The organism is Idiomarina xiamenensis 10-D-4, from assembly GCF_000299895.1.
In the GTDB taxonomy this organism is placed as follows: Bacteria; Pseudomonadota; Gammaproteobacteria; order Enterobacterales; family Alteromonadaceae; genus Idiomarina; species Idiomarina xiamenensis.
Genome location: NZ_AMRG01000006.1, coordinates 1 through 115,343 on the forward strand (window position 1 = coordinate 1; position 115,343 = coordinate 115,343).

A 115,343-nucleotide genomic window follows, 5' to 3' on the forward strand; every position below is an offset into this window, starting at 1 on the left:
CTGTCATATTTGCTGTGCCGCAGCGGCCACGCGCAATAGCGGTTTGAGCATACGCCGGACGGTTAAAATGACGATCAGCACGTACAACAAAATAGAAAAAATAATCAGTAGCAAGGCAAACTTTGATAAGGGCTGTATGCGAGTCAATTGAAACAACGCTAACATGCGTTCACTGGTTGCTACCTGTAAACGATAATCGGCAAGCTCACCGCTTAATTGCATGCGTTCGACATAAAAATTGCGCTGCTGCAGGGTGTAATAAAAGCTTTTAGGTTGCGCAGAAGAATCCCCAGTAGCAGGTGCGAAAGCCGCGACCGGTACCGACGAGAAAGCCACCCTACCTTGCCGATCAATGATTTGATAAATCAAATCGTAAGGCAACACAGCGTAAATCCAAACGCTGTTATCGGTTTCTTCTGAAATACGCACCTGCGGCTGCCCATCTTCGTCCAAAAACACGTTATCGCTAAATAAGCTTAACTGTTCATGCATGATGTAGCGAATCAGTACCGGCGGGTTAAACATAAACAAGTAAACCAGCACCGCTCCTAACAGCAACGACTGCATCACCAGCACCACACCGACTAGACGCGCGGTTAAACTAACTCGCATGCATCGTCTCCGTCTGCAATTGGTAGCCGACTCCGCGTATGTTGGTTAACACCACCACCGACCCTAACGCCGATAGTTTTTTACGTAAGCGATGAATAACCACATCAAGAGCATTGGGTGTCACTGCATCCATTACCCCCCAAGCTGCATGCTCCAAAGCCTGACGACGCCTGACCCGAGAGCCATGTTGAGCGTCTTGCATCAACAATGCCATGATCTGCACTTCTGCGGGCGCCAACGACTGACAGTACTCGACACCGTCTTTTGCGCAGCAAAGTTCGGCGTGTTGCATACGCAATTCAAGGTCCTGCCAGCGTGGATCAAGCGAAACCGTTTGTGTCGGACGCCGCAACAACGCCTTAACCCGGGCGATCAACTCATCCATCGAAAACGGTTTAGCTAAATAATCATCGGCGCCATTATCCAAGCCCTGTACGCGATCATGGATCGTGCTCTGTGCGGTTAATACTAAACAGGGCAGCATGTTTCCACGTTGCCGGAGTTGCTTTAATAAACTCAAACCATCGCCGTCGGGTAAGCCACGGTCAAGGATCAGCACACCGTATTGCTGAGCCGCTAAGGTGTGTAATGCAGCGGCTTTATCCTGACAAACATCGGCGTACAACGATTGTTTTTTCAACGCGGCTAACACATGGTCGGCCAAACGTTGATTGTCTTCTACCAATAAAATACGCTGCATCGGCTGACTCTTTTATTTAATCAGTGCTAAAAGCGTTGTTTAAAAGCGGTACAAATAAATAAATGCTACCTGCCCTAGACCGGATTGGTCGACTATCGGGCTATCCTTAATATCACTGCCTAACTGCGTATAGGAAGCCGCGAACGAGAAGCGATGACGGCGGTCTAATTGGTAGTGAAATGCCACTTCAGCGCTATAATTTAAACTGGCATCAGCCGTATAAAAAGCGCGTTCAGGGGTCGCCTCTGCGGCGCTAACACCGTAGTAATAATCAACATAATCGTCATTCAGCCAAGTTAATTTCAACTTAGGCTCGATAGACCAATGCTGATTCATTGCGAAGGTTTTGCCGTAACTCAGGCTGGCTTGCAAACCCTCACTATGACTCATGGTATCGGTTAACAGTTCCGCGCTGAAATCACCGATAGCGGTTTGCCAAGTGGCTTGCGGCCCCAACCAAATACTAGCTTTGCGCTCTGCCATACCGGTTAATAGCCAAGAGTCTTCAGCTTCGTAGCCATCGCCTAAGGCAAACTTAGCACGCACGTTAAAGGAAACATCGGCAAACGACGCCAATTTAATGTCTAGGTTCGGGCCAATCAGTCGTAACCAACGATTTTCAGCATAAAGTACTGGAATAATGCGCGACTGCGAGTCATCACCTTGATATTCTTTTTGTTTAATACCAGCGCCGACTCCCAGCCCCCACTGGGTTTCTTGGCTGTCATCCTGTTGCGCTTGCGCGGGCGACAACATAAGAAAAGTCATCATAGCGGGAATGGTCAAACGACTAACCGAACAACGTAGCGTCATGGATACTGTCCTTTTTTATCGTCAATGAATTCGAATAGAGAAACAGTATTCCACGCCTTTTCTTACCGGATACTTACCCGCTCACAGGCAACCCTAAAATCGTTAACTGGGGTTTTATCTAGCTTGTTTGTCAAGCATGAATAGCTGCGCCAAGGTGTCTGTTATGGCCGCTTGCGAGGCTAGCTTGTCAGCCTTCTGCCAGCGCTGTTCGGCGCTTTGCAAGTAAGCATCAACCGCTGGCTGAAAAGCCTTGAGTTGCAGATTATTAAAGAAACTCAGTTGGTGGTCATTGCAGTCACGGTACGCCAACTGGTACTTAAGTACCTGTAAGTTTACTCCCAAAAGCCGCAGCTCTTTTTTCATATTGGTGCATAGCGATTGCATCGCTTGTAGGATCATTAACGGTAAACTATTCAGACTTTCGCCTAAGCTATCAGCATCCGGTAAGCAGTGTAGCACTTGCACTCGTTGCACAGGCGTTGCTTGCTCGCTGACTCGCTTTAGCAGCGAGCGATACAACTGCATCACACCTGACAACTGCTGTTGTAAGTGTTCACCGACAGCTTGGTCTGACAGCGCTGCCAATGGTCCTAACAACACATCTCCAATCCCGGCGATAACGATATTCACCTCATCGGCCTGCCGCCATAACTGCTCAAGCGTGGCTTCGCGTTGCCAACTGTCGGTTAACGAGACACTGTAGTGACGGGCATAATCCGCTTGTTGTGCTGCACTGGCTTGGCAGGTTAGCGCTACGCCGCTAACATCAACGTCAGCAGCCGCTAACATTGAAGCAATATAGCGGCCAAGCTGGGTATCGATATTCACCACTAACGCGGCTTTACTCATGTCATTCATCCGAGTGCGAAAAGAACGCCCAGTATGAATGCTTAATTCTTACCGAAAACTTTCGGGGACTAGATCAATATGCATTTGTCATAAAAAAGCCGCCGTTATCATGGATAACAGCGGCTTGTGACTATCGTCGTATATCGCTTAAGAATCAGCCTGTTGCTGCAATTTGCGCCATTGCCATTCGTTTTCCAAGGTTGCCTTGGGTTGCAACATGGCAAAGTCTAAATCAGCAATCTCATCACCAGACTTGAAGCGTTTAGCAAAATCAGGATTGGCTAAGGCTTTTTTTCCAATGGCGAACAGCGCTTCAGGAAACTGTTCAGCCAGATCGTCTAAATTATCTTCATCAATACCGCCATTAATGATCAGGGGTACATCAGAAACATGCTGCACGGTTTCAGCCAGACTGTGATCGCCATCTTTTAAGTGCTTACGATCGTAAGCGGTGTCGGTGGTGTGAATATAGTCAATCCCAGCAGCGACTAATTTGCTGACGATATGCTCGAAACCTTCTTCGCCCTCGGGCCACTGATAATCAGGGTCAGTGACGGTAATTTGGCTGATCCGAATACCGACAATAAAGTCGTCGCCAGCAGCCGATTTCGCGGCTTTGATGACGTCCTCAATAAACAATAGACGTTTGTTAAGGCTACCACCCCATTTATCTTCACGACGATTAAAGTAGTCGCTTAAAAACTCATTCAATAAATAACCGTTAGCGGCATGCAACTCGACGCCGTCGAAGCCCGCCTCTTTGGCCCGATTCACCGCGCCGATAAAGCCATTCATAACGATATCAAAGTGATGCTCGTTCATTTCTTCAGGTTCAGGCCAACCACCCTCAACCTCACCATATAAGCCCAGCGGTTCACCCTTGGGTTTGACACCACTAGGTGACACCGGCGTGTCGGTAAAGCGGTTGTATTGAAACTGAGCGCCAGCGTGCATCAACTGTAATATCATCTTGCAATCGTGCTCATGCACGCGGCTGACAATTTTTTTCCATGCGTCGGTTTGCGGCGCATCGCTAATGCCCGGCTGATTCTCGTAGCCTTGGCTAGCCTCTTTATCGGTATAGGTACCTTCGGTAATAATTAGTCCAAAGCCACCCTCGGCAAAGCGCTCGTAATAATCACCCATCAACTCGCTCGCCGATCCATCGGCTTCGGCGCTGGTACGCGTCATCGGGGCTACTACTAAACGATTCTTCAGCGAATGCTTGCCTATACTGTAATCATCGTACACCTGACTCATCCCGTTCTCCTTGTCGGTTACTCGAGTTGTCGGTTGGTCGAATTAGTGCTAACTCGATCATGACGGCGCAAACTGCGCGTTCGAGTATAGTTTTACCACGTCCGTTATACGCGCCAATAGCGCGTTCAGATTCATCAATTAGGCAAGAAAAGCGTTAATTCGTTCGATTTTACGCAAGTGTTTGCGGGCAAGACACCACCACCGCCGCTTTCTGCTTACGACTGCCAAAGCCAAAAGCACGGTTAAATGTCGCTATCGGAATCGGTAAATACTGGCGTTCTGAAGCCGATTGCCAGGGAAAGGTGTCTTGGTCTGGGTCATTGATATAAACAAACTGTTCGTCGGCGGCGCAAATCAAGACCCAGTGCGGTGCCTTAATACCATCAAAAACATAGGTGCTGATCAACGCAATCACCAGCTTATCGGCAGCTAAATCAAGGCGTAATTGCGCCACCGAATAATCGCCAATATGCATCGGCACACGCTGCTTTTGCAGCGCCATGATATCGGCTTCTTGAATGCGTGCCATGACTTGTTTTTTATCATCATTACGCACCGAATCCAGCAATACCGGGCCACTTTGACTGACATAGAGTTCGGCTTGCAAGCCACGCTTAAGCGCGGCTCGAGCTAACCCGTGCGGGCCGCAACCACCGTGGCCCGAGGTCATATAAATGGTCGTTGCCTCGCGCCAAATCTCTAATTCTTCGTGATAAGGGTCGTCGCTAGGTTGACCGTAATAAGTCAGCGCCATCAATAAACTGGCTGGGCCACAAGTAAAATCGGTACTTTGCGTCAACAACGGTACACGCCGGTCTTCACTATTTTCGCTGTGTTCATAACGCGGTAACAGCTTTTGCAAAATCAGTGCGTCGCTGTCGTCCTCGTAATATTCTGCGCGCATGTCCAAATCGAAGTAATGGTGACGATGATAAAGCGCCAACGCCGCCTGATTATCAACTTGCACCTCAAGCCGCATGAACAAGCAATGACGGTCATCGGCGACACGCTCGGCTTCGGCTAGCAAACAGGTGCCAATGCCTTGCCGTTGAAAATCAGGATCAACGGCCATCGAATATAGCCGCGCCAACTGCGTGCCCTGACGATAAATGACCAAGCAATAACCAACCACTTGCTGGTCAATTAAGGCCACAGCAAAGTCGCCAATATCTTGCTCGATAAAACGTTTGAAGCTGCGCTGACTGAGTCGATCGATGCTAAAGCAGCGCTGCTCAATGGCTACCAGCGCCTTGATGTGTTGGCGCTTAGCGCGAGTGACTTGCAACGCGGCGGGACGCTTTACGGCGGTTATCTGAATAGGTGTCATGTCGGTTACTCCAACACCCGAAAACAAGCGCTTACTTTAGACAAAACGGCGCTCCGCAACAAGTGATTTAACAGCAATGAAATCATGGCCTTAAGTTTATTTTTAGCCTATCTAGCCAATCCTTGAGAAAGACCATCGAGAAACGATCGGCAAATCCTGCAGGAAAACGTCGCAAAGTCGTGTCAGCGAAGTCGCTTTCTGCTAAACTAGCGCGCAATTTATTCTACACTGACGATTTGAGGTTCCTTCTGTGAGTAAGCAACGCGTGGATCAGCATAAACCCTCTTTAAGCTACAAAGATGCAGGTGTCGATATTGATGCTGGCAACGCTTTAGTCGAGCGCATCAAGGGTGTCACCAAACGTACCGCTCGCCCCGAAGTGATGGGCAGTATCGGTGGCTTTGGCGCGCTGTGCGAAATTCCTGAAGGCTACCGTAAGCCAGTATTGGTGTCTGGCACCGATGGCGTCGGTACCAAATTGCGCTTAGCCATTGACCTCAAGCAGCACAGTGGCGTTGGCATCGACTTGGTGGCGATGTGTGTTAACGACTTAATCGTACAAGGCGCCGAACCGCTGTTCTTTTTAGATTATTACGCCACCGGCAAACTGGATGTCGAGGTCGCTGCCGATGTCGTGACCGGTATCGGCGAAGGTTGCGAGCAATCAGGCTGTGCCTTGATTGGGGGTGAAACCGCCGAAATGCCCGGCATGTACGAGGACGGTGATTACGATTTAGCCGGTTTTTGTGTCGGTGTGGTAGAAAAAGACGACATCATCGACGGCAGTAAAGTGGCCGAGGGTGATGCGCTCATCGCTTTAGCCTCAAGTGGCCCACATTCAAACGGTTACTCATTGATCCGCAAAATCATTGAGGTCAGCGGTGCCGACTTAAGCTCTGATTTGCACGGCAAAACGCTGGCAGAACATTTAATGGCGCCTACCCGCATTTATGTGAAAGCGGTGTTAGAACTGATACGTCAACAACCCGTACACGCTATTTCGCACATTACCGGCGGTGGTTTCTGGGAGAATATTCCACGCGTATTACCGGATAATATGAAAGCCATCATCGATGGTAATAGCTGGGATTGGCCACCGATCTTCGATTGGTTGCAAGACAATGGTAATGTCAGTACTCACGAAATGTACCGCACCTTTAACTGTGGTGTCGGTTTGGTCATCGCACTGCCGCAAAGCGCCGCCGAACAAGCCATTACCATTTTGAATGAGCAAGGCCAACAAGCTTGGCAAATCGGTCATATCAGTGCTGCCGAAAGCGGCGAAGCTCAGGTCGACATTCGCGCTGACGAGCTGCGTTAATCATGAAGCGTCTGGTTATTCTGATTTCAGGCTCGGGCAGTAACATGGTTAATATTCACCAAGCTTGCGAGCGTGGTGAAATTGCTGCCGAAGTCGTCGCGGTGATTGCCAATAAAGCCGACGCCGGTGGTCTGCAAAAAGCCGCGGCGGCGGGTATCGGTCACACCGTGATTACGCCAGCCGCGACGACTACGACGCGGCCCTACAGCAATTAGTCGATAGCTACCAACCCGACTTGGTCGTGCTGGCTGGCTTTATGCGCATTTTGACCGCCGCATTCACTCGCCATTACACCGGCAAACTGCTGAATATTCATCCGTCCTTACTACCTAAATATAAAGGCATCAATACTCATCAGCGCGCGTTAGATGCCGGTGATGAAGAGCACGGTGTTAGTGTTCATTTTGTTACCGAAGAGCTGGATGGCGGACCGGTGATATTGCAGGCGAAAATACCCATTTTTGCCGGTGACGAGGCCGATGATTTACAGCAACGTGTACATGAGCAGGAATATCGCATTTATCCGCTGGTTATCCGCTGGTTCTGCGCCGATCGTCTACGCTTAGTTAATGAGCAAGTGCAGTTAGACGGTCAAACGCTTGGTGCGCAAGGCTATGCCGACGAATAACGGTCGCTTATTTTTGCAAAAAATAAGCTTAAAAAAAGATGGCCGCGGCCATCTTTTTTAATTATTGCTGCTGATAATCAACCAGCTCTAAAGTTGCTTGTTCGTCACCATCTTTCCATTGACGTAGTTTAACCAACACATAATTTAACGATGGCGCAAACCAATAATGGGTTTCACGTGAACTGTTTTCACGAATACGCTTGATCAAAATGGCGTCAACCTTGCCATAGGGCAAGTTTAAGTTTTCCACCCCATCGCGCACGAAAGTAAAGTGATCAAGACGGCCCTTGTCGTCGATAGCTTGATATTCAAAGCGCTGCTGTTCGCCATTAAGCAAATCTAGTTTAAGCTGATGCAACATACTTGACTCGTCCATCATGGGCACTTGCCATGGTATATCAAGTGGCTGCTGATCGGCCAAATTAATGATTTGTTGCTGCTGTTCGTCAAAGCGCGCGCTAAAGGCTTTATCACTACCTGTACCGGTACGCTTATAAGCAAACTCGCGGTTAATAACCGCACCGTCACGCACCACAAAGCTTGAGGTGAACTCGCGTTTATCGGACAAAATAAACCATGAGATATCGGTCAAGGTACGATAACGCCAAAGCTCCTTTCCTTGTCGCTGCAGTTCACGCTGAGCGTCACCATATTCGCTGCCGCCACGGGTTACCCGATAGCTAGCGTGAAAAGCTTGTAGTGTTTGTGCATCAGCGGCCGGCTCATTATCAGCGGCGGCCAATGCCGGTGTTACATTGCTAAACCATAGGCTGAGGGCGAGAGCAGACATCACCGTCACGCCAGTTATTTTTTTTACCATCATTGCTAGCGGCTTTGCAGACATCATCTTTCCTTTTTTGTCGGTAGCGGCCATCGGCTATAGCGATCATTATGCCGTTGCCGAGCGTAAGATAACAAGAGCGGCTCGGCAAAACGACCATGCTTGGCTATGAATGTTGACAGCGCATTTTAAACAAGCGTTCAAATTTCCCTTGAAATTGACCGCAACGTGATCTACTTTTGCCATATTCTACTGGTCTGACCTCTAACAATGGAGTTAATTATGAGCGTCGCACTTTGGATTGTTGCTACCGTACTTGCGGCAGCGGCACTCATTTATCATCGCACCACTCTGCGCACCTTCAGCGCGGGTATGGTGGTCATGTTCGCATTGGGCACCGTCATGGGCGTGGTAGGCCCTGTGCTGTGGGTCATCTTGGTGGTGCTGTTATTACCGTTAAACATCACTCCGCTACGTCAGGCGCTGCTGACTAAACCGTTGCTGACGATGTATCGTAAAGTCACGCCGGAAATGTCTGACACCGAAAAAGACGCCATTGACGCCGGTACCGTGTGGTGGGAAGGCGAATTATTCCGCGGCAACCCCAATTGGAATACCCTGCACAACATTCCAAAAGCGCGCTTATCCAAAGAAGAGCAAGCATTTTTAGACGGCCCAGTGGAAGAAGTCTGCAAAATGCTGAACGATTGGGAAACGACGCATTCGTTAGCCGATATGCCGCCAGAAGTTTGGCAATATTTGAAAGATAATAAATTCTTTGCCATGATCATCAAAAAAGAATTCGGTGGTCTGGAATTTTCGGCCTATGCGCAATCGCGCGTACTGCAAAAGTTAGCCGGTGTCAGCACCGTGTTAGCCAGTACCGTCGGTGTACCTAACTCGTTAGGTCCGGGCGAACTGTTGCAACATTATGGCACCGAAAAGCAACAGCAACATTATCTACCGCGCTTGGCCCGCGGTGAAGAGATCCCCTGCTTTGCATTAACCAGTCCCGAAGCCGGTTCTGATGCGGGTGCAATCCCCGATAGTGGCGTCGTTTGTAAAGGCGAGTGGAACGGCGAAGAAATCGTCGGTATTCGTTTAAACTTTAACAAGCGCTACATCACTTTAGCGCCAGTTGCCACCGTCATCGGTCTGGCCTTTAAAATGTACGACCCCGATGGTCTGTTGGGTAAAGAGAAATCGCTAGGTATCACCTGCGCCTTGATTCCACGCGATACTAAGGGTTTAGATATCGGCCGCCGCCATTTTCCACTGAACGTGCCGTTTATGAATGGCCCTATCCGCGGTGAAGACATTTTTGTGCCTCTGGATTACATCATCGGTGGTGCCGATATGGCCGGTAAAGGTTGGCGTATGCTGGTTGAATGTTTGTCAGTAGGTCGTGCCATTACACTACCGTCAAACAGTGCCGGCGGCGTAAAAACCTTAGCACTAGCAACCGGCGCTTATTCGCGCATCCGTCGTCAGTTTAAATTACCGATCGGTAAGATGGAGGGCGTTGAAGAGGCGCTAGCCCGTCTAGGCGGTAACGCTTACCTGATGGACGCCGTCACCACCTTATCGACAACCGGTATTGATGTCGGCGAAAAGCCTAGCGTGATTTCAGCAATCGCCAAATATCACATGACCGAAAAATTACGTGCTTGCATGGATGACGCCATGGATGTGCACGGCGGTAAAGGTATTTGCTTGGGTCCCAATAACTACTTAGGTCGTGGTTATCAGGGCGTACCCGTGGCGATTACCGTAGAGGGTGCTAACATTCTGACCCGTAGTATGATGATTTATGGTCAGGGTGCAATTCGCTGTCATCCTTATGTACTGGAAGAAATGGAAGCCGCCAGCGAGAAAAGTTCGCAAGGCTTAAAACGCTTCGACCGAGCCATCTTTGGTCATATCGGTTTTGCTGCCAGTAACTTTATGCGTTCGTTGTTCTTTGGTCTGGGTGGTCATCACTTCAGTAGCGCGCCGGCCAGCGACAGCAGCAAAACCTATTACAAACAGATGAACCGTTTTAGCGCTAACTTAGCATTGTTATCTGACGTCGCTATGGGCGTGTTAGGTGGTTCACTGAAACGTAAGGAACGTATTTCAGCTCGCTTAGGCGATATGTTGAGCTACTTGTACTTAGGCTCGGCGGTACTGAAGCGTTTTCACGACGAAGGCCGTTTGCAAGAAGACCAAGTGCTCATGCACTGGGCTATGCAAGATACCCTGTACCGCTTGCAAGAAGCACAGTTAGAACTGCTGGCTAACTTTGGTGGCATCGGTAGCGTGATGAAAGCCATCATGTTCCCGTTTGGGCGTATCGTACACCGTCCGTTAGATACCACCGATCACAAAGTGGCCGCTATTCTGACCAGTCCAAATGCTAGCCGTGAGCGCTTAGGTCAGGGGCAGTTCTTGGCTGTTGAAGGGCTGCACGGCGAACTGGAACAGACCCTACGCGACATGATTGCCGCCGAACCGCTGTACGACAAAATCTGTAAAGCGGCGGGCAAGCGCTTTAGCTTCACACAATTGGATAAGTTGGCGCAAACCGGCAAAGAGCTGGGTGTGTTAAGTGACGACGACGTGGCGCTGTTCGAGCGTGCCGAGAAAGGTCGTTTAAAAACCATCAATGTCGACGATTTTGACCATGCCGAATTAATGGCGGGTGCGGCAGCAGTGGCCTATGCAGAACGTCAAAAAAAGGCCGATGAACAGGCTGCATAAGCTTTCCCTGCTAACTATTAGTTGTTGATAAAACGGCGCTTTTTACAAAGCGCCGTTTTTTATTGTCGACAATTCTGTGTACAATTCGGCGCTGATATTTTTATTAGGGAGCCATCAGGCATGACCAATTCAGCGCCACAGCCTTCACCCCCCAATCAGCAACGCGGTTGGTTTACGCGTTTTTTAGATAGCGTCGAGTGGTTAGGGAATCTATTACCCCACCCAATCACCCTATTCGCGTTATTCTGTTTATTCATTCTGGTTGCCAGCGGTGTTGCCGCTTATTTTAACGTCAGCGCCATCGATCCGCGTGATGGCAGTACCGTGATCGAAGCCGTCAGTCTACTTAACGCCGAGGGCCTACAGCGCATCGTCACCCATTTAGTCACCAACTTTACCGGCTTTACCCCCTTGGGAACGGTATTAGTCGCGCTATTGGGGGTGGGTGTGGCCGAACGTTCCGGCTTGATTTCGGCCGCCATGCGCGGCTTGGTGATGAAAGCACCACCACGCATGATCACCTTGGTGGTGGTGTTCGCCGGGGTGGTTTCTAATACCGCCGCCGAGTTGGGTTATGTGGTATTGATCCCGCTAGCAGCGATGATATTCCACGGCTTAGGGCGTCATCCACTGGCCGGTCTAGCCGCCGCGTTTTCGGGGGTTTCGGCCGGTTACAGCGCTAATCTGTTGATTGGTACCGTCGATCCGCTGTTATCGGGTATTACCGAAGCAGCCGCCAATATTATCGACCCCGATTACACCGTCGGCGCCGAGGCGAACTGGTTCTTTATGATGATCAGTACCTTCATGATCGCCATCATGGGGGCGTTTGTCACCGATAAGATCGTCGAACCCAAGTTGGGTCAATATGACCCTAGCGAAGCCACCATTGAACTCGACCAACAGACCATGGAAAAGCTCAGCAGCGCCGAGAAAAAGGGCTTGTTGTATGCTGGCTTCTCGTTTTTGCTGATCATGGCGCTGCTCGCCTTAACGGTAGTGCCGGAATGGGGTATTTTGCGTCATCCGGAAACTAATGAAGTAGCCGGTTCGCCGTTCCTGAAAGGTGTGGTCGCCTATATTTTTATTAGCTTCGCCATTCCTGGCTTTGTCTATGGCCGGGTTACCCGTAGCATGAAGAATGATCGCGACGTTATCGACGCCATGTCGCACAGTATGAGCACCATGGGCATGTACATCGTACTGGTGTTTTTTGCCGCTCAGTTCGTTAACTTTTTCAAGTGGACCAATTTTGGCACCATTTTCGCCATCAACGGCGCTGAGTTTTTAACCCAGATGGGTCTGACCGGACCGCTGGTATTCCTGTTCTTTATTATGATTTGTGGTTTCGTCAACCTGATGCTCGGCTCGGCGTCGGCACAATGGGCCATTACCGCACCGATTTTTGTCCCCATGCTCATGCTCATTGGCTACGCTCCCGAAGTCATTCAAGCCGCTTACCGTATTGGTGACTCGGTCACTAACGTGATCACCCCGATGATGAGTTACTTTGGCTTGATTCTGGCGGTTGCAACACGTTACAAGGGCAACTTGGGTATCGGCACGCTGGTCGCCATGATGCTGCCCTACTCGATGATTTTCTTCATTGGCTGGACCGCCTTATTCTTCATTTGGGTTTTTGGCTTTGGTCTTCCGGTAGGCCCCGGCTCGCCAACCTATTACGGCTAATACCCACTCACGCACAACGGCAGCTAACGTTAACCGTTTAACATCACCTGCACTTGCTGGTCTTGCAAACGAAATTCGATGGTTACCGCCAGTTGTTTAGCAATATTTGCCACAATGCTCATACCTAAACCGCTACCGGGACGATCTAACTGGCGACCCCGATAAAAACGGTCAAAGACCCTGTCGGCATCGATTTCGGCGGCGTTATCAACTTGATTGTTAACCACCAATTGATAGCCATCTAAGTCGCCTCGCCGAGTTGTCTTGCGTAACGTCACCGTCACCGTACTGTCGCGCTCGGCATACTTGAGAGCGTTGTCGAGCAAGTTGCTTAACATCAGACGCCAGGCTTGCGCATCAGACTCTATTTGACAATGTTGTGGCACATCGGCGACAAGTTGCAAACCGGCCAACTCAAAATTGGCATAGTAACTGGCTAAACTCTCGCGTGTTAGCGCCGCCAAATTAAAACGCTGAAACTGCCGTTGAGTTTGCTCTGCCCGCGCTAACACCAGTAGTTGCTGAACTAAATCGATCAACCGCTGAGTACTCAACAACGCCGCCGCCACCGCTTTGCCCTCAGCGGCGTTACTCGGCTGCAATTGTTGTAACTGTGCTTTAAGCGCCGCTAATGGTGTACGCAATTCATGTGCAGCATCAGCCGAAAATCGGCGTTCACGAACAAACGCTTGTTCCGTGCGGCTTAAATAACTGTTGACGGCATTCACCACCGCACCCACTTCGTCACTATTATCTAGCTGCTGGATCGGTGAATAGTCGTCACTGCGCCGGTCACGAAGGTGAGTAGCAACCCGGCTAAAATGGTAAAAGAAGTAGTTCACCAACCAGCGGCACGCCCACAAAACAAAGGGCAATAGCACCACGATCGGCACCAGGGTATCGACGGCTAAATCAATACGTAATTCACCACGAAACGAATCTTCTTGCATCACCACGACTCGAAAATCGTGCGCAGCGTTGGCCATGCCAAAGGCATACCAATAATCACCATCGACAGCAAACTGACTGAACCCGGGCTGGAACGGTAGCTCTGCCGGAGCAGGAATACCGTCACTACTTAACAATAAGTCGCCACTGGCGGTTTCTACCCGAAACGCCAATTTGTTTTCATAAGGGTGCGCCAACTGTTGTGCATGTTTGAGCCAGCGCGGCTGTTGCCGCAAACTGTCCGCCGACTGCTGCGCTAACGCAACCGCCAACAAGCCATCCAACACACGCGCCTGCTGCACCAGTTCAGCGTCAAAAAGTTCATTAACTTCATGCTTGATTTCAAAGTAAATCCAGATAGAACTGAGTAAACTAGCACTGATAAATAACGTCGATACGGCGACGATAATACGGCGCCGCATGGAGCGCATTTTGCTACGAATACGTTCGATCAATCGCATGAAAAACGGTAGCCTATGCCGCGAATAGTCTCGATCCAGTCTTTATGCTTCAATTTCTTACGTAAATTATGAATGTGTACCTCAAGCGCGTTACTCTCTAACGGCGTTTCATCATGATGCAACTGCCGCTCTAGCTGTTCACGACTAAATACCCGGCGTTGCTGGCTCACCAGTAGTTGCAATAAATCAAACTCACGACGCGATAAGCGCACCGGATCATCGGCGACCCAAACCTCATGACTATTCACATTCAGGCGCAGCGAACCGACCTGAATTTCGGCGCTGGCGTGGCCGCCGCGGCGCCGATACAGGGCACGTAAGCGAGCCGCCAGCTCATTTAAGTCAAACGGCTTGGTAACGTAATCATCGGCGCCACTATCTAACGCCTGTACGACTTGGTCGGTTTCATCTCGGGCAGTCAAAATCATGACAGGCAACGCCAATTGCTTACGCCGTACGCTTTGCAAAACACGCTGACCATCAATGTCAGGCAAGCCCAGATCAAGAATCAGCAACTGATACTCTTGCCGCTGTAACTCGCCAATAGCTGCTGCCCCACTACGTACCCAGGTGATCTGGAAATCGCGTTCGGTAAGACCAATTTCGATAGCCTGCCCCAACCATTTGTCATCTTCGACCAACAGTACATCCATATTAACGCCGCCGTTTGTTGATGCGTTTGTTCACTTTTTCTTGCAACGCTTGAATTTCTTTTTGCCGTTCACTATCGGCTAACTCGCGACCCGGACGAGGTGCCGCCGCCGCTGCCGCCGTCAAATATTTTGCCGCTTTTTGATATTCGCCGTCTTCATACAAAAAGTCAGCATAAAAATAATTCGCATCGATGCCGGTTGGGTTGATGGTTAATGCCTGCTTGAGTAATTGCTCAGCTTTATCGTCATCACCAAAACCAAATGGCCAACCGGGTACTTTATAATATAGCGTACCTAAACTGGTGTAGGCAGATCCTTCTAACGCTTGGTCATCGATGGTCATGGCGTGCTCTAACGAGGCTTTTGCCGCCTCAGCTAGGTCTAACGCGCCTAAACCGCCCACGACCCCCGCTTCGGTACTCAATACAATACCTTGCCAAATATAGGCCGCCGCATTATCAGGGTAAGCCGTCACTAATTGTTTAGCACGTTCGGCTAACTGTTCAAACTCATCTTCTTGCGCGTCGTCCTGCAACTGATAATTGGCAACCGCCCAGTCCTGTTGCAAATTGGCCAGTTGCGCGGCAAAGTCATCCGCCGTTTGCGCCCATGTTGTGGTCGGAAATATTAACGCCGCGGATAAAGTCAGTGCTAACGATGTTACTGATAAATTGATGGTTCTCATAAACGTTTCTCCTGCTGTAAACGTTGATAGATGGCTAGCGGCTTACGCATACTGCCGTCGACCCAAGCCGATTGCAGTTGATTCAGCCACACGTAAAAACGCTCTGGCCAGCCAAAAACTTGTTCGTAGCGGCCGCCGTCAAGTTGCCGCACAATACGTTTTGCCACTTGCTCCGGGGCATCGGCACGACTACCAGTTTGTTCATTCACTTGCTGTACGGTGTCACTATTAAAAGCCGTCGCAATCGCACGTGGAGCGCAATAGAACACTTGTATCGTGGTATCTTGCAACTCGCGCCGTAACGCTTGCGAAAATCCACGCAAACCGAATTTACTGGCGCAATAGCTGACTTGTCCCGGATAGCCCAAGGCGCCAAACACCGAACCGATGTTTAACAACAACGCTTGTGGTTGTTGTTGCAGCCACGGCAGTAACGCGTGCGTTAACCGTATTGGCGTCAATAAGTTGGTTTGTAGCAATTGTTCAATGGCGTCAATATCACTATCGATAAACAACTGATCGCTCGCTAACGCAGCGTTATTAATCAGACCCGTTACCGCGGTAGTCTGCTGCTCAATATAATCCATCAACTGCAGCGCAGCGGTCGGGGCATTAATATCCAATACCAAATACTGTTGTTGTAGCCGCTGCGCTAAGGCAGCTAATTTGTCGCTTTGCCGACCAATCAGGGTCAGCTTAGCGCCACGCTCGCTGAGTGCCGTCGCCAACGCTTGTCCAAGCCCGCCACTGGCGCCACTTAGCAGCAGATGTTGGCGTTGCCAATCAATGTGATTGCTCATAAACACCTCGTAGTCAGGTCGCTAATACGGTCAATTAAGCCGGTAAACGGCGAAACATGTCGCCATACAGGCGATAAACTCGACTAGCGGTAGTGACAATGGCCGCTTGCGCAGCTTGGTCCTGTAAACGGTCCATCAACTGCCGAAAGAAATCGACGTGTTCAACATCTAACGAGCCGTGCGAACGCAAATAGCTGAACGCCGTATTAGGCAGTCCCAGCTGTTGCTGAATTTGCCCGGCAGCCTGTGTGGCTAAGGCGACGCTGGTGCCCTCAAGGACATGCGCCATGCCAAAAAATGCCGCCGGATGTTGGCGTTGAATTCGGTCATAAACATAGGCCACCATTAATTCGGTACTGATATCTGGCTGGCCGTTGCGAACCGCGTCGACATCACCGCCAAGCGCTTTGATATCGTTTAAAATCCATTGTTCGTGACCATACTCTTCGTCGATATACTCGACGATTGCTTTACGCAACCACTCCTGCTCGTCGACCATGCGTGAACCGGCTGCCATCAGCAAAGGCACGGTATGTTTAACGTGATAATAAGCCTGCGTTAAAAAACCCAGATAGCGAGTTTCAGTGACCTTGCCTTGCAGCGCTTCGGTGATTGCGGGTGCGCTTAGCAAATAAGCTTTATCAGCCGCGGTTTGTTCACATAACTGTTGAAAAAATGCCATACCACACTCCTTACAGGATTAACGCGACAACGAGGCTTCATCAAGGCGGCTACTCAGAGCGCCTTGTGAATCACTCAAGCGTTGATAAAAATCGTCAATAACCGGCTGATACTGCTGTAAAATTGCTTTGCGGCGAATACGCCCGTTACTGGTCAGTAAACCGTTCTCCAAGGTAAAAGGCTCGGCCGTTGCCAGCCAACCGATTAGCCGCGCATAATCGGGTAAACGCCGATTGAGTAGCGCTAACGCCTGCTCAATATCAACCTCGCTGGCACCCGCCGCCGGCGTGATCAGCGCCATCAGGCCCACCTGTCCATCGCCAGCGACCAATAGTTGTCGCCACTGTTGAAAGCTAGCCGCTTCGCTTTCGATCCATTCTGGCGATACATTGCGACCATAGCCGGTGATCAATAAACTTGAGCAGCGGCCTTGTACATATAGGTAGCCATCATCGTCCAAACGACCCAAATCACCGGTTGACCACCACTCCGGCGCAACAGGCTGATTGAGGTAGCCTTGCATCACGTTCCCGCTGACCCAGATTTGGCCCTCATCATCAATGCGCACCTGACAGTGCGGCAACGGCCGTCCTACACTGCCCAAGCGCGACTGCCCCGGTGCGTTCAATGCCACTACCGACGCACACTCGGACAATCCGTAGCCTTGATAAAGCGGTAGACCAAGGGCTTGCGCCTGTTGCAATAAATGCGTCGCAATGGCGGCACCGCCGACGGCAATAAAGCGAAAATCGCTGGCTTGCAACTGTTGTTGCGCGGTTGCAGCTATCAAGACTTGTGCGATTTGTGGTGTACAAATTAGGCTTTCTGGCCGATGCTGCCGTAAACAACCGATAAACTGTTGCAGATTCAGCTGTGACGACCCCTGCAATCCCAATTCAGCCTGACTCGGCAGCACCACCTCGGCACCCAAATACAGCGCTAACCAAACACCGGCAATATTTTCTAATAACACCGCCAGTGGCATGGTGACTAAATGACGCTGGGCTAACTGGCTAGGCACTATGCTGGCAATACTGACCAGTACTCGCTGCAATTGCGCATCAGCCAGGCAAACGCCTTTTGGCGCCGCACTACTACCCGACGTATAGGTGATTTTGGCAGCCGCACTAGCGATACTCGGGTAATCGCGCCGATAAACCTGAAAACCGGGCAGGTTGGACCAACGCTGAGCAGTTGGCCATTGTTCATTCAACAATAGGTCGACAGACGCCACATCAGTGATCAATAGGTCGATATCGGCGTCCTGCATCAGCGCTTGCTGCTGCGCTACGGTAAAAAAGCTGGGAATAGGCACCACGGTGCGACCCGCCATGGTCGCCGCCAAATCGATCAGCACCCACTGCACGCTATTACTGGCCAGCAAGCCAAGCCGATAGCGCGGCTCTTGGTTAAAACGCTCGGCAAGCTGACTCAGCAGCTCCCATAAGGCCTGATAGCTAAGCTGTTGCTGACTATCACGCAGCGCTATTTGTGAGGGTTTAGAGCGCGCCCAAGTACGCAAGCGGTCGTGCAATAATTGCGTTAGCATGCGACTGACTCCCAATGTCCACTAGCATGACCACTGATGACCTGTTCGTCCTGATGGCGGTCGTCCGGCTGTGACATTCGGTCAGACACCTTGCCTAACAAGAAGTGTCCATCGCACAGACGACCGGCCATGACTTGCGGCTGACTTTGGTAATAATCACCCCAACGCGCCACGCTATCGCCGGACAATGCATCGGCTGAGGCGTCAGCGAGGCGCTGCAGCGGTAGCTGTAAATGCTTAAGAAAGCGACGTAAAGGAGCGGTGGCAGTAAAGATCAACGCTTGCTTTTGTTGCTGCGTTAAATAACACACGATAGCACTCACTAACGGTGCAAGGTCACGCGGACGCAAACAAGCCATGGAGCCGACTTCTGCCAATTGCTGTCGTTGTGCAACAATACCGTGTGCGGCTAGCGTATCTTGAATGGTGTTGGGCAAATAACATTCGCTGAACAACGGACGTTCATCGGCATATTGAATCGCGCAAGCAGCAATTAACTGACGTTGCTGATCTCTTACAACCAATATGCGCCGAGGTAATTCATGCAAACACGCGTTAAACTTCATCCAGTAACGCTGGCAAATAAATTGCTCGACCGATTGCCGTTCGGCATGATCAGGTTCAATGATGTGCGCGGTTAATGGCGCGTAGTTAGGAACAGTCAGTACTACGTTTGTCATCAGGACGACCTCTTTGTCCACTCGATGATGACAATTTAAGGGGTAATACTTAAGGAAAGCTTAATAGTTTATTAAGGAATCAATATTGTGAATTCCATTAAAAGTTCCATAAAGGGTTAAAATTGATTAAAAAACCCGCACTAAAAATTCAGCGCGGGCTTTAAGATTTTGATAAATCTGAATTTTAAATTAATGCGAGTTAAGCAATAGCCGGTTCCGGTTTACGCATTAAACTGTAGCACAGCACCGCCACCAAACCACAACCACCAATAGCGAACAGCATGGCGTAATGATGCAGGTCACCTAAGTGATTGACCAACGCCGAGACAATACCTGCTATCAGAAACTGTAAGCTACCCGTTACCGCCGAGGCCGAGCCGGCTCGCTGCGCCTGCTCAGCTAACGCGCCAGCCATGGCATTTGGAAACACCAAACCTAAGTTAGCAATATATAAAAATAGCGGTACTAAGATGACCCAAAAACCCGCGTCCATTGCCGCTACCCATAACGCCAAAACAGAAATCAATGCCAACATCGGTAACGATACATTTAAAATTTTGCGTGGGCTGTAACGAGTCACTAACCAGCCATTAATTTGCGAAAAGCCAATAATACCCACCGCGTTGATACCAAATAGCCAGCTATAGTGTTCTGAACTGAGTTTAAAATATTCTAAAAATAGATTCGGCGAAGCGGTGATGTAAGCAAATAAACCCGCTTGCGCGATGCCGCCGGTTAACGAGAAGCGTAAAAAGCTGGGATCTTTCAGGATTTGCCAATAAGTTGGCAAGCTATTGCGCATGCGGACATCGTAGTTACGCGCTCGCGTCTCTGGTAAGACAAAGTGCACGGTTGCTAAACAACCCACGCCAAGCACCGCCACCACCACAAAGATGCCCTGCCAACCCAATACTGCGGCAACGTAAGCACCTAACAATGGCGCCAAAATGGGTGCCACACCCATGACTAAGATCAAAAACGAAAATACCCGCGCCGAGGCCTGCGGACTATACAGGTCACGCACCATAGCCCGGGCGATAACAATCCCGGCGCAAGCGCCTAATGCTTGTAAAAAGCGCAGCACGATCAACACCGTTAAGTTGGGTGCGTAAGCACAAGCTATCGAGGTAATGATGTAGACCACTAAACCTAAATACAGCGGCGGCTTACGACCAAATTTATCGGTTGCCGTGCCATACAGTAACTGGCCAATAAATAAACCAAAAAAGAATGCCGTTAAAGACAACTCGACCTGCTGTGTCTGTGCTTGGTAACTGGCAGCAATGGCATCAAATACCGGCAGATACATGTCGATCGACAACGGCGCAAAAGCCGTCAATAGCGCTAAAATAATGACGGTTAAATCAAACCGTGCGGTATCCGATACGCTATGCTTCATGCCGACTCCTTATGCTGAACAACAAGCTTGCCGCCCACCGAACTAAAAGCTCGGTAGCCAACGCTAAATAAATTGAGGTAGACCGCTTATTGTACGCTAAAACCTGAACAACAGCAATTAGTTAGCAAGATAACTAAATTAAATAAGCTATTCAATTTTGCTATAGCCATCTAAACATCTTTAATGCTATATTCAGTTTTGCCGCCGATTTAATCAGCAACTTGCGGGCGGGATACAAATACGGCTAAAGCGCGCATTCCGCGCGCGAACGACAATCATCAAGGAGTTCGCCATGCTACAACTGGTCAAAACCGATTTACTACACTTACAAAAGTTGCAACAACAGGGTTATTCACTGCAACAACGCTTACAACGTTGGGCAGTCAATGAGCCCCTGCCACAGACCGTGGCACAACAATGTTGTCAGTGCCAACAACCCCATCAGGCCCGCCAACATCGGGTGGTTCGCAGTGCGCCGGGACGTTTTGTACTACAGCCGAGCGCACAACAGTGGCCGCGGCCGTTGCCAGATGATCTTATCGAACTGAGTTTTTGTGATGGCTGGTTCTATTTGTCGCTGTCGAGTCCATTGCGACAAATCTTTGAATACTTAGAGGCCGACCAACTGCCATGGTTATGCCCACGCTGTGCCGGTTATCAGGGCGCCAGCAACCGCTATGCACCGCAAGCGACGTTATTACACGATAATGGTCGCCTGGGCTTTGCTTCTTATTTAGTTGAATACTTAAAGCAAAGCGACGACGCACGGTTAACCGCTGCCGGTTAACCCGCCGTCACCGCTATTGGCTTTGATAATGCTGGGTGCTGTACTGCTTCGGCCGCAGCAATGTTTGTTCGGCCTGCGCATAGTCGATCATCGACTGTGCGTAGTCGATGCCGGTGTTTTCTGCGCGTCCGGTGTTTTTCAATTTGCCTAACATTTGCCAACCATCTTGACCGCTAGCGATAAAGCTATTGGTCACCATGCTATAACGCTGACGCGCACGCATTGGCGCCCAAGCCAAGGCATCTTGGTCCCACACCTGAATATTGCTAACACGGTCACCATCGGCGGCCGCCCTGAATATTAGCCCCATGCGGATAAGCGCCAGGCGAACCATTAGCAGCCACGGCATAGCTCAATGCTTCCTCCATCGCCTGCTTAAACTCGGCCCCACTAATATCAATACGATATAAGGTGTTGGCAAAAGGTAAAAGTCGGTACGCATCCGCCACGGTAAACTCACCCGCGGCAATGTCGCTGCGTACACCGCCGCCGTTTTGAATAGCGAAGTCGGCATCGGGCACCGCCGCCATAAAGGCTTCGGCAACCACCCGGTGTGCATCAGAAAAGCGTGGTTGTCCACAACCAGCAGCGGCGGCATTCTCTAAGCTTTTACGACAAATGCGCTGCGGCACCTCAGCTATTACCCGATTAGCCATCTGCTGCACCTGCTCGGTTAATTGCTGCAGCGCTTGTTGTGCCTCGGCATCTGGCTTAACTTGGCTAAATAGGCCGCTGGCTAGTAATTTATCAAATACCCGTTGCTGGGTAACGGCATCGACCGCTTGCCCATTTTGCGATAGCTGCTCACCGAGCATAAAGGTCGGTTTACCCTCACAACTGGCAATCTGGTCTCCGACAAAATTCAGTTTTAGTTCACCCACTACCTGCGCGTATTGATAGGCTTGTACTACACACACTAATTCACCATCGGCGTTACGCAAGCGTACCGGGTAATCATCAGCCGCCGACAGACCAAACTCATCATAAGCACCGAGTAAGGTATGTGAATCACCGCCAACGATGGCATCTACCGCCGGTAACTCAGCCGCTAGTGCCAAGTCATTGGTATAACCGTAATGCGTCAGCAAAATGATTTTACCCACCTGTTGTTGCTGCAATTCAGCAATGTAGCGTTTAGCCGTTGCCACTTCGTCGGCAAACTCGGTAGTCGGGTCGGGTTGTGACGAGTGCTTGGTCTTTTTGGCAATGGTCAAGCCGATAATGCCTACCGACTCGCCATCGATCTGCTTAATGATATAAGGCCGGAAACTATCCCAAGGCTGCTTGGGAGTCAGTACCGACTCACCCACTTGCGGTTTGATATTAGCGCCTAAAATCGGTGTTTGGCAGGCGTCCTGATGTAACTCATCGATAAACTGTTTTAAACCAGCATCGCCATCGTCAAACTCGTGGTTACCGATGGTGAAAGCGTCAAAGCAAATGCGATTCATCATCTTGGCGTCGGCCGCACTGCCATACAGGGTATAATACAGACTACCGGTAATGGCATCACCGGCGTGCAGCTTTAACGCCTGTGGCTGCGCCGCAGCACGCGCTTTAAACTGGCTGATGACACGCGCAAAGCCACCACTTTCAACGGTATAAGTTTGATCATCAACTTGCACCGCCAGCGCCTGCTCTGCAGCCAGATGGGAATGGTGGTCATTAATATGCAAAATCGTCAGCGTAAAATCATTGCCCGCCGCTGGCGCCGACATCGACGCATGCTGACTGCATGCGCTCAGCGTTAAGCTGCTGGCGAGCAAGAGTGGTAATGCCACTGTACGAATTTTGCTGTGCATCGTCGTTACACCCTTATTTTAACAAACCAATTTCACGTAACCGCTGCATTAAATATGCATCGGCGGTGATCGCCTCATGTTGCTTGGGGTTGTCGGCGCTAACACAGCTGGCTAACGGATCGATAACCACATCCGGATTAAAATGCAAAAAGAATGGAATCGAGTAACGTGACTGACTTGAGAACGGCGCAGGTGGGTTAACCACACGATGAGTGGTCGACGGCAGTACGCCATTGGTCAGTCGTTGCAGCATATCGCCGACATTACAAATGATAGCCCCCTCAATAATCGTCACCGGCACCCAACTTCCATCTTTTGCCAACACTTCTAAGCCGGGTTCACGCGAACCAATCAGCAAAGTCAGCACGTTAATATCTTCGTGCGCACCGGCGCGCACCGAAGGCGTGCCCTCGTCAACAATCGGTGGATAATGCAACGGACGTAAAATCGAGTTACCCAAATTAACTTTGTCGTTAAAATAATCACGTGGCTGCTTTAGATAGACCGCAATGGCTTCTAATACCCGCTGCCCCAGCGCATCTAGAGTTTTATACAGCGCCAGCATTTGAGTTTTAAAAGCAGGCATTTCGGTGGGCCAAATATTCGGCAACAACTGCGGGTAAGGTGGCTCACCGACAACTTCCCGACCGACGTGCCAAAACTCTTTTAAATCGACATGCTTGGCGTCTTTGGCTATCTCGGTGCCAAACGGCGTGTAACCGCGAGCGCCGCCCTGACCGCTTTGGTGATATTGTTTTTTGGTGGCTTCAGGTAAAGCAAACAACTCACGACAGCTATCTAATGCAGCATGAATCTGCTCGCTATCCACACCGTGCTGCGTCAACGCAATAAAGCCATATTGCTCGTAACCCTGACCGACGTCTTGCACAAAGGCGTCAAAATTGTCGTGATAGCGGCTCATATCAACGTGCGGGATAACGTGCGGAGTAGATTTCATCAGCTTGACTTCCAAAAATAAGATTAAGCGAAAATGTCGCTAAAAAATCTCGCTCAATCAGGTTCAGCGAGTTGTGCGGCGCCTATGCTAAAAATTTAAGCACAAAAGCACAAGTTTTTCTGTGTTGACCGTTGCCTGACGCTGATCTGGCGCAAGCCGTGACACCGCTAAACCAGCCGAGCAGGAATAGCCACACAGGGTAAAGTTCTGGTAAAGGCGCGAACGTTAAGACCGGAGCCCGGCTCTAATCCGCTGACATTAATCAACTGATAAAGGATGTTGTATGCAAAAGTCAGTCTGGATTTTATCGACCTTAATGAGCGGCGTGTTGTTATCGCCTTTAGCGTCGGCGCAAAACGCCGATCCATTGCCTAACTACACCTACGCGGGTCTTGCCATCGAAGACAACGACGACTTCCGCGATGCCGATACCGGTTTCAAAATTGACGGTAGTTACGAGCTGCAACAGCAATACTTCGTCTCTGGTTACTACCGTAACTTAGATAGCGACGGTATCGATTCGAACAGCGACTACGACAGCTTTAACGTAACCGGTGGCCGCTACTTTGTTTTACAAAATGGCTTCGTGGTTGATGCCGGCGTACGTTTAGGTCACGTCGACTACGGCGATAGCACGAATTTTTGGGGTGCCGAAGCCAACGTGCGTAAGCGTCTAGGTATGTTCGAAGTTTACGGCGGTGCCTCTTGGGTAGACTACACCAGCGCGGGTAGCGACACCCAGTATAAGTTAGGTGGTCGCGCCTTTGTCACACCAGCTTTAGCGTTTGGCGTGGAAGCCAACGACAGCGAGTTTGGCGACGCCTTAGCGCTAACCGCTCAGTACAATTGGTAATCGACGTACTGTCGAACAAGGCCGTCATGGATGACGGCCTTTTTTGTGCGCCTTTGTCATTGTCGTTGGACATCGTTAGCAGCCGCGTTGGCGTGCAGCGGTGCGCATAAGATATTGCTAAACTGTCTGTCGCTAACGCTGTTGCAACGTTGTCAGAACGGTTATGCTATTCAGGAACTTGTCGAATGAGTGCCGTTTATGCCTAAGCTTGATTTTCTGACGCTATACAAAGACCTGATTGCCATTCCTTCGGTGTCTTGTATAGAGCCCGGCTGGGACACCAGCAACTTAGCAGTGGTTGAGAAGTTAGCACAATGCCTACAACAACTCGGTTTTAGCATTGAGTTACAAGAGCTCAACGCGCAGCGTGGTAAATATAACCTGTTGGCGACCTATTTGCCGGCGAATCAGCAAACACAAGGCGGTTTGCTGTTAGCTGGACATACCGATACGGTGCCGTGGGACGAAGGCCGCTGGCAACGTGATCCATTTAAGTTAACCGAGGCCGACAACAAGTTGTACGGCTTGGGCAGTGCCGATATGAAGGGCTTTTTTGCCTTTGTTATTGAGGCCATTCAACAATTCGATTTAAGCCAATTACAAAAACCACTGCGTATTTTAGCAACCGCTGACGAAGAAACGACCATGGCAGGCGCTCGCGAGCTCAATCGTTTTTCCGACTTAAAGCCCGATTACGCTATCATTGGCGAACCCACCTCAATGTGTCCCGTGCACATGCATAAAGGTCATGCCACCGAAGCGATTCGGGTAGTGGGTAAAAGTGGTCATAGCTCTAATCCAGCCGCTGGTGTCAATGCGATCGAGGTGATGCATGCTGCTATTAGCGAATTGATGACACTGCAACAGCAATTGCAACAACGCTACCAAGACGACCATTTCGAAGTGCCCTACCCGACGCTCAATTTTGGCAATATTCACGGTGGTGATGCGGCTAATCGTATCTGCGCCTGTTGTGAGATGCACATCGATATTCGACCACTGCCGGGGATGGCCATGGACGACCTGTATGGCTTACTTGAACAGCGCTTAACCGCAGTTAACCAGCGCTACCCCAACGCCGTCAGTTTGCACCATTTACACCCCGCTATACCAGGGTATGCCTGTCAGGCCGATAGTCCGCTGCTAAGCGTCGCCGAGAGCATCAGCGGAGCACCGCCACAACCGGCAAATTACTGTACCGAAGCACCATTTGTGCAAGCGCTGGGCTGTCATACCATTGTTATGGGACCCGGTTCGATTGCGCAGGCGCATCAACCCGACGAATTTATTCGTTTGGACGAGATCCAGCCAAGCTTAGATAAGCTCGGCCGCATTATCGGTCAGTTATGTTTTTAAAGCCCGTTTCACCGGCGCAAAGCTGCGTCGGTGTATTGGACACGGGCCGTGATTAGCTAGCAAGGCTAAGTGCGCCGCCGTGGGGTAGGCTTTATGGCGGGCAAAATCGTATTCAGGGTACTGTTGGTGCCAAGCCAACATTTGCCGATCACGCTCGACTTTTGCCAAAATTGAAGCGGCGCCAATACAATCTTCCAATAAATCACCTTTCACTATCGCTTGCGCCGCGATACCAAAATCTGGCGCGCGGTTACCATCAACCAGCACTTTGTCGGGTTTTATCGGCAACCCCGCGACGGCGCGCTGCATCGCTAACATCGACGCTTGTAAGATATTGATGCGATCGATTTCATCGGCGTCGCATTGGGCAATCGCCCAGGCTAACGCGTTGGCTTTAATCGCTTCACTCAGGCTCGCACGTTTTTTCTCTGACAATTTTTTTGAGTCGGTGATGCCAGCAATCGGTTTGTTGGGATCTAAAATGACCGCCGCAGCCACCACAGGCCCAGCGATAGGACCACGTCCAGCTTCGTCGGTACCGCAAATTAACATACTTTTGTCGCCCTCTGTTTTATTCGATAAGATACAAGCTGTTAACATGATAATAAAGTGAGCATGCTAAATGTCAGACTCTAATCAACAGCAAGCACCCCGTACACTGCTCAACCGACTCTTAGACAAGGTTGAAAAAGTCGGTAATAAACTCCCCGATCCGGCCATGATGTTTTTTGGCTTATTGATCATCGTTTGGATCACCAGTTTTTTCTTATCCGGCGTCGAATTTGATGCTACCCACCCGTTAACCGGCGACACTATCGTCGTTAATAACTTGCTCAGCGGCACCGCGCTGGCTGACTTTTTAGCCAATATCGTACCAACCTTTATGGGCTTTGCGCCGTTGGGCGTGGTACTGGTAGCGATGTTAGGTGTCGGTGTGGCCGAAAAAAGCGGCTTCATTAACGTCGCTATCAAGTTGATGTTGAACGTCACGCCGAAAATGTTACTGACGCCGGTGCTTATTTTAGTGGCCATCGTCTCGCATACCGCTGTCGATGCCGGTTACGTATTAGTGATACCGCTTGGCGGGGTGATATTTTACGCCGCCGGACGTCACCCGCTAGCGGGTATTGCTGCGGCTTTTGCTGGCGTTTCCGGCGGCTTTAGCGCCAACTTCGTGCCGTCGGCCATCGACCCATTATTGCAAGGTTTCACGCAAACAGCGGCACAGCTCTATGACCCAGAAATTCAGCTTAACCCACTCAATAATTATTATTTTACCGCAATTTCTTCCATTTTGGTGGTTGCCATTGGCTGGTTCTTAACCGATAAGGTCATCGAGCCGCGCCTACAAAGCGCAAAACTAGACGGCGACCAAGAAGATATGCCAGAACTAGGCGACGTCACCAGCCGTGACCGCCGGGCATTTTACACCTCGGTGTTAGCTATGGTGGTTGGCATTGGCCTGCTGAGCTGGGCGGCGTTGATCGAGAACTCGCCACTGGCTGACCCGGAAACCGGCGAACTGGCCAGTTTTAGTGCGCCGTTAATGGCCTCGATTGTACCGCTAATTTTCTTATTGTTTGTCATTCCGGGCATTATTCACGGTTTTATGGCAGGCACCTTTAACAACAGTAAAGACGTGGTCAAAGCGATGACCGAGTCGATGGAAGGCATGGCCTACTATATGGTCATGGCGTTCTTCTGCGCGCTGTTTATTAAGTCATTTGGCGATTCACAACTGGGTATTCTGCTGTCTGTTGAAGGAGCTGATTTGCTACGTAGCTGGGAATTATCGGGTGGTTTAACTATCGTCGGTATTATTATTTTGGTTGGCTTTATTAACCTTTTTGTCGGCTCCGCGTCGGCTAAATGGGCGTTAATTGCGCCAATATTTGTCCCCATGTTAATGCAGTTGGGTTATTCGCCTGATTTAACCCAAGCGGCTTACCGTGTCGGTGATTCCTCCACCAATATTATCACCCCGCTATTGCCGTACTTCCCGCTGATCGTGCTGTATTGTCAACGCTATGTGAAAGGTACGGGTATCGGCACGCTGGTATCGATGATGTTGCCTTATTCGGTGTGTTTGCTCATTCTTTGGTCGATTTTTCTGGTTGTCTATTGGACACTGGGTATTCCGCTGGGCATTCAAGCCAGTTATAGCTATCCAGTTGTGGGGTAGGCAAGATGACCGCTATCGCAGGAAAACGTATTTGGTTAACCGGTGCCTCGTCGGGCATCGGTTTAAGCTTGGCCGAACAATTGGCCGCCGCCGGTGCCGAACTGATTTTGTCGGCTCGGCGCGAGTCACTCTTAAACGATCTACAGCAACGGTTGCCGCATAGCGAACGGCATCGTGTGCTAGCGCTAGATTTAAGTGACCCTGAGCAGGCGCTAGTCACCGCTCAAGCAGCGCAATTGGGGCAAATTGATATCTTGATCAATAACGCCGGTGTATCACAGCGTAGTTGGGTGATAGATACCGAGCTGGCGGTTTATCGACAATTGATGGAAGTCGATTACCTAGCGGTGGTGGCGTTAACCAAGTGGGTATTGCCCGAGATGTTAGCCCGTGGTGAGGGCCACATTGTCACCGTATCGAGTGTCGCGGGTAAAGTCGGTACCAAGCTACGTAGCGGTTATGCCGGAGCTAAATATGCGGTGCTCGGCTTTATGGATTGCCTACGCGCCGAGGTCAGTCAGCAGGGCGTAGTCTGTAGCTCGATACTACCGGGTTTTATCAACACCCAAGTCGCACACAATGCGTTAACCGGTGATGGCTCACAGCGTGGCCGTGCCGACGGCGATAATGCCAGCGGCATGAGTGCCGATGCTTGCGCCAAGCAAATCATCGCCGCTATTCAGCACAACCGTGACGAGGTGGTGATTGCCAAAGGTATGAGTAAACTGGCACCATTATTACAACGTTTTATGCCCGGCACGCTGCGACGCATCATGGCTAAGCGCGCCGTGGATTAACGCGAGAGGTAAATCACCCAATCGCCATCATGATCAGCATCGCTGTCGCCGCCGATCGCCGACCGCATATGCGACTGATACCAGGGTGCAGCGACCAACGCTCGCTGCACTTGCATCATCGCGGTAAAACGCCCGATAGTGGGTTGACTCGATAAATTGATTTGGCACAAGGTCTCGCGACAGTCGACCGATTTCAGTTTCAAGTCGCGCAAACGCTCATCGTTAATAAAAACATCGTTAATTTCAGTTTGTCGACGATAAGCCCAACTTTGATCGATGCTCTCATTGTCCATACGTTGTTTGAAGTCATCAATGGTGGCGTGGATTTGTGCAGCGTTTGCTCGATTAATATCAATGCTAGATGCGGAAACGCTGTTCAGCTCCAGTGAAGTCGGTGGTATCGCTGATTCTTTCTCTATGCGTTTAGCATCAACCGTCGCGTACTCAGTACTGTCCTTGCTTGTACTCACATCGACAGGTTCGGCAAACTCAACGTCAAACGGTTGCTTATGGCTATCAACCCGAACCTCTGGCTGCGGTGGCAAGCTGTACTGAACAATGACGGTCACTAGCAGCAGCAAAAACAGCACACCGTAAAATCGATACGCATGACGGCTCATCGCACTTTCCTAATGTAACTTGATAACCTAAAGACTATGGGCGATAACAAGTTATCGGACAAGGTTGCTAATAACACCAATTGCCGCATTCATCACACAATAGGTAACACACAAAAAAAGCGCGTCGATTGACGCGCTTTTTGAGGTTTTAAATGGTGCGGATTTACACCATTTCCACCAACATACTGGTTGGGTCTTCGAGAAACTCTTGCCAGCGTTTGTTAAAGCGAGCAATGGTGCCACCGTCGATTATACGGTGGTCGCCAGACCAACTGACCGTCATGATCTTACGTGCAACAACGTTGCCTTGAGCGTCAAAGCGCGGTAACTCTTGCACTTTACCCAACGCCACGATGGCCGCTTCCGGTTTGTTAATGATAGGCGTCGCCACCGTACCGCCGATAACGCCAATATTGGAGATAGTAATAGTCCCCCCCTTCATATCGGCCTGACTCATCTTCCCTTCGCGTGCCGCTTGCGTCAGACGCGTTACTTCGTTAGCGACATCCAGCATTGATTTTTGTTGTACCTGTTTAACGTTAGGCACTAACAAACCAATCTTGGTATCCACCGCCATGCCGATGTTGTGGTCGTCAAAATAGGTAATTTCGCTACAGTCGTCGTTCACCTGCGCGTTCATCACTGGGAATTCTTTCAACGCCAGCGACAACGCTTTGATAAAGAACGGCATCACCGTCAACCGCACACCCTGCTCTTGATAACGTTGCTTCAACTTCTCGCGTAAGGCAATCAACTCAGTCACGTCAAATTCGTCGGCGTAGGTAAAGTGCGGAATGCTGCTAACCGAATCGGCCATTTGCTTAGCCATCGCCGCCCGTACACCACGGATCGCCTCGGTACGAGTTCCTCCGCTCTGGGTGGTCGATTGAGTACCAGTAGCGGCCGCAGCCTGAGTTCCATTGGCGGTAGCTTGAGGCGCTTGTTGATGCTGTTTCAGATCGTCTTTTAACACACGACCCTTGGCACCCGAGCCCTGCACGGCGCTGATATCGATATCCATCTCGCGTGCTAAACGACGTACCGCTGGACTCGCCACCGCTTTGCCCGGACGCACTGCGCCAGACTGGCGAGTTGATGCCGAACGACTACTGCTTGCGCGTTCGGCTTGTTCACTCGCTTGCGGTTGTTGCGCTTGTTGGGCCTGAGCACTATCGTTATCGCTATTGGTCGCCGCACTGGTGCCGCCTGACAAGGCAAACAACGGCTCGTGCACTTTCGCGATATCACCCTTTTGGTAATACAACTTGGCGACCACACCGTCGTCTTTGGCTGGAATTTCGACCACCGCTTTATCGGTCATCACCTCGACCACCGGTTGATCTTCGACCACGCTATCGCCTTCGGCCACTTTCCATTCGACAATTTCACACTCGACAATGCCCTCGCCGATGTCCGGCAAGATAAAGTCAGTGGTGCCGCCGCGGTTGTTTGAGGTGGTTTGTTTAGCAGACTCGTTGCTAGCAGCAGCCGACTCACTATCGGCCTGCTCAGCGCCTGCCGATGATGCTTGTTGGTCAGCGGCGTCATCATCGCCGTCGGCAGCTAAGGCAAACAACGGCTCATGGACTTTGGCAATGTCGCCTTTTTGGTAATAAAGTTTGGTGACCGTACCGGTATCTTTAGCCGGAATTTCGACCACCGCCTTGTCGGTCATCACCTCGACCACCGGCTGATCTTCCTCAACACGGTCGCCTTCGGCTACCAGCCACTCAACGATTTCACACTCAACAATCCCTTCACCGATATCAGGGAGGATAAAGTCTTTACTCATGCTATAGGCTCCCTAACTTAAAAGTTCATCGATGCTTTGATGGCTTCGTATACCTTCAGATGGTCAACGAAATATTCCTTTTCATGACACAACGGATATGGCACATCCAAGCCAGTCACCCGAGCGATCGGTGACTCCAAATATAAGAAGCATTCTTTTTGGATGGTCGCCGCAATTTCGCTGGCAAAACCGTTAGTCAGCGGTGCCTCTTGGCTGATCACTAAACGGCCGGTTTTTAATACCGATTTAGCCACGGTTTCAACATCCCACGGCAAAATGCTGCGTAAATCAATAATTTCACAAGAAATACCGTCTTTTTCCGCCATTTCCGCCGCTTTCTCATTGACCTCGCATTGCGCGCCCCAGGCCAACAAGGTAATGTCTTTACCCTCTTTGACCACATCGGCTTTGCCCAATGGCAGCGTGTACTCTTCCTCGGGCACATCACCCGTCGAGGCACGATAGAGGCGCTTCGGCTCTAGGAATAACACCGGGTTGTTATCAAAAATAGCGCTCAGCAATAAACCTTTAGCTTGATACGGGTTACGCGGGGTTACGATCTTCAAACCCGGCGTATGCGCAAAGTAAGCCTCTGGCGATTGCGAGTGATAATGGCCACCGGCGATACCGCCACCGTATGGCGTGCGGATGGTTAAACCGCCGACATTAAACTCGTTGCCCGAGCGATAACGGAATTTTGCCGTCTCGTTAACGATTTGGTCAAAGGCCGGAAAAATATAATCGCCGAACTGAATTTCGGCGACCGCATAACTACCTTGTGAGGCTAAACCGTTAGCAAAACCAATGATACCTTGCTCGACCAGCGGCGTATTAAAATTGCGCTGGCGACCATACTTTTCGGTCAAACCAGAGGTGGCTCGGAAAACGCCACCAAAACCACCAGTATCTTCACCAAAACTGTACACTTTATCGTTTTTAGCCATAGCAATGTCGAGTGCATTATTGATGGCTTGTAATAAATTCATTTTCGCCATTAGTCGATACTCCCCGACGTTTTTGGATAGGCATCCGGATACTTACGAATGTGTGCTTTCAGCTCATCCAACTGCGCTTTTAATTGCTCGCTGGGCTGGTCATAAACGTCGTTGATCAATTCATCAATGCTTGGCGCTGGCACTTTCTCGGCTTTTTTCAGTGCCGCCAATACCGCCGCCTTTTTCTCTTGCAGATTGCTCTCAGCCTGCTCTTCGGTTAACCAACCTTTATTGATCATCCAACTCTGCATACGCGCCAGCGGATCTTTCTTGCGCCAGCCGTCTTCTTCTTCACGGCTACGATAACCGGTGGGATCGTCTGAGGTTGAGTGGCCCGCCATACGATAAGACATGGCTTCAATCAATACCGGCTCGTTTTCTTCAACCGCTAATTTACGTGCCAACTGTGTGGCTCGCAGTACCGCTAAAATGTCGTTACCGTCAACACGGATTGTCTTCAAACCATAGCCAACACCACGCGGCGCAATGCCGTCGCCGCCATATTGCTCGCCTTGCGACGGCGTCGAGATGGCATAACCATTGTTACGACAGAAGAAAATTACCGGCACTTTGTAGACCGAGGCCATATTTAAGGCGGCATGAAAGTCGCCCTCAGAAGCCGCGCCTTCACCAAAGTAGCACAGCGTACAATGACCGCTTTTATCCATTTTCTGACCAAAGGCATAGCCAGTGGCTTGTGGGATTTGGGTACCTAATGGCGACGATATGGTCATAAAGTTAAGCTCAGCACAGCCATAATGCACCGGCATTTGTCGCCCTTTACCTAAGTCTTTGGCGTTTGAGAACAATTGATTCATAAATTGTTCGACGCTAAAGCCGCGATAAGCCAAGGCGCCCTGTTCACGGTATTGACCCATGATCATGTCGCCGTCTTGCAGTGCGGCCGCAGAGCCAATACTGGCGGCTTCTTCGCCTAATGACGCTAAATAAAAGCTGATTCGGCCCTGACGTTGAGCGGCAATCATGCGCTCGTCCAGAATGCGAATGAACTGCATGGTGTCGAACATTTTTTCGGCTAACGCCTGATCAAATTCGGGCAACTTGGCACCCTTATGCTCGCTACCATCCTCTTTGAGGATTTGCAGCATCGGGATCGTCAGTGCAGAGGCGTCTAAAAATGACGCTTCGGTGACGATATCAATATTGTGTTTTGTATCCTTCGCCATAACCTTCTCTTATCGGTATGAAGCCATTACTGAAACTGCGGTAACTTTACCTTTACGTAAAGGTACATGCAAATAACGCGGGGCCGAAAATCGACCCCGCGTACTGTAAATTCAAACAGACAGCGCAACGCGCATGATAGTGGCTGCGCCAACTCAAGCAAGCCACTCATGACAAGGTTAGACCAGTTGCAGCCGTTGCGCTGGAATTTCTACCACCGTTAACAACGCGCGTTGGCCAATGGCTACCTTAGCATTAGGGAAAATGATGCGCTCTTGCGGCTGTTCGACGCGATACTCAATATCACCGTCGGTCGCCAACAATTCACCCTGTTGAAACGGCGTGAAGTTAGCGACGTCATCGGCAAAGTGCAAGCGAAAATCTTGCTGAGTGCGATTAATGGTACGTGCAACCTCATAAATTTGATGCTTATCGCTATCAAACGCCGACCATTGTGGCGCACTTTCGCTCAGTAAACGTCGCAAGCTACGGTCAGCATCGGCAAAACGGCGCATGTCATTTTCGCCGAAAGGTTTGACCTTACCTAACTCCACCGTAAAGGCATGCGCCTGACAATGGGCTGAAGAAAAATAAGAAAACGTGGTGGTCGGCTCTTGATTCAGCAAGATGGTGGTCACACCGCAATCGCGTAAGAATGAAAGCTGCTCTTTGCTGTACGGTTTGCCGTGTAAGAACGGATAAACCGCGAACTTTTCGTGTGCCGAGTCGCGGATCGCGGTATGCAAGTCGTAGTGCAAACGCGTTTTTTCATCAGCCTCGGCGGCGCTGTAAAACTGTTGAACATATTGTTCCAACTTCGCCGCCCGTTCACGTTCGGGATTAATCATACCCGGTGCATTGCTATGTTCGCCACTAAACAGGCGGTTCATGTTCTCTTCGACAAAACGTCGTCCAGCATTAATTGAGGCCGGATTAGCAATCAAAAATAGTGTTCGATGGGCTAACTGTAGCTTGCCGCTGCGCACGTCGGCGACCATATCTCTTAGCAATTCAATTGGGGCCGTCTCGTTACCGTGTACCGCGCAGGAGATCACCACCTGCTTGTCGCCCGCTTGAGCGGGCTCAGCGACCAACACGCCACTGTCCCAAAGCTGTAATTCGGTGCCGTTATCTAGGCGTTGATGAAACTGGTCTGCAACACCGTCGGGGTGCGCACAAGACCAAGCAAGAAAATCTGCATCCGCAAAATTCACAGGTGACTCCTGAGGTTATTGTTTGCCCGGGGTAAAGTGATGAATCGAGAGTAGCGCGCGCAAGACGCGCGAACGATACTCACGTCGATACAACACCACCACGACTAAGGCACTGGTTGCCATAAAAAAGAATGGGTGTACGAACCAGCTTAAATAAGCCAGTGCGAAATAATAAGCACGCAGGCCATTATTAAATTCGTGTCCAGATTGGTCCAATACCTTCGCTGCATGCTTGGCAAAATGCTCGCGCTCTTCTAAGTTCTTGCCGCCTAAATGGTAGCTCGGCGCAGCGCCCATCAACACTGCGACAAAGCCGAACTGGCGAATGGCCCAAGTGAATTTAAAAAACGCATAGACAAAAATGCCCGCTAATAAGGCTAATTTGACTTGCACCAGCGGTAAGCTGGTGTGAATGGTGAACGGTAAGTTGTCCAACAACAACACCATTTTGTCACCGGCGGCAAGTACCGTGAGTAAGCCCGCCAGCACGAGCAGGGTTGAAGAGGCAAAAAAGGTTACCGTGCGCTCAATGTTAGCCAGTAGCGACGCGTCTGCCATTTGATGCTCTTTCTGCATCAGGGTTTCCATCCAATCAACCCGTAAGGTGCGTAAGATACTCGACAAGCAATGGGTGGTCTTAGCCCGCTTACGAGCAAACACCGAATAGCCCACCCAGCAAATAATAAAAAACGCCAGCGCAAGCACATCTAATAAGGGTACGGTCATCAGCTTGTCCATCCTGAACCTTGGCAATGAAAGGTAACCCGAACAGCATCAGTGTAAGGGACGGTTATGACCATTATGTGACAGAAGACACGCTGTTGTCATGGGCTACCCAGAAAAAAGGCCGCTAACCGAGTACCGGCTAACGGCCTGTTTCGATCAATACGGCTTAATGGTCTTCTAAAATACTAGCCGTACTTTGCTGTTGCTTCGGTTTTTTCGCCAAACCATACCAAGATAAGAAGTGCTTAACACCACGTTTGGTATCATTCAAAATCAAATAGAGGCAAGGCACCAGAACCAAGGTGATCACCGTTGCGAATAAAATACCAAAACCTAACGACACCGCCATCGGTATCACCATTTTTGCTTGTAAGCTTTTTTCGGTGACCATTGGCAGTAACCCAAAGAAAGTCGTTAACGAGGTTAAGGTGATCGCTCGGAAACGACTGCAACCGGCATCTAATACCGCCCGCCGCAGTTCTTCGCCACGTTCTTTAGCTTGGTTGACATAGTCCACCATCACCAAACTGTCGTTAACCACCACCCCCGCTAACGCGATGATCCCAAAGAAGCTCAAAATACTGACCGGAATACCCAGTATCCAGTGCCCCAAAATGGCGCCAATGACACCAAATGGAATCACCGACATGATGATCAGCGGTTGGCTGTATGAGCGCAACGGAATCGCCATCAGCGCGTAAATCGCGATCAAGGCAAATAAGCCTCCCCAGACCAACGAGGTTTGCGCTTCCGCCTCGTCTTGCGACGCACCGCTCAACTGCGCCGAAACGCTAGGATGCTTAGCCACGATGGCGGGGATAGTTTTGCTGTAAACTTCGCCCACAATGCGACCGGGCTCAACTCGGCTTTTATCGACTCGGGCACGCACATTGACCGAGCGCACGCCGTCAATACGCTTAATGCTGCTGTAACCCCGACCAAATTCAATATCGGCGAGTTCGGTAAACGGGATCTCGGCACCATCGGCAGTGCGCAGACGCATCTCTTCGAGGTTACCGACCGAACGCCTTTGTTCTTCTGGGTAACGCACCATCACTTTGACTTCTTCGTCGCCACGTTGAATACGCTGCGCCTCGGCACCGTAAAACGCGTAACGCACTTGTGAAGCCAATTCACTGAGGTTGATCCCCATGGCGTTCGCTAACGGTTTCAATTCAAGCACGATCTCTTCTTTACCTTCACCAAAGGTATCTTCGATATCGAACACGCCGTCGTATTTGGCTAACGCTTGTTTCAAGTCGTCGGCCGCTGCTGACAGTGCGGTTAAGTCTTCACCAATAAGCTGAAACTCGAGATCATAGTTAGACCCACCGCTCATGCTACCGGAGAAGTTCATGGTCTTCACCGCCGCCAACTCTGGCACCAACTCGCGCCAGCGATTGACGATTTGGAAACCATCGATTTGTCGGTCCTCACCCTTTTTCAGTTCCGCAAAAACCTCACCGCTGTCGGTCCCATCTAGCCATATATTGGTATGTCGCAGAACCCCGTCGCCCTCTTCTTTCTCAATCTGTTGATCAACCTCAGCGAGTGCTTTTTGCACCGCACTCAAGGCCTCGATAGTACGTGCCTCGTTGGTGCCCGGCTGCATTTCTACGGTCGCTTGAATAAAGTCGCTAGGTAGGTCTGGAAAGAACACCGAACGTACGGCACCGCCAGCAACCAGTCCAGCCATCACAAATAACAGACCAACGAAAGTTGCCATGGTGGCATAACGGTAGTGCAGGCAGCGCTTTAAAAACGGTCGATAAAGATTATCGATAAAATACTTCACACCATCGGCAAAACGATTGCGGATACGTTGGAAGCCATTGGCTTTTTCACCGTCATTTTTGGAATACTTCATGTGCGCAATGTGTGCGGGCAAAATTAACTTAGATTCGATAAGCGAAAAACCTAAGCAAAGAATGACCACCCACGCAATTGAGTTCCAAAACGCGCTCATGCCGCCATCAACTAGCAACATTGGCACAAACGCCACCATCGTCGTGAGTACCCCAAAGGTGGCTGGCATCGCCACTTTCTTAGCACCGCGAATGACATTGTCGGTAGACTTACCGTGTTCTTCGATTTCGCTATAGGCGCTCTCACCGATGACGATGGCATCGTCGACCACGATCCCCAACACCAGAATGAAGCCAAATAACGAGATCATGTTGATCGACAGGCTACCAAAGGCCTCCATTGGCATCAGCATAATGGTGCCCAAGAAGCACACCGGAATACCTAACATAACCCAAAACGCCAAACGTAACTGTAAGAACAACGACAACAGCAAGAACACCAAAATACCGCCGCTGATCATGTTGTTCATCATTAAGTCGATGCGGCCTTGCAGATAGTACGAACTGTCTCCCCATGCCGCCAACTTAACCGAGCTAGGCAGCTGCTCATTTTTAGCCGCGACGTAATCCTTCACTTTTTGCGCAATCGTCAGATCGTTTTGTTCACCTACCGAATCGACTCGAATGAAAGTCGCCGGTTTGCCGTCGAAGCGAGTATAGGCATCGGTTTCGACAAAGCCATCGTTAACCGTGGCAATCTCACCCAAGGTCAAGCGAGTACCATCAGGCCGGTTGATCAAGACAATGTTTTCAAATTCTTCGCCAACATAAGCTTGGTTATTAGCACGTAGCAGAATATCGCCATTAGGTGTACGAATCGAACCACCAGCGACGTCTATCGACGTACCGCGAACGGCGTTAACGACATCACTAAACGTCAGTCCATAGCGCTCAAGGTTATGCTGTGAGATTTCAATCGACATCTCGTAGTCGCGGGCGCCAACCACTTCCACTCGCGTAATGCCGCTTTTTGACTTCAGCTCATCACGCACATTTTTCGCTAATTCTTTACGCTCTCGTTCGGACAAGTCGCCGTAAACGCTCATCCAAATAATCTGTCGCTGCGGCCTAACCCGATAAATATTTGGCGTTTCAATTTGCTCAGGGAAGCTAGGAATGGCATCGACCCGCATCTTAACTTCATCCAGCACCACTTGCGGATCGTAGTCTTGTTCCACTTCAATTTGGATGGTGGCAAGCCCTTCGTTGGAAGTCGATACGGTTTCCTTAATGCCGTCCACATCCTCAATGGCATCTTCGATACGAATCACCACACCTTGCTCGACTTCTTGCGGAGCCGCACCAGGAAAGGGAACTTGAATCGAGATCATGTTGAACTCGAAATCGGGGAACATTTGCTTACGAATCGAAAACGACGAGACTAAGCCACCGACCAAAATTAGAATCATCAACAGGTTGGCCGCTACCGAGTTGCGCGCGAACCAAGCGATTAGACCTTTTTCTTGTTGTTGCATAACGACTACTCCTTGGCAGCAGTCAAGGCGCTGCTGTCAGCTTCATCGTCTTTATCGGCGCCAGTATCTGGCACAGGATCACCGGATAAGCGTACTTTCATTCCCGGTAACGGATTCGCCAGTTGGGTTAACACCACTTTGTCGCCAGCTTGTAAGCCTTTTTCGATGTATATTGTATTACCCTCGCGCCGCGCCAGCTGCACGTCGCGCAATTCTAGCGCACGCTCGTCACCCACTACCCAGACTTGACCTGAACCGGTCAACGCATAGCGAGGTAAGCGAAACACTCCATTGGCCATTTTGCCACCCACTTCGGCCTGCACAAAATGACCAAACCGTAACGCTGGCGTATCGCTTTCCGGGTTGTTCAAATGATACGGGTCTTGTACTTCGGCAACGCCATAAATGACACGGCTAGACGAATCCAGTACACCCTCACTACGCACTAACCGTGCCTGCCACTGTACCGCCTTACCGGCGACTTCTGATTGCAGCTGAACTAGCGGTTGCTGGTCGCTGTCGACGTTCATTTTGGGCATATCAATGTAGGCTAGATCACGGTCACCCAAGGGCAAGCGTATCTCAGCCACGTCGGTGCCGTAGAGCACGGCAACACTGGAACCGACGCCCAAGAACTGGCCGATGTCGACGGCTTTGCTGCGTAAAATACCGGCAAAGGGTGCGCGAATGGTGGTCCGCTCTAAGTCACGTTTAGCCTTGGCCAAGCGAGCTTCGGCAGACTCCAACGCCGCTGCCGCGCTAGCCAATTGTGGCTTACGCAAACCCAAATCTGGAATTTCGCCACTTTCGATGGCCGCCCATTCCTCTTTCGCCACTTGCGCGCGAGCGCGTTCTTCGGCTAGGTTGCTCTGTGCTTGTAGTAAATCGGCGCGGGCTTGCTGCAACGCGGCTTGATAATCGGACGGGTCCAGTTGAATCAACATGTCGCCTTCAGCGAATACGCCACCGGCAACAAATTGTTCGGCGATTTTAGTCACTTTACCGCTAACCTCGGTGACTAATTCGGTAGCAAACTTGGGTTTCACTTCGCCCTGCGAGTTGACACTGAACTGCACATTCTCGGGTTGAACTTCTTGTACCTCCACCAATACCGCTTGTCGTTCGGCACTGACTTGTTCGGGTGGTGTGCGCATCGATGACAACACCACCATCAACACGATGGATAAGATAATTATTAGAATGGGTAACCAAACGCGTTTTTTCTTTAGCATAAAAGCGATTTCCTGCGACTTTTTAAGCAACCAAAGCGGTGCCTGTTAACATTAACTAAACCTATTATCGGCAAAAAAACCGTAAAAGCGTTAGCGTTGATCTGTGAGCAATTGTTATTTAACCGCTAAAGTTGTAACTTCGTGTTACAAACACCACTGTATTTAGGATAACAAGAACTTAACAGTGTATGAATAACAGTCCGTCGTTGTCATTCGGCGCTTAAGTTTGAGGTGATCAATGAAGTTTCCGCAACACGCCGATACCGCTTTGGTACTGACTGGCGGTGGCGCCCGCGCCGCTTACCAAGTTGGTGTTTTGCGTGGTATTGCCGATATGGTTCCACGCAATTACAGCGTCCCTTTTCCGATTTTATGTGGCACCTCGGCGGGCGCGGTAAATGCAACCTCATTGGCTTGCTATGCATCGTGCTTCCACTTGGGCGTAAAAAAATTGGAATGGGTATGGAAAAACTTTCGTACCGACCAAGTTTATCAAAGCGGTTACTGGCAAGTGTGGCGTCATGTATTGACGCGTTTTGCCCGAATTCTGCAATCGGAGCAAGCCAGCTCCGGACCCTCAAGCTTGCTTAATAATCAACCATTACGCCAATTGCTGCACAAAGTGTACGACTTTAAACGCATCGATAACAATATTCACGGCGGCCACTTGCGCGCCATTTCGGTCACCGCCAGTTGTTATGACGACGGTAAATCGGTGTCATTCTATCAAGCCAATGACGATATTGAGCCGTGGTTCCGAGCTAAACGTCTAGGTCAGCGGGTCTCACTCAACAGCGAATATCTCATGGCATCGGCGGCAATCCCGTTGGTGTTTCCTTCGGTACGCATTCAACGGCGTTATTACGGCGACGGTTCGGTGCACCAATTAGCACCGTTAAGCCCAGCAGTACATTTAGGTGCACGGCGAATTTTAGTTATCGGCGTCGAACAACCCAAATTAGATAAGCCGCGACAACGCCAGCGGCATCCGCGCACCGCAGAAATAGCCGGACATTTATTAGATACCATTTTTGCGGACACGCTAAATTCCGACGTTGAGCGCTTGAAACGTGTTAACGATACCGTCGACTTTTTGGATAAGCACAAAATTGCGCATCCAGATTTGCGTCACATCGATACCATGATCATTAACCCCAGTGCCGATTTCAATGCCATCGCGCGACGCCATTACGAGCGCTTACCACGCGCCGTGCGTAGCTTACTAAGAACGCTTGGGGTTAACGCTGATTCCGATTCGAGTTTAATGAGCTACCTGTTATTTGAAGCCGAGTTTTGTCGCGAACTGATGGACATGGGCTACCGTGATGCGCGCGACCGTAGCCATAGTTTACGTCAGTTTTTACAGCTACCCGGCGCGCACCAGCAACGCTCATTAACCCGCTAACAAATACCGCTCGCATGCCTCTAGGTCTGCCGGTGTGCCGCTGATCAATAACACATCGGCGGCCGCTAACGACATATCGTGAGTCGGCGCCTCTAGCTCGATGTCCTGGCGCCTTAGCGAGCGTAATTCAACCATAAACTGGCGCAAGTTTAGCTCCTGTAAGCTTTTACCGACCGCGTACGCGTCATCAGGCAAGCTCACCGCCTTCAGTAGGCTAAGCGATTCCGACTTGGCGCTATTGATGGCCGTCATTTCACCGGGAAAAAAGCCATGCATATCGCCATAATGATTGCGTCGTTCTTGCTCTAATCGCGCCAATACCCGACGGATGGGAACTCCACTACGGCTTAATATATGCGCAATCAGCATCAGTGCCGCTTCCAAAGTATCAGGCACAACTTGCGAAGCACCGGCTTGCTGCAATTGCGCCAGCCGTAAATCGTCGCGACTACGAACAATAATATCAATGTCCTCGTTCAGTTCACGCGCCAGACGAATAATACGCAGCGCATAGTCGTCATCGGCAAATGAAATCACAATACGTTTGGCACGCTCGATGCCCAACGCCTTTAAAATATCTCGCTTGCTGGCGTCGCCAAATAGCACATGAGCGCCGCCGGCCATCGCTTCTTGCACACGCAGCGGATCGTGGTCGATAGCAAAGTAGTTCAAGCCCTCGGCTTCGACAAAGCGGCTTACGGTTTGACCAACACGACCAAAGCCACAAATAATAACGTCAATAGCAGGCGCTTCGCTGGCAGCACTGGCGGTTGTCGCCTGATTCGCCATTCGATGTGGCATCAGGCGATTCAAAATCATCGGCAAACGCTCAATCAGTAACGGCGTCAGCGCCATACCAAATACCCCAATACCGATCATCAAGGAAGCCTGAGGGCCACTCAGTAATTGATGCTTAAAAGCCAGGGCGATAATGACAAAACCGAACTCCCCCATTTGGAACAACGACAAAGCGGTCGCTAAACTGTCGCGGGGTCGTTCATGCCCCATCCGTGTTAACGCGTAAATAACCGCGACCTTAATCAGCGCCATAACCAACAAGGCAAGGATGACCCAATGCAATTGAGCAAAAAAATCAGGCAAACTTAACTGCATGCCGATGGTGGTAAAAAATAGCCCCATTAAAATATCGCGAAAAGGCCGAATATCGGCTTCTAGTTGATGCTTGTACTTGCTCTCGCCCAACATCATGCCAGCTAAAAAAGCCCCCAGCGCCATCGATAAGCCAAATACGTGGGTCAGTCCGCCTGCAACCAATGCAACGAGTAAGGTGGTGAGTACAAACAGCTCGTCGGTACGCAAACGCGCCACTTCCCGAAATACCAGCGGTAAAACCCACTTGCCAACCGCTAATAAAATGGCAATCACTGCTGCTGCTTTTAACAACGCCAGCATCAGCGCGTAAGCAATACCCTGCTCGCCAGCGGTTGCCGACAATAGCGGAATTAATATTAACAGTGGCACCACGGCTAAATCTTGAAACAGCAAAATCGCCACCGATAGCTGGCCACGACGCGAATTTATTTGCGCGGTTTCGGCTAATTGCTTAATCACAACCGCGGTCGATGACAGAGCCAAGGCTCCAGCAATCGCTATAGCTGATCCCCAATCACCAACCAAAGGCATACACAACAGCATAAATAGCAGCATACAACCCAGCATTTGCGCCGAACCTAAGCCAAACACCAGCCGTCGCATGGCGATCATTTTCACCAATGAAAACTCTAGTCCCAGCGAAAACAGCAGTAACACCACGCCAAGTTCAGCGACAAAATGAAAAGCATCGGGATCGGCAATGATGCCGATGACATCCGGCCCGGCAATAATACCCGCGACCAAATAGGCTAAAATGGCCGGTAAGTGCAGACGACGAAAGCACCAAACCAACAATACGGCGATAGCAAGTAAGACCAGTAAATCGCTAAAAGTGCTGTTCAACATAGACTCCAAAAGCGCATAATAAAGCTACCTTAACAGTTGTTTTTAAAGCGGCAAATGATGACCGTCAAAATTTCATCGGCAATTCGTCCTCCTCGCTTTCAAAGAAAAGCAACTAACTGTAAAAAAAGAACTTTTTAAACAGTGGCAAGATTTTTGCTTAAAGTGACGTATAAAAATTAACAAGCGGCAGTTCATTACCGATGAATATGAATAAGCTAACGATTTTGCGTGACAAACCGAAGACGGTAGTAGCACAAGAGTCTTTAATGAGTGTGCTGTCTTGTAGTCAACACGTACAAGAACACAGTGATAACCTTTTGCAAATTTTGCAGACTTCGTTAGATCTTGAGGTCGTGCTAGGACTCTACGCGCAATATCTACATAGCCACTTTAGCGTTGAACACTTGCTCTATTTATCTGACGACCGTTCGCTGACATTGATTGATAATGGCAGAGCTCATCAGCAAACAGAACAACATAACGTGATGCTGTATGCCGACCGTCAATATTTGGGTCAACTACAATATCAGTTAAACAAGCCGCTGAGCCAGCAACAGCAACAGTGGCTCGAAGGCTGCCATCAGCAACTGACGTTTCCGTTACGCAACGCACTACAATACGCCGAGTTACGGCAGCAAGCTATACGCGACCATTTAACCCAACTGGGTAACCGCAGTTTACTCGAAGAAGTGCTTAATCATTTGAGTGAACAGCAGCAGCGTCAACAGCAATCACAACACAGCGTGGTATTAATCGATTTAGATGGTTTTAAAGCCGTTAACGATCAATATGGTCATCGCGAAGGCGACGCCATTTTACGCGCCTACGCAGACCTGTTAAAACGCGTGGTGCGCAGTTGCGATCAATTATTCCGTTACGGTGGTGACGAGTTTGTGTTGTTACTCGAAAACACCTCGCTTAACTTGGTACCACATATTTTTTCGCGCATTAAACAGCACGTTGAACGCGACCACGAGTTGGCACGCTATCAGCTAAGTTGCAGCGCTGGGGCCGTTCATATTGTTGCAAATGACAACGCTGACAGCATTTTAGAACGTGCCGACGAGCTGTTATATCAAGCGAAAGCCGAGGGTAAGAGCCGGTTACTGATCGAGCATGTCGCCGATGCGCACCTGTCATAAGGTGCGCTGATAGGCTGCTTACAATGCACGCAATGAGGTTAAACTTGCGCCCGCCGTTGTAACACCAATCCCAGACAAATCAAGCACAAACCCAGCAAAGTCGTCATGGCTATAGGCTCATGCAAGATAAAGTAAATCAACACTAGCGATAAAAAGGGTGAGAGGAAAATCAGAGCCGATATTTGCGAGCTGCGCTCGGCACGGCGCATGGCGTTAAGCCATAATAAAAAGGTTACGCCCATTTCAAACAAACCGACATAAATCGCTGCGGTTAACCCACCAACGCCGAACTGCCAGCTCGGTTGTTGCCACAGCAATACCAGTATTATCCACGGTAAACCAGCCAAAAACCCCCAAAATAAGGCGACCGTTGGCGCATCGTTATTACGCGTATTTAACAACCAGTAGGCCGCCCATAACAAGGTACTTAATAACGCCAGTCCGATACCACTGAGGTTGGTTTGCTGCCAGTCCCACTGTCCTCCTGTAGCAATTAGACACACCCCAGCGTAAGCCACCAGCAATGACAGTAACTCACGCTTACCAATGCGCTGCCCTAATATGGGTACCGCCAATAGGCTCATGGTGATGGCCCAACTGTAGTTGATCGCTTGCGCTTGTTGTGCGGGTAATTGGTCATAGGCGGCAAACAGTACCCAGTAATAACAAAATGGATTCAGTAAGCCAAAGCCCAGATAGCGCCAGTAATGACGGCTGAAGGTCTGCCACGTTTCTCGCCAGCGTTGTTGCCAGCTGATCACACAGGCAATCACCAACACCGTTGTCAGGCTAGCAATAAAGAGTAGTTGCAAGGGCTGCATGTGTCGCAACGCTAATTTAAATGCCGTCGCAACGGTCGCCCATAACAATACCGCAAGCAATCCTAATGTTAACGCTTGGCGTTGATTTTTAACCACCTGCAAGTCTGCTGCTCCTTATCACATTGGCGACTATCGGCTTACGCCACCGTTTAATCTTCAGCTTCGCCATCAATCAAAAAAGTCAGCGTTAACGACCCTAGTCGTTGTTGCCCTAAGCGACTCAGTCCGACATCGGCTAAGCCCAAAAAATGCTCGCTGCTGTCTGCCTCGCTACGTGCCTCACTAGCTTGCTCGGCAGCCGCCTGGCTAGCATATAAAGATGGCCAATTTGCGCGCTGCCAACTCGGTACGCCGCTTTGCTTCAACCAATCCGACTGGGTTTTTGAGCCTTGTCGGTTGGCCATGCTAAAACGTGCTGCCGGCGCAGCAAAACCCAGCCAGCAGTCAACCGCTAGCGGCTGACTGGCAACCACTTTGCCCCAGCCCGGTATAAGCAACTGGCTGCTGCCCGCAGACCATGTCAATGCCTGTTTAGTGGCGCGCAAATCAGGTCGTTGCGGTTGCAGGTATAACCACTGCCGAAAACGACGACACTGCCAACCCTGCCAATGCACACATAGCTGTTGTTCAGCGCTGGCTTGCAACCCCTGCTTACGTATTTGCTCTAACTGCGCATAACTGGGCAACGCTGCGCTAGCAGCACCGATCCAATGCCGTAGCAGGCTGCGCTGCAGCGCTTCGGGTTGCTCAAGCAGTGCTTGCCAAGACAGCCGCAAACGACCCGCTAAAAGTGGCTGCAACTGTTGTGCTAACAACGTTTCTAAGACGTCTTGTTGCTCTGCACATAAGCGCGTACTACGCAATACCGCGTCACCAAAACTCGGCCAACGTTGCTCTAACAACGGTACTACTTGATGCCGTAAAAAATTCCGTTCGATGCTGGTGTCGTAGTTGGTGTCGTCTTCGATCCAGAACAGTGAGCGCTGTTCGGCATAAGCGTAGATTTCGGCTTTACTGACGCTCAGTAACGGCCGCACCAAACGACGTTTATCAATAAACGGACTAACAGCCGCCATCGACGCCAGTCCCTTAGGTCCACTGCCCCGTTTCAACTGCAGTAGTAGCGTCTCTATTTGATCGTTACGATGCTGACCGAGCAAAATCACCGCATCGTTCGTGGTCAATTCGGCTAAGCGTTGATAGCGCCGTTCACGACCGACCGCTTCTTTGCTTTGCCGGGCGCCAACATCAACGGTGAGTAACTCATCGTAATAATCGATAGCCTGAGCCGTTACCTGTTGTTTCAGCTGTGCAGCCCAAATACCCGAGTCGGGATGAAAACGATGGTCGAGGTGAATCGCTAAGTAGCGATATTGGGGATGTTGCTGTCGATAGCGTAATAGTAGGTCTAAAACACTTTGCGAGTCAGCACCGCCGCCCAGCGCAGCAACAATTTGCTGCCCGGGCTGGAGTGCCAATGACGCTAACTGCTCGGCGAAAATCGCATAGAGATCGCGCGCCATTGACCGATCAGCAGTAACCGTAGCTCATCAGCTTTTTATAACGCTGATCGAGCAATTCGGCGTGGTCTAACTGACCAAGCTTGTGTAAGTCTTTCTGAATACGAGTTTTTAGGCTAGCAGCCATATCGCTGACTTGACGATGCGCCCCACCTAATGGCTCTTCGATAATGTGATCGATCAAGCCCAACTCTTTACTACGGTCGGCGGTAACACCCATGGCTTCTGCGGCTAATGACGCCTTTTCGGCACTCTTCCACAGAATAGAAGCACAACCCTCGGGTGAAATCACCGAATAGGTGCTGTATTGCAGCATGTTAACGCGGTCACCAACGCCAATCGCTAAGGCGCCGCCAGAACCGCCTTCACCGATGACGGTGCAGACAATCGGTACCCGTAAACGCGCCATGACCTTTAAGTTACGTGCAATCGCTTCGCTCTGGCCACGCTCCTCGGCACCCACGCCAGGGTAGGCACCAGGGGTATCGATAAAGGTGATAATGGGCATCTTGAAGCGTTCAGCCATTTCCATTAAACGTAACGCTTTACGGTAGCCTTCAGGCTTTGGCATACCAAAATTGCGACGAATTTTTTCTTTCGTTTCGCGACCTTTTTGATGACCAATAATCATCACCGGTTGGCCGTCTAAACGCGCGGTACCACCGACAATCGCTTCATCGTTAGCAAAGGCTCGATCACCCGCCAATTCATCAAAGTCGGTAAAAATATGGTGAATGTAATCAAGTGTATAAGGGCGTAAGGGATGACGCGCTAGTTGAGTTACCTGCCATGGATTCAGCTCGGAGAAGATCTTCTTTGTTAGCTCTTGGCTCTTCTCGCCTAAACGACTGATCTCGTCTTCTAAGCTGATATCCAGACTGCCTTTATCACCGACAGTCTTTAATTCTTCGATTTGCGCCTGTAATTCCGCAATCGGTTGCTCGAAATCTAAAAATTTAAGACTCATTCGCTATCGTGTCCCTTAAAATTCTAATCTAACCCGCTTCTCACCCAGCAGGTTTCGCAACTCATAAAGCAGCTCGTCAGCCGGTGACACATACCATTCTGGCGCCACCGTTAACGCCGCTTCGGCAAATTCATTACAATAATTAAATTGCAGTGGACAGCTACCGGCCTGATAAGGCGTTAAGATCTGCTGCAATTTATCTAACCAACGGGTCGTTAGTTGTTGATTATCAATATCGACAACCAGTCGCCGCGCGTAGGTTTCTCGCGCCTGTTCAATGGTCATGACTTCTCTAGCGGTTATTGTATTGCCACCGCTAAACTCATCAAAGCTGACCTCTCCTTTTACCCACAAAATTCGGTCGTTTTCCAGCAAATGCTGGTATTGTTCATAGTCGCTACTGAATAAGCGTACGTCAACACGCGCGCTTTTGTCATCTAGGCTAACAATGGCCCAGCGCTGTCCTTTTTTGTTGGTCAAGACCCGCACACCGATGACCAAACCAGCGGCGGTCGTCGTTTGATCGCGTCCAGTTGGCGTTAATTCAACCAACTGTCCGGCGACATAATGCCGTAACTCAGCCCGGTAACGATTAATCGGGTGTCCGGTTAAGTATAACCCGAGCGTCTCACGTTCTCCATCTAACCATACCGGTTCCGGCCATTCTGGCACCGCCGCAAATTGGTTATCAACATCCTCAGGCTCTACCGTCAGCACACCGAACAGGTCATTCTGGCCGATGGCCTCGGCTTGCGCGTGCTGTTCAGCTTGCTTCATCGCGGTCGCAATAGTCGCCATCAAGCTGGCGCGGTGCGGCCCTAGCGAGTCCATGGCGCCGGCTTTAACCAGACGCTCCATCACCCGTTTATTCAGTTTTTTCAGATCGACGCGACAGCAAAAATCAAACAAATCACGGAATGGCCCGTCTTTACGCGCTTCGATGATTGCTTCTATCGGCGCTTCACCGACCCCTTTAATGGCACCAATACCATAGACAATTTGCTGTTCATCGTTGACGGTAAACTTGTACTCACCGACGTTGACGTCGGGTGGCAGAATCGTCAACTGCATACGCTCGCATTCGTCCACCAGCGTGACAATTTTATCGGTGTTATCCATATCTGCCGACATCACCGCCGCCATAAATTCGGCTGGATAATGGGTTTTCATCCACAGCGTTTGGTAAGAAACCAAGGCATAGGCAGCCGAATGCGATTTGTTAAAACCGTAACCAGCGAATTTCTCCACCAAGTCAAAAATCTTCATCGCCAGTTCCGGATCAACGTTATTGTTCGCCGCACCTTCACGGAAAACTTCACGCTGCTTAGCCATTTCTTCAGGCTTTTTCTTACCCATGGCACGACGCAACAGGTCGGCGCCGCCGAGCGTATAACCGGCTAACTCCTGGGCAATCTGCATGACCTGTTCTTGATAAAGAATAATGCCGTAAGTCGGCTCTAGAATCGGTTGCAGCAATTCGTGTTGGTAGTTGGCATCGGGGTACGCGATTTTCTCTCGTCCGTGCTTACGGTCGATAAAGTTATCAACCATGCCCGACTGTAACGGCCCCGGGCGGAACAACGCGACCAAGGCGATAATGTCTTCAAAACTATCCGGCAGCAAGCGCTTGATCAGTTCTTTCATACCGCGTGATTCTAATTGGAACACAGCGGTCGTTTCGGCCCGCTTAAGCAGCCGGAAACAATGCGCGTCGTCCAACGGAATGGCTGTAATATCGATGGCCTCTTGGCCGGCCTGCTGACGCCGTTGATTGACCATCTCCAGCGCCCATTTGATGATGGTCAGTGTACGCAAGCCAAGAAAGTCGAACTTGACTAGGCCTGCCGCCTCGACGTCATTTTTATCGAACTGGGTGACCGGGTTGAGCCCCTCTTCGTCACAATAAAGAGGCGAAAAGTCGGTAATTTTGGTCGGTGCAATAACCACCCCACCGGCGTGTTTACCGGCATTACGCGTGACCCCTTCTAAAATACGTGCCATATCAATCAGGTCACGTACCTCTTCGTCTTGCTGGTATGATTCGACTAAGCGCGGCTCTAACTCAAAGGCCTTCGCTAAGGTCATGCCCGGATCACCGGGTACTAGTTTAGAGATACGATCGACAAAACCGTAAGGATGACCTAAAACGCGACCGACATCACGAATCGCGGCTTTTGCTGCCATGGTGCCAAAAGTAATGATTTGCGATACCGCGTCGCGGCCATATAGCTCCGCCACATGGTCGATAACGTCGTCACGGCCATCCATACAAAAATCGACGTCAAAGTCCGGCATGGAAACCCGTTCCGGGTTCAAGAAACGTTCGAATAGCAGGTCAAATTCAAGTGGGTCAAGGTCGGTGATTTTTAGCGCATAGGCCACCAGCGAGCCGGCCCCGGAGCCTCGTCCCGGGCCAACCGGAATGTGATTTTCTTTACTCCACTGAATAAACTCCATAACGATCAGGAAGTAACCGGGAAACCCCATCTGGTTAATCACGTCCAGCTCTATTTGTAGTCGCTCGTCGTACGCAGGCCGCTGCTCGGCCCTAAGCTGCTCATCAGGAAAGAGAAATTGTAAACGCTCTTCTAAACCTTCACGCGAGGCCTTGACCAGATAGTCGGCGATACTCATGTCCCCGGTAGGAAAATCGGGTAAAAAGTACTCGCCTAAACGCACCGTAACATTACACCGCTTGGCAATTTCTACGGTATTGCTTAACGCTTCGGGAATATCTTCAAATAGTGCCTGCATGTCGGCTTCACTACGCAAGTATTGCTGCTCGCTATAGCGCTTGGGACGACGGCGATCGTCTAAAGTATAGCCGTCATGAATAGCCACCCTAATTTCGTGCGGCTCAAAGTCATCGGCCTGCAAAAACACCACTTCGTTAGTGGCCACAACCGGTAACTGGCGTTCACCCGCTAAGCGCACTGCGGCGTGTAAATAATCCTCTTCCTGCGGTCGTCCGGTACGAATTAGCTCAATATAGTAACGGTCGGCAAAATGCTGTTGATAAAACGCGATGGCTTCATCGCAGGCCGGTTGGTTGTTTTGTAATAAGGCCTTACCAACATCGCCTTCGCGGGCGCCTGACAACAATAATACGCCATCATTATGCGCGGCTAACCAATCCCGCTCGACCACCGGACGGCCAGCTACATGGCCACGTAAATAAGCTTTTGACAGCAATTGAATGATGCTTTGATAACCATCGTTGTTCATCGCTAACGCGGTTAAACGGAATGGTTGCTGGGGTTCCTCGGCATTGTTGATCCACAGGTCGGCACCGATAATAGGCTTTAACCCCTGCTTATGAGCAGTCTCGTAATAACGCACCAAGCCGCACATATTCATCTGGTCGGTAATGGCTAACGCCACCATCTGTTGTTCGGCGGCGGCAGCGCAAATTGCGCCGACCTTAGGTAAGCCATCGACCATCGAAAAGTCGCTATGAATACGGAGATGTACAAAACCCGGTTCGGCCATCGGTTAACCTATCTGTTGTTGGCGCTGCTGGCGCGCTCTGATCGCAGACTATCTGGACTCACACCAACGCGTGAGCAAACAGCGCTCTATTTTGCCTCAGCAAGCGCCATATGTACATGCAAGACAGCGTCGCGATTAATGCAATTTCAAGCGCGGTCGTAGGCTATGGCTAACCCGATCCATAAGTACCAATAACAAGGTGCGCCACCAACCATGCAGCGCTTTTTGATGCATGCGGTACAAACTGGCATAAGCTAGCCGCGCCAACTTACCCTCGATAGTCATGCTGCGGGTGCGATTGCCCATCAACGAACCAATGGCGCTAAAACGACTCAGTGACACCAACGAACCGTGGTCGACATAGTGAAAAGCCTTCATTGGCTTGCCCTTGTTTAACGCGATCAAATTACTGCCTAAGCGTGATGCCATCTGATGCGCTGTTTGCGCACGTGGAGGTGAGAATTTATCAGGTTCATCGGGTGACTGAGGACAGGCGCAACAGTCACCTAGCGCAAAGATACGCTCATCGTCGGTTTGAAAATAGCTATTTACCACTAGCTGATTATTACGTCGTGTTTGCAAACCCGGCAGTTCGGCTAAGAACTGCGGCGCTTTAATACCCGCTGCCCAGACCATCAGGTCGGCCGCTAGCCCCTCGTCGCCGACTTGCAACTGACCAGCAGTTGCGCCTTTTACCGCCGCGTTGACACGCACATCGACACCCAACTGTTGTAACTGTTGGTGGACATTATTAGCAATACGTTCGGGCAGCGCCGGCAGTAACCGAGGCCCGGCTTCGAACAGGGTGACTTTTAAGCGCTCTTTGCTCAAATGAGTCAAATCATAAGCCGATAATACCTGTACCGAGTTATACAATTCGGCAGCCAGCTCAACACCGGTGGCTCCTCCGCCCACAATAGCGACATTCAAACAGGCATTACGGTCGTTGGCAGCGCGTTCGTCTAACGATAAAAAAGCGTTTAACAAGCGCTGATGAAAGCGCTCGGCTTGCTGGGGCGAATCGAGAAATTGACAATGTTCGGCGATTCCCTCGATACCGAAATCGTTGGTGACACTACCGACAGCTAACACCAGTCGGTCATAAGCAAGGCGGCGGCTGTGTAACACTACCTGTCCATCGCTGTCGGTCAGTGGGGCTAACACGATTTCACCTTGTTCGCGGTCGATACTCTCGAGCGCTCCCTGTGCAAAGTGAAAGCCCTTCGCTTTGGCATGGCCGCGATAATTTAACTCGTCCAAATCAGAGTCTAATGAACCGGCAGCGACTTCATGCAGTAACGGTTTCCACAGATGCGTATTGTTTTTATCGACTAATGTAATGTGGGCTTTTTTCTTGCGCCCTAAGCGCCGCCCTAAGCGTGTCGCAAGTTCTAGACCACCAGCACCACCACCGACCACAACGATACGTTCCATGACCACCCTCCTGCTCAGCATTTACTGCAGTTTATCAGAAAGCTCGCGATAGATCGTTGTCGCTAGGTGCTACGCGTATAAAAAAACCGCCGTGGCATCGGCCACAGCGGTCATTTTGCTTTACGTCTGCTGCGCCTTGCGGCGCGCGATGTATAAATCAATCAACAAACATTAATCGATCGACGGCTTGCTCAAACCACGACGCTCCAACAGGGCTTCGACGGTTGGCTCTTGGCCGCGCCAGTCGATATATTGCTGCATCGGATCTTTGCTGTTACCCATCGACAAGATTTTGTCGCGGATAGCCTGACCATTTTCTAGCGTTAAACCACCGTTTTGTTGCATATATTTGAAGGCATCGGCAGCCAACACTTCACTCCACATATAAGCGTAGTAACCCGCTGAGTAGCCGCCCGCAAATACGTGCGCGAAGTAAGTTGAACGATAACGTGGTGGTACCGCAGGCATAGACACGCCATTGCGAGTTAACGCCGACGCTTCAAACTGCTGCACGTCACCAATATTGGCGTCAGCTGGAACGGTATGCCATTCCAAATCTAGCAGCGCCGCTTCAACATACTCTAAGGTATCAAAACCTTGGTTAAAATTACGCGCGGCGAGTACTTTTTTCAGTAACTCGTCTGGAATTTGCTCGCCCGTTTTATAGTTTTTCGCGTAGCTAGCGATAACTTTCGGATTCAGCGCCCAGTCTTCTTGGAATTGTGATGGGAACTCAACATAGTCACGTGATACCGAGGTACCCGCTTGCGACGGATATTTTACTTTCGAGAACATACCGTGCAAGGCGTGGCCTAACTCGTGATACATGGTCTGCACTTCGTCGAAGCTCAGTAACGTCGGCTCGCCTTCTGGTGCTTTCACGATGTTCATGTTGTTCAGAATCACCGGTTTGTTATTCAGCAACTCAGATTGCGATACGAATGAACTCATCCAAGCACCGCCGCGCTTGCTGTCACGAGCAAAATAGTCGGCGTAGAACAAGCCTAACGATGAACCATCAACGTCTTTCACTTCGTAAACAACGACATCGTCGTGATAAACCGGAATATCGTTACGCTCTTCAAAGGTAATACCGAACAACTGCTTCATGGTGTAGAACACACCATCTTCTAGCACACGGTTGAACTCAAAGTACTGCTTCACTTCGTCAGCGTCTAACGAATATTTATCGGCGCGCACTTTTTCGGCGTAGTATAACCAATCCCAAGGCTGCAACTCGAAGTCTTCGCCTTGCTCTTTGATCATCGCTTGAATTTCTTCCGCTTCGGCTTCGACATTACTCATCACCGCTGGCGCCAAGTCGGTTAACATCTTCTTAGCCGCTGCCGGTGTTTTCGCCATGCTGTCTTCCAACACGTACGCAGCCCACGAATCGTAGCCCAGTAAGTTAGCTTTTTCGGCGCGTAACTTAACCATTTCTAACAACACTGGGTTGTTATTCGTTTCGGTGTTGCCGGTACCACGCATTGCTGACGCTTTCCAAATACGCTCACGTAGCTCGCGGTTATCTAAACTCTCCAGCGCCGACTGACGGGTGGTGTTAGTTAAGGTAATCGCATACTTACCTGGCATGTCACGGCTTTCAGCCGCTTTTGCCAAGTTAGCGATTTGATTGTCGCTTAAACCGGCTAAGTCTTCTTTGTTATCAACAACGATGACGTTTTCTTGTACCAGAGTCATCAAGTTATCGCGAAACTCGTTGGTTTTGCTCGATAAGGTTTCGTTGATCTCACGGATACGCTGCTTATCGGCATCTGACAAATTGGCACCGGCACGTACGAAGTTTTGGTAGTAGCTTTCTAACAAACGGTCCGAAGGCTCATCAAGGTTGAGCTTATCGCGTTGCTCATAAAGGCTCTTCACACGCGCGAACAGCTTGTCATTGAGCATAATATTATCGCTGTGAGCTGCCATTTTTGGCGCCAGTTCAGCTTGTAATTCACGAATTTGATCGTTGCTATTAGAGCTAGATAAGTTAAAGAATACCGACGCTACGCGATCTAATAACTGGCCCGCCTTTTCCATCGCAACGATGGTGTTTTCGAAAGTCGGTTCGGCGCTATTTTCGGCAATTTCTTTGATTTCAGCGCTGTGCTGCTTCATGCCTTCTTCAAAGGCCGGAGCGTAGTGTTCGAATTTAATCGCGTCAAAATCCGGGGCGTGGAAAGGTAGCGAGCTAGGCTCCATAAACGGATTACTGCTCATCGCTTGATCGTTTTCGGTTTGTGCTTGGCTTTGTTCCGCCGCCGGTTTCTGTTGTTGAGTATTATTTTTATCGGCATCTGAACACGCTGTTACCGATACCGCCGCGGTGATCGCCACAGCCAACAAAGTCTTACGCATGCTTCCTCTCCTTCAGTAGGAATAGTCGGTCTTTTCTATCGCTTGACTGCGCTGACAAGCGACAGAGATATACCGTTATTATGAATATTGCCGCCTTACTTTAGCCGGACTCGGCGTCAGGCTCAATAGCTACTCATGGCGTAGAGTTGGCTTTTGAACGGATTTTTACCGCTAATTGCAGCAAATTAAGCCACTTGGACGATATTAATCAGCGGCGCCAAGCCATATTTGGCACGCGCGCGGTCACAAGCGTCGTTAGAGCCCTGCCAAGAAATGTCAAAATCGCGACAGGGTGTGGGGCGATTTTCATAAATAGCACAACTAACCGCTTGCCCAACATCGCCTTGCAGTGCTACGCAGCGTGGAGTAGCGCTATTCGTGCCCTGCATGCAACGGCGAAAATCATTGAGCTTTTCGGTTAACTGATGGGGAACTACGCCAGCGGGTGCGTCGTCACCCTCAGCCCAGTAAAATGATACCCGATACGAAGCGCAACAGGCTCCACAGGTCACACACGCATTGGCACTAACAGTCATAGTCATGGACACCCCTGCAACATTATCGATAACGAAACAACAGTGCCTCTTTTGGAGGACGCGATAATATAGCGGGAGCACTCAGAGAGGACAAGCAAAATCACCGATGACAAACGCCACAGAACATGGCAAAGGCAGTAGCAAAGGGCGTAGCAAAAAACTCGGCAAAGAGCACAGCAAGTAGTAGCAACGGTGCAAATTTAATTAGCATGGCGTGATGCTATATTGCTTGCAAAGCAGGAAATAAAAATCAGGGATATACTAGGAGGATGTTTGCAAATGGCGGAGCGGACGGGACTCGAACCCGCGACCCCCGGCGTGACAGGCCGGTATTCTAACCAACTGAACTACCGCTCCGCAGCGGTCTGCAAATTTATCGATTGGCGGAGCGGACGGGACTCGAACCCGCGACCCCCGGCGTGACAGGCCGGTATTCTAACCAACTGAACTACCGCTCCACATCGATAAAAACGTTTCGGAGAAAGCGTCTCTCCCCTAACGCGGCGTGAATATTACGAGTCGCCTGTGTATGAGTCAACCTTTTTTTTGAAGAAAATAACCGTTTGCTCAAATAGCCACCAATAGCCGCTATTTTTTGCGCAAAACGCACATTTATTCTCCATTTTTAGCTTTTTCAGGCGTTTTTTCTTGGGTCGCTTCGGTTGCCGTTGATGGCTGTCTCGCTTTTCGTCTGCGCCACACCACAAATCCGATAGCGGCTAACAAAATACTGAGATTAACCATTACCACAATAACGATACCGCGCGTCGCAGCCGCTTCTTCCGCCGCGCGTTGTTCAGCTAATGCCTGTTGTTCGGCTAATTGTTGCTGACGTTTTTGTTCCGCGAGTTGTTCTTTGCTCGGTTGTGGCGCAATTTCACGGGTAATAAACTGAAAGTCATCCAACTTCAATTGTATTTCACGGCCATCGGTGGTGGTCGCAAATAACTCGGCTCGCACTAAGTAGCGGCCAAAGGCTAAGTTAGGGATAGCGATACTATAGGGCGGCGCTTGCATAGCTGGCGTGGTAAATTCGCGGCGTTCACCATTAGGAAACAAAGTCGTCCCCGTTAACACGATGCTATCAGCTTGCAAGCGATCGTTAGCAACGCTGATTTGCAACTGATGGTCTTGCTGCGGGTTTTCGGCTTGCTTGATCTCCATGGTCACCGGACTGGCTTCAACCACGATAGGCTGAGCTTCTTCTGAACGATTATAAAGCGGTGTCATGACGCGATAAGTGGGGACGTACTCGCCTTCTTCTAGGCGTAAATTAAATTCACCGGTAAACACGCCATCCCCCGGTTTTTCATCTAAACCTTTACCATCGTCGGTAAAACTGCCAACTCGCGCCGGATCCACGCCAAAATTACTGTATTCCGGGTTATTACTGCTGACAAATAGCACATCCAGCCGCACTGCATCTTCAAATGCCGAGGTTTCAACGGCATCGTCACCGTTAGTCAGGTAGCCAGTGGTCTTTAATTTTTCGCCACGGAACACGCGCGGCGGTAATGGCTCGGCATGAAACTGTACATCGGTAACCACCATCGCTTTGCTTTGTTGCGATAACGTACCGACAACCTGCCAAGGCCCTGGTGGTGGTTGTTTGATGTTGACCATGTCAAAGGTCTCATCGCTATACCAAGTAACCTTGTCGAGTGGATGCTTGGCTTCGTACCATTTACTGCCATCCGGTAGCACCAGAATAATGGGTGCACTATTGCGTTCACGAAAAAAGACCAAGCTGATATCGTCGACCTGATAGTCAATGCGAAAACGTTTACCCTCAAACGGCAACTGGTTATTGCCGATATCACCAAACATCTTAAAGGCTTGTTTCTTCCAGGCATCAGAACCCGGCTCAGGCTTGCCCTCAGCGGTTGTTGCTGGTTGCGCTGCAGCAGTCAATGCAACTGCCGATACCGCCAAACTTAACGCTACGGCTGTCGCCCAGCGCCCGATTAATCTTGCCAAAGACACTTACCCCCTGCTTCTGCAACTAGCGCCAAACGCTGTTGATGTGCCTTCTCTTCATCGGCGGTTGCCGCTAAAACCTTTAGCGCTGGGCGTTGTTTTATACGACTGATTTCGGTGCCACGCTGCCCCTGCTGCTGCTGGCGACTCGCTAAATCTAACTTAGTTTGGCCACCGGTCATTAACAAATAAACGTCGGCTAAAATCTCGGCATCCAATAACGCGCCGTGCAGTTCGCGCGATGAGTTATCGACATGATATCGGCGACACAAGGCATCCAAATTATTCTTTTGTCCGGGATGCTTTTTACGCGCTAACTGTAAGGTATCCAATACGCTACAGTAATCGGCGACCTGACCAAATTGCGGATTCAGCTTTTGAAACTCATGCTCCATAAAGCCGACGTCAAAAGGTGCGTTGTGAATAACCAGTTCGGCGCCCTGAATAAAACTTAAAAAGTCATCGGCAATCTGAGCGAATACCGGCTTATCGGCCAAATATTCATTGGTAATGCCGTGCACCTCGATGGCCTCTTGCTCGACCACCCGCTCGGGGTTGATATAGACGTGATAATGATTACCGGTCAAACGTCGATTAACCAGTTCAACACAGCCGATTTCGATAATACGATGACCTTGTTTAGGGTCAATACCGGTGGTTTCTGTATCTAACACCACTTGCCGCATAAAAATTCCTGTTATACTCACGCTCATTCAGATAGCAGCCATAGTAGCAACATCTATGCGACAGCAGAAGCAGGTAAACATTTTTACCGACGGTTCTTGTTTAGGTAACCCAGGACCGGGCGGTTATGGTGCCATTATAGAGTATGGAAAACACCGTAAAGAATTGCAGCAAGGTTATCAATTAACCACCAATAATCGTATGGAAATGCTGGCGGCGGTGCGTGCTTTAGAAACGCTCACCCAACCCTGTCAGGTCGAACTGTATAGTGACAGCCAATATTTGCGGCAAGGCATTACGCAATGGATCCATAACTGGAAACGCAACGGTTGGCGCACCGCGGATAAGAAAACGGTCAAAAACGCTGACTTATGGCAAGCCTTAGACCAACAATGTCAGCGCCATCAAATTGCTTGGCACTGGGTAAAAGGACATGCGGGTCATCCGCAAAATGAACGTTGCGACGAACTTGCGCGCACTGCCGCGGGCGGTAACGATTTGGCCACCGACCACGGCTATCAGACTTAATTTCTGCGGGTCAGTGGCCAACGTTTAGCTAAGCTAAAGCCCAACAGCATGGTCGCCACAAACAACAGTGTGCCAGCTTGCAAGCCGCCCAAGGCGGCCAAGGCAGGACCTGGACAGTAGCCAACCAAGCCCCAACCGACACCAAACAACAACGCTCCCAGCACTAATGGTCGGTCGATCTGGTGCTTTTCCGGGAGATGAAAACGTTCATGCCACAATGGTCGTTGACGCCGACGGCTGAGCCAGTAACCAACACTGTAGGTTAAAAACGCACTGACCATGACCAGCAACAATGTTGGGTCCCAATGCCCACGTAGATTCAAAAAGTTAACCACCTTAACGGGGTCAATCATGCCGGATAACGTGATCCCCAACGCCATCAGTGCCCCCGCCAGCCAAGCGGCAATAAAGCTACGCATACTGTACTCCGTTAAAGAAACTGGCAACGACAATACCTGCCAGCATAAAAATAACGGTAGCCAAGATTGACCGTGGCGACCAACGACTCATACCACAGACCCCATGACCACTCGTGCAGCCACTCCCCCAGCGTGTGCCCAAGCCGACTAACAGTCCCGCTAAGGCCACCCACCAAGAGACTTCAGGGGCATGCCAACTGACATTTAAGGCGTCGTGAACCCACGCTAGATAAAGCATCGGTGTGGTTAATAAACCCAATAAAAACCCCGCCCGCCAGCGACGTCCACCGCTTTCAAACAAAAAGCCAGCAGTAATACCTGAAATGCCTGCGACTCGACCTAATAGCCACCACAGCAGCAGCGCCCCTAAACCAATTAGCACGCCACCGATAACCCCGCTGAGCGGTGTGAATTCCGTCACCATAGCCGCTTCACTCTGTCACTTGTGGTAACTCGGCTTGTTGCCAAGCACTCATGCCACCACTGACCGAATAAACCTGTTTAAAGCCCATTCTTTGTAAACTCTCAGCCGCCAATGCAGAACGCCCACCGGAGCGGCAAATTAAATACAACGGGTCCTTCGCCATGCGCTGTAAAGCGTCATCATAACCGGCAACATCGGGGTGTTGAGCCAGTTGCATCTCTAATACACCGCGCGGCATGTTGACTGCGTCGGCAATGTGACCACTGCTAAATTCTGCCGGCTCGCGTACATCAATTAAGCGCTGCCCATCGGCTAACGCCGCCCGCAATTGTTCAATCGAGACTTGCTGCACGTTGTCCTGCGCGGCTTGACATAACTGTTGGGGGTTCATCAGATTCATCGTTAACTCCTTTATACAAAAACGGTTAGCATGGCCTACAGCGACTGCGTCATCACCAGCGCTGCCATCAACACTAAAAATATAGCGAAACTACGTTTTAATGCGAGCGTCGGTAGGCGTTGTCCCAGTCCTTTACCTATGCGACTGCCCATCGCTCCGATCACAATAATGGTCAGCATGGCAAGCCACGGTAAACTTTGTTGTTGCTGGTGCAAGTCCCACCAATAACGCACGAAGCCGCTGTAACTTTGTAGGACAATGATCACTAAACTAGTCGCTATTGCGGCAGGCAAGGTTAGCCCAGCTAACAGCACTAACGCGGGAACGATTAAGAAACCGCCACCCACACCGACAAATCCAGTTGCTACCCCGACGCCGCAGCCGACCAACAATAAGACCCCTATTGGCGCTTGATGCGGTTGTAGTTGCTGTGTCGGCGATTGCCACATACGGTAACTGGCTAACAACATCAATAAACTAAACAAGGTTAACTGCCAGACACTATCGACTAATCCGCCTAGCCAAGCACCTAAGTATGTACCGAGCATCCCGGGTAGTCCGAACCACAGCACATGCCGCCCCTGTATTTGGCGACGTTGCTCAGCGTTGCTCAGATAACCCATGACGCTTAACAACGCAATGTTGCCAACAATGAATAACGATGCGGCGATCGCGATTTTGGCCGGAAGCTGTAGCCCATAAAGTAACAGCGGTAGCGTTAAGATTGAGCCACCCGAGCCGAATAAGCCTAAACTCAAGCCGATGAGCAATGCGGCTGGCACTGTCATTGCCAAGTTCGAACTTGCCGTAGAAAAAAACTCGCTTATCACTTTTAGCTATTACCTTATAACCAAAATGAACTTATAAGGCGAGTTTGGCACAATTGGGCTGATCTGCAACTATTTTTGCATTGCGCTGTGCATGCGCAGTTAACGGCGTTGACTCATGCCAGCTAAACGCAAACCATTGACAGGTTTTGCTTGACGCTTTTTCTTACCCACCAGGGTCAACGGGTATTCGCGCTTGCGGGCAACAATAAGATAGCAACTCCCCAACAACGGCAAACGCTTGGCGAGTGCTTGTAACCAAGCTGGGCTGGGATTGCTTTTCGGCGTCAATTTAGGCCACAACAAACTGGCGGCAAAATACTGACTATCAATGACTTCGTAGTGTAATAACGCCAACCAATCCAACACCCGAGCACGAGTGAAGTAGCGTCCTCGCCAGGGGTATTGGCGTTGCTCAAACTGAATTAAGCCGGGTAATACCGCCGGCGATAAGGGATTAAAACCAATTAACAACAGATGACCGTCAGCGATAAGGCTGTGAGTAGCCTCGCGCAACACTTGATGGGGGTCACGCTCAAACTCCAACACGCCTGCCATCAACACGGCATCAATACTGGCTTCGGCGAATGGCCAGTGGCAGTAGCTAGCTTGTAACTGAGCGTCAGCATTGAGGTCGCTTAATTCACTCAACATCGTTAGCTGATGTTTCACCGGCGAGCATTGCGTGTCGAGCTGAGCGGCCAGATTACCGCATTTAATCAGATGGTAACCAAACGCCTGACTCAATGGTTCCGCAATGACCTCATTGGCTTGCTGCAGTAACCACTCCCCGTGAGCCAGTTGCTGCCAGTTGTTGGGGCTGGTCAGACAATGTTCTAATAGAGCCGGTTTTAACCGCACGCCGTTTTCCTTGTATAATCACGTTACTGACTGATCACTCGACGCTGAGCAACGAAGCGCTCATCATTCACCCGCAGACCAGAGGATAGCCCATGCAAGTCAGCGCCATTCCCGCTTTTGACGATAACTATATTTGGTTATTACGTCACACCGATGACAGTGCCGTGGTTGTCGACCCCGGTCAAGCTGAGCCGGTATTACGGGTACTGACCGAACAGCAATTAACTTTAGCAGCGATTTTATTGACTCACCACCATCATGACCACACTGGCGGCGTCGCGAAGTTACGCGAACATTACCCAAAGTGTCGCGTTTACGGACCTGCCGACAGTCCATTTACGGATATTGATGAAAGCTTAGTCGATGGCGATGTCATTCACTTACCCAGCTTACAACAACAGTTTCAAATTATGGCGACACCGGGTCATACTCTCGATCACATTGTGTTTTATGCGCGCGGCTACTTATTTTGCGGTGATACATTATTCTCAGGTGGTTGCGGCCGTATGTTCGAAGGTGACGCAGTTGGTTTTTGGTCATCTTTACAACGCCTGCGCGAACTCCCCGGTGATACACGAGTCTATTGTGCACACGAATATACGCAAGCCAACTTAGCCTTCGCCAGTAAAGTTGAGCCAGACAATGTACTGCTGCAAAACTACCGCGAACGAGTGAACTGGTTACGCCAACAGCAACAACCCAGTTTACCTAGCAGCTTGCTACAAGAGCTAGCCGTGAATCCGTTTTTACGTGCCGATCAGGCTAGCGTCAAAACCGCAGCAGAAACTCACGTGGGTCATCCACTGAGCGATGCCGCGGCGGTGTTTGCAACTATTAGGCAGTGGAAAGACCACGACTAATTCTATACACTGCCATCACGCTGTGTTAACAAACAGTAAAGATTTAACGGCCAAATAGAGATTGACCGATGATAAAGAACGTTGCTGCAAGCAGCCTGTGTGGATTAACGCTGATCCTTAGCGGTTGTCAATTAACCTCAACCAACGATGCAGAACCGGCAGTTGCCAATCACGCAACTGGCCCTCAAAGCCTACCTTTACAGCAGGGCTTACAAGCTTTTGCGTTGACCTCGCCGATTGCGAAGCAAGCACCTGTGGCGACAGATACGGTAACGGCGCAAGCGGTGGTGTCACCGCAGCAACAAGCTTTACTCTGGCAGCGTATTCGCATGCAGATGAAGTTGGCTATTCCAGATAACAAGCGTATTGATGTGCAACGCCAGTGGTACTTGCGTAACCCGCACTATATGGAACGTGTAGCCAAACGTGCAGCGCCGTTTTTGTACATGATTGTAGAACAAGTTGAAGCACGAGACATGCCGCTGGAGCTGGCATTATTACCGATCGTTGAAAGTGCTTTTGATCCCTTTGCTTATTCACACGGCCGTGCTTCTGGGATTTGGCAGTTTATCCCAGGCACCGCACAGCACTTCGGCTTAGGTATCGATTGGTGGTATGACGGTCGGCGCGATGTTTATGCCGCTACCGAAGCAGCACTCGACTATCTGTCCTACTTGCATAAGTATTTTGATGGTAACTGGATGCAGGCGTTAGCGGCTTATAATTCAGGTGAAGGCCGAGTTGCTAATGCGATTCGCAAAAATAAACGTGCGCATAAGCCGACCGACTTCTGGTCATTAGATCTACCGCGCGAAACTCGCGCTTACGTCCCTAAATTACTGGCGTTAGCAGATATTCTGAAGAATAACGATGCTTACGGTTTTGATTGGTATCCGATCGACAATGTGCCGCAGTTGGAGCGCATCGAGTTAGATAGCCAAATCGATTTAGCCAAGGCTGCCGAATTGGCCGACATGCCACTGGCTGATCTACAAATGCTGAATGCTGGCTATAACCGCTGGGCAACTGCCCCCGATGGTCCACACCGACTGTTAATACCGCTACAGAAGGCCGCCAGTTTTGAAGAAAAGTTAGCAGCACTCGATAAACAAGAGTGGTTGCAATGGACTCGCCATGAAGTTAAGTCGGGCGAAAATTTATTGCTCATTGCTAAACGTTACCACACCACGCCCGACGTCATTCAGCAGGCCAATAACATCAATGGCAGTATTATTCGTGCCGGCGATCATTTATTAATCCCGGTTGCGGCAACCGAACTGGATGACTATGTATTGTCCGCTGGGCAACGATTGGCAGCCAGCCAAAGTCGCCAACATGGCAGTCAACGTATTGATTATGTAGTTAATCGTGGCGATACCTTATGGGATATTAGCCGCGAATATAAGGTTAACTTACGTAGTCTGGCTAAGTGGAACGGCATGGCTCCCACCGATCCACTGCGCCCAGGTCAAAAGCTGGCAATTTGGCTGACCAGCAAACAAGCTAAAAATAGCGACGGCGTTATTCGTAAGGTGACCTATCAGGTGCGGAATGGTGACTCGCTGGCGCGTATCGCCAACCGTTTTAATGTGACCATCAAACAAATTGAGCACTGGAACCAAATTAATCGCCGCAATTACTTGCAGCCAGGCCAGCGCTTACAGTTATTTGTCGATGTCACTCGCGTCAATATTTAAAGGGGTCGTCACTATGCCGATTCGATTAATTATGCTGACTACAAGCTTATTCGTGAGCGGCTTGGCTCACGCTGAGTTTAGCGAGATGGTGCGTGGCAAAGTCACCTATCCGTCAGGCCGCACCGAATCGGTGAATTTTGAATTATCGTTCAAACAGGTATTCGACAAAATGTACTTTCGCGCGGGTAAGTCGCGCATTCAAACCGATGAAGTGCCCGAAAGCTATATTTTGAACGTGATTGTCAATAAAGACGGCTTAATTTACGTGGCCGAATTTGCCGATGGCTATATTAACGGCTTCGATGTTCGCGTCGGCAGCCATCATGTGTCTTTCAAGCAGCGCAGTCAGAGCGACGACGAGCGCAATGAAATCGGCTACGAGAACATCGAAGTCAGCATCGATAGCAGTAGCTATCTATTGGATACCACTCACCCTACCGTGATGTTTGAATTTGACCAGAATGGCATCATCGGTATTAATGGCAGCGGTTATAACAAAAACCTCAGCGACCACAGTCTGCAGCGTTAGTCATTGGCGACATCACTAAACTGATAAAAATGTGGCAATCACCATACCAGCAGTTTCGCAGGTTAAGTATAATCCATATCAAACAGCAACTTACTGCGCCAGCAGCGCAACCAGCTCCGCTTCGCTCAAAATTGTCACGCCCAGCTGTTCCGCTTTGCTAAGCTTAGAGCCTGCGTTATCGCCAGCGATCACCGCCGTGGTCTTTTTTGACACGCTACCGGCGACTTTAGCACCGCGCGCTTGCAAGGCCTGTTTGGCTTCGTCGCGAGTCATATTCTGCAAGGTCCCGGTTAACACATAAGTATTGCCCGCTAAACTCGCATCGGTTGCCTCGTTAACTGCCATCGATGGCCAACTGAGGCAATCGCGTAACGCCTCGATCACCGCTTGGTTATGACTTTCACGGAAGAAATGATAAATATGCTTAGCCACCACCACACAGCCGTCCTGCGTTATCTTCGTAGGTGTATATATGGGGGAATTTAACTAAACCTGTGCTACTTTCATTCGTGTAGCACATTCACAATTAACCAACTGGAGTTTTATGGAGCTGCGTGAATACATTCCAGTTACAGGGCCTCCAAATATTTGGGCAGAACTGGGTTTTCCAAACGAGGACGCTCAACTGCGCGAACAAGTCATGAATGGGCTCCCGATAAAAGTTCTCTACTTGTTTGCCTTCCTTGATGGGGGTAACCCAGACAGCATGCGTGATACGCTCCGTATCCCCTCAACAACCTTCCAGCGTCGAAAGAGAGATAGTCGCTTTACCATGAATGAAAGTAATCGGCTGTACAGCCTCATAGAGGTGTTCTCCCGAGCAACCGATCTATTTGAGGGTGATCGCAAAGCAGCTGTCGAGTGGATTACTAAAAAAGTCCGTGGTCTTGGGCATAAACGTCTTATTAATATGCTAGACAACCGCGCTAACACTCTGGCCGTTCTGGATTTGATTGCGCGTTTGGAGCGCGAAATCTATTCATAGGATCTGGGTTTATCATTTAAGCAAAACTTAATACCTGAGCAATTCATTCTCTGGTTTGATCTGATTTTATTGAGAGGAGGCTAATAATAAGGGCGTTAACTCTCGATAGTTTCCTGATACTGATAGTGGTTGTACTCCAAAACAATTCTAAAAGTTTCCACAAACCCCCGTAGGATTACCGTTGACTTAATGGCCCGATTTAGGACGTCAGTGGCGGTCCCACCGACTCACACGAGTGCAGTAGCGCATGACATTATGGCTTGGCATAATGTCACTCTCATACGTAACGCCCGCAACACTGGACAAATTTTAGCGAAACGAAATTTTGTTCCGAGTGCTTGCGCTTGTTAGCCGCCTTCATGAGTTGGGCTGTCGACGTACTTCGCTGCGATTTCAAACAGAGATATTGTTAGATCAACCATTTTCTCCATATGCTCTTGTTGAAGGATGGCAAGCTTAGCGGTTGGACCAGTAACCACAGCTAATGCCCAATATAGCTCCCACGACGCAGTCTCGAAACCTTCCGCTTGAAAGTATGCCCCCAGTGCAGGCTGCCGCTCATCATCATGGGCGTTGGGGCGAGTTTTAGGCGTCGGATGAACCACGGCCTCACACAAACGCCTATAGTGGTCATCATCGAAGGGAATCAGCCAATCATGGTCCCTGAGTCGTTTGCGCACTGCATATGGAGAAAACTCCCTCATCCGCTGCTTCTGAGGAGCGTCTAGCCAGGTACGGACTGCCGAATTCTCGACCCAGAAAAGATTCAATAGGTTTGCAATCTCGCCAACGCTACGAACCAAAGACATCGATTCATCGTAGTAGCCGCTAAGCATCAATCTATGCGATGAGACTAAGTGTGACACTGAACGGCCAGCCAGGTACTCGAATACGTGCTCCTTACCGTGGCAGCCCCAGTGGCAGCAAGAGAACATATAGAAGTGTTGCAAAAGCGCGTCAAAATCCCTGGTTGCCCTTCGAAAGTCGTCTGGAGCTTTTGTCAGGTATTGTTCGCTCTGCTTCCAGCAGGCGGCCTCAAACGGTTGCAGTTTTGCAGCTATCTCTAGCACGCTTCTCTCCTTTAGCTAACGCCGCCAAACATAGGCATATTTTGCGTTTTGAGCGCAGCGAGGCAAAATATGTCCCACTGACGTGGCTTGTTAGGCGTCCCGACTAATTTACCGAATATTAACGCCCATATTCACCAGCCAAAGTGCCCAGGCGTGACTTTTGCATATTATGCAAAAGGCATAACGGGGTGCTCTGGTCTCCGTAGAACTGTTTGTTAGGCATTATTTCATGGTCGCTGACGCTTGGTTAATGAACCCGCGGAGTACCTTGACGTATGTACTAGGTCCTTCCACCGGTAAGGAGAGCTTAGCCCCCATGTCAGCAAGAAGTTGGTGCACATCCGATTCAGATGTTCCGTCGATGGCGTGAACGCCGGATAAAGGAGGCTTGAGATCGCCTGGTGTGGTGCCCGCAACCATAATCGGTGCGAAATATCGTTTGGTACCCCACCGAGCCCCGAGTTCAAACATTACATAAACTGACTGCATACTAGCGGGGCTTAGCAAAGCTATGAAAAGATCACATCCAAACACCTCGCTGCGAAGTTGTTCGCTAGACTCTGAGCCCGCGGGCAGTTTATAGCCCTCGACACTTGTGCAGCGAATCTCTTTTGATGAAATATTGAGGGCTCCACGCACCAACTGTACGAATGTTTCCGCAATTGCCTTATCTGCGCTGGAGTGACTTACGAATACTTTCATTGTCATGTTTCCTAGTGCTGGCACCGAATCCGCAGTTATTGCCTGTGCCGCGGGAAGGGCATCGAGCATAGCCAACGCTTCCGTCGCTTGGGAATCCGTGCTTTTCGCCCACTTGGGTTGTATATAGAAGACACCAGACCTTGGTCTGGGTGAGGGTCGCCATGGAATTACAAATTCTTGGATTTTCGTTAATAGGTACCTGAGCTCGTCTTGAGACTCTTTAGTTGGCGGATTAGATAGGAGGAGAACCGCCTCACTTACAATGGGCCGCAAGGGGGCTAAGTGTTTGGGCTCTGATTCGATAGCAGCCTGAGCTCCCCGAACTACAGTTTTTAAGCGACTCCAACTCATCTGGATTTTTGATTCCCTATATTCTATTCATAGCTGATTGGGTGCTGAGCAATCCTAACGCCCGGCTTTGCGGCGAGCCGGAGCACAGTATAGGCGAGTCCGACAACCGTCGTTTGTTATGTTCAATTTATCCATATCTTAAGGTCCATATTTCCAAAAATACGCCCCAGGTTTGTAAGAGCGATAACTTGGCCGAAACTGTTTAAGTTGGCCGATGAGAATTTTTCTTTCTCATATAGCTCCAAAAGTTTATTTAAACTCGGCGCCTGACCTTTTACTCTTTCTTTAAATTCCTGCGTGTTCACTGCGAGCGAGGGATAACCCTTAAACTGAATGTCATATGCATCATGGCCAAACATGGGATTGAAATCTAAAACTCCAACCCCCGCCAAATACTGAATATTTGGCACTGACAGCACGCAGTTTCGCCCAAAGGCGGCTAGAACTGGTGAAGCAAATTGCTCTAGATGCCCAAATGAAACATTCGGCACCTGAATCGTCATGCTTGACACGAAGTGCTTAATACTAAGAAAATTTATGTGCGCTCTAGTGAGCTTAGGCGTGAGTCGTATTGCTTCTTCAATAGTAATATCTAATAAATCACTATTGCCCCTATCAATTCTTGAAGCGACCAAACTTGCCAATAAATTTAAGTCAGCTTTTTTACCTTTTTTAGCAGCTCCCTGAACTGCCTCATTCAAGGCCGCCTGGACATCAGGTTGTGCCAATTTTTCTGGATCAGTAACGGCTTGTTTTTTCGCAATCTCAGTCTTTAGCTCACTAGCTAAGGCCATAACATTTTCATTGACCTGCTTCATAGCTTCTTCTTGGAGCTTAGGGAAATTGTCATGTATCAAATCAAGACATAGCTGTTTGACGTTTTGATAGTCCATACCCTGATGGGTGATATTGATATCTCGCTTTGCTTGGTAAGCATCTGAATTTTTGCCAGTTTCTTGCTTCATGTCTCCAATCACGACCTATTCCTTAATGTTAATATCTCTGCCTGATTGATAGGCTTTGGAATTTTCGCCTACCTTCTGGCTCATATTAGAATTTTTGCCAAAAAAGAAAGTTGCGGCGAAAGCAGCGAGAAACGAAAGAAATGCGACAACTCCTTCAAAGCTATAGTCATTCACGTATGAATAAAATCCCGATATTAAAATACCGACTAACGTAACCAATTGGCTGAATAACTTCATTTCATCTCCGTAGCTCTGAGAATATAACATTTGAATAATGTGCCAGAACGCTTTCTCGGCTTTTACTTCGGCAACGCATGGAGTCAGTACATTAAAGTAGCGAAGAATTATAACTAGAGAGGCTCTTTCCCTTGGAAAACAAACTGAGCATGCTCATGTTGTTTTTACGCTGTGCCTGATATCACTGGCTGCACTTTCTTATCTTATTGACTTTACAAGACTCAATTTGTGCCGACAAGCAAAAATACGCAAGATTTCCGACAAAACGCGCCAGGAATCTCACCACGCTTCAGCAATATCTGGCCAGATTAGATAATCCTTGAGAAAAAGCCACTTGCGCTTGCGCATAGCTTTAAGTGTTTTGCTAGAAAGTGAAAATGCCAGTTCTGATTAAGTGCACCGAAAAAACGCCCAGACCTAAAGCTTTAAGCCCTTCATGCAAATCACTCGAAATAATTCCAATGCTTTGAGCCACCAATTATTGTAGGAAGACATAAGCCAAGAAAATTTGATTGTAACTGCATTCAACCGATAACTTGTTGGTTGCTAATAAATATATCTTTCCAAGATGGAACGCTGTTCATCATTAAGCTCGCTCAAATCATCAACAAAGATAATCCCGTTTTCGTCAATATGATGAACGTACTTGCTGATCCACTCTGTATCCTCTGGGTCAAAGCCATATTTTAACAGCCAAATTTCAACTTCATCGTTTGTACCGTAACGAATAAAGTTTTTAAATACCTTAGCTCGTTCATCTTGAGTTTTCTCGTAATAAATGGTCAAAGCCGCACATAGAGGATCTGCTAACGACAAGCTAATAACTTTATCTAAATAATCGTACGTATCATACACTAACAAGTCATAATCAAATTCTTTTACCGATGTACCACCTCCAAATAAAGGAAAAGCTCTGGCATCTATGTTTGGTAAACTCTCTGCTCTAGCTGAGTATTTGATTTTTATTTTATTAAACTCAACGTTATACTCTTCTTGTGTAATCAGTTTTTTTCTCAATTTCCGCTGTAGAGCTCGCCTTTCGTCCCGATTTGTTAAATATGAATGCCTCAGTGATAAAGTTTCGCTAAAGGATTTTCCCTGAACTCTCCAAAGCAAAAGGGGGATTGATGCGCTTAAAATTGTCTGCTCAGCTTGAGTTAAAGACGTTCTTCTAAGGTGGGTGATATAAACGTTTTTAAGTTTATCTTTTATTTTCTTACGATCGTAATCCTCAATTTCATAATATTGGTGACCACCTATTGTCTTGTCGCCATCTATTAACTTATCCAATATAAATCGTAAATCAGCCTCTAAATTTGACTCTGTCAATCGCTGTACTTGGGAGTCAGTAAGGTGTAGATCATCATTAAACGTATCAGTTTTTATAGCCGTTACTAGGTCAGAGAAATCCTCTGGTATATTTTTCGAGTCATCATCTAACTTCGATTCTTCCTTTAGTGTTGTGGGGGAATTAAATCTTTTAATGAAAGTTGACACATTCTTACTATTAATTATTGTATAACCATAATCAAAGTAGCCTTTCCGTAAGGTGGTTCTTCCTGCTCGGCCAATTAAATTTTTAAGTGTTAAATCTCGCATATTGTGAAAATTGTCTATCCACACGCAGTCAAAAGGCATGTTTATACCTTGCACCAAGGTGGCCGTTGCAAAACAAATCTTTGCATGCCCGTCACGAACGAATTGTTCAATCAAAAGTCTTGCTTTGAGCGGCATAGAACCATGATGCACGACAACACCCCGCTCCATTAGGGTTAGGAAAGAGGATTGTTTTCCAAATTGCCCGTCTGACGCTCCAATGTATTTCTTTAATAGTTCGATTATTACCAGTGCATTATTGCTTTTTACGAATGGGCATAGCTCAATATATTCACCAAAACCCTCAATGTGACCTCCATTAAAAATTTTGCTCTTTGAAATGTAAATAAGAGCAGTGCCACCATTAATTAGTGTTTCTCGAACAACATCGGTTTCACATGCGACTATGTCTGACTCGAAGTTTGGCGAAAAGTAATCGAGGGTTCCGTCTTCGTTCCTAGATAAATTGACTTTCCCAACATTACTTTGTTTAAAGTTTTTTGAATCCGAATCCTTGATAAAATTATGTTTTAACAATTGAGCTTCTGGATTGGCAATAAAAGGATGCGCAAATACCTTCTTGGCATCAGGAAAGGATTTTTCTGTTCTTCTGACAAAAGCATCAAATGATATGCCTCTTATTGGCTCCTCAGAGATTTGGGCTTCATCAAATAAGAAAAGTCCAACATCAAATACATCAACGTATTTAAATAGCTCCACGCCTCGTTCAGGAGTTATAATAAAAATCCGCCTTGCGGTGTGGTGTTGGTTTATGTTTTCAACAAACTGTAGGACTAAAACTTCTTTGCTTACTAGGTCAATCACTGAAGAATAAAACTCGGCAATCAATGCACGAGACGGCACCACGATAACAATATCGAACTCTTCTTCTTGAATTAAATCTCGGAATAAGTGCGACTTACCCGTACTTGTAGGAGCTGAAAAAGAGTAAAATTGTTTCGAGGATATAGACTGAAAAGCGCTAGCCTGCATGGGAGTGTACTGCTTACCAAACTTGTCCTCAATCGTATCTCCCAAATTTTGGTAGATAGATTCAATGAGTGATTTAGGCTTATCCAGTTTATAAAACAAACCCATAACACTTAAAATTTTCGACTCGTATTCAGCGAAAATATCTGGATGAAAAATTTTTATTAAGCTCAGCTTTTCCAAAATGCCCAAATCAACTGGGCCATGTTCATGAAACTCCCTAATTGATAGCTCTAAGATTTTACGTATGCCAACTCCTTGAATGATATTGTTAAGCACTTACCTTAACTCCTATCAAATATATCGCCTCATATTGCAATAATGTTTGTATATGCTTTGAACTAAGTGCATTGTCCATTATCTCAACTAAATCGTCCGAAGTGATGGAAAATGCAGCGCTATATGACTTAGATCCAGCAGCTGCATTTTGTATAGCGGCTTCCGTGACAAACTTTCTTAGGTCTGGTAGTTCCTGAACGTCTTTTTTTTCGGCAATAAAATTATTGATCTGACTAAGAGCTCTGCCATAAGCGTTTTTCACACCACTATATTTCGCCTCACCAAAAGCAATGAATGCCGCAGGAGATTCGGTATGAAAATCGAAGCCTGGATTACCTGAAATTTTCTCCTTAATGAATTCAGCTAAAGGTAGTCGAATGTGATCTAAGTGCACCTTTAGTGCAGTCTGAGCAGCATCAGAAACCATATACTCACCGAAGTCTTCCGAAATTTCCGATTCTACATTGCTCAATATCTCATTGGTGATCTTATCAATAGTTCTTCTAGAGCGTGCTTCATAACCCATTCGGTCAATTACATCGAGATCATCAAGCCAGCTAGTATCAAGGGCTACAGTCATCATCTCTTCCACACGCTGTTCTAGGTTAGATATTTCGATGGCTATCGAAAAAATTTTACCTTTAGCGGACGGGTCAAAATCTGACATTTTCGTCTCTGTAAAATGTAATAAGTTCAAAATTACACCCCACCAGGAGAAGACGTGCTCACCAAACCTTCCAATTCCCCGGTAGGTTCTGATGATAATTTCTTGCGCTGTAATACGCTGGATGATTTTTCCGTTGTGCCGACTATGTCTTCACGAAGCTTATTCAGTTCGCGAACCTCATCTAACTCAAGCCCTAAGTACTTTTCCTTCCAGGTACACAAAGTGCTTTCAGCTACGCCCATTTTAAGGGCATATCTGGCTACTGACAGTCTGACTTTACGCTGTAGAATTACGGAAACGGCCTGTTCGAAAGAAAAATGTTTTGATTTCATGGCATGTCCCTCTTAAGGGCTTTATCATGCCCAAAGTCGCCGTCCTTGTGGGTTTTTATTGGATAACCGTCACTCAGAGTAACATTATCCAATTAAATTAAGGTATTCTTGTTCAGTAAGCACTGTCACACCTTTATCATGCGCTGCGGTGATTTTTGTTTCACCAACTTTGTCACCTGCCACTAAGTATTTAGTTTTTCCAGTAACTGATTTAGCAACTTTAGCCCCGAGTGATTTTGCATGTTTCTCCATATCATCACGAGAACCTTGCTGCATGGAACCGGTAAAAACAACAACTGCTCCAGCAATAGGTGAATCTAAATCTTCTCTGTCAGACACCTTAGGTGTAATGCTTAGGTTAAAGCCAAGCTCGTAGACCTTAAAGAATTCTTCTTTGACGTTTGCTAGGCCTTCGACAATAGCCTCAGCACTCAGTTGTGCAAAACCATCAATTTTAACCATTTCCTCAACCGATACATCGAAGAGCTCAACTATGGAATGATGCTGAAGCAGTTTTTCGCAATTACCGCCAGCAAGACGGCTCACTCCGAAAGCAGCAAGAAACCTCCAATCCTCAATTTCAATTTCTCTGCTTGCTTTAAGTTGATCTACGAGGTTCTGCGAGGTCTTATCCCCAAATCCGAACGTAACAAATTCATGTTTGGGTATCTGGTAAATTTCATGGATATGCTTAATACCGTAATTGGTGATTCTTTTAACTACCTTAGGCCCAAAACCATCTACGTTACCTAAAGTCTTAAAAAAATGAATCAAAGTATTTTCTGTTTGAGCAGGGCAATCCGATTTATTTGGACAAATCAGATGGTCACCTTCCCAAATAAGATGGGCATTGCAACTAGGGCAACTCTGAGGCAACTCAGGCTCGGCACGTTTTATAACCGCTTCAATTTTTGGAATGACCAAACCACTTCTAACTAGCTTAATGACTGCGCCAGGCCCTACTCCGTTTGTCTTCACCATCATATAATGATGAACCGTCGCTCTACTTAAAGTAGCTCCACTAAGTTTAGTCGGGAGTAATTCGGCAACAGGTGTAACTCGTCCTGTTCTCGAAGTTTGAGGAACGACTTTTAATACTTCCACCTCTGCTGATTCAGTATTCACTTTAAATGCGATTTGCCACCTATGGAACTTTCTCGTAGCACCCATGTACTCTTTGAGCAGCGAATTCGTTGACTCCAAAATTAATCCATCGATATCAAAATCAACTGCATTCCAGATTTTTTCAAAAATACTCTCGAAGTCTGACAATAACTTATCAATACTACCTACCCACTTGGTTAATTCAGAAAATGGGTAGAAAACACAAGCACCATCATCAATTGCCTTTTGAACATCTTCATCGACTTTCTTTTCAGAAATAATCGCTGCCTGGATATTTCGAGAGTTCTCGAACTTGCCACTCAACACTTTGTCGAAATAACTCTTTTTGATTACGATTTCGCCAGGGCCTAAACCTCTTCCTGCATTATTTGCAACTTTTAATCCTCGCTTAAATGCACGAGTAATATCTTGACCTCTTGTTCCATCCCCACGGGTATAAAGTCTTGTGCCATCATCATATGCAGCATAACCATCCAGCTTTGGGGTAACCTTTATTTCTATTGACTCTTGGTCAAAATCGATTTCCGAAGCAGCCTTCTTAATTCTTTCAGTCCATTTTTTGATTTCTTCGAAAGAATAAGCCTTATCAGTCGACAGCATTTTCTTCGGTAAGGGAACTGTCTTGCTGTCTATTAAAACTTCGGGTTCTACATTTGATAGGAATGGGTTGTCAGGATCTAAAGTTTTGAAATCATCCAAATAATCGTCGTAAACCTTGTCTTCAATAATAGGATGACCAGATCTGTAAAGAGCGTTAGCGACTTTAAGCAGTGTTTCCAACTGTTCAACGCTAGGATGGTTGATAGAGAAGAGCTTCTCTATGTCAGATAAATCTGAGTTAAGTTCCAGTTTCTCAATAATGGCGATTTGGTTATCGTTAAATTTATAATTAGACATTACTGCTACACCTATGCTGCCATTTGAAAATCTGATTGAGCTCTATTTGAAACAGTTAAATTCAGGGTGACACTCACATCACCGGCGCGCCGCACAATCACCGTGTCGCCGATACGGGCGTCGAGACGTGCGATTTCATCGGCATTATGTAAGGTCGCGTTAGACACCGTTACGCCCGCTACCGTCACCGGCTGTAAGCGTGCTACCGGGGTAACCGCACCGGTCCGTCCAACTTGAAAATCGACCCCCAGTAATTGGGTCAGCTCTTCTTGCGCCGGAAATTTACGAGCAATAGCCCAGCGCGGCGCGCGCGAGACAAAGCCTAGGTCGTCTTGATAAGCAATGCGATCGACCTTGATCACCACTCCATCTATTTCATAAGCTAACTCGGCGCGCTGTGCCAATATCTGCTGATAATAATGTTGGCAAGCCTCTGCATTGTCGACCCGCTCAACTTTATCACTAACGGGTAAGCCCCACTGTTTAAGCTGCTGTAGGCGCTGATAATGGCTATCGGCTAATTGCGCTTCGTCACTGACCAAGCCCAAGCTATACGCATAAAAGTGCAAGGGACGCTGTTTGGTGATGGTTGAATCAAGTTGCCGTAAACTGCCCGCAGCCGCATTACGCGGGTTGGCAAAAGGTTTTTCAGCGCGGCTTAAGGCTTGTTCGTTATATTCCTGAAACGCGTTGATCGGCATGAACACCTCGCCGCGCACTTCCAAACGCTGAGGAATATTGTCTCCCTGCAAGCGCAATGGCACGTTTCTAATGGTTTTTACGTTGCTGGTAACATCCTCACCGCGACTCCCGTCGCCGCGCGTGGCTGCGCGCACCAACACACCGTCTTCGTATAGTAAGCTGACCGCGGCGCCATCAAGTTTCGGTTCGCAACAATAAGCCACTTGTTGGTTAGTATCTAAGCGCTCTTGCACACGTCGCGTGAAGTCGGCAAATTCGTCATCGTCAAAAGCATTGTCTAACGACAACATTGCCACCTCATGACTGACAGTTTGAAACGCCGACAGAGGTCGACTCCCGACCTTCTGTGTCGGCGATGCGGCATCGGCTAACGCCGGATGTTGTTGTTCTAGTTGCTGCAATTCGCGAAGCAAGCGGTCATATTCGCTATCGGTTACCGACGGCGCATCGGCTTCATAGTATTCGCGGTTATACCGGGTTAATAAATCGCTTAACTCGCGCATACGCGCAGCCACATCAGCCATAACTGCAAGATCTCTTAGTCTTCAGGTGAATCGATAAAGTTAATCGGCCGCAGGTCAGCGGCCGTAAATGGGTGCCCGTCACCGCAGCGCTATTGGCGCAGCAATTGTTGCCGTTCAAACTCACGAATACGCTGGTGAGTGTGTTGCACCGCTTGTCGTGTCAGCGGGTTACGATGCCCGTCGAGCACTTGCCCTTTGACAAAGGCTGCAGCGAGCTTTAATGCCGCATTGTGCATCATATTGAATGCCTGAATGGCATCATACTTGAGTGGTAAGGTCATAAATAATACCACTCCCTCGCTACCAAAGTTTTCCATGTTATCGAGGTCAAAGGTACCTGGATTGAACATGTTAGCCATACTAAATAACACCGCACCGGTGCCAGCGCTGCTGGCGTGGCGATGGAAAATGTCCATCTCACCATACTTTAAGCCTAACTCAGTCACCATTTGCAGCAACACCGCACCTTCAATTTTGCCCACCACGTGTAAGGCAATGACATCCTGAGGTTCAGCATTAACGCTAGCCTCATCGTCGCTATTGCTCGCCGGTTCATCAATTTCATCTAGCGCCAGCGACTCTTGTGCTGGAGGATAAGGTTTAGCGGTCTTAGTATGACTCGCAGGCGCTGCTTTTGCCGTCTCTTTGGCCGGCGTCGATGGCGCTACTACCGGTTTGTCTTCAGCCGACAAACTCATGCCCAACTGCGCATCGGCGGCAATCGGATCGTCGCGCTGCGCGCGTAATGCCGGCGCCGCTTGATTAGCCTCGAGTTGCTCATCATCACTAGCCGAGGGCTCTACAAAACGCTTTGCCGTTGACTGTTGGCGCTTAACAACTCGCACTTCGCCGATACCATCTTCATCAAAGCCACCGGCTTGACGCTGTTGCCGCTTTCTTGCTAGCTCTGCCGCATTCGCCTTTTCATTGGCGTCGTTGCGACGAATGCGCCATAAGCCATGAGCTGTTATCGCCAAGATAGCGACGACACTTAAAATTGTTAGCGAAATCTGTAGCGTATTCATGCGTGGTATCTTGCCCTTTCCCGTGGCTGTTTGATTAACTATCGGTCATCGCGACCGCGGCTTCAATATCGACGGCGACCAGTCGCGATACACCGGCTTCCTGCATCGTCACACCGGCTAAGTGCGACGACATTTCCATGGCCACTTTATTGTGACTGATATAAATAAATTGCACGGTTTCCGACATTTCTTGTACTAAACGACAAAAGCGCCCAACGTTAGCATCATCCAATGGCGCATCCACCTCGTCCAGCAAACAAAACGGCGCTGGATTCAAACGGAAGATCGCGAATACCAATGATAAAGCGGTCAACGCTTTTTCTCCACCCGAGAGTAGATGAATCGTGCTATTTTTCTTGCCCGGCGGCCTAGCCATTATCGCTACCCCGGTTTCCAGCAGATCATCGTCGGTCAAGGCCAGGCTGGCACTACCGCCGCCAAACACCTTTGGAAACAGGCGTTGTAAGTCACTATTAATGGCTTCGTAGGTTTCTTTGAAGCGTTGTCGCGTTTCCCGATCAATTTTACGAATCGCCGCGCTAAGTGTCTCTAATGCCGAGCTCAAATCTTGGTGTTGTTGGTCTAAATAGCCTTTGCGTTCAGCTTGGCTATCGGCTTCTTCAATCGCCGCCAAGTTAATCGCTCCTAACCGTTGCACCGCACGAGCAATATCATCCAGTTGCCGTTGCCAGCGCTGTTCGTCATGATCGTCGGGTAAGCTTTCGAGTAGCGGACGCAAGCGTTGGTTCATTTCTTCTATCGCATCGACAAAGCTGCGCGAACGTTCTTGCACCGCAGTCAGTTCAAGTTTCACGCTCTCAAGCTGCGCCCGTTGTTTTTCAATGCGCTGAATAATGCCCTGCTGACCCGCCTCAATTTCGCTGATTTCTTGGTTGATTGCAGCTAATTGCTGTGTCAGCTGTTGCTTTTGCTCGGCCAATTGTTGGTGATCATCCAACAATTGTTCGAGTTGCATTTGTTGTTCGGCAAGACTATCAGCCTGCTGCGGCGACTCGCTCAGTTGCTCTAGCTGGCGTTGACTGTCTTGCAGTAGCTCGGCGCTGCGCGCGTGTAGTTTTTGCGCTTGTTGATAATCCGCTTGCTGTTGCTGCTGTTGTAACTGCAACTGATGCAACTGTTGCTGTCGCTGCTGCATTTGCTCGGTCAATTGCCGTAAACGCTGCGCCAAGCTTTCACCCTCGGCGGCTTGTGTCGCTTGTTGCTGCGGTATTTCGCTGGCGATAAGCTCGTCATACTGAGCTTGTAGCAATAACGCTTGCTCGGCTTGTTGTTCGGCCTCGCTTGTCGCAGCTTGCTGTTGCGCTTGTTGTTGCTCTAGACGCTGCGTTAATTCTGCCAATTGCTGCTGTTGATGACGTTCACGCTCGGCCACCGCGACTTGCTGTTGCTGCAAAGCCTGCAATTGCTGCTGTTCGCTGACGAGTTGCTGCTGTTGTTGCTCCAGCGTTGTCTGACGTTGCTTGATTTGTGCAGCAAGACTATCCAGCGCGGCGCTTAATTGCTGTAAATCATGCTCAACATCGGTTAACTCTTGCCGATAGGCTAGTTCGCTGGAGCCCTGCTCGACTTGCGCCGCGACATAACCCTGTTGATAAAAGTAATCGCCGTTCAACGCCAACCAGTTGTGATCATTCGCGCTAGGCGCTTGCTGACAACAGCGCACCTGCTGTAACCAGCGCCACTGCCTTAGCGGGCCTTGCAACAAGGCCGCTACACTATCGTCAGCAATATCGTCAGCAATTTCCTCAGCAGCCGCTTCGGCATCCAGCAACACTAACTTGGCACCGACCACGCTTGGCCAAGTATCAGGTTGACGTCGCATAACCTGCGCATTAAGCCAAGGGCGCAATAAGTTTTCTAAAGCTAATTGCCAGTGTTGCTGCTGGCCCGGCTGCCACTGCAATAAATCGGCGACGCTCCCCAAACAGTGCTCTTGCTGCGTCGCCAACCACTGTTGGAAATCGCTGTGATCTTGCTCGCGACGTCGCTCTGCTAATAGCCGCTGTAGCGACTGCTGCTGGCCGAGTAACTGTTGCTGCTGGCCTTGTTGTTGGCGTAATTGTTGCTCGTCGGCCTGTTGCTGCGCCTGAAGCTGCTGCAGCTGCTGCTGGCATTCGCTAACTGCCGACTGTTGTTGCGCCAACTGTTGTTGGTCAGCTTGATCGGCTTGTTGCTGTAATTGTTGCTGCAGTTGCTCGATACGTTGTTGCAACGGTTGCTGTTGTTGCTGTAACTGTTGCGCAGTTTGCGAGGCCCGTTGGCGCGCCTGTTCGGCGTGCTCAGCTTGTAACTGTATACGCTGTAACTGCTGTTGCTGTTGCGCTTGTTGCTGTTGTTGTTGCTGATATTGCTGCTGCCACTGTTGATAAGCATCGGCCGCGTCTTGTTGCGCCAGTTGCAGTTGCTCTAACTGCTGTTCAGCTTGGCTTAAGTCCGGTAGCGACTGCTGTATGGCGGCTTGTTGCTGCTGGCACTGTTGCCGTTCATCATCAAGTTGTTGCTGCAACGCATCAATGCGCTGTTGCAGTCGCCGTTGTTGCTCGCTCTGTTGTTGCCGCTGTTGTCGTTGGTGCTGAATTTGCTGCTCCAAACGACTGCTTTGGGTGCCACATTCGTAATATTGCTGCTGCACACGATCTAACTGCGCGCTTAGCTCACCGGCTTGCACACGTAAGCTGGTGGTATCGCGTTCACCACTGCGCTGTTCGGCAATTAACGCATCCAACGCGGTTTGCTGCTGTTGCTGCTGAAGACGTAATTGCTCAACCAGCTGTTCGTTGGCGAGCCAACGGATGGCATGCAACTCGGCTTTAAGCCGGCGCTCATCACTTTTGAGGGCTTTATAGCGGCGTGCGGCGGCGGCTTGACGTTGCAACTTGTCGAGTTGCTTACCGAGCTCATCGCGCACATCGGTCAGCCGTTCCAGGTTATCGCGCGTGTGCAACATGCGATTTTCGGTTTCACGGCGACGCTCTTTATATTTCGAAATGCCGGCGGCTTCTTCGATGAATACCCGCAGTTCCTGTGGTTTTGACTCCACCAAACGGGATATCATCCCTTGTTCAATAATGGCGTAACTGCGCGGTCCTAATCCCGTCCCCAAAAATAAGTCGGTAATATCACGACGACGGCATTTACTGTTATTGAGAAAATAGCTGGATTGTCCGTCTCGGCTAACTAAACGTTTTACCGAAATTTCATTAAAGTTGGCGTATTCGCCTTGAATGCGCCCGCTGGTGTTATCAAACACCAATTCCACCGACGCTTGAGAAACCGGTTTACGCGCCGTTGAACCGTTAAAAATGACGTCGGTCATGGCATCGCCACGCAGGTTTCGTGCAGAACTTTCGCCTAACACCCAACGCACCGCGTCGATAACATTGGATTTGCCACAACCATTCGGGCCAACGACACAGGTCATTTGCCCGGGAAACGCCACTTTGGTGGCATCTACGAAGGATTTAAAACCAACCAGTTTGATGTGTTTTAAACGCATTCAGTCTTACGCTTTAGCTCTATCGGGCGGTACAAGGCAAACCCCGACTGTAGCAGATTCGCTTGTGATTTGTAACAATTTCGCGCAGGCAAAGCCGCCCTATATCCGCTATAGTCGGGATCAATTGAGCGTCGCTACGAACGTAACCACGAATATCATCACGGTCACACCATAAACGTTTGATCCGTGTTAAGGCAGGACAATGCAAAAGACGGTTTATAGCAATAACAGTGTCGCTTACTTAATACGCGGTTTTTCTCTCATTAATACGCCCGGCATTAGACGCTTTGTGTTTATCCCGTTATTGGTTAATTTAGTGATTTTTGCCATCGCTTTTACTTGGTTGATAAATCAATCTCAGGCTTTGGTGACCGCGACTATCGACTGGTTACCCAATTATTTTGCTTGGCTTGAGTATTTACTTTGGCCACTTATCGTATTGGTGTTGCTGTTTGGCTTTTCGTATCTATTTAGTACCGTCAGCAATTGGCTGGCGGCGCCGTTTAACGGCTTATTAGCGGAAAAAATCGAGCGCTTGCTATGCCACCATCCGCTTCAGGACGATGGCATGCTAGCGGTGGTAAAAGATATTCCGCGCACGCTGTCGCGGGAAATGAGCAAGCTGGGTTACTATTTACCACGCGCTATCGGCTTTTTATTATTGCTATTATTTGTGCCGGTCATTGGCCAGATCTTATGGTTTTTATTCAACGGTTGGATGATGTCGATTCAATATCTGGATTATGCTTTCGACAATCATAAACTGAGTTTTCGCCATATGCGCAATGAATTATCACAACAACAAGGCCGTACCTTAAGCTTCGGCCTAGCCGTTTCTATCTTAGCGTTAATACCACTGATTAACTTGATTCTAATGCCGGTCGCCATATGCGGTGCTACCGCGTTGTGGGTTGACCATTATCGCGACCACGCTCTGCCCCAGGCGGCCCGGCCACAACGCCCCGCTCGTTGAAGCTTACGTATAAACACTCGCTAACAGCGGTGCTTGTGTCATCAACCACTGACACCAATTGAGGTTGGCTAGGACTGGCATGCTCGGCGGCTATTAGCCCATACTGCATACACCTTAGGCATCTCATTAATAGGTTTCTTATGATTGCAAGCAACGCTGCTGGTGCGGCTTCAACTGGGCGTACAAACACCGCCAGCGCAGATACGCAGAATCAAGTTAAGCGTCCTCTTCAGTACGGTAGCCAGTACAGTGGCTATATCGTTTGTATCAAGCAGGCAAAGGTGTTACTCAGTGCAAATAGCTGTCGCATGCATGGCATGCCCGTTGCGCAGCGTTGGTTATCAATGGCAAGCTGGTTAGCACTCTACCAATCGCAAAGTGAGCAGCTGGCGTTAGCCTACCGTTGCGCTTGTTGCGTACGGGGTTATTTAATTTTGCAGCTCACCCTATCGCTGTCGCATGAGCCACTGGCAGTGCAACATCGCTTAATGAGTTATCGACAAAACAATCAGCGCCTAGTGATCGGCAGCATCACTTCATCCGCTAGCTCTCTTTATAACCAAACTCTATAAAAAAACTTAACAACTAAATAAAGTAATTTAGCGGTCAGCTTGAGCAAAGTGGTATAGCACTATATTATTTGTTTATAAAATTTAAAATATCGTTAACCAAATTAACAACCCGATGCAACGTCAACGACCCATAAAATGCTTTTCCAAGACACTGAAAAAAGCCACTTATGTGCTATTTTTCAGTGCATTATTGGTTTTTTCGCCTTTCAAAGCAGACGCTGACACACTACCTGAGCACGAAATCACTTGGGCCATCAACGCCGCACCACCCTTTCATGTGTTAAATGGTCGTTATAAAAATCAGGGGATTTGTGACGCGCTTATCCAGTCGGTCAGTAACCATTTACCAAACGTCAAACAACGGGTGGTGGTGATGCCGCAACAACGTATTAGTCAATTAATGCGTGAACAAAAGCAATTGTGCTTTCCTTGCATGATCTATCACCCTGAAGCGAATGATGGTGCTGTTTTTAGTCAGCCGACACATGTTTATCGTCCGCATGGCATTATTACTCGCCGAGATATTGCCGACAAACTTTTAAGCGACGGTCGCACGCAGCTTTCTTTAGCTGAGTTGCTGGCTACCGATTTACGTTTTGGCCGACCACAGGGGCGTAAATATGGTCGCCTGCAAGGCTTGATCGATAACTACGATAAGCAACGTAACAGCGCTGTGCTGCGCTCTGGAGAAAATAGCACAGTCGGCATTTTAGATATGATTGAAGCTGGCCGCATCGATTACACTATCGACTACATGAGTGTAAAAACCTACTACGAGAAAACCCATGATGACCGCTTAGCCTATATTCCTATCAGCGAGCTGGCACAGCAGCCGGTGATTGGTGCTATCGGCTGTTCAGACGATGAATGGGGTAGAAAAAGCGTGGCCTTAATTAATGGTGTTTTAGCCGACGTTCGACGGGACCAATTGTTTTTACAAACGCTAAACTTATGGTTTGTCGATAAGCCGCAAGATAGTTACCAACGGCTCTATCAACAAAGCTTACGAGAGTACACCCCTGAAGAATAAAACGCCGTGCCGACAAAGCGATGGCTAATCGTCATCGTCTAATAACTTATTATCGATACGCTTGCTCGTTTGCACGCCTAACTCACGGAATTTTTCTACCCGGCTGACCAAATTACCACGTCCCGAAGACAGCTTTTTCATCGCCTCTTGATAGCGGTTGTCGGCCGTTTTTAAGGTATTACCCAGTTTATCCATATCATCGATAAAGCCGACAAATTTGTCGTACAATTTACCGGCGTCGGTAGCAATACGCTGAGCATTACGATTCTGTTGCTCATACTGCCAAATATTGTTAATGGTGCGCAATGCGACCAATAAGTTGGTGGGACTAACCAGCATGATATTGTTATCGAGCGCCAATCGGATCAATTCTGGATCGCGATCGACCGCCAGCAAAAAGGCTGGCTCAATCGGAATAAACAGCAAGACATAATCCAAGGTTCGTACTTGTTCAAGTTGTTGATAATTCTTATTGCCTAACTGTTTGATATGATTACGTAGCGATTGCACGTGCTCTTGCAGCGCGCGCTCACGAACATCGTCTTGTTCAGCACTAAAGTAACGCTCGTACGCACTTAAGCTGACTTTAGAATCAATGATGACGTCTTTCTCGTTAGGTAAATGAACAATCACATCGGGCTTAAATTGGCGTCCATCTTCGTCACGATGATGGCTTTGCGTATCGTACTCATAGCCCTCTCGCAAACCCGACTGTTGCAACATACGCTCCAGCACCACTTCGCCCCAATTACCCTGCTGCTTATTATCACCTTTCAGCGCTTTAGTTAGGGCTTCCGCCTCTTCAGACATACGTTGATTAAGCGACTTAAGCGTTAGCAATTCGGTTTTTAACGACGCCCGTTCTTTGGTTTCATCGGTATATTGTTGCTGGATTTGCTGCTTAAATGCTTCGATTTGTTGCTTAAACGGCTCCAGCGTCGATTTCAGTGAATCTTGGTTACGTTCTTGTAGTCCCTTTGATTTAGCCTCGAAAATACGATTTGCGAGATTTTCGAACTGTTGCTGTAAGCGTGCTTCACTAGCTTCTAGCAACGCCAATTTTTCCGCCTGATTTTGCTGTTCTTGCTGACGTGTCGCTTGCTGCGTTTGCCAGCCGCTTTGCAACTGGTAATGCGCTTGTTGCAATTGCTCATAACGCTGTTGCCACTGTTGCCCCTGTTCGGCTTGCTGCTGCCACTGCTCGCTACGGGTCTGCGCCTCGGTCAGCGCCACTTGCAGTTGCTGTAATTGCTGCTGCAACGTTTGCTGACGTTGGTTTTGCTTAAACCAACCCCATAGCATGACTAATAACAACGCTAACGGCGCCGCTAACAGCAGCGCCCATTGCCAGAACAACAGTGATAGCATCAGGCATTACCCGCTTCGGCTAGTTTTAATTGCCAAATTTGGGGGCCAGCGGTATGCGCATTATTACCTTGGCTATCCACCGCCACGGTGACCGGCATATCTTCGACCTCAAACTCATAAATCGCTTCCATACCCAGGTCTTCAAATGCCACCACTTGCGCCTTCTTAATCGCTTTTGCGACCAAATAGGCAGCGCCGCCAACCGCCATTAAATAAACCGCTTTATGCTGACGAATACTGTCAACCGTTTGCGGACCACGTTCGGCCTTACCAATCATGCCCAAAATACCGGTCTTATCGAGCATCATATCGGTAAATTTATCCATCCGGGTAGCCGTAGTCGGCCCCGCAGGGCCTACCACTTCATCGCCAACCGGATCGACCGGACCCACGTAGTAAATGAATTTATTGGTAAAATCGACCGGTAAGCTTTCACCATTATCAAGCATGTCTTTAATGCGCTTGTGAGCCGCATCACGGCCAGTCAGCATCTTGCCCGATAACAGCACCGTTTCGCCCATTTGCCAGTTTTGAATATCCGCGGCTGAGACCTCGTCAAGATTGACCCGACGCACATCATCACCCAATTCAAAGGTCACATCGGGCCAGTCCTCTAACTTAGGCGGCTGTAAATCGGCTGGGCCGCTGCCATCTAAATAAAAATGCGCGTGACGAGTGGCCGCACAGTTCGGGATCAGCGTCACAGGCTTCGACGCCGCATGCGTGGGTACACTTTTGATTTTCACATCTAATACCGTGGTCACACCGCCTAAACCTTGCGCACCGATCCCCAATTTGTTGACGCGATCGTAAATTTCAAGACGCAATTCTTCTTCCGCATTTTGCGGACCACGCTCTAATAACTCTTGCATATCGACTGGATCCATCAAGCTTTCTTTCGCCAGTACCGCCGATTTTTCAGCCGTACCACCGATGCCCAGACCAATCATCCCCGGCGGACACCAGCCAGCACCCAGTTTTGGCATGGTTTCAACCACCCAGTCAGCAATGGAATCACTCGGATTCAGCATTACCATCTTCGATTTATTCTCCGAACCACCACCTTTTGCAGCGATCATCACTTCAATTTTATCGCCTGCCACCATATCGATATGAACTACCGCCGGCGCATTGTCACCGGTATTTTTACGTTTACCGGCAGGGTCTGCGACAATCGATGCGCGCAGCGGGTTATCCGGATTGGTGTATGCTCTGCGAGTGCCTTCATCGACCATTTGCTGCACCGTCATGTCGGTTTTATCCCACTGCACCGCCATGCCAATTTTGACAAAGCAGGTAACGATACCGGTGTCCTGACAGATTGGCCGATGGCCTTGCGCTGCCATGCGCGAGTTGGTCAATACCTGCGCAATGGCGTTTTTAGCCGCTTCGCTTTGTTCTTTGTGGTAAGCCTTTTCTAACGCTTGGACGAAATCTAACGGATGGTAATAAGAAATGTATTGCAGCGCATCGGCGATGCTTTCAATAAAATCAGCCTGACGGATCACAGTCATGACAACCTCTGCTATAGGCGTGCTAAGTCATAATTAATGTGGCGCAAATCATACCCTGTTAAGCAACAGAAAACCAGTTTTGCACTTTGCTTAACGGTGCTTGTTAGGGCCTCTATCGAGCACCCAAAAAGCCGTTAAAAACTCGCGTTTTACGCCATAATATGCGGCTATTATCAATTATCGGTGTTGTGCTAAACTAGCGCTATTCTATGTTTACTTAAGTGTTGCTTGCTTAAATATTACTTGCTTAAATCATGCCCACGAGTGTTAATTTTACTATCAGAAGCTACCGCCATGTTATCTGCCGAAGATGTCACCGCTGAGTCACTTGCCGTAGCACTGATTGCGCGACCGCTAAACTCATTAACCACGCCCATTGTCGAGCTATTTGAGCACTGTCAGCACGAAGCCTGGGCGTTGCTGTTAGATTCGGCCGAAAGCGAGCATAGTAACAGCCGCTACCATCTGATTTTGCGCCAACCATTGCTAACCTTTACCGATGCTCAGCAAGGCTTACAGCAATGTCGCGCAAGCCTACAACAAATGGGCAGTTACGATGGACCTGAGCAGTTACCCTTTCAAGGTGGTGCAGCGGGCTACTTAAGCTACGATTATGGCCGCTATATCGAACCATTAGACACCTTAGCCGAGGCCGACATTGAGCTTCCCGAATTGGCCCTCGCGATTTATCAACAGGCGTTGATTTATGACCGCCACCAACAGCAGTATTGGTTGCTTGCACCCCAACATCAGTTTCAACAACTGGCCGACTATTGGCAACAAGCAGCGCATAGCAAGCGCACAGACCAGCGCAAGCCATTTCGGCTCAACGGTCATTGGCGCAGCAACATGAGCGAACAGCAGTATCGCGAGAAATTCAACCGCGTACAGCACTATCTGCAGGCTGGCGACTGTTATCAAATCAATCTGGCGCAGCGCTTTAGTTGTCAGTATCAAGGCAGTGAATGGCAGGCGTATTGCCGCCTGCGCCCTTCTCGGCCTTTATGCGGTTGCCGCAAGGCGCCATACTAAGCCTCTCACCCGAACGTTTTTTACAGGTTGACGAACAAGGCCGGGTCGAGACCAAACCGATTAAAGGCACCCTGCCGCGTAGCTCAGATAGTCGCGTCGACGCGGCCAACGCCGCGCGCTTACAACAATCTCCTAAAGATCGTGCAGAAAATCTGATGATTGTCGACTTATTGCGTAACGATCTGAGTCGCAGTTGCCAGCCCGGCAGCGTTGATGTGCCGCAATTATTCGCCGTTGAGAGCTTTGCCGCGGTACATCATTTGGTTAGCACCGTGCGCGCTCAACTGACGCCCGGCAAATCGGCCTTGGATCTGCTTGAGCAGGCTTTTCCCGGGGGGTCAATCACCGGCGCGCCAAAAATCCGTGCGATGCAGATTATCGAAGAACTAGAGCCACATCGACGTTCCGTCTACTGCGGTAGTATTGGCTATTTTTCGCAACACGGCGGCGCCGATACCAACATCGCCATTCGTACCTTGGTAGCCAGTCAAGGCTATCTGTATTGTTGGGCTGGCGGCGGCTTAGTGGCCGACTCGGATGCCGCAGCGGAATATCAAGAAACCTTGGACAAGGTAAACCGAATTCTCCCGGTACTTACCGCTATCAACGAGCAACCGTTATGAGCCCGCGTCAGCCACAACTAACGCGTGAACAGTTTGTGCAACGCTTCAGTTTACATCGCCAGCATCAAGCATTACGTCCGAGCCATAGCCGTTTGAAATTATCAGCGGTATTGATCCCGGTAGTAGAGCGGGCTGACGGACTGTCGTTGATATTGACACAACGGGCTAATCAATTACGCCACCACGCCGGACAGATCAGCTTTCCGGGCGGACGCTATGAAGACGGCGACCAACATTTGTTGAATACCGCCTTACGCGAAACCGAAGAAGAAATTGGTTTACCGCGTGAACAAGTGGAAGTGTTAGGACAACTGCGTGACTACCCAACGCGCTTCAATTTTCTCATTCGACCATTTGTTGCATTGGTAACACCACAGCAGCCGTTACGCGCACAAGCCGGCGAAGTGGCGGAAATTTTTGAGGTACCGCTCGCGGCGGTGTTACACCAAGACAATCACTATGCCTATCGTATTCCACTGTACATTTATGACCGGGTCTACTTTATACCTTGGCAGCAACGCAATATTTGGGGGGCGACCGCGGGAATTTTGCGCGAACTCGCCGACCACGTACAACCGGAGCAGCGGCTAAACTTCCGACCATTAAACTGAAGACTTGCCTTGCCCCCCGGGCAACATGCGACAATAATGCCAGACAATATTCATTAACGATTGCGGGACGTCATCGGTATGATCAGTGTATTTGATATTTATAAAATCGGTATTGGCCCTTCTAGCTCACACACGGTGGGCCCTATGCGCGCCGCATACGAGTTTTTACAGGCCGCCGATGCGGCAGGTAAATTGGCCGATGCCGACGGCATTAAAGTCGAATTATACGGCTCTTTGGGACAAACCGGTAAAGGCCACGGCACCGGTAAAGCGGTGATTTTAGGGTTAGCTGGCGAACTGCCCGAAACCGTTGATACCACCACCGTGGACGACTTTTTAGCGCGCACCGACAGCGAACAAAAATTGGCACTGTTGGGCCAGCATGACATCCATTTTCCACGGCAGGGTGCGATTACCTTTCATCGTCGTAAAACCATGCCGAAACACGCTAATGCCATGGAGCTTACCTTATTCAAAGGCGATCAGGCGCTTTACAATGACCTATATTACTCGATTGGTGGTGGTTTTATTGTTCGTGATGCCGATTTTGATGAAACCTTAGAAGAGGCCATTGAGCAATCTAGCAAGCCAATCCCCTTCCCCTTTGATAGCGCTGCCGACTTGTTGGCGCACTGTCAGGAACAAGGTATGCGTATCAGCTCGTTGATGCTCGCTAACGAAAAAGTTTTCCGTAGCGAAGACGAGATCCGCGCTGGCTTATTAAAAATCTGGCACACCATGCAAGGGAGCATCGAACGAGGCATTCGCACCGAAGGCATTTTGCCAGGTGGTTTAAAAGTACGTCGTCGTGCGCCGGGCTTATATCAGCGCTTAAAAACCGAACGCTCTAACGACGTCATGCTGGCCATGGACTGGGTTGATTTATTTGCCTTAGCGGTGAACGAAGAAAATGCCGCTGGTGGCCGCATCGTCACCGCCCCCACCAACGGCGCCGCCGGCATTATCCCAGCAGTAATGAGCTATGCCGATAAGTTTATCGAAAAGATGGACGACGAAACCGTGGTGCGGTTTTTACTAACCTCGGCAGCGATTGGTATTTTATATAAAAAGAATGCCTCAATTTCGGGTGCCGAAGTTGGCTGTCAGGGTGAGGTTGGCGTCGCCTGTTCGATGGCCGCTGGTGCCTTGGCCGAGGTTATGGGCGGCAACCCCATTAACGTCGAAAACGCCGCTGAAATCGGTATGGAGCACAATTTAGGTCTGACCTGTGACCCCGTTGGCGGCTTAGTGCAAGTACCTTGTATCGAACGTAACGCCATGGGCGCCGTTAAAGCGATTAATGCGGCGCGCTTAGCGCTACGCGGTAGTGGTGATCACAAAGTCTCATTAGACAAAGTGATTAAAACTATGTGGGACACCGGCAATGATATGAAGACCAAATACAAAGAAACCGCGCGCGGCGGTTTAGCGGTCAATATTATCGAGTGCTAATGGCGCTGCAAGACCTGCCCACTACAATGTGGGTAGGTCAATATCGGCAAACATCGCTTCAATTTCTTCGTGAGTCCGCATCGCGGCCGCTTTATCGACTCTGTCGCGCGTCAAGTGCGGTGCAAAAGCTTCCATAAAATCATACATATAAGTACGTAAAAAGGTACCACGGCGGAAACCGATTTTGGTCGTACTGTGGGCAAATAAATGTCCTGCCGGCAAGGCCACTAAATCACTGTCTTGTTTTGGCTCGTAAGCCATGCTGGCCACTACGCCAATACCGATGCCCATGCGGACATAGGTTTTTATCACGTCGGCGTCGGTCGCGGTAAACACAATGTGCGGCTCTAAGCCCGCGGCACCAAACGCCTTATCCAGCTCCGAGCGACCGGTAAAACCATACACGTAAGTCACAATCGGATAGCGAGCGACGTCTTCAATGCTGATGTTGTCGAGCTGCGCCAAAGGGTGATCAGGACGCACAATCAGCGCCCGGTTCCAGTGGTAGCACGGTAACATGACTAAATCTTGATACAGGTGCAATGCCTCAGTGGCAATGGCAAAATCGGCTTTACCCTTAGCAGCGGCTTCACTGATTTGTTGCGGTGAGCCCTGATGCATATGCAAAGAAACTTTCGGATAACGCTCAATAAAGCCTTTAATCACCTGCGGCAGCGCATAGCGTGCTTGGGTATGCGTGGTGGCAACGTTTAGCTTGCCTTGGTCGGGTAAGGTATGTTCCGCGGCAACCGACTTAATACCGTCGACTTTCGATAAAATTTCCTGTGCAATCGCAATGACATCTTGTCCAGCCGGTGTAATATGGGTCAAATGCTTGCCACTACGACCAAAGATCTGTACGCCCAGTTCATCTTCCAGCATACGTACCTGCTTACTGATGCCGGGCTGCGACGTAAAAAGATTCTCGGCGGTCGCAGAGACATTGAGGTTATGGTTCATGACCTCGACGATGTAACGCAGTTGTTGCAGCTTCATTGCGACAAACCTTCATTGGCGACAAATTATTTATTATTCAAAAAATATATAACACCATGCGGTATTATTACAAATCAACGAAACGCTACTTTACACTTTGTGATATTTTTTTACAGTAGCAATAAGCGTTTATCACCAGTACGACAAAGGGATTCAGGTGCAACGGCATAAGTGGTATACCAATAAGCGATTTTTAGTCGTTAGTGAAGTCAGCGACTTTCGCTTGCTTTTGCAACAACAAGTCAGCACCGTCGGGCCACGTGAACTGGTGCTGGCCAAGTCGGCGTTGGAAGCGTATGACAGCTATCAACAGCAAGCCTTCGATTTTGTTATCTGTGATAATTTTTTAGACGCTAATGCTGCCGGCGCACAAAAACTGTTACAGCGGCTCATCGAGCACGGTCACTATCGTTTTCGTAGTAGCTTTGTGATTTGCTGTCCGCAACGCCACCTCGACCGTTTGAAAGGCCACAGTTTAATTTATAGCGCCGATGATGTTTGGGTTGGCGCCTTTAATAAAGATGAATTACGCCAGCGCTTAGATAATTTGATTGTGCGTAAAGCGGCATTAAAATCCATAGAAGAAGCACTTGACTTTGGTCACCTCACCCGCGCAATCGAGTTAGCGCAGGAAAAGGTGGGCCGCGTGCCAAAACTGACCAGCAGTTGTTTGCGCATCATGGCACGCACCTTATTGCAGCAAGCAAACTATCAGCAAGCCTTACAGGTGTATCAACGCGTATTAGCCGCCAGCGAACAACATTGGGCGCTGTTAGGCCAAGGCATCTGTCAACTGGAACTAGGGTTGTACTTGGATACCGTGGAAACACTAGAGCGCCTGTTGCAGCGACAGCACGATGGTGTCGCTGCCTATCTGTATTTGGCCGAAGCGTTGACCAATCTGGGTGAATATCGGCGCGCTTACGAATGGTTACAGCGTGCCGTCGAAATCGACCCGAGCGCCATTGCGATACAACGTAAGCTAGCCAAACTGGCATTGCAGTTAGACGATATGCAATGCTTTGCACAGTGTTATCGTCGTATCATCGTCGATAGTCAACGTCTTAACGAAGATAGCAGCCCGGAAGATATGGTGAACTATGCGCGCGCCTTGTTCGCCATGTTTGTGCAAAGTGGTCCGGTCAAGGGACAACGGTTTTTGTCAGAGCTGAACGACGTGCTACGCACTCAGCAGCGCCGCTTTGCCGATAACCCACAGATCATTCTGCCTTATCAACTGATTCAGGCGCGCATGTTGGCTCACAGTAAAGCCGAACAACAAGCCACACAACTGATCGATTCGGTGATCAGCGCTTGTATGGATATTGAACCGGAACTGTTATTACGTGAAGAAGCCGAGCTGACCGTCAATGCGTTACCGCAAAGTGTCAGCGCACAACAACTGCACCAGCAAGTTAACGCCGGTATTTCGGTCTTGCGACCGGTGGTGCCGGATGCCGAAAAAGGTCATCAACTTAACCGAGAAGGCATGCAGCTGTTTGAGCAACAACAATTGCGCGCCGCCCGGCAGCGCTTTATTGACGCTTTTCGTTACGCGCCAGATAACGTTTCGATCGCTCTTAATTTATTACAAACGCTGTTAAAGTTAATGGAACATGAAGGCCGTAACGACGACGATATTGAACGTTGTCGACGCTGTGTACTCACAGCACAGAACCTGACAGCCGCTGACAATCGCCGCCATCATTTAGATGTCTTACAAGTCAAACTCAACGAATTGCGCTATCGGCGCTTAAGCAAGGAGTCGGCCTAATGTCTGAGTCGAACAAAACGCTGGATTTTCCCACCATTTTAGCCAGTAGCGCACACGACATGAAAAACTCGCTGTGTTTATTTGTACAAGCCATCGAGAGTTTAGCTGAGCGTATGCAAGGCCAACCCGAGTCAGAAGAGCTGGCACGTTTGCATTACGAAGCGCAGCGTATTAATGGCTCGCTGGTGCAACTGTTGGCACTCTACCGACACGAGCATGAGCCACTGTCATTTGACGCGGAACAGATTTTTATCGAAGAACTGTTAGAAGAAGTGTTGTTAAACCACGAACTGTATGCCGAGCATCGTCAAATTGAGACCGAACTACGGATCGATAGCGAACTGCAATGGTATGTCGACCGCGACCTACTGAGTAATTTATTGAATGATATTGTTGCTAATGCTTTGCGCTATAGCGCCGATAAGTTATTGATTACGGCGAGCTGTGAGAATCAACAACTACATATTTGCATCAACGACGATGGCGAAGGCTATCCCGCCGAGATGTTAAAAGCATCAACGCAGCCGCTACAGCAGTATGATTTTAGTGCATCGCGGACTGGTTTGGGGTTGTTCTTTGCGCAATTAATCGCGCAAACTCACAAAAATCAAAACGGTTGCGGGCACATCACCTTAGCCAATGGTGGTGAGTTAGGTGGCGGCTTATTTCGACTGGTATTACCCTAAGCCATGCACGAGTTAAGCTTAGCACTACCCTAACGTGCCGTTCTCCGTTAGTATGGAACGCACTGGCTAACAAAAACCATAAATCAGTCACAGGTAGCTATGACCTTTACCATTGTTATCATTCTCATTGTCACCTTGGTGATCCTTGCCATCGCGGTGAATGCGATTCAGCAGCATAAACAACGCGTCGATTTAGAGCGTCGACAAACCCTGCACCGTTATCGATTAATGCTGGATGGCACCGAAGATATGATTGCTGCTGCCAGCAACTTCCCGGTCGGCAAAGGCGTACTGTTAATGCTTTACAAGCGCGCAGTAGAAGCGCTGCAAGGTATGTTAAAGGTCAGCCCCAGCAACGAACTGAAACAGCGTTTAAGCGATTATGAAGAGCGCTTGAAGAACACCGATCCAAACGACCAAACACTGTTATCAGAGCGCATCGACCTGCCCGAAAATGATAAACAAATCATCGCTATGATCAACGCCGTTAAAAAGTTACGTACTACGCTACGGCAAGAGCATTCACGCGGTAAAGTCGATACCCAGCTGTATTTAGCCGAAGAACGGCGATTGGTTAAAATTCAGGTCACTATCAACGTCGAAAGCTTAGTTCGTCGTGGCGGTAATGCTTATAAATCAGGTATGTTAGGCTCGGCTCGTCAGTATTACGAAAAAGCCATGAAGACCCTCCAAGATCAGCCTTTTAGTGACGATTACATCACCAATAAGCAGGCTTTTCTATCGCAAGAGTTGAGCATGATCACCGAAGAGCTACGCGACACTAACGCGCGTGATGCGCGCGAGAAAAAACAAGACGACATCGAAGAATTGTTCCAACCCAAGAAAAAGTGGTGATAGCTTGGCCAGCATGGGCTGCTGTCGGCAGCGCGTTGTTTTATAATTGGGTTATTTACAATTCGATAGGATCGTTAATATGTCGAAATCTCGTCGAGATCAACACAGCAGTTTATCCGATCAACTCAGTCAACTGGTTTACAGCACCGATCAAGGCCGTATAAATCCAGAGCCAGCAGCAGAAAGCCTGCCCGAGGGCGACGGTATCGTGCGACTACGTCGTGAAAGCAAAGGTCGTAAAGGCAAAGGTGTGACACTCATTGACGGTTTATTGGTCGATACCGAGACCCGCAAAAAAATTGCCAAACAGTTGAAGCAACGCTGTGGCGTTGGTGGTGCCGTCAAAGGTAGCATCATCGAAATTCAGGGAGACCAACGCGAGAGCATTAAACAATGGTTAACCGAGCAAGGTTACCGGGTGAAATTAGCCGGTGGTTAGGCGCTCTAGGCCTGCTATCGGTTCAGCTGTTTAACGAATAAACTAAGCTCAGACAGCGTCCGTTATCACTTAACGCGAGTTCATCGCAGAGCCGCTCCATCAGCTCCAAGCCACGCCCATATTCGCGCGTTGCCAGTTGTTGTCGTGCCGATACCGAGGGCGACCAACTGGAGCCACTGTTACGGATATTCATGTGTAAACAAGCTTGTTGCGGTAAATAACGTATTTGAAAGCTGATTTCTGCCTGTTCTAGCGTGGCTAAACGCTGTTGACGTAATTGATAGTAGCGCTCGAAGCCCTCATGCTGCTCTTTTAAACTCGAGTCTAATCCCAAAATACCGTGCTCAAGGGCATTGTTATAAGCCTCGGCCAGCAGTAAATATAGCGTCGTCCGGTGATCACGGATACCACGAAACTGGCCCAGTGACTGCACCACATCGGCGACCGGATCGAGCTCGCGTAATTCTGCGGCAGTCAGATCAACCTGTAACTGAAACGGTAAACCTTGGTGTTCATACTCCGGTTCTCGTTCTTTAATACCGGTCGCACAGCAGCGTAAAATCGCCAGCGATACATCATCACGTTGCGGGGTATCGCCGCGAAATGCTTCTATGGCGCTAACCACCCGGTCGATATCCAATGACGGCTGCGCCGCTAATAAATCGATTAAGCCCTGCTCGGATAAACTTTGCTGTTGGCTATTATGCAACTCGATCAAACCGTCGGTGTAAAGCACTAAGCTCATACCAGCACTGAGGCGTAAGTTGGTGACACGGCTATCGAAATCATCATCAGCCAAAATACCTAGCGCCATATGCGAGGCAGGTAAACGCTTACTCAAACGCTGTTGCTGATCCAACACTAATGCATCGGGCATGCCACCATTCCAGTAAGTTAAACGTTCTCCCGACGCTGATAGCTCGGCGATAAAGGCAGCGCAAAACATGTCATCGGGTAGCAGCTGTGCCAAACGATGATTAAACTCTGCCGCCATTTCCGCCACCGAAACGCCACGCTCGACCATGGTAAAAAAGGCTTGAGATAGGGGTAAAGCTCCGGTTGCAGGGGCTAAACCATGACCGGTAAAATCGCCCATAAACACATATAAATTGCCCAGCGGTCCCGATGCGGATAAGCACAGATCGCCGTTAAAGCTGGTGGCTGGGGATAGATAGGTCTGTAGGTGCTCATAGTCTAAGAAATTACGACTTAAGGCATTTTGCAATATATGCTCGACAATGTCGTGCTCGCGTTGCACACGCGCCGAATGCCAAGCCAAACTGCGATTTTTCTCGACCAAGGTACGGCTCAGCTCACGCAAGCGGAAGTGAGAGCGAAGCTTGGCCTGTAACATGATGGGTTCTATCGGTGTTGCTAAAAAGTCATCACCACCGACACTTAAACAACGTAATAGCGTCTGCTCGTCGTTTAAGTGAGTCATAAAGATGATTGGCAGATGAATACCATCGGCCTGAGACTTCAACCGCGGCGCCGTTTCGTAACCATCCATGCCAGGTAACTCGACGTCTAATAGCACAATATCAGGCAACGCGGTTGCCGCTTGCTGCAGTGCTTGTTCACCACTATGCGCGACCGTGACTTGGTGACCAAACCGGCCGATCATCTCAGCTAAAGCGGGGTGATGCCCCGCTTCGGCGCTCACCACCAAGACGCGCATCATGCTGGTTACTCAATAACAAACATCTTATCAAACCGGGAGATTTCTAAAATACGGCGCACTTCCGGTCGACAATTAATGAGGTTGACACCTTGAATGCTGTTGCCCAACGATTTACGCATATTCAGCAGCATACCCAGAGCCGAGCTATCAAGGTATTCTGTTTCACGCAAATCGATAATAACGAGTGGTTGCTGGCTTCCTACCGATGCATAAGCCTGGCGAAACTCCTGTACCAGACTGAAATCAAAACGACCTTTGATGGTAATGATTAACTGCTTACCATCATTTGAAAACTGAGTGTGCAAACTCATACATTGTTGACCTGTTTTAAACGTTAACTAACTTTGTTATTTTTTATTAACTACCTGAATAACGCTACTATTATGACACGAACCCAGCAATTTATCATTGTCATTGGTGCCGCAATAGCCTAACCTCTGACGCTAACCGTCACTACTCATTGAGTCAATAACATTATGGTTGACGCCGGTAATTTAGCCATTCTTTTGGTTGAACCCTCTGAAGTTCAACGCCGAGTCATCAGTCAGCATTTAGCCGACGCCGGTATTAAGCAGTTAAGCACAGCAGCCAGCATCGACGAGGCGAAGCAGCAAATTTTGCGCTTACAACCTGACCTCATTGCCAGCGCGATGTACTTTGACGACGGCACCGCACATGATCTGATTGCCTTTTTGCAAAGCCAGCCGCAACTTCGCGAGACCAGCTTTATGTTGGTTTCTAGCGAGTACAAGGCTCATCAATTAGAAGCGCTAAAGCAATCAGGGATCGTCGCTATTCTGCCAAAACCCTTTACCCCTGAGCAGCTGCAACGAGCGGTAAATGCCACCATTGAATTGATTGAACCAACACCGTTAGCACTGCAAAACTTTGACGTTGAGGATTTGCGCGTACTGGTTGTTGACGACAGCATCACTTCTCGTCATTTTATTTGCCGCGTATTAGGTAATTTGGGCATTGACGATATTGTCGAGGCTGAACATGCACAGCAAGCCATTGCTATCCTCGACCAGCAACATTTTGACATTATTGTCACCGATTTCCATATGCCAGATGTCAATGGCCGCGAGTTAGCCGCCAGTATTCGACAAATGCCTAATCATGCGCATACGCCGATTTTAATGATCACCGCTCGTACCGACGAGCCTCAACTCGCCAACATCAAGCAAAGTGGTATTGACGCGCTAACCGATAAGCCCTTTGAACCAGAAACGCTACGTCGTTTACTGGCGCGATTACTTGACCAGTAAAGACTACGGGCCATAAAAAATGCCAGTCAAGACACTCTTGACTGGCATTTTAATAGCCGCTTAGTAAGGCTTACTTCTGTTTATACTTTTCGTAAAGCTGCTTGTGTCGATTATTTAAATCAACTTCGGCACCATTAATAAACATATGGCTAAGGTCTTGTCCTAATTGGCTCATAACGTCGCCCTGAGAGATGATTAGCGACGCTTGCTTACCCACTTCTAACGAGCCTAAGCGGTCAGCCACGCCCATAATTTCAGCGGGGGTCAAGGTGATTGCGCGTAATGCCGCTTCTTTATCCAGACCAAATGCCACCGTGTTACCCGCTGCAAATGGTAGATTACGGATATCCCAGTAACCGGGAATCGCTATGGCCACTTGTACACCCGCCTGAATCAGCTGTGACGGAGCACGGAAGGCTTGGTCATAGGACTCGTCGTCACGACTCGGTAAACCGTATGGCGCACCATATACAACCGGTACTTGCGCAGCACGTAATGGCTCGATAATACGCCAAGCGTCACGCCCACCAACGATGACTAACTGAAAACCATATTCGCGGGCAAATGCTAGCGCCTGTTCAATTTGACGTTTATCATCGGCGTGCACATAGAGTTTTTCACTGCCATCAAATAAGCCTGTCATCGCCTCCCAACGAATGTCTTTAGCGATCGATTTATCGGCTTGTTTAGCCTCGTAGTAAGCTTTCGCATCAACAAACACTTGCTGCAAACGCTGGCGCGCTTCGGCTTGCGCTTTGCGCTGCTCTTCAGGCGAGCGGCGTTCCCACCAAGCATCACTAATGGCGGTGTTGGGCCAACTAACATGGATACCCAAGTTGGTCTGTTCACTGGCGTCTACCCAAGTCCAACCATCGGTTTTCATTAGGCTAGAACGACCCATGATCAGATCGCCCTGAGGCACCACCTGTGCGTGCGTAATACCGTTATAACGCACCGTTGGAATCACCTCTGAATCGGGGTTATAAGCGACATGACCAGACACTTCTGGGTGCACCGGACCGACCTCATCGGTATCGCGAGTGGCACGGACAGCCTCGATTTCGACCAAACCTAACACCGTATCCATAGCAATAATACCGGGATATACGTGTTGTCCACTGACATCGATAACACGCGCATCAGACGGTACCTCGATGGCGTCGCCAATAGCAGTGATCTTGCCTTGTTCAAACAACAAGTCGGTATTTTCTAAAGTGCCATTGGCGACGGTATGTAAAGTGCCACCTTGCAATAGAATGGCTTGCGTTTGAGGTTCCCCGGGAACCATATCATGGGCATGTACTGTGGCCGCTACGGCCACAGCGGTTAAAGCTGTTAATAAGCGTTTCATTAGTGCTGTCCTCCGCCTGCGTGTAAGTGCTGATGATGTTGCTCGCTAAAGTGATCGAGCCAAAAATCATGCTCGGTATCACAATGCCAAGTTGGCTGTGGCGCTTTATAGCCGTTCTGCGCGCCTTGTTTAGCGCTTTCACCAGCGGCCAGCACTTTTTGAATCAGCTGTTGCTTTTCATCGTACACCGCCTGACGTTCAGCGATATCTTGCTGACGGTCAAAGAACTTACGGGCGTTGATCCAGGTTTGCTCGACGTGTGCATACGACGTTAATGGATTCTCATCCCAAATGACAAAGTCGGCTTGCTTACCAGCTTCGATACTACCCACGTACTGATCAATCTTGAGCTGCTTAGCCGGATTGATAGTGACCATTTTTAACGCGTCTGCTGGGCTCATCCCGCAATAGCGAACCGATTTAGCCGCTTCGGTATTTAAGCGTCGCTGTAGGTCGTTACTATCTGAATTGACACTGGTGAGTACGCCGTTCTGTTGCATCAAGCAGGCGTTCTGCGGAATCGCATCATAAACTTCGAACTTATAAGCCCACCAGTCGGCAAAAGTTGAGCCGCTAGCACCGTGTGCCGCCATCTCATCAGCGACTTTGTACCCCTCCAAAATATGGGTAAAGGTGGTCAGGGTAAAGCCAAACTCTTCGGCCAAACGGATCAGCATCAGAATTTCTGACTGTACGTAGGAATGCGCGTGTACAAAACGTTGCTTGTTCAAAATTTCTAACAACGTATCGAGGCGATAATCACGCCGAGGTGGCGCAGTGCGTTGGCGTTCTGAGCGAGACATATCGTCATACTGCTGCTGCCGACGTTGGTATTCCAAGGCAGTTTGGAAGCCATCACGCATAATGGTTTGTACACCCATGCGTGTCTGCGGGTAACGCACGGTGTAGTTTTCACCCCAGTTACTTTGCTTGACGTTCTCACCCAAGGCAAACTTGATACTGCCAGGTGCCGCATCAAACTTCATCGTCGCCGCATCGGTACCCCAACGCAGTTTGATCACTTGCGCTTGACCACCGATAGGATTGGCCGAACCATGCAGCAATTGCGCCATGGTAGTACCGCCAGCCAGTGAGCGATAGATATGAATGTCATCGGGGTTAACCACGTCGCCGATACGCACTTCGGCAGTGATAGCCTCGGAACCCTCGTTTACCCCCTGCGAAATAGCGATGTGTGAATGCTCATCGATAATACCTGGAGTAACGTGTTTACCTTGAGCATCAATAACTTGATAGCCCGATGGCGCACTCAAATCCTGACCGATGCGACTAAATTCACCATCGCGGATCAAAATATCGGTATTTTCTAAAATACCAGACTCTGCCGAAGTCCAAACGGTAGCGTTTTTGATCAACAGATTTTGTCGCTCAGGTAAGCCCGACAAACCGTAAGCCACATTTGGATAGGTCAAACGGCTAACATAATTAACGTCCGCTTGAGCAGTCGTTTGCTCAGACGCCTCGGTATCGTCGGTGGTGCGCGTCGCGCTGACCTGCAGCTCACGTCCATCAGGAGCAACCGCCGTGCCCGATAATTGCTGCTGAGCGCTTTGGCTCAGTTTAAAACGCCACGCACCGGTATCGTTCAAGTCAGCAACGAAACTCAAACTATCATCATCTCGCGAGACATGGCGGATAGCATTGTCGTCATTGAGCTGGCCTTGTAAGCGTTGCTCGTCACCACTGATGTTCAGGCGGTAGCTTTGACCGTCGACTTGCACCTGATAAGTGCCAGCAAAGTGCGCTTGCTCACTTGATTTCAGCGTTTGTTGCTGACCTTGCAGCCACACCGACATGACTTCGCCACCATTAAACAAGTTATCAGAGGCAACCACAAAGTCGGCCATGTAGCCGGGTGCTAATTTACCCGCCTTATCACTGATACCCGCAATACGCGCTGGCACCGTCGTCAGCGCCGCTAATGCTTGTTGCTCTGATAAGCCGTGCTTAACCGCTTTGCGTAAGTTCGGCCAAAACTGTGACTTGTCTTCTAACTGACTTAGCGTCAATGAAAAATCGATGCCCGCTTGAGCCAAAGCCGCCGGATTACCCGGAGCTCGCTCCCAATGACGTAAGTCCGCTAAATCAACATCTAAATCATCATCAACCCCGGTAACCGCCGGTGCCGCAGGAAAGTTTAGCGGTACGATCAGGTTAGCCTGAGTGGCTTTAACAGCATCAACCCGCGCGTATTCAAAGCCCGATGCCACATAAGTCACGGGTACCTTAAATTCGTCCAACAGTTGATCGGCGCGTAATAAGCTTAGCTCGTCATCCACCTGGAACACCACGCCGACTTCTTCGATATCGGTGAGTGCCGCCAACGCGGCGTTATACTCGACTGGGCCGTTGTAAGCTTGTTTACCAGCCGCTTGCTCATACCAGTTGGCATCAGATAATGCTTGTCGCAATAACGCGATACTGCCCATCAACGATGATGGGTACTGTTGCATTGAACTGCCTTTATCAAACGAGGCAAATTGTTTACTTTGCGCGCGGTAAACTAAATCGTTGGGGATCTTATCAGCCAGTGAAACCGTGACCGCGCGACCTTGTAAAATACCATCAAGTTGCGCGCTCTGTACTGCGGTAAATCCTTGCGCGATATAACTCTGTGCAGCATCCTTATCGGCAGCAAAGCTATCGACCCAGTTGCTCTGCGCATGAATGGCGTCGTTACTGGCGTTACCACCTTCGCGCTTATTATTATACAGCGGGGGTTTGCTGCGATAACCGCCGCGTTCAGGTTGTTCCGCTTGCGGCACCCCATAGTTGCCATAGGGGTCGATAAATCCGGGATAAATAACTTGCCCGCTGGCGTCAATGACGCGTGCCCCTTGAGGTGCGCGGTTGTTGCTGTTGATGGCTTTGATTTTACCGTTTTCCACCACCAGCGTGGCGTGCTCAATACGTTTACCCGGTTCGGTATAGATGGTCGCGTTCTGCAATGCGACCAGCGTTGGTGTTTTATCGTGAATACCCTGCACCGGAGTGGTTTGATCGGCCACCGCCGCGCCTGAGGTTGCTGCTAGCAACGCCAACGCGATGCGGCTAAGATGCCTGCTACCGTTCATGCGTGTCCCCTTGCCCTTTGCTAACTCGAAAGAGTTCTTATTTATTGTTGTTTCTGGTAGTTTTACGCTTAAATAATGATTATCTAAGGTCAAACTGACTTCACAGAGTAAACGTCAACCGACCAAAAAGACAATATCGGAACCGATGAAGTAACCCAAAGCGTCGGTAGAACGTATAAAAAAAGTTAACCGTTTTTACACACAACGAGGAAGCCACTATGTCAATGCCGTTTAAAAAGACGATCAGCGCTGTCATTGCCGCGTGTTGTTTAACACCGGCTTTAGCTCAGCACGCCTTTAACGACGCCGAAAGTGCCGTAGAATATAGACAAAAAGCGCTATCAATTATGCGCGATAACTTCGCCGCGATGGGCGACATGGTTAAAGGTGAGGTCGATTATGATGCCAGTATATTTAGCGAGCGCGCCACCGACTTTACTCATCTAACCAGCATCCCCTGGTCAGCATTTTCGGTCGAAGGCGCAATGCCGGGTGACGGCTCTGATGCATTGCCCGCGATTTGGGATAACTGGGAGGACTTTCAGCAACGCGCCGAGCAGCTGCAAAGCGATGCCAAGAAGCTACAACAGGCGGCAGCCAGCGGTAGCTTAGACACCATTAAACCAGCCTTCATGGCGGTTGCGCGCAACTGCAAGGGCTGCCACGATAATTATAAAGATTAAGCGGCTTATGCTTAGTTGACCCAATATAACAGTGCTGCTGCTAACGCCGCAGCACTGATAAAGGGCCACCACCCTGAACGTAATTGCGGCGCTGATTCAGCCGCTATCGGCAGACGTCCATGTATCATTCCCTCAGCTAACCTAGCGCCCAGTAAACGATAAATAATGATCGCCACAACGTGTAACCCAACCACCGCTAAAATGATATTGAAGTTGAGTTTATGCCAACTGGTCAAATCGCTGGCTAATGCACCTGACACCATGCCCGATAAAGGGCCGGAAAATAAGATCTCATCGGTGGCAAACAAGCCGCTGATCAGTTGTACCAATAATAGCGCTAATATCAGCATGACAAACCAAGCACCCGCCGCATTATGCGTCGGTTCATAATGAAAAGGTCGTTGCTTTAAACTCGCTAGATGCTTGATAGCGGCAATTGGCGAGCGCACAAAGCGACTAAAACGTGACGAATCGCTACCAACGATGCCCCAACCAATGCGAGTAATAATTAACGCCAGCAGCACCATCGCCAGATCCTGATGGCGATCCATTTGTCCTTGTTCCGCAGTCCACCATAATGCGGCTAGCAAAAGCACCGTTGCCCAATGAAAAAAGCGAATAAATCCATCCCAAACTTTAACGCCTTTGGCCATGCGCGTTACTCCTGCGTGAAGTTATTATTGGCGTTATTTTTACCACGCAGGAGGTTAATGAGCCAGCCTCTGTTGGCATTTATCGAGTCAGGTGGTAGGGTTAACGCTAATACTTGAGGAACATCAAACCATGAATAAAGTGCTAATCGCTGATGACGACTTCATCAGTCTTGAGGTATTAAAAGCGATGTTGGGCGCCTACCCCATTGAACTGTATACGGCAACAAATGGGCAACAGGCTATACAAGTCGCCGAACAACAGCACCCGGCACTGATTTTACTGGATTATGATATGCCCGACATGTCCGGTGCTGAAGTCTGTGTTGCGTTACGCCAGCAAGGCTTTGCACAAACCCCTATTGTCGCTATCACCGGGCATCAAAGTGCGACCGAGCTGAATGCTTGTCGTGAGGCGGGCATGTTAGCGACATTACATAAACCGGTTTCACCGGACGCCTTGGACGAGTTATTACATAAATACCTACCACAAGCTTTTAGCTAATCAGACAGTGCTAAGGAAACTGCCTAGCGTCGTCAGCAGCTAGCAACAAGCTTTGACTATCACGCAAAAACTGCTCCGCATAGTCGCCAAAAAACGCTCTAACTTGCTCAAAACCATCGATAAAACCGGCTTTATCACCCTTTTCTAACTGCGTTAAACAGCTATCAAACTGTGTCAGATAACGCCTGATCATAGCGAAGTTATTGGGTTCAGCCATGATGATATCAGCATAAAGCTCAGCGTTCTGCGCGAATAAACGCCCGACCATCATCAGTTCTAGGCGATAAATCGGCGAACTCAATGACAATAGCCCACTGATGTCCGCTTGTTCTTGCATTAAGTGCATACCATAAACGTATGTACTCAAGTGGCGCATCACTTGAATTAACGCCATGGCACGGTCATGTTCCGCTGCTTCTACGGGCTGCAAATACGCCCCCCAACGTTGCAATTGGCTCAGTAACCAATCAACCTGTTGTGGCTCAGCGCTCACCTTCACGGCGATCAACTGCTTAGCCAAGTTGGGTACTTTCGGTCCAAACATCGGGTGCAGGCCAACCACTGGGCCACTATGCTTGGCCTGCATCGCCGTCAGCGGTGCTTGTTTAATACTGGTCAGATCCGCCAAAATGCACGACGGTGGTAGTTCTGGCAATGCTTCGATAACCTGCTGGGTGAGCGCTATGGGAACACTGATTAAGACCAAATCGGCATCAGCAACATCGGCAGCGGTTAATGGCCAATCCTGTTGTTCTATCACATCGACTTGATAACCGCTTTGTCGGAACAAACGAACAAACAGTCCACCTAAGGCACCGCCGCCGCCTACCACCATCACTCGTTTATGCTGCTTAGCTGTGACTTGTTCGGCTGCCGGCGCTTGCGTAGCATAAGATTCGCGGATAATACGTCTTAAAACATCTTCTACCAGTGACGGCGATACACCTGCCGCACGCGCTTGTTGACGCCGTGCTTGTAGTAGACTTTGCTCGCGCTCTGGTACATACAGGGGTTGCTGTAAGCGCTGTTTAATTTGCCCAACTTGCTGAGTAATGCGGGCGCGTCGAGCAAGTAACTCAACTAGCTCACTATCGACCGCATCGATTTGTTGTCGTAATTGTTGCAGCTGCTGCTCTGGGGATAACGAATCACTCACCGTAGTTGTCTCTCAATCAATTGATAGGCCCATTGTATCTGCTGTACCGCGGCGTTGCTGCCGCCTTTATCAGGATGCACCTGATGCAGACGCTGACGATAATGGCGTTTGAGTTGTTTCAGGTCGACCGGCATCTGGTTTAACGCCAATTGTTGCAATGCTTGTTCTAACTGAGCCTCGTCGCTAGTCTCCAAATCGCTAAGAGGCTGTTGTCGCCAGAAGCTATCCAGTAATGCCTCGACATCAGCACCATCGGTTTGCTCAAACTGCTGCCAATCCAGATAATAGCGACGTAACGGATCGGCTTGCGTGAGCGCCGCAGTCTGCGCCTGCCAGGCCTGCTTTTGTATTTTTAATGTCGAAATAGAAAGCTCGGCATACTGCTGCTCGCGCCATTCATCACGTAATAAATACAAACAGTGAAACACTAAAAAATGCGTCTGAAATAAACGTAATGAATCGGCCAACGCCTGTTTGTCGAACAACTCATAAGGCGCTTGTTGCAACTGCTGAATCAGCTGATGTTCGCTCAAGCCATCTGTACAAGTGTCCACAATAGTCGCTATTGCTTCGCGCAAGGGCGCAATATGCTGGCTAGCGGTTGCTTGGTCGGCCTTCATCAATAACTGCCTATGGGTATATAGTTGGGCGATAACGGTTCAGCCTACCAATTACCGCTAATAAAGCAACTGACATAAAAAAGCCCAGCAAAAGCTGGGCTTCGAAAAACCGTACATTGATGATCGCGGTAAGAACAGCTTATAGCTTTTCTTTGATACGTGCAGATTTACCTGAACGCTCACGCAAGTAGTACAGTTTGGCTTGACGAACAGCACCACGACGCTTGACGTTGATGCTATCGATCATTGGGCTGTGGGTCTGGAATGTACGTTCAACACCTTCACCGTTTGATACTTTACGAACGGTAAACGCTGAATGCAGACCACGGTTACGCTTGGCAATAACAACGCCTTCAAAAGCCTGAAGACGCTCACGCGTACCTTCTTTAACTTTAACATTAACCACAACAGTATCACCTGGAGCAAACTCAGGCAGATCCTGCTTTAACTGCTCATCTTCGAGCTGTTTAATAATATTTTGACTTACTTTTGCCATGTTGGCCTCTCTTTCCTAGTGATAACTATGATTTATTGCGCGCTGCTTGGTATTGCGATTTAAACTCGCTCAACAAAGCCTCTTGCTCAACAGTCAGAGCTAGGTCGTTTAACAATTCGGGACGTCGCAACCAGGTTCTACCTAAAGACTGCTGCAAACGCCAACGTCTAATGTTGTCATGGTTACCGCTTAACAATACCGCGGGAACCTGTTCCCCATCCAACACTTCAGGACGCGTGTAGTGAGGACAATCTAACAAGCCACTGGCGAAAGAATCTTCGTTCGCCGAATCTTGATGTCCTAATACACCCGGCACTAAACGTGCCATCGCATCGATTAACACCATGGCCGGCAATTCGCCACCACTGAGTACATAATCGCCAATCGATACTTCGACATCGACATGCTGCTTTATGACTCGTTCATCGATACCCTCATAACGTCCAGCAATGAGGATGAGTCGTTCATGGTTAGCGAGCTGCTGCACGCCTTGATGAACTAATTTTTGCCCCTGTGGCGACAAATAAACCACCGTTGTATCGGCACCTAATGCTTGCTTGGCGGCTGCGATAGCGGCCGGTATCAACATGCCTGGGCCTCCACCGTAAGGTCGGTCATCGACGCTGCGATGCTTATCTTCGGTAAAGTCGCGCGGGTTCCAGAACTGTAGTTCTAGCAGCCCATCGCGGACAGCTCGCCCACTCACACCATAATCGGTTATCGCTGAGAACATTTCAGGAAATAACGTGATCACGCCTACCTGACATTTGTTGATCATCAGAAATCCGATGGCCAATCAACGGTCATGCGCTTTTCCGTTAAATCCACAGCCGTAACATACTGGCTTTGAATAAACGGGATCAGTCGCTGCTGGCGACCAAACGCATCGTTGTCATTTGCCTTTACCACCAACACGTCATTGGACGCGGTTGGCATCATTTGTTCTACCACACCCATGTCATACCCCTGCTGATTAATCACCCGCAGGCCAATCAAATCGTGCCAGTAAAACTCATCGTCAGACAGCTCGGGTAAACGTGAGGCATCCACCACCACATCCATACCGGTCAATTGCGCCGCCATATCACGGTCAGAAACACCGTCGATACGTGCGATGAAGCCTTTATTATGAGCTCGCCATTCGGCTACCTCAACTTCACGCGTTTGTTGTTGCTGCCTTAACAGCCAAGGGCTGTAAGAAAAAATCGCTTCTTGGTCGTCGGTGAAGGTTTGTACTTTAACCCAGCCTTTTACGCCATAAACCGCACCAATACGGCCAATGACAACGGGATTAGTTACTGCAGTCACCGGCAAACCCCATTAAGCCGCTTTACGAGCGTCTTTAACTAGCTTAGCAACACGCTCAGACAAAGTAGCGCCGTTACCTAACCAGTGATCAACACGCTCTAAGTCAATGCGAAGTTTTTCTTCTTGACCACGAGCGACTGGGTTAAAAAACCCAACATTTTCAATAAAACGACCGTCACGCGCATTGCGGCTATCGGTCACTACCATTTGGTAGAAGGGGCGTTTTTTCGCGCCGCCACGTTGTAAACGTATGGTTACCATTACGTTCCTCAATCAATTGTTGGTTATGTATAAAGTTAAAGTACCCGCCGGCAGCCAAGCCGGAGAGCGCGACAATTCTACTGATATTTAGCGCAAATGCAAGTAAAGACTAGCGTCCCGGGAACATACCTGGCGGTAATTTACCACCCAATCCGCGCATCATTTTGGCCATACCGCCGCCTTTCATCTTTTTCATCATTTTTTGCATCTGCAAAAATTGTTTCAGCAACTTATTGACGTCTTGCACTTGCGTACCCGAGCCCATGGCTATGCGGCGTTTCCGGCTACCTTTAATTAAGTCTGGATGTTGACGCTCTTTAGGCGTCATCGAATTGATGATGGCTTCCATCCGCAGGGTCATCTTATCGTCCATCTGACCTTTGATCTGGTCGGTCATTTTACCCATGCCGGGCATTTTATCGAGCAACCCCATCATGCCGCCCATATCACGCATCTGCACCAGCTGGTCACGAAAGTCTTCTAGCGAGAACTTGCCTTTGCTCATCACTTTACGAGCAACTTTTTCGGCTTTTTCTTTATCGACTTTGCGCTCAACTTCTTCGATTAATGAGAGCACATCACCCATACCGAGAATGCGCGAGGCGACACGATCGGGATGGAACGGCTCTAACGCGTCGTTCTTTTCGCCAACACCTAAGAATTTAATCGGCTTGCCGGTAATATGGCGAATCGACAATGCCGCACCACCGCGAGCATCACCGTCAGTTTTGGTTAGAATGACACCGGTTAATGGTAATGCATCGCTAAAGGCTTTAGCGGTATTGGCCGCATCCTGACCAGTCATGGCGTCAACCACAAACAAGGTCTCTACCGGTTTAACCGATTCGTGCAAACGCTGAATTTCAGCCATCATGTCGGCATCAATAGCTAAGCGACCGGCGGTATCGACTAAAAGCACATCATAAAACTGCTTACGGCCATGGGCGATAGCAGCTTCGGCGATGGCGACCGGGTCTTGGTCGGTGGACGACGGGAAAAAGTCTACCTCGACTTCTTGCGCCAAGGTTTCCAACTGCTTAATCGCTGCCGGACGATAAACGTCAGCACTGACAACCAGCACCTTTTTCTTTTGTCGCTCACGTAAAAAGCGAGCCAGTTTACCGACACTGGTGGTTTTACCAGCACCTTGCAAACCGGCCATTAAAATCACCGCCGGCGGCTGTGCATTGAGGTTAAGTGGCACATTGCCCTCACCCATCGCGGCTTCCAACTCGCTTTGCACGATTTTTAGGAATACCTGACCGGGGCTCAAGCTTTTATTCACTTCGGTGCCGACAGCGCGAGCTTTAACGTTGGCAATAAAGGCTTTCACCACCGGTAAGGCAACGTCCGCCTCTAACAACGCCATACGCACTTCACGCAGCGTTTCTTTAATATTGTCTTCGGTTAAACGGCCACGCCCGGTAACCGTTTTTAACGTTTTCGATAAACGCTCAGATAAGTTCTCAAACATGCGACCTTAGCTTCCATTACCGCAAAAATTAGTCGTAGTATAACGCAGACTCAATAAAGTTTCGCCCGTCAGTATTGGGTTTAATACGATTAAGCCGTATACTCGGGAAAAGTTCACCACCAACCTTCGATCAGGCCGTTGCAACATGACCGCCGTTTTAGTCGTCATTGCTATTATTGCTTACCTTGCTAGCGCGCTTATCGCGCTGCGTCAATTAACGCCGGGCAAGCCCCAACGTCAATTATTAGTCACTGCGCTGGCCGTAATCGGCCTGTTGGCGCATGGTGGCTTGCTATTTTATTTATTGCAAGCCGACCAATTTGACCATTTAAACATTGCCAGTAGTTTGTCTACCGTGGCTTGGTTACTCGCCTTGCTCTCGACACTGCGCGGCAATAAGGCGGGAAGTTTGTTATTACGCCCGGTGATCTTACTGTTTGCCGCGCTCAGCACGCTGCTATTAGCTCTGGCACCGGTCGACTGGGGTGCTAATTTAGACAACAAACACGGCTTGGTTATCCACATCGTATTGTCACTGGTCGCTTATGGTGTACTAGCATTAGCTACGTTATACGCCTTGCAACTGATGTATTTAAACAGCGTTTTAAAAGCCCGCAAAGCCAACGTGTTAGCAAATTATTTACCACCACTGTTGACCGTTGAAACTTATTTCTTTCGATTATTGACCGCCGGCTGTGTGCTACTAGCTTTTGCTATTATCAGCGGTTTCGCCTTTTTAGATAATATGTTGGCGCAGGCGCAAATTCACAAAACGGTGCTCTCTATTCTAGCTTTTGTCATCTATGCGGTGGTGTTAATTCGTCATCGTTGGCGCGGTGACCGTGGCAAAGCGGTAGTGATCACCACCGTTATCGCTGGCTTTATCCTCACCTTGGCTTATTTTGGTAGTCGCTTTGTCAAAGATATTCTACTTAGCTAAGTCGTTTACTCGCTACCTAAAGGCTTGACTTCGCCAGCACGATGCCTAAATTATCAAGTTTTGGTCTACGCCAGTGGCGTAGCACTCTTTGGTTTGAATCATAAAGGATCCCTTTCTTGGACGACATATCGACGAGTACGTTGCTCATAATTCTTGCCGTACTACTGCTGATGTCGGCATACTTCTCCGGTTCCGAAACCGGTATGATGTCGGTCAACCGATACCGCTTGCGTCACTTGGCGCAGCAACAAAACCGCTCGGCGTTGCGTGTACAAAGCCTGCTCGATCGCCCCGACCGCCTGATTGGTCTAATACTGATCGGTAACAACTTAGTTAACATTGCCGCGTCGTCCATCGCTACCATTTTATGCTTACGCTGGTTTGGCGACGCCGGTATTGTGGTCGCCACCTTTGGCTTAACCTTGGTGATTTTGATTTTTGCCGAAGTGACGCCAAAAACTATCGCCGCTATGTATCCTGAGCGGGTCGCGTTTCCCAGTTCTTTATTATTAAAGTGGTTACTAAAACTGTGTTATCCGTTGGTCAGTTTCGTCAACATGATCACCAATGGTTTTATGCGTTTATTGGGGATTAGACCGAGCCAAACACAGGGTGCCGAGGCCCTCAGTTCAGAAGAGTTGCGCACCGTTGTTAACGAAGCCGGGAGTTTAATACCGTCATCGCACCAAGAGATGCTATTAAGCATTTTAGACTTAGAAAAAGTTGCGGTTGAAGATGTCATGGTGCCACGCGCCGATATCATCGGCATCGACATCAATAACGATTGGAAAGTTATTGTTAAACAGTTATCGCAAGGCCAGCATACCCGGCTATTGCTGTATCGCGGAGATATTGATGATGCTATTGGCTTTTTACATGCTCGCGATATTATGCGCTTGATGAGTAAGAATCAGTTTGAAGCCGATAAATCGATTCTGGTTAGGGCTGCTCGCGATATTTATTTTATTCCTGAAGGCACGCCGCTAAACGTACAGTTATTAAAGTTTCAGCGCAACAAAGAGCGCATTGGCTTAGTAGTCGACGAATACGGAGATATTCAAGGCTTAGTGACATTAGAGGATATTCTTGAAGAAATCGTCGGTGACTTCACCACCAGCATGAGTCCAACCCCAAGCGAAATTGTGCATCCGCAACCCGACGGTAGCTATTTGATTGAGGGTAGCGCCAACATTCGCGAACTCAATAAAGAGATGAACTGGGAATTACCCACCGACGGTCCAAAAACAGTTAGCGGTCTGATCATCGAGCAACTAGGCGATATTCCGCAAGTCAATATGAGTGTACGTTTAGCCGGATACCCAATAGAAATCATCGATGTTAGCGACAACACCATTAAAATGGCTCGTATTCAGCCCGACTATTACTTATCGCCAACGCAAGACGAAGATGGCTAGCCTAATAAGCACGCTAGCCATTTCTCGCCAACGCAGTATTAACCAAAGAACAGACGCCATAACCAGCCGTGTTGCAAATCTTCTTCACAGCTGCGTAATTGTGCGCCGTAGGTTGACGCTCGGCTTTTGACGATACGCGAGGTTTTGACTAGCCAGGGTTTCTGCAAATACGTTTTGCGACGGTAACCACCCCACCCTTCGTGATAATTTAGATACTGACCGTACGCGTCCCACTTTGAAACACCGTTGATTTTATGCGTTTTCCAAATAAACCAACCCATGAAATCAATGGCATCTTCAAAACTATCGCGGCTAGCCCAGCTGTTGCCGGTTTCGCGTTTGTAATCTTCCCAGGTTGGCGTTTTTGCTTGCGAGTAACCATAGGCAGAGCTCACACGCCCCCAAGGAATAAACCCCAGTAGATAATCACGCGGCGGCAACGCGTCATGACGAAACGAGCTTTCTTGATACATCATTGCCATTGGCACTTGAATAGGCGCGCCCCAGCGATCACGCGCATCAGCGGCGGCATGGTACCAATCGCGGTTTTCTTCAAAAATATCACATAAATTATCGGGGTTTGACGGTGGCGGTGTCGCACAACCAACCAGCAATAAACTAGCCGCCACTAACCCAGTTCGGCGTTTTGTTAACGTCACTGACAATCCTCGCGCACGATTATTTTTATATCGATGAAACTTTTTTACACTAGCTTAGGTCATAGTAGACAGATGAACACACTTCATGGTTCTCCCCTAGTGTCTTTTTGGCGCCGTTTTTACGGCGCCTTTTCTTTTAGCGCGCTATGTAATCCAAATAAACCCGCCTATGGCTTAAGCGACACTATCATCCAAAGCGTCGACCGCACGCGCAGCGTTAGCGAAATAGGTCGTTAAAAACTGGCTAAAATCGCTACCTTTATCGTCAGTCTCGCGTTGTCGTCGGGCCTGTATCGATTGCTCCGCCCAATCACTAAATTGCTGCTCACTGAACTCCGTTAAACGATGCTCAAGCAATTCAGCCTTATATTGTTGTGCTAAACGTAACGCCAATTCGGCGTTACTTTGTCCATCGCGCAATATCGATAGTACCTGTCCCGACAGCGTCAACTCCGGATTGAGCACGCACTGATAGAGCTGGTGCAGCGTCTGCGCATAAGCACTGTCATTATTGGCACTGTCCAGCAAAGGTACTAACAGTTGCAAATCGGCAAACAGTTCTTCCAACCAATCGACCATCGCTCGCGATTGACCGTTATCATCCAAGCTTAAACGAGGGTCACGACCGTCCAGAACCACTTTATTAAAATTTTTCTCGGCTTGCTGCTGTTGTTGCAAGCTCATCTCAGCGCTGGGCTGCAGCAAGCAATAAAATAGTAACAAGTCTAAAAAACGCATTTGCTCTGCCGTTATGCCGACATCGCTAAACGGGTTAACATCCAATGCCCGCACCTCGATGTACTCAACGCCACCGCGCTCTAGAGCCTGAGTTGGGGTTTCATTACCTTTAGTGACACGCTTTGGACGAATCGTGGCATAAAACTCGTTCTCAATTTGCAGGATATTCGCATTCAACTGGCGATACTGCTCGCCGTCTTTGACGCCAATTCGCGCAAACTGCGTCGATGGCGTTGAGATCGCGCGGCGTAAACCGGCGACGTAATCGTCCAGCGAGTTATAGGTAATCCCCAGCGCCGCTTGTTCTTTATTGGTATAACCCAAATCACTCATGCGTAATGAGGTCGCGTAGGGGCGATACAATGAACCATTCGGCAAGCGCTCAAAGCTTAAATTTGCCTGCGCATGCTCAACGAAAGATTCGCAAATAGCCGGTGAAGCCCCAAATAAATATGGGATCACCCAACTGACACGCTTAAAGTTACGTATCAAGGCAAAATAGCGCTGAGAAATAAAGCGTTGGTTTAACGGTGCTTGCTCAAGCTCGGCCAAGGCCTGCCAAATTCCTTTCGGCACCGAGAAGTTATAATGCACACCGGCAATAATTTGCATCATGGCGCCATAACGCTCAGTTAAACCTAAACGATACAACGTCTTCATACGACCACTATTTGAGCTGCCGTATTGCGCCACCTGAATATCGGCAACATCACCGACATAACAGGGCATACTGACCGGCCACAGTAATTCATCGCCCAAAGCACGGTAAGTTACCGCATGAATATCACGTAACTGTGCTAAGGTTTGTTCGATATTGCTGGCTACCGGCGTGATGAACTCCATCAGCGATTCGGCATAATCAGTGGTGATCATAGCATGTGTGAGGCTGGCTCCCAGCTGGGCTGGGTGAGCCGAGCTCGCCAACGTACCATCGGCGTTGATACGTAATGCTTCACGCTCAACTCCTCGTTGAATTTGTCCCCAGGCAGGTCGCAAATCCGCGTTTTGCAGTGCAGCCACTGCGACGTCAAATGTCGGTTGCAAAATCGTTACCCGTACTCTCAGTGTTCCTGAAAAGATAGCGCTCAGCTTACTGTTAAAAAGCGCTGTCGTCCATGCGATATTTAATCGGCTTGGCGATGTCGCTAGCACATGGCATCATACGTGCAGACATCGCCAACTAACTATCATAGCCAACCATTATGCTGATTTCGCCAAATCGATGGCCCTACTTGCAAGCCAGCTTCGCCGTCTTACAGTTAGCAAGCTTAGCACTTTTTCTCTTTTTACCGCCACCCTTCGGCGCTTATGCGCTGGCTATTATGGTGGTACTGAGTTTATCACTAAGTGGTTTACTGTGGTGGAACAGTCGTCGCAACAGCCTGCGCGAACCCTTAGCTCAGCCATTCCTGTCAAATACCTCACTACAGCTGTTACAACAGGTATTCAACGACTTACCGACTCGCGTTTATTGGCGTGATAGCGAACTACGCTTGCTTGGTGGTAATCGCGCGTTTGTGCGCGACCTCGGCCTGACCGAAGCCAGTGAATTAAACTTAGCAGTCAATGATAGTAATGCCGCCAACCAACAATTACGCGAACTGGATAAAATCACTTTAGAGACCGCATTCGCCAATTGTAATCAAGAGCTGGCGATTAGCTTAGCTGGCGAGCAACGTTGGGTTGAACATTCCAGCGTTCCTTTGTATGACGACCACCAACGCATGATCGGCATTTTAGGAAGCTATTACGATATAACGACGATCAAGGCGGTCGCGGCGGCGATGGAACAAGCGAAGGAGCAAGCCGAACAAGCCAACCAAGCCAAAGGTGAATTCTTGGCCAATATGAGCCACGAAATTCGTACGCCCATCAATGCCATTGTCGGTATGGCTAA

99 protein-coding genes, 2 tRNA genes and 4 pseudogenes (1 of these 105 running past the window's edge) are annotated in these 115,343 nt (G+C 49.2%); 32 read left to right on the forward strand and 73 right to left on the reverse strand.

Features of this window, described 5'->3' with window-relative positions:
- Window positions 1-3: 3 nt before the first annotated feature.
- The 6 genes from A10D4_RS05765 to rimI all read right to left on the reverse strand — a co-directional run bounded on the left by A10D4_RS05765 (window position 4) and on the right by rimI (window position 5,561).
- On the reverse strand, window positions 4-612 hold the full coding sequence (locus A10D4_RS05765) for a hypothetical protein (protein ID WP_008488322.1): 609 nt from the start codon (window positions 610-612) through the stop codon (window positions 4-6).
- Window positions 602-1,312: a response regulator transcription factor gene (locus tag A10D4_RS05770; RefSeq protein ID WP_008488323.1), complete on the reverse strand. Its 711-nt coding sequence runs from the start codon at window positions 1,310-1,312 to the stop codon at window positions 602-604. The genes A10D4_RS05765 and A10D4_RS05770 overlap by 11 nt, the downstream gene beginning before the upstream one ends.
- Before the next feature lie 39 nt (window positions 1,313-1,351).
- Window positions 1,352-2,125 (reverse strand): MipA/OmpV family protein, encoded by a 774-nt coding sequence (locus tag A10D4_RS05775; protein ID WP_008488324.1) that lies wholly within the window; start codon window positions 2,123-2,125, stop codon window positions 1,352-1,354.
- Between the two features lie 114 nt (window positions 2,126-2,239).
- The gene (locus A10D4_RS05780; protein ID WP_008488325.1) at window positions 2,240-2,974 is read right to left on the reverse strand and encodes an SDR family oxidoreductase; all 735 of its coding nucleotides are present in this window, start codon (window positions 2,972-2,974) and stop codon (window positions 2,240-2,242) included.
- A 147-nt stretch (window positions 2,975-3,121) separates the two neighbouring features.
- Window positions 3,122-4,234 carry an NADH:flavin oxidoreductase gene (locus A10D4_RS05785; protein ID WP_008488326.1) on the reverse strand — a complete coding sequence of 371 codons (1,113 nt, stop codon included), beginning with the start codon at window positions 4,232-4,234 and terminating at the stop codon, window positions 3,122-3,124.
- 169 nt (window positions 4,235-4,403) lie between these two features.
- Window positions 4,404-5,561 (reverse strand): ribosomal protein S18-alanine N-acetyltransferase, encoded by a 1,158-nt coding sequence (rimI, locus tag A10D4_RS05790; RefSeq protein ID WP_008488327.1) that lies wholly within the window; start codon window positions 5,559-5,561, stop codon window positions 4,404-4,406.
- Between the two features lie 265 nt (window positions 5,562-5,826).
- Here rimI and purM point away from each other — a divergent pair, with 265 nt between their 5' ends.
- Both purM and purN read left to right on the forward strand, forming a co-directional pair.
- Window positions 5,827-6,882: a phosphoribosylformylglycinamidine cyclo-ligase gene (gene purM / locus A10D4_RS05795; protein WP_040502633.1), complete on the forward strand. Its 1,056-nt coding sequence runs from the start codon at window positions 5,827-5,829 to the stop codon at window positions 6,880-6,882.
- Between the two features lie 2 nt (window positions 6,883-6,884).
- Window positions 6,885-7,510 (forward strand): annotated as a pseudogene (purN, locus tag A10D4_RS05800) (phosphoribosylglycinamide formyltransferase).
- A 61-nt stretch (window positions 7,511-7,571) separates the two neighbouring features.
- Here the strand turns inward: purN and A10D4_RS05805 are convergent.
- On the reverse strand, window positions 7,572-8,357 hold the full coding sequence (locus A10D4_RS05805; RefSeq protein WP_192811510.1) for a DUF3108 domain-containing protein: 786 nt from the start codon (window positions 8,355-8,357) through the stop codon (window positions 7,572-7,574).
- A gap of 216 nt (window positions 8,358-8,573) precedes the next feature.
- Between A10D4_RS05805 and fadE the strand changes: the two genes are divergently transcribed.
- A complete protein-coding gene (gene fadE, locus A10D4_RS05810) occupies window positions 8,574-11,030 on the forward strand; it encodes an acyl-CoA dehydrogenase FadE (protein ID WP_008488333.1) in 2,457 nt (818 codons plus the stop codon).
- 120 nt (window positions 11,031-11,150) lie between these two features.
- Window positions 11,151-12,719 carry an AbgT family transporter gene (locus A10D4_RS05815; RefSeq protein ID WP_008488334.1) on the forward strand — a complete coding sequence of 523 codons (1,569 nt, stop codon included), beginning with the start codon at window positions 11,151-11,153 and terminating at the stop codon, window positions 12,717-12,719.
- A gap of 29 nt (window positions 12,720-12,748) precedes the next feature.
- Here A10D4_RS05815 and A10D4_RS05820 read toward each other — a convergent pair whose 3' ends face one another.
- The 8 genes from A10D4_RS05820 to A10D4_RS05855 form a co-directional block, all read right to left on the reverse strand.
- Window positions 12,749-14,128, reverse strand: a complete 1,380-nt coding sequence (locus tag A10D4_RS05820; RefSeq protein ID WP_008488335.1) for an ATP-binding protein — start codon at window positions 14,126-14,128, stop codon at window positions 12,749-12,751.
- Window positions 14,119-14,781, reverse strand: coding sequence for a response regulator (locus tag A10D4_RS05825; protein WP_008488337.1), 663 nt, complete (start codon window positions 14,779-14,781; stop codon window positions 14,119-14,121). Before A10D4_RS05825 ends, A10D4_RS05820 begins: the two co-directional genes overlap by 10 nt.
- A gap of 1 nt (window position 14,782) precedes the next feature.
- Complete coding sequence (locus tag A10D4_RS05830; protein WP_008488339.1) at window positions 14,783-15,466, reverse strand: tetratricopeptide repeat protein; 684 nt, start codon at window positions 15,464-15,466, stop codon at window positions 14,783-14,785.
- Window positions 15,463-16,266 carry an SDR family oxidoreductase gene (locus A10D4_RS05835; RefSeq protein WP_008488340.1) on the reverse strand — a complete coding sequence of 268 codons (804 nt, stop codon included), beginning with the start codon at window positions 16,264-16,266 and terminating at the stop codon, window positions 15,463-15,465. Before A10D4_RS05835 ends, A10D4_RS05830 begins: the two co-directional genes overlap by 4 nt.
- Before the next feature lie 34 nt (window positions 16,267-16,300).
- Window positions 16,301-16,948, reverse strand: coding sequence for an iron-containing redox enzyme family protein (locus A10D4_RS05840; protein WP_008488341.1), 648 nt, complete (start codon window positions 16,946-16,948; stop codon window positions 16,301-16,303).
- A gap of 18 nt (window positions 16,949-16,966) precedes the next feature.
- Entirely contained in the window at window positions 16,967-18,496 is a 1,530-nt protein-coding gene (locus A10D4_RS05845; RefSeq protein WP_008488342.1) for an AMP-binding protein, read from the reverse strand.
- Complete coding sequence (locus A10D4_RS05850) at window positions 18,490-19,176, reverse strand: thermostable hemolysin (protein ID WP_008488343.1); 687 nt, start codon at window positions 19,174-19,176, stop codon at window positions 18,490-18,492. The genes A10D4_RS05845 and A10D4_RS05850 overlap by 7 nt, the downstream gene beginning before the upstream one ends.
- Window positions 19,177-19,375: 199 nt before the next feature.
- Window positions 19,376-20,575 carry a multidrug effflux MFS transporter gene (locus A10D4_RS05855; protein WP_008488344.1) on the reverse strand — a complete coding sequence of 400 codons (1,200 nt, stop codon included), beginning with the start codon at window positions 20,573-20,575 and terminating at the stop codon, window positions 19,376-19,378.
- A gap of 292 nt (window positions 20,576-20,867) precedes the next feature.
- On the opposite strand from A10D4_RS05855, the gene A10D4_RS05860 reads away from it, so the two are divergent.
- The gene (locus A10D4_RS05860; RefSeq protein ID WP_008488346.1) at window positions 20,868-21,362 is read left to right on the forward strand and encodes a hypothetical protein; all 495 of its coding nucleotides are present in this window, start codon (window positions 20,868-20,870) and stop codon (window positions 21,360-21,362) included.
- A gap of 13 nt (window positions 21,363-21,375) precedes the next feature.
- On the opposite strand, the gene A10D4_RS14065 is transcribed toward A10D4_RS05860, so the two are convergent.
- From A10D4_RS14065 to A10D4_RS05870, 3 genes are read right to left on the reverse strand one after another with little or no spacing between them, the layout of a single operon-like run.
- Window positions 21,376-21,672 carry a 5'-nucleotidase C-terminal domain-containing protein gene (locus tag A10D4_RS14065; RefSeq protein ID WP_192811511.1) on the reverse strand — a complete coding sequence of 99 codons (297 nt, stop codon included), beginning with the start codon at window positions 21,670-21,672 and terminating at the stop codon, window positions 21,376-21,378.
- Window positions 21,638-23,164: a bifunctional metallophosphatase/5'-nucleotidase gene (locus A10D4_RS05865; RefSeq protein ID WP_051002095.1), complete on the reverse strand. Its 1,527-nt coding sequence runs from the start codon at window positions 23,162-23,164 to the stop codon at window positions 21,638-21,640. Before A10D4_RS05865 ends, A10D4_RS14065 begins: the two co-directional genes overlap by 35 nt.
- Before the next feature lie 13 nt (window positions 23,165-23,177).
- Entirely contained in the window at window positions 23,178-24,122 is a 945-nt protein-coding gene (locus A10D4_RS05870) for an isopenicillin N synthase family dioxygenase (protein ID WP_008488347.1), read from the reverse strand.
- Window positions 24,123-24,405: 283 nt separating this feature from the next.
- Between A10D4_RS05870 and A10D4_RS05875 the strand changes: the two genes are divergently transcribed.
- Together A10D4_RS05875 and argE are read left to right on the forward strand one after the other, a co-directional pair.
- A complete protein-coding gene (locus A10D4_RS05875; protein ID WP_008488348.1) occupies window positions 24,406-24,975 on the forward strand; it encodes a hypothetical protein in 570 nt (189 codons plus the stop codon).
- A 198-nt stretch (window positions 24,976-25,173) separates the two neighbouring features.
- On the forward strand, window positions 25,174-26,331 hold the full coding sequence (argE, locus tag A10D4_RS05880; protein WP_040502642.1) for an acetylornithine deacetylase: 1,158 nt from the start codon (window positions 25,174-25,176) through the stop codon (window positions 26,329-26,331).
- Here argE and rnhB read toward each other — a convergent pair.
- Window positions 26,320-26,883, reverse strand: coding sequence for a ribonuclease HII (gene rnhB / locus A10D4_RS05885; RefSeq protein ID WP_008488350.1), 564 nt, complete (start codon window positions 26,881-26,883; stop codon window positions 26,320-26,322). The genes argE and rnhB overlap by 12 nt on opposite strands.
- Before the next feature lie 70 nt (window positions 26,884-26,953).
- On the opposite strand from rnhB, the gene A10D4_RS05890 reads away from it, so the two are divergent.
- Both A10D4_RS05890 and A10D4_RS05895 read left to right on the forward strand, forming a co-directional pair.
- Window positions 26,954-28,513 carry an AbgT family transporter gene (locus tag A10D4_RS05890; protein WP_008488352.1) on the forward strand — a complete coding sequence of 520 codons (1,560 nt, stop codon included), beginning with the start codon at window positions 26,954-26,956 and terminating at the stop codon, window positions 28,511-28,513.
- A gap of 5 nt (window positions 28,514-28,518) precedes the next feature.
- A complete protein-coding gene (locus A10D4_RS05895; protein ID WP_008488353.1) occupies window positions 28,519-29,310 on the forward strand; it encodes an SDR family oxidoreductase in 792 nt (263 codons plus the stop codon).
- On the opposite strand, the gene A10D4_RS05900 is transcribed toward A10D4_RS05895, so the two are convergent.
- The 8 genes from A10D4_RS05900 to A10D4_RS05935 all read right to left on the reverse strand — a co-directional run bounded on the left by A10D4_RS05900 (window position 29,307) and on the right by A10D4_RS05935 (window position 40,414).
- A complete protein-coding gene (locus A10D4_RS05900; protein WP_008488354.1) occupies window positions 29,307-29,930 on the reverse strand; it encodes a hypothetical protein in 624 nt (207 codons plus the stop codon). The genes A10D4_RS05895 and A10D4_RS05900 overlap by 4 nt on opposite strands.
- 163 nt (window positions 29,931-30,093) lie before the next feature.
- On the reverse strand, window positions 30,094-31,722 hold the full coding sequence (locus A10D4_RS05905) for a dihydrolipoyllysine-residue acetyltransferase (protein ID WP_008488355.1): 1,629 nt from the start codon (window positions 31,720-31,722) through the stop codon (window positions 30,094-30,096).
- A gap of 17 nt (window positions 31,723-31,739) precedes the next feature.
- Window positions 31,740-32,717, reverse strand: a complete 978-nt coding sequence (locus A10D4_RS05910) for an alpha-ketoacid dehydrogenase subunit beta (protein ID WP_008488356.1) — start codon at window positions 32,715-32,717, stop codon at window positions 31,740-31,742.
- Window positions 32,717-33,904, reverse strand: a complete 1,188-nt coding sequence (locus A10D4_RS05915; RefSeq protein WP_008488357.1) for a thiamine pyrophosphate-dependent dehydrogenase E1 component subunit alpha — start codon at window positions 33,902-33,904, stop codon at window positions 32,717-32,719. The genes A10D4_RS05910 and A10D4_RS05915 overlap by 1 nt, the downstream gene beginning before the upstream one ends.
- A 177-nt stretch (window positions 33,905-34,081) precedes the next feature.
- Window positions 34,082-35,116, reverse strand: a complete 1,035-nt coding sequence (gene astE, locus A10D4_RS05920) for a succinylglutamate desuccinylase (RefSeq protein ID WP_008488358.1) — start codon at window positions 35,114-35,116, stop codon at window positions 34,082-34,084.
- A 15-nt stretch (window positions 35,117-35,131) separates the two neighbouring features.
- Window positions 35,132-35,854 (reverse strand): DUF599 domain-containing protein, encoded by a 723-nt coding sequence (locus tag A10D4_RS05925; protein WP_008488359.1) that lies wholly within the window; start codon window positions 35,852-35,854, stop codon window positions 35,132-35,134.
- Between the two features lie 154 nt (window positions 35,855-36,008).
- Window positions 36,009-39,182, reverse strand: coding sequence for an efflux RND transporter permease subunit (locus A10D4_RS05930; protein ID WP_008488360.1), 3,174 nt, complete (start codon window positions 39,180-39,182; stop codon window positions 36,009-36,011).
- Window positions 39,183-39,187: 5 nt separating this feature from the next.
- Window positions 39,188-40,414: an efflux RND transporter periplasmic adaptor subunit gene (locus A10D4_RS05935; protein ID WP_008488361.1), complete on the reverse strand. Its 1,227-nt coding sequence runs from the start codon at window positions 40,412-40,414 to the stop codon at window positions 39,188-39,190.
- Between the two features lie 238 nt (window positions 40,415-40,652).
- On the opposite strand from A10D4_RS05935, the gene A10D4_RS05940 reads away from it, so the two are divergent.
- Window positions 40,653-41,819 (forward strand): patatin-like phospholipase family protein, encoded by a 1,167-nt coding sequence (locus A10D4_RS05940; protein WP_008488363.1) that lies wholly within the window; start codon window positions 40,653-40,655, stop codon window positions 41,817-41,819.
- Here A10D4_RS05940 and A10D4_RS05945 read toward each other — a convergent pair.
- Window positions 41,808-43,778, reverse strand: a complete 1,971-nt coding sequence (locus tag A10D4_RS05945; protein ID WP_008488365.1) for a monovalent cation:proton antiporter family protein — start codon at window positions 43,776-43,778, stop codon at window positions 41,808-41,810. The genes A10D4_RS05940 and A10D4_RS05945 overlap by 12 nt on opposite strands.
- 206 nt (window positions 43,779-43,984) lie before the next feature.
- Between A10D4_RS05945 and A10D4_RS05950 the strand changes: the two genes are divergently transcribed.
- Window positions 43,985-44,920, forward strand: a complete 936-nt coding sequence (locus A10D4_RS05950) for a GGDEF domain-containing protein (RefSeq protein WP_192811512.1) — start codon at window positions 43,985-43,987, stop codon at window positions 44,918-44,920.
- A gap of 38 nt (window positions 44,921-44,958) precedes the next feature.
- Here A10D4_RS05950 and A10D4_RS05955 read toward each other — a convergent pair whose 3' ends face one another.
- The 11 genes from A10D4_RS05955 to dnaQ all read right to left on the reverse strand — a co-directional run bounded on the left by A10D4_RS05955 (window position 44,959) and on the right by dnaQ (window position 58,714).
- Complete coding sequence (locus A10D4_RS05955) at window positions 44,959-45,837, reverse strand: DMT family transporter (RefSeq protein WP_156812092.1); 879 nt, start codon at window positions 45,835-45,837, stop codon at window positions 44,959-44,961.
- A 53-nt stretch (window positions 45,838-45,890) separates the two neighbouring features.
- On the reverse strand, window positions 45,891-47,264 hold the full coding sequence (gene tilS / locus A10D4_RS05960) for a tRNA lysidine(34) synthetase TilS (protein WP_008488369.1): 1,374 nt from the start codon (window positions 47,262-47,264) through the stop codon (window positions 45,891-45,893).
- A 7-nt stretch (window positions 47,265-47,271) separates the two neighbouring features.
- Window positions 47,272-48,228, reverse strand: coding sequence for an acetyl-CoA carboxylase carboxyl transferase subunit alpha (gene accA, locus A10D4_RS05965; protein ID WP_008488370.1), 957 nt, complete (start codon window positions 48,226-48,228; stop codon window positions 47,272-47,274).
- A gap of 15 nt (window positions 48,229-48,243) precedes the next feature.
- Window positions 48,244-51,717 (reverse strand): DNA polymerase III subunit alpha, encoded by a 3,474-nt coding sequence (gene dnaE / locus A10D4_RS05970; RefSeq protein ID WP_008488371.1) that lies wholly within the window; start codon window positions 51,715-51,717, stop codon window positions 48,244-48,246.
- A 135-nt stretch (window positions 51,718-51,852) separates the two neighbouring features.
- Window positions 51,853-53,151, reverse strand: a complete 1,299-nt coding sequence (locus A10D4_RS05975) for an NAD(P)/FAD-dependent oxidoreductase (RefSeq protein WP_008488372.1) — start codon at window positions 53,149-53,151, stop codon at window positions 51,853-51,855.
- A gap of 171 nt (window positions 53,152-53,322) precedes the next feature.
- Window positions 53,323-55,515, reverse strand: a complete 2,193-nt coding sequence (locus A10D4_RS05980; protein ID WP_008488374.1) for a M3 family metallopeptidase — start codon at window positions 55,513-55,515, stop codon at window positions 53,323-53,325.
- 185 nt (window positions 55,516-55,700) lie between these two features.
- Window positions 55,701-56,057, reverse strand: coding sequence for a YkgJ family cysteine cluster protein (locus A10D4_RS05985; protein WP_008488375.1), 357 nt, complete (start codon window positions 56,055-56,057; stop codon window positions 55,701-55,703).
- 274 nt (window positions 56,058-56,331) lie between these two features.
- Window positions 56,332-56,408 (reverse strand) — tRNA-Asp (locus A10D4_RS05990).
- A gap of 24 nt (window positions 56,409-56,432) precedes the next feature.
- Window positions 56,433-56,509: transfer RNA gene (locus A10D4_RS05995), tRNA-Asp, on the reverse strand.
- A gap of 154 nt (window positions 56,510-56,663) precedes the next feature.
- Window positions 56,664-58,028, reverse strand: a complete 1,365-nt coding sequence (locus A10D4_RS06000) for a TIGR03503 family protein (RefSeq protein WP_040502651.1) — start codon at window positions 58,026-58,028, stop codon at window positions 56,664-56,666.
- A complete protein-coding gene (dnaQ, locus tag A10D4_RS06005) occupies window positions 58,016-58,714 on the reverse strand; it encodes a DNA polymerase III subunit epsilon (protein ID WP_008488377.1) in 699 nt (232 codons plus the stop codon). Before dnaQ ends, A10D4_RS06000 begins: the two co-directional genes overlap by 13 nt.
- Window positions 58,715-58,769: 55 nt before the next feature.
- Here dnaQ and rnhA point away from each other — a divergent pair, with 55 nt between their 5' ends.
- Complete coding sequence (gene rnhA, locus A10D4_RS06010) at window positions 58,770-59,240, forward strand: ribonuclease HI (protein ID WP_008488378.1); 471 nt, start codon at window positions 58,770-58,772, stop codon at window positions 59,238-59,240.
- On the opposite strand, the gene A10D4_RS06015 is transcribed toward rnhA, so the two are convergent.
- The 5 genes from A10D4_RS06015 to A10D4_RS06035 form a co-directional block, all read right to left on the reverse strand.
- Window positions 59,237-59,659, reverse strand: coding sequence for a DUF6691 family protein (locus tag A10D4_RS06015; RefSeq protein WP_008488379.1), 423 nt, complete (start codon window positions 59,657-59,659; stop codon window positions 59,237-59,239). The two genes, rnhA and A10D4_RS06015, sit on opposite strands and share 4 nt — an antisense overlap.
- Window positions 59,652-60,083, reverse strand: a complete 432-nt coding sequence (locus A10D4_RS06020) for a YeeE/YedE family protein (protein WP_008488380.1) — start codon at window positions 60,081-60,083, stop codon at window positions 59,652-59,654. Before A10D4_RS06020 ends, A10D4_RS06015 begins: the two co-directional genes overlap by 8 nt.
- Before the next feature lie 7 nt (window positions 60,084-60,090).
- A complete protein-coding gene (locus tag A10D4_RS06025; protein ID WP_008488381.1) occupies window positions 60,091-60,483 on the reverse strand; it encodes a rhodanese-like domain-containing protein in 393 nt (130 codons plus the stop codon).
- Between the two features lie 35 nt (window positions 60,484-60,518).
- Window positions 60,519-61,271, reverse strand: a complete 753-nt coding sequence (locus A10D4_RS06030; protein ID WP_040502621.1) for a sulfite exporter TauE/SafE family protein — start codon at window positions 61,269-61,271, stop codon at window positions 60,519-60,521.
- 141 nt (window positions 61,272-61,412) lie between these two features.
- Window positions 61,413-62,171 (reverse strand): class I SAM-dependent methyltransferase, encoded by a 759-nt coding sequence (locus tag A10D4_RS06035; protein ID WP_008488384.1) that lies wholly within the window; start codon window positions 62,169-62,171, stop codon window positions 61,413-61,415.
- Between the two features lie 92 nt (window positions 62,172-62,263).
- On the opposite strand from A10D4_RS06035, the gene gloB reads away from it, so the two are divergent.
- The 3 genes from gloB to A10D4_RS06050 all read left to right on the forward strand — a co-directional run bounded on the left by gloB (window position 62,264) and on the right by A10D4_RS06050 (window position 65,257).
- Window positions 62,264-63,031, forward strand: a complete 768-nt coding sequence (gene gloB, locus A10D4_RS06040; RefSeq protein ID WP_008488386.1) for a hydroxyacylglutathione hydrolase — start codon at window positions 62,264-62,266, stop codon at window positions 63,029-63,031.
- A 68-nt stretch (window positions 63,032-63,099) separates the two neighbouring features.
- A complete protein-coding gene (locus tag A10D4_RS06045) occupies window positions 63,100-64,728 on the forward strand; it encodes a LysM peptidoglycan-binding domain-containing protein (protein WP_008488387.1) in 1,629 nt (542 codons plus the stop codon).
- Between the two features lie 13 nt (window positions 64,729-64,741).
- Window positions 64,742-65,257 (forward strand): hypothetical protein, encoded by a 516-nt coding sequence (locus tag A10D4_RS06050; protein ID WP_008488388.1) that lies wholly within the window; start codon window positions 64,742-64,744, stop codon window positions 65,255-65,257.
- Window positions 65,258-65,347: 90 nt separating this feature from the next.
- On the opposite strand, the pseudogene A10D4_RS13605 reads toward A10D4_RS06050, so the two are convergent.
- Window positions 65,348-65,692 (reverse strand): annotated as a pseudogene (locus tag A10D4_RS13605) (BRCT domain-containing protein); the annotation flags it as partial.
- Window positions 65,693-65,801: 109 nt separating this feature from the next.
- Between A10D4_RS13605 and A10D4_RS13610 the strand changes: the two are divergent.
- Window positions 65,802-66,242 (forward strand): antitoxin Xre/MbcA/ParS toxin-binding domain-containing protein, encoded by a 441-nt coding sequence (locus A10D4_RS13610; protein WP_008488390.1) that lies wholly within the window; start codon window positions 65,802-65,804, stop codon window positions 66,240-66,242.
- A gap of 347 nt (window positions 66,243-66,589) precedes the next feature.
- Here A10D4_RS13610 and A10D4_RS06065 read toward each other — a convergent pair whose 3' ends face one another.
- The 11 genes and pseudogenes from A10D4_RS06065 to smc form a co-directional block, all read right to left on the reverse strand.
- Complete coding sequence (locus tag A10D4_RS06065; RefSeq protein ID WP_008488392.1) at window positions 66,590-67,312, reverse strand: hypothetical protein; 723 nt, start codon at window positions 67,310-67,312, stop codon at window positions 66,590-66,592.
- 222 nt (window positions 67,313-67,534) lie between these two features.
- Window positions 67,535-68,014 (reverse strand): toll/interleukin-1 receptor domain-containing protein, encoded by a 480-nt coding sequence (locus tag A10D4_RS14175; protein WP_192811513.1) that lies wholly within the window; start codon window positions 68,012-68,014, stop codon window positions 67,535-67,537.
- A 473-nt stretch (window positions 68,015-68,487) separates the two neighbouring features.
- The gene (locus A10D4_RS13615) at window positions 68,488-69,342 is read right to left on the reverse strand and encodes an LPO_1073/Vpar_1526 family protein (protein WP_008488394.1); all 855 of its coding nucleotides are present in this window, start codon (window positions 69,340-69,342) and stop codon (window positions 68,488-68,490) included.
- Window positions 69,343-69,345: 3 nt separating this feature from the next.
- A complete protein-coding gene (locus A10D4_RS06080; protein WP_008488395.1) occupies window positions 69,346-69,567 on the reverse strand; it encodes a hypothetical protein in 222 nt (73 codons plus the stop codon).
- 546 nt (window positions 69,568-70,113) lie between these two features.
- Window positions 70,114-72,432: a DEAD/DEAH box helicase gene (locus tag A10D4_RS06085; RefSeq protein WP_008488396.1), complete on the reverse strand. Its 2,319-nt coding sequence runs from the start codon at window positions 72,430-72,432 to the stop codon at window positions 70,114-70,116.
- A complete protein-coding gene (locus tag A10D4_RS06090) occupies window positions 72,425-73,099 on the reverse strand; it encodes a hypothetical protein (RefSeq protein WP_008488397.1) in 675 nt (224 codons plus the stop codon). The genes A10D4_RS06085 and A10D4_RS06090 overlap by 8 nt, the downstream gene beginning before the upstream one ends.
- A 32-nt stretch (window positions 73,100-73,131) precedes the next feature.
- On the reverse strand, window positions 73,132-73,431 hold the full coding sequence (locus tag A10D4_RS13620; protein ID WP_008488399.1) for a transposase: 300 nt from the start codon (window positions 73,429-73,431) through the stop codon (window positions 73,132-73,134).
- An 84-nt stretch (window positions 73,432-73,515) separates the two neighbouring features.
- Window positions 73,516-75,453 carry a BRCT domain-containing protein gene (locus A10D4_RS06100; protein ID WP_008488400.1) on the reverse strand — a complete coding sequence of 646 codons (1,938 nt, stop codon included), beginning with the start codon at window positions 75,451-75,453 and terminating at the stop codon, window positions 73,516-73,518.
- 74 nt (window positions 75,454-75,527) lie between these two features.
- Window positions 75,528-76,679, reverse strand: a pseudogene (ligA, locus tag A10D4_RS06105) (NAD-dependent DNA ligase LigA); the annotation flags it as partial.
- 89 nt (window positions 76,680-76,768) lie between these two features.
- The gene (zipA, locus tag A10D4_RS06110; RefSeq protein WP_008488402.1) at window positions 76,769-77,704 is read right to left on the reverse strand and encodes a cell division protein ZipA; all 936 of its coding nucleotides are present in this window, start codon (window positions 77,702-77,704) and stop codon (window positions 76,769-76,771) included.
- 34 nt (window positions 77,705-77,738) lie between these two features.
- The gene (smc, locus tag A10D4_RS06115) at window positions 77,739-81,221 is read right to left on the reverse strand and encodes a chromosome segregation protein SMC (protein WP_008488403.1); all 3,483 of its coding nucleotides are present in this window, start codon (window positions 81,219-81,221) and stop codon (window positions 77,739-77,741) included.
- Between the two features lie 202 nt (window positions 81,222-81,423).
- Here smc and cysZ point away from each other — a divergent pair, with 202 nt between their 5' ends.
- From cysZ to A10D4_RS06130, 3 genes are all read left to right on the forward strand, one after another.
- Window positions 81,424-82,194: a sulfate transporter CysZ gene (gene cysZ, locus A10D4_RS06120; RefSeq protein ID WP_008488404.1), complete on the forward strand. Its 771-nt coding sequence runs from the start codon at window positions 81,424-81,426 to the stop codon at window positions 82,192-82,194.
- 140 nt (window positions 82,195-82,334) lie between these two features.
- Window positions 82,335-82,766 (forward strand): hypothetical protein, encoded by a 432-nt coding sequence (locus A10D4_RS06125; RefSeq protein WP_008488406.1) that lies wholly within the window; start codon window positions 82,335-82,337, stop codon window positions 82,764-82,766.
- A gap of 112 nt (window positions 82,767-82,878) precedes the next feature.
- On the forward strand, window positions 82,879-83,796 hold the full coding sequence (locus A10D4_RS06130) for a transporter substrate-binding domain-containing protein (RefSeq protein ID WP_008488407.1): 918 nt from the start codon (window positions 82,879-82,881) through the stop codon (window positions 83,794-83,796).
- A 24-nt stretch (window positions 83,797-83,820) separates the two neighbouring features.
- On the opposite strand, the gene A10D4_RS06135 is transcribed toward A10D4_RS06130, so the two are convergent.
- Both A10D4_RS06135 and A10D4_RS06140 read right to left on the reverse strand, forming a co-directional pair.
- Window positions 83,821-85,164, reverse strand: a complete 1,344-nt coding sequence (locus tag A10D4_RS06135; protein WP_008488408.1) for a DNA recombination protein RmuC — start codon at window positions 85,162-85,164, stop codon at window positions 83,821-83,823.
- Window positions 85,164-86,678, reverse strand: coding sequence for a fumarate hydratase (locus tag A10D4_RS06140; RefSeq protein WP_008488409.1), 1,515 nt, complete (start codon window positions 86,676-86,678; stop codon window positions 85,164-85,166). The genes A10D4_RS06135 and A10D4_RS06140 overlap by 1 nt, the downstream gene beginning before the upstream one ends.
- A 294-nt stretch (window positions 86,679-86,972) precedes the next feature.
- On the opposite strand from A10D4_RS06140, the pseudogene pabB reads away from it, so the two are divergent.
- The 3 genes and pseudogenes from pabB to A10D4_RS06155 all read left to right on the forward strand — a co-directional run bounded on the left by pabB (window position 86,973) and on the right by A10D4_RS06155 (window position 90,396).
- Window positions 86,973-88,333, forward strand: a pseudogene (gene pabB, locus A10D4_RS06145) (aminodeoxychorismate synthase component I).
- Window positions 88,330-88,944 (forward strand): CoA pyrophosphatase, encoded by a 615-nt coding sequence (locus A10D4_RS06150; protein ID WP_008488410.1) that lies wholly within the window; start codon window positions 88,330-88,332, stop codon window positions 88,942-88,944. Before pabB ends, A10D4_RS06150 begins: the two are co-directional and overlap by 4 nt.
- A 78-nt stretch (window positions 88,945-89,022) precedes the next feature.
- Window positions 89,023-90,396 carry an L-serine ammonia-lyase gene (locus A10D4_RS06155; RefSeq protein ID WP_008488412.1) on the forward strand — a complete coding sequence of 458 codons (1,374 nt, stop codon included), beginning with the start codon at window positions 89,023-89,025 and terminating at the stop codon, window positions 90,394-90,396.
- Window positions 90,397-90,417: 21 nt separating this feature from the next.
- On the opposite strand, the gene cysB is transcribed toward A10D4_RS06155, so the two are convergent.
- A complete protein-coding gene (cysB, locus tag A10D4_RS06160; RefSeq protein ID WP_008488413.1) occupies window positions 90,418-91,392 on the reverse strand; it encodes an HTH-type transcriptional regulator CysB in 975 nt (324 codons plus the stop codon).
- Window positions 91,393-91,549: 157 nt separating this feature from the next.
- Between cysB and A10D4_RS06165 the strand changes: the two genes are divergently transcribed.
- From A10D4_RS06165 to yciH, 4 genes are all read left to right on the forward strand, one after another.
- Window positions 91,550-93,166 (forward strand): tetratricopeptide repeat protein, encoded by a 1,617-nt coding sequence (locus A10D4_RS06165; protein ID WP_008488414.1) that lies wholly within the window; start codon window positions 91,550-91,552, stop codon window positions 93,164-93,166.
- The gene (locus A10D4_RS06170) at window positions 93,166-93,852 is read left to right on the forward strand and encodes a sensor histidine kinase (protein ID WP_008488415.1); all 687 of its coding nucleotides are present in this window, start codon (window positions 93,166-93,168) and stop codon (window positions 93,850-93,852) included. The genes A10D4_RS06165 and A10D4_RS06170 overlap by 1 nt, the downstream gene beginning before the upstream one ends.
- A 99-nt stretch (window positions 93,853-93,951) precedes the next feature.
- Window positions 93,952-94,707 (forward strand): hypothetical protein, encoded by a 756-nt coding sequence (locus A10D4_RS06175; RefSeq protein ID WP_008488416.1) that lies wholly within the window; start codon window positions 93,952-93,954, stop codon window positions 94,705-94,707.
- 79 nt (window positions 94,708-94,786) lie between these two features.
- The gene (yciH, locus tag A10D4_RS06180) at window positions 94,787-95,146 is read left to right on the forward strand and encodes a stress response translation initiation inhibitor YciH (protein ID WP_008488417.1); all 360 of its coding nucleotides are present in this window, start codon (window positions 94,787-94,789) and stop codon (window positions 95,144-95,146) included.
- A 22-nt stretch (window positions 95,147-95,168) separates the two neighbouring features.
- Here the strand turns inward: yciH and A10D4_RS06185 are convergent, their stop codons facing one another.
- Both A10D4_RS06185 and A10D4_RS06190 read right to left on the reverse strand, forming a co-directional pair.
- Entirely contained in the window at window positions 95,169-96,827 is a 1,659-nt protein-coding gene (locus A10D4_RS06185) for a PP2C family protein-serine/threonine phosphatase (protein ID WP_008488418.1), read from the reverse strand.
- A gap of 5 nt (window positions 96,828-96,832) precedes the next feature.
- Window positions 96,833-97,138: an STAS domain-containing protein gene (locus A10D4_RS06190; protein WP_008488419.1), complete on the reverse strand. Its 306-nt coding sequence runs from the start codon at window positions 97,136-97,138 to the stop codon at window positions 96,833-96,835.
- Window positions 97,139-97,303: 165 nt separating this feature from the next.
- Between A10D4_RS06190 and A10D4_RS06195 the strand changes: the two genes are divergently transcribed.
- Window positions 97,304-98,095 (forward strand): response regulator, encoded by a 792-nt coding sequence (locus tag A10D4_RS06195; RefSeq protein WP_008488420.1) that lies wholly within the window; start codon window positions 97,304-97,306, stop codon window positions 98,093-98,095.
- 70 nt (window positions 98,096-98,165) lie between these two features.
- Here A10D4_RS06195 and A10D4_RS06200 read toward each other — a convergent pair whose 3' ends face one another.
- Window positions 98,166-99,446 carry an amidohydrolase family protein gene (locus A10D4_RS06200; RefSeq protein ID WP_008488421.1) on the reverse strand — a complete coding sequence of 427 codons (1,281 nt, stop codon included), beginning with the start codon at window positions 99,444-99,446 and terminating at the stop codon, window positions 98,166-98,168.
- Window positions 99,446-102,541 (reverse strand): amidohydrolase family protein, encoded by a 3,096-nt coding sequence (locus A10D4_RS06205; RefSeq protein ID WP_008488422.1) that lies wholly within the window; start codon window positions 102,539-102,541, stop codon window positions 99,446-99,448. The genes A10D4_RS06200 and A10D4_RS06205 overlap by 1 nt, the downstream gene beginning before the upstream one ends.
- Window positions 102,542-102,759: 218 nt before the next feature.
- Here A10D4_RS06205 and A10D4_RS06210 point away from each other — a divergent pair, with 218 nt between their 5' ends.
- Window positions 102,760-103,224, forward strand: a complete 465-nt coding sequence (locus tag A10D4_RS06210) for a c-type cytochrome (protein ID WP_008488424.1) — start codon at window positions 102,760-102,762, stop codon at window positions 103,222-103,224.
- 11 nt (window positions 103,225-103,235) lie between these two features.
- Here the strand turns inward: A10D4_RS06210 and A10D4_RS06215 are convergent, their stop codons facing one another.
- A complete protein-coding gene (locus tag A10D4_RS06215) occupies window positions 103,236-103,877 on the reverse strand; it encodes a cytochrome b/b6 domain-containing protein (RefSeq protein WP_008488425.1) in 642 nt (213 codons plus the stop codon).
- Window positions 103,878-104,007: 130 nt separating this feature from the next.
- Between A10D4_RS06215 and A10D4_RS06220 the strand changes: the two genes are divergently transcribed.
- Window positions 104,008-104,379, forward strand: a complete 372-nt coding sequence (locus tag A10D4_RS06220; protein ID WP_008488426.1) for a response regulator — start codon at window positions 104,008-104,010, stop codon at window positions 104,377-104,379.
- A gap of 10 nt (window positions 104,380-104,389) precedes the next feature.
- Here A10D4_RS06220 and tyrA read toward each other — a convergent pair whose 3' ends face one another.
- The 7 genes from tyrA to ffh form a co-directional block, all read right to left on the reverse strand.
- Window positions 104,390-105,535: a bifunctional chorismate mutase/prephenate dehydrogenase gene (gene tyrA / locus A10D4_RS06225; RefSeq protein ID WP_008488427.1), complete on the reverse strand. Its 1,146-nt coding sequence runs from the start codon at window positions 105,533-105,535 to the stop codon at window positions 104,390-104,392.
- Window positions 105,532-106,155: a DNA-J related domain-containing protein gene (locus A10D4_RS06230; RefSeq protein WP_008488428.1), complete on the reverse strand. Its 624-nt coding sequence runs from the start codon at window positions 106,153-106,155 to the stop codon at window positions 105,532-105,534. The genes tyrA and A10D4_RS06230 overlap by 4 nt, the downstream gene beginning before the upstream one ends.
- Window positions 106,156-106,294: 139 nt before the next feature.
- Entirely contained in the window at window positions 106,295-106,651 is a 357-nt protein-coding gene (rplS, locus tag A10D4_RS06235) for a 50S ribosomal protein L19 (protein WP_008488429.1), read from the reverse strand.
- A gap of 25 nt (window positions 106,652-106,676) precedes the next feature.
- Window positions 106,677-107,429, reverse strand: coding sequence for a tRNA (guanosine(37)-N1)-methyltransferase TrmD (gene trmD, locus A10D4_RS06240; RefSeq protein WP_008488430.1), 753 nt, complete (start codon window positions 107,427-107,429; stop codon window positions 106,677-106,679).
- Complete coding sequence (gene rimM, locus A10D4_RS06245; protein ID WP_008488432.1) at window positions 107,429-107,959, reverse strand: ribosome maturation factor RimM; 531 nt, start codon at window positions 107,957-107,959, stop codon at window positions 107,429-107,431. Before rimM ends, trmD begins: the two co-directional genes overlap by 1 nt.
- A 12-nt stretch (window positions 107,960-107,971) precedes the next feature.
- The gene (gene rpsP, locus A10D4_RS06250; protein WP_008488433.1) at window positions 107,972-108,220 is read right to left on the reverse strand and encodes a 30S ribosomal protein S16; all 249 of its coding nucleotides are present in this window, start codon (window positions 108,218-108,220) and stop codon (window positions 107,972-107,974) included.
- Window positions 108,221-108,329: 109 nt separating this feature from the next.
- The gene (gene ffh / locus A10D4_RS06255) at window positions 108,330-109,694 is read right to left on the reverse strand and encodes a signal recognition particle protein (RefSeq protein WP_008488434.1); all 1,365 of its coding nucleotides are present in this window, start codon (window positions 109,692-109,694) and stop codon (window positions 108,330-108,332) included.
- 145 nt (window positions 109,695-109,839) lie between these two features.
- Between ffh and A10D4_RS06260 the strand changes: the two genes are divergently transcribed.
- Together A10D4_RS06260 and A10D4_RS06265 are read left to right on the forward strand one after the other, a co-directional pair.
- A complete protein-coding gene (locus A10D4_RS06260; protein ID WP_008488435.1) occupies window positions 109,840-110,634 on the forward strand; it encodes a cytochrome C assembly family protein in 795 nt (264 codons plus the stop codon).
- Window positions 110,635-110,750: 116 nt separating this feature from the next.
- Window positions 110,751-112,049 (forward strand): HlyC/CorC family transporter, encoded by a 1,299-nt coding sequence (locus A10D4_RS06265; RefSeq protein WP_008488436.1) that lies wholly within the window; start codon window positions 110,751-110,753, stop codon window positions 112,047-112,049.
- 38 nt (window positions 112,050-112,087) lie between these two features.
- Here the strand turns inward: A10D4_RS06265 and A10D4_RS06270 are convergent, their stop codons facing one another.
- Together A10D4_RS06270 and gshA are read right to left on the reverse strand one after the other, a co-directional pair.
- Window positions 112,088-112,708, reverse strand: a complete 621-nt coding sequence (locus tag A10D4_RS06270) for a transglycosylase SLT domain-containing protein (protein WP_008488437.1) — start codon at window positions 112,706-112,708, stop codon at window positions 112,088-112,090.
- 174 nt (window positions 112,709-112,882) lie between these two features.
- Window positions 112,883-114,490, reverse strand: a complete 1,608-nt coding sequence (gshA, locus tag A10D4_RS06275) for a glutamate--cysteine ligase (RefSeq protein WP_008488438.1) — start codon at window positions 114,488-114,490, stop codon at window positions 112,883-112,885.
- Window positions 114,491-114,648: 158 nt separating this feature from the next.
- On the opposite strand from gshA, the gene A10D4_RS06280 reads away from it, so the two are divergent.
- Window positions 114,649-115,343, forward strand: partial view of a response regulator gene (locus A10D4_RS06280; RefSeq protein WP_008488440.1) — the beginning only. It continues 1,930 nt past the right edge of the window; the window shows 695 of its 2,625 coding nt (coding positions 1-695); its start codon is at window positions 114,649-114,651; its stop codon lies beyond the right edge, outside the window.

What these genes read in the sequence shown, in the direction of transcription:
- A10D4_RS05765 (WP_008488322.1), bottom strand. Translation starts at nt 612, where the DNA reads ATGCGAGTTAGTTTAACCGCGCGTCTAGTCGGTGTGGTGCTGGTGATG.
- A10D4_RS05770 (WP_008488323.1), bottom strand. Translation starts at nt 1,312, where the DNA reads ATGCAGCGTATTTTATTGGTAGAAGACAATCAACGTTTGGCCGACCAT.
- A10D4_RS05775 (WP_008488324.1), bottom strand. Translation starts at nt 2,125, where the DNA reads ATGACGCTACGTTGTTCGGTTAGTCGTTTGACCATTCCCGCTATGATG.
- A10D4_RS05780 (WP_008488325.1), bottom strand. Translation starts at nt 2,974, where the DNA reads ATGAGTAAAGCCGCGTTAGTGGTGAATATCGATACCCAGCTTGGCCGC.
- A10D4_RS05785 (WP_008488326.1), bottom strand. Translation starts at nt 4,234, where the DNA reads ATGAGTCAGGTGTACGATGATTACAGTATAGGCAAGCATTCGCTGAAG.
- rimI (WP_008488327.1), bottom strand. Translation starts at nt 5,561, where the DNA reads ATGACACCTATTCAGATAACCGCCGTAAAGCGTCCCGCCGCGTTGCAA.
- A10D4_RS05805 (WP_192811510.1), bottom strand. Translation starts at nt 8,357, where the DNA reads ATGATGTCTGCAAAGCCGCTAGCAATGATGGTAAAAAAAATAACTGGC.
- fadE (WP_008488333.1), top strand. Translation starts at nt 8,574, where the DNA reads ATGAGCGTCGCACTTTGGATTGTTGCTACCGTACTTGCGGCAGCGGCA.
- A10D4_RS05815 (WP_008488334.1), top strand. Translation starts at nt 11,151, where the DNA reads ATGACCAATTCAGCGCCACAGCCTTCACCCCCCAATCAGCAACGCGGT.
- A10D4_RS05820 (WP_008488335.1), bottom strand. Translation starts at nt 14,128, where the DNA reads ATGCGATTGATCGAACGTATTCGTAGCAAAATGCGCTCCATGCGGCGC.
- A10D4_RS05825 (WP_008488337.1), bottom strand. Translation starts at nt 14,781, where the DNA reads ATGGATGTACTGTTGGTCGAAGATGACAAATGGTTGGGGCAGGCTATC.
- A10D4_RS05830 (WP_008488339.1), bottom strand. Translation starts at nt 15,466, where the DNA reads ATGAGAACCATCAATTTATCAGTAACATCGTTAGCACTGACTTTATCC.
- A10D4_RS05835 (WP_008488340.1), bottom strand. Translation starts at nt 16,266, where the DNA reads ATGAGCAATCACATTGATTGGCAACGCCAACATCTGCTGCTAAGTGGC.
- A10D4_RS05840 (WP_008488341.1), bottom strand. Translation starts at nt 16,948, where the DNA reads ATGGCATTTTTTCAACAGTTATGTGAACAAACCGCGGCTGATAAAGCT.
- A10D4_RS05845 (WP_008488342.1), bottom strand. Translation starts at nt 18,496, where the DNA reads ATGCTAACGCAATTATTGCACGACCGCTTGCGTACTTGGGCGCGCTCT.
- A10D4_RS05850 (WP_008488343.1), bottom strand. Translation starts at nt 19,176, where the DNA reads ATGACAAACGTAGTACTGACTGTTCCTAACTACGCGCCATTAACCGCG.
- A10D4_RS05855 (WP_008488344.1), bottom strand. Translation starts at nt 20,575, where the DNA reads ATGAAGCATAGCGTATCGGATACCGCACGGTTTGATTTAACCGTCATT.
- A10D4_RS05860 (WP_008488346.1), top strand. Translation starts at nt 20,868, where the DNA reads ATGCTACAACTGGTCAAAACCGATTTACTACACTTACAAAAGTTGCAA.
- A10D4_RS14065 (WP_192811511.1), bottom strand. Translation starts at nt 21,672, where the DNA reads ATGGGGCTAATATTCAGGGCGGCCGCCGATGGTGACCGTGTTAGCAAT.
- A10D4_RS05865 (WP_051002095.1), bottom strand. Translation starts at nt 23,164, where the DNA reads ATGCACAGCAAAATTCGTACAGTGGCATTACCACTCTTGCTCGCCAGC.
- A10D4_RS05870 (WP_008488347.1), bottom strand. Translation starts at nt 24,122, where the DNA reads ATGAAATCTACTCCGCACGTTATCCCGCACGTTGATATGAGCCGCTAT.
- A10D4_RS05875 (WP_008488348.1), top strand. Translation starts at nt 24,406, where the DNA reads ATGCAAAAGTCAGTCTGGATTTTATCGACCTTAATGAGCGGCGTGTTG.
- argE (WP_040502642.1), top strand. Translation starts at nt 25,174, where the DNA reads ATGCCTAAGCTTGATTTTCTGACGCTATACAAAGACCTGATTGCCATT.
- rnhB (WP_008488350.1), bottom strand. Translation starts at nt 26,883, where the DNA reads ATGTTAATTTGCGGTACCGACGAAGCTGGACGTGGTCCTATCGCTGGG.
- A10D4_RS05890 (WP_008488352.1), top strand. Translation starts at nt 26,954, where the DNA reads ATGTCAGACTCTAATCAACAGCAAGCACCCCGTACACTGCTCAACCGA.
- A10D4_RS05895 (WP_008488353.1), top strand. Translation starts at nt 28,519, where the DNA reads ATGACCGCTATCGCAGGAAAACGTATTTGGTTAACCGGTGCCTCGTCG.
- A10D4_RS05900 (WP_008488354.1), bottom strand. Translation starts at nt 29,930, where the DNA reads ATGAGCCGTCATGCGTATCGATTTTACGGTGTGCTGTTTTTGCTGCTG.
- A10D4_RS05905 (WP_008488355.1), bottom strand. Translation starts at nt 31,722, where the DNA reads ATGAGTAAAGACTTTATCCTCCCTGATATCGGTGAAGGGATTGTTGAG.
- A10D4_RS05910 (WP_008488356.1), bottom strand. Translation starts at nt 32,717, where the DNA reads ATGGCGAAAATGAATTTATTACAAGCCATCAATAATGCACTCGACATT.
- A10D4_RS05915 (WP_008488357.1), bottom strand. Translation starts at nt 33,904, where the DNA reads ATGGCGAAGGATACAAAACACAATATTGATATCGTCACCGAAGCGTCA.
- A10D4_RS05925 (WP_008488359.1), bottom strand. Translation starts at nt 35,854, where the DNA reads ATGGACAAGCTGATGACCGTACCCTTATTAGATGTGCTTGCGCTGGCG.
- A10D4_RS05930 (WP_008488360.1), bottom strand. Translation starts at nt 39,182, where the DNA reads ATGCAACAACAAGAAAAAGGTCTAATCGCTTGGTTCGCGCGCAACTCG.
- A10D4_RS05935 (WP_008488361.1), bottom strand. Translation starts at nt 40,414, where the DNA reads ATGCTAAAGAAAAAACGCGTTTGGTTACCCATTCTAATAATTATCTTA.
- A10D4_RS05940 (WP_008488363.1), top strand. Translation starts at nt 40,653, where the DNA reads ATGAAGTTTCCGCAACACGCCGATACCGCTTTGGTACTGACTGGCGGT.
- A10D4_RS05945 (WP_008488365.1), bottom strand. Translation starts at nt 43,778, where the DNA reads ATGTTGAACAGCACTTTTAGCGATTTACTGGTCTTACTTGCTATCGCC.
- A10D4_RS05950 (WP_192811512.1), top strand. Translation starts at nt 43,985, where the DNA reads ATGAATAAGCTAACGATTTTGCGTGACAAACCGAAGACGGTAGTAGCA.
- tilS (WP_008488369.1), bottom strand. Translation starts at nt 47,264, where the DNA reads ATGGCGCGCGATCTCTATGCGATTTTCGCCGAGCAGTTAGCGTCATTG.
- accA (WP_008488370.1), bottom strand. Translation starts at nt 48,228, where the DNA reads ATGAGTCTTAAATTTTTAGATTTCGAGCAACCGATTGCGGAATTACAG.
- dnaE (WP_008488371.1), bottom strand. Translation starts at nt 51,717, where the DNA reads ATGGCCGAACCGGGTTTTGTACATCTCCGTATTCATAGCGACTTTTCG.
- A10D4_RS05975 (WP_008488372.1), bottom strand. Translation starts at nt 53,151, where the DNA reads ATGGAACGTATCGTTGTGGTCGGTGGTGGTGCTGGTGGTCTAGAACTT.
- A10D4_RS05980 (WP_008488374.1), bottom strand. Translation starts at nt 55,515, where the DNA reads ATGCGTAAGACTTTGTTGGCTGTGGCGATCACCGCGGCGGTATCGGTA.
- A10D4_RS05985 (WP_008488375.1), bottom strand. Translation starts at nt 56,057, where the DNA reads ATGACTATGACTGTTAGTGCCAATGCGTGTGTGACCTGTGGAGCCTGT.
- dnaQ (WP_008488377.1), bottom strand. Translation starts at nt 58,714, where the DNA reads ATGCGGCAAGTGGTGTTAGATACAGAAACCACCGGTATTGACCCTAAA.
- rnhA (WP_008488378.1), top strand. Translation starts at nt 58,770, where the DNA reads ATGCGACAGCAGAAGCAGGTAAACATTTTTACCGACGGTTCTTGTTTA.
- A10D4_RS06015 (WP_008488379.1), bottom strand. Translation starts at nt 59,659, where the DNA reads ATGCGTAGCTTTATTGCCGCTTGGCTGGCGGGGGCACTGATGGCGTTG.
- A10D4_RS06020 (WP_008488380.1), bottom strand. Translation starts at nt 60,083, where the DNA reads ATGGTGACGGAATTCACACCGCTCAGCGGGGTTATCGGTGGCGTGCTA.
- A10D4_RS06025 (WP_008488381.1), bottom strand. Translation starts at nt 60,483, where the DNA reads ATGAATCTGATGAACCCCCAACAGTTATGTCAAGCCGCGCAGGACAAC.
- A10D4_RS06030 (WP_040502621.1), bottom strand. Translation starts at nt 61,271, where the DNA reads ATGACAGTGCCAGCCGCATTGCTCATCGGCTTGAGTTTAGGCTTATTC.
- gloB (WP_008488386.1), top strand. Translation starts at nt 62,264, where the DNA reads ATGCAAGTCAGCGCCATTCCCGCTTTTGACGATAACTATATTTGGTTA.
- A10D4_RS06045 (WP_008488387.1), top strand. Translation starts at nt 63,100, where the DNA reads ATGATAAAGAACGTTGCTGCAAGCAGCCTGTGTGGATTAACGCTGATC.
- A10D4_RS06050 (WP_008488388.1), top strand. Translation starts at nt 64,742, where the DNA reads ATGCCGATTCGATTAATTATGCTGACTACAAGCTTATTCGTGAGCGGC.
- A10D4_RS13610 (WP_008488390.1), top strand. Translation starts at nt 65,802, where the DNA reads ATGGAGCTGCGTGAATACATTCCAGTTACAGGGCCTCCAAATATTTGG.
- A10D4_RS14175 (WP_192811513.1), bottom strand. Translation starts at nt 68,014, where the DNA reads ATGAAAGTATTCGTAAGTCACTCCAGCGCAGATAAGGCAATTGCGGAA.
- A10D4_RS06080 (WP_008488395.1), bottom strand. Translation starts at nt 69,567, where the DNA reads ATGAAGTTATTCAGCCAATTGGTTACGTTAGTCGGTATTTTAATATCG.
- A10D4_RS06090 (WP_008488397.1), bottom strand. Translation starts at nt 73,099, where the DNA reads ATGTCAGATTTTGACCCGTCCGCTAAAGGTAAAATTTTTTCGATAGCC.
- A10D4_RS13620 (WP_008488399.1), bottom strand. Translation starts at nt 73,431, where the DNA reads ATGAAATCAAAACATTTTTCTTTCGAACAGGCCGTTTCCGTAATTCTA.
- A10D4_RS06100 (WP_008488400.1), bottom strand. Translation starts at nt 75,453, where the DNA reads ATGTCTAATTATAAATTTAACGATAACCAAATCGCCATTATTGAGAAA.
- zipA (WP_008488402.1), bottom strand. Translation starts at nt 77,704, where the DNA reads ATGAATACGCTACAGATTTCGCTAACAATTTTAAGTGTCGTCGCTATC.
- smc (WP_008488403.1), bottom strand. Translation starts at nt 81,221, where the DNA reads ATGCGTTTAAAACACATCAAACTGGTTGGTTTTAAATCCTTCGTAGAT.
- cysZ (WP_008488404.1), top strand. Translation starts at nt 81,424, where the DNA reads ATGCAAAAGACGGTTTATAGCAATAACAGTGTCGCTTACTTAATACGC.
- A10D4_RS06125 (WP_008488406.1), top strand. Translation starts at nt 82,335, where the DNA reads ATGATTGCAAGCAACGCTGCTGGTGCGGCTTCAACTGGGCGTACAAAC.
- A10D4_RS06130 (WP_008488407.1), top strand. Translation starts at nt 82,879, where the DNA reads ATGCAACGTCAACGACCCATAAAATGCTTTTCCAAGACACTGAAAAAA.
- A10D4_RS06135 (WP_008488408.1), bottom strand. Translation starts at nt 85,164, where the DNA reads ATGCTATCACTGTTGTTCTGGCAATGGGCGCTGCTGTTAGCGGCGCCG.
- A10D4_RS06140 (WP_008488409.1), bottom strand. Translation starts at nt 86,678, where the DNA reads ATGACTGTGATCCGTCAGGCTGATTTTATTGAAAGCATCGCCGATGCG.
- A10D4_RS06150 (WP_008488410.1), top strand. Translation starts at nt 88,330, where the DNA reads ATGAGCCCGCGTCAGCCACAACTAACGCGTGAACAGTTTGTGCAACGC.
- A10D4_RS06155 (WP_008488412.1), top strand. Translation starts at nt 89,023, where the DNA reads ATGATCAGTGTATTTGATATTTATAAAATCGGTATTGGCCCTTCTAGC.
- cysB (WP_008488413.1), bottom strand. Translation starts at nt 91,392, where the DNA reads ATGAAGCTGCAACAACTGCGTTACATCGTCGAGGTCATGAACCATAAC.
- A10D4_RS06170 (WP_008488415.1), top strand. Translation starts at nt 93,166, where the DNA reads ATGTCTGAGTCGAACAAAACGCTGGATTTTCCCACCATTTTAGCCAGT.
- A10D4_RS06175 (WP_008488416.1), top strand. Translation starts at nt 93,952, where the DNA reads ATGACCTTTACCATTGTTATCATTCTCATTGTCACCTTGGTGATCCTT.
- yciH (WP_008488417.1), top strand. Translation starts at nt 94,787, where the DNA reads ATGTCGAAATCTCGTCGAGATCAACACAGCAGTTTATCCGATCAACTC.
- A10D4_RS06185 (WP_008488418.1), bottom strand. Translation starts at nt 96,827, where the DNA reads ATGATGCGCGTCTTGGTGGTGAGCGCCGAAGCGGGGCATCACCCCGCT.
- A10D4_RS06190 (WP_008488419.1), bottom strand. Translation starts at nt 97,138, where the DNA reads ATGAGTTTGCACACTCAGTTTTCAAATGATGGTAAGCAGTTAATCATT.
- A10D4_RS06195 (WP_008488420.1), top strand. Translation starts at nt 97,304, where the DNA reads ATGGTTGACGCCGGTAATTTAGCCATTCTTTTGGTTGAACCCTCTGAA.
- A10D4_RS06200 (WP_008488421.1), bottom strand. Translation starts at nt 99,446, where the DNA reads ATGAAACGCTTATTAACAGCTTTAACCGCTGTGGCCGTAGCGGCCACA.
- A10D4_RS06205 (WP_008488422.1), bottom strand. Translation starts at nt 102,541, where the DNA reads ATGAACGGTAGCAGGCATCTTAGCCGCATCGCGTTGGCGTTGCTAGCA.
- A10D4_RS06210 (WP_008488424.1), top strand. Translation starts at nt 102,760, where the DNA reads ATGTCAATGCCGTTTAAAAAGACGATCAGCGCTGTCATTGCCGCGTGT.
- A10D4_RS06215 (WP_008488425.1), bottom strand. Translation starts at nt 103,877, where the DNA reads ATGGCCAAAGGCGTTAAAGTTTGGGATGGATTTATTCGCTTTTTTCAT.
- A10D4_RS06220 (WP_008488426.1), top strand. Translation starts at nt 104,008, where the DNA reads ATGAATAAAGTGCTAATCGCTGATGACGACTTCATCAGTCTTGAGGTA.
- A10D4_RS06230 (WP_008488428.1), bottom strand. Translation starts at nt 106,155, where the DNA reads ATGAAGGCCGACCAAGCAACCGCTAGCCAGCATATTGCGCCCTTGCGC.
- rplS (WP_008488429.1), bottom strand. Translation starts at nt 106,651, where the DNA reads ATGGCAAAAGTAAGTCAAAATATTATTAAACAGCTCGAAGATGAGCAG.
- trmD (WP_008488430.1), bottom strand. Translation starts at nt 107,429, where the DNA reads ATGATCAACAAATGTCAGGTAGGCGTGATCACGTTATTTCCTGAAATG.
- rpsP (WP_008488433.1), bottom strand. Translation starts at nt 108,220, where the DNA reads ATGGTAACCATACGTTTACAACGTGGCGGCGCGAAAAAACGCCCCTTC.
- ffh (WP_008488434.1), bottom strand. Translation starts at nt 109,694, where the DNA reads ATGTTTGAGAACTTATCTGAGCGTTTATCGAAAACGTTAAAAACGGTT.
- A10D4_RS06260 (WP_008488435.1), top strand. Translation starts at nt 109,840, where the DNA reads ATGACCGCCGTTTTAGTCGTCATTGCTATTATTGCTTACCTTGCTAGC.